Source organism: Umezawaea sp. NPDC059074 (genome assembly GCF_042738955.1).
GTDB lineage: Bacteria > Actinomycetota > Actinomycetes > Mycobacteriales > Pseudonocardiaceae > Umezawaea.
In genome coordinates, this window is record NZ_JBHYHC010000020.1 from 1 (window position 1) to 99,484 (window position 99,484).

102 protein-coding genes and 1 pseudogene are annotated in these 99,484 nt (G+C 70.9%); 48 read left to right on the forward strand and 55 right to left on the reverse strand.

From position 1 onward, the window contains the following. Window positions 1–37: 37 nt before the first annotated feature. Together ACFWW9_RS11930 and ACFWW9_RS11935 are read right to left on the reverse strand one after the other, a co-directional pair. The gene (locus ACFWW9_RS11930; RefSeq protein WP_390374955.1) at window positions 38–610 is read right to left on the reverse strand and encodes a LysM peptidoglycan-binding domain-containing protein; all 573 of its coding nucleotides are present in this window, start codon (window positions 608–610) and stop codon (window positions 38–40) included. A 100-nt stretch (window positions 611–710) separates the two neighbouring features. Then, window positions 711–1,277, reverse strand: coding sequence for a hypothetical protein (locus ACFWW9_RS11935; RefSeq protein ID WP_390374958.1), 567 nt, complete (start codon window positions 1,275–1,277; stop codon window positions 711–713). Between the two features lie 105 nt (window positions 1,278–1,382). Here ACFWW9_RS11935 and ACFWW9_RS11940 point away from each other — a divergent pair, with 105 nt between their 5' ends. After that, the gene (locus tag ACFWW9_RS11940) at window positions 1,383–1,823 is read left to right on the forward strand and encodes a TIGR03618 family F420-dependent PPOX class oxidoreductase (RefSeq protein ID WP_390374961.1); all 441 of its coding nucleotides are present in this window, start codon (window positions 1,383–1,385) and stop codon (window positions 1,821–1,823) included. Here the strand turns inward: ACFWW9_RS11940 and ACFWW9_RS11945 are convergent. Beyond that, the gene (locus tag ACFWW9_RS11945; RefSeq protein ID WP_390374964.1) at window positions 1,808–2,956 is read right to left on the reverse strand and encodes a glycosyltransferase; all 1,149 of its coding nucleotides are present in this window, start codon (window positions 2,954–2,956) and stop codon (window positions 1,808–1,810) included. The genes ACFWW9_RS11940 and ACFWW9_RS11945 overlap by 16 nt on opposite strands. A 120-nt stretch (window positions 2,957–3,076) precedes the next feature. Continuing rightward, the gene (locus ACFWW9_RS11950; protein WP_390374967.1) at window positions 3,077–3,907 is read right to left on the reverse strand and encodes a PaaX family transcriptional regulator C-terminal domain-containing protein; all 831 of its coding nucleotides are present in this window, start codon (window positions 3,905–3,907) and stop codon (window positions 3,077–3,079) included. A gap of 64 nt (window positions 3,908–3,971) precedes the next feature. Here ACFWW9_RS11950 and ACFWW9_RS11955 point away from each other — a divergent pair, with 64 nt between their 5' ends. Further along, window positions 3,972–4,889: an amidohydrolase family protein gene (locus ACFWW9_RS11955; RefSeq protein WP_390374970.1), complete on the forward strand. Its 918-nt coding sequence runs from the start codon at window positions 3,972–3,974 to the stop codon at window positions 4,887–4,889. Between the two features lie 8 nt (window positions 4,890–4,897). Here the strand turns inward: ACFWW9_RS11955 and ACFWW9_RS11960 are convergent, their stop codons facing one another. Further along, on the reverse strand, window positions 4,898–5,488 hold the full coding sequence (locus ACFWW9_RS11960; protein ID WP_390374973.1) for a TetR/AcrR family transcriptional regulator: 591 nt from the start codon (window positions 5,486–5,488) through the stop codon (window positions 4,898–4,900). A gap of 200 nt (window positions 5,489–5,688) precedes the next feature. Here ACFWW9_RS11960 and ACFWW9_RS11965 point away from each other — a divergent pair, with 200 nt between their 5' ends. Further along, window positions 5,689–6,906 carry a DUF4032 domain-containing protein gene (locus tag ACFWW9_RS11965; RefSeq protein ID WP_390374976.1) on the forward strand — a complete coding sequence of 406 codons (1,218 nt, stop codon included), beginning with the start codon at window positions 5,689–5,691 and terminating at the stop codon, window positions 6,904–6,906. Here the strand turns inward: ACFWW9_RS11965 and ACFWW9_RS11970 are convergent. Then, on the reverse strand, window positions 6,868–8,502 hold the full coding sequence (locus ACFWW9_RS11970) for a glycoside hydrolase family 13 protein (RefSeq protein ID WP_390374979.1): 1,635 nt from the start codon (window positions 8,500–8,502) through the stop codon (window positions 6,868–6,870). The two genes, ACFWW9_RS11965 and ACFWW9_RS11970, sit on opposite strands and share 39 nt — an antisense overlap. Before the next feature lie 154 nt (window positions 8,503–8,656). Here ACFWW9_RS11970 and ACFWW9_RS11975 point away from each other — a divergent pair, with 154 nt between their 5' ends. Both ACFWW9_RS11975 and ACFWW9_RS11980 read left to right on the forward strand, forming a co-directional pair. Next, window positions 8,657–9,658 carry a phosphotransferase family protein gene (locus tag ACFWW9_RS11975; protein WP_390374982.1) on the forward strand — a complete coding sequence of 334 codons (1,002 nt, stop codon included), beginning with the start codon at window positions 8,657–8,659 and terminating at the stop codon, window positions 9,656–9,658. Between the two features lie 7 nt (window positions 9,659–9,665). Further along, window positions 9,666–11,042 (forward strand): MATE family efflux transporter, encoded by a 1,377-nt coding sequence (locus tag ACFWW9_RS11980; RefSeq protein ID WP_390374985.1) that lies wholly within the window; start codon window positions 9,666–9,668, stop codon window positions 11,040–11,042. Here the strand turns inward: ACFWW9_RS11980 and ACFWW9_RS11985 are convergent. Then, window positions 10,960–11,586 (reverse strand): maleylpyruvate isomerase family mycothiol-dependent enzyme, encoded by a 627-nt coding sequence (locus tag ACFWW9_RS11985; RefSeq protein ID WP_390374988.1) that lies wholly within the window; start codon window positions 11,584–11,586, stop codon window positions 10,960–10,962. The two genes, ACFWW9_RS11980 and ACFWW9_RS11985, sit on opposite strands and share 83 nt — an antisense overlap. Before the next feature lie 30 nt (window positions 11,587–11,616). Further along, window positions 11,617–12,459, reverse strand: a complete 843-nt coding sequence (locus ACFWW9_RS11990; RefSeq protein WP_390374991.1) for an alpha/beta hydrolase — start codon at window positions 12,457–12,459, stop codon at window positions 11,617–11,619. Window positions 12,460–12,569: 110 nt separating this feature from the next. Between ACFWW9_RS11990 and ACFWW9_RS11995 the strand changes: the two genes are divergently transcribed. Next, window positions 12,570–12,725: a hypothetical protein gene (locus ACFWW9_RS11995; RefSeq protein WP_390374994.1), complete on the forward strand. Its 156-nt coding sequence runs from the start codon at window positions 12,570–12,572 to the stop codon at window positions 12,723–12,725. On the opposite strand, the gene ACFWW9_RS12000 is transcribed toward ACFWW9_RS11995, so the two are convergent. Further along, entirely contained in the window at window positions 12,722–14,017 is a 1,296-nt protein-coding gene (locus ACFWW9_RS12000; RefSeq protein WP_390374997.1) for an MFS transporter, read from the reverse strand. The two genes, ACFWW9_RS11995 and ACFWW9_RS12000, sit on opposite strands and share 4 nt — an antisense overlap. A gap of 152 nt (window positions 14,018–14,169) precedes the next feature. Between ACFWW9_RS12000 and ACFWW9_RS12005 the strand changes: the two genes are divergently transcribed. Next, entirely contained in the window at window positions 14,170–15,045 is an 876-nt protein-coding gene (locus tag ACFWW9_RS12005; protein WP_390375000.1) for a VOC family protein, read from the forward strand. A gap of 48 nt (window positions 15,046–15,093) precedes the next feature. On the opposite strand, the gene ACFWW9_RS12010 is transcribed toward ACFWW9_RS12005, so the two are convergent. Next, window positions 15,094–16,755, reverse strand: coding sequence for an NPCBM/NEW2 domain-containing protein (locus ACFWW9_RS12010; protein ID WP_390375003.1), 1,662 nt, complete (start codon window positions 16,753–16,755; stop codon window positions 15,094–15,096). Between the two features lie 141 nt (window positions 16,756–16,896). Continuing rightward, window positions 16,897–17,523, reverse strand: a complete 627-nt coding sequence (locus tag ACFWW9_RS12015; RefSeq protein WP_390375006.1) for an NAD(P)-dependent oxidoreductase — start codon at window positions 17,521–17,523, stop codon at window positions 16,897–16,899. 107 nt (window positions 17,524–17,630) lie between these two features. Between ACFWW9_RS12015 and ACFWW9_RS12020 the strand changes: the two genes are divergently transcribed. Then, window positions 17,631–18,002 carry a winged helix-turn-helix transcriptional regulator gene (locus ACFWW9_RS12020; protein ID WP_390375009.1) on the forward strand — a complete coding sequence of 124 codons (372 nt, stop codon included), beginning with the start codon at window positions 17,631–17,633 and terminating at the stop codon, window positions 18,000–18,002. Here the strand turns inward: ACFWW9_RS12020 and ACFWW9_RS12025 are convergent. Further along, entirely contained in the window at window positions 17,999–18,487 is a 489-nt protein-coding gene (locus ACFWW9_RS12025; RefSeq protein ID WP_390375012.1) for a winged helix-turn-helix transcriptional regulator, read from the reverse strand. The genes ACFWW9_RS12020 and ACFWW9_RS12025 overlap by 4 nt on opposite strands. A gap of 96 nt (window positions 18,488–18,583) precedes the next feature. Here ACFWW9_RS12025 and ACFWW9_RS12030 point away from each other — a divergent pair, with 96 nt between their 5' ends. After that, window positions 18,584–19,426 (forward strand): SDR family NAD(P)-dependent oxidoreductase, encoded by an 843-nt coding sequence (locus ACFWW9_RS12030; RefSeq protein WP_390375015.1) that lies wholly within the window; start codon window positions 18,584–18,586, stop codon window positions 19,424–19,426. Window positions 19,427–19,475: 49 nt separating this feature from the next. On the opposite strand, the gene ACFWW9_RS12035 is transcribed toward ACFWW9_RS12030, so the two are convergent. Further along, entirely contained in the window at window positions 19,476–19,925 is a 450-nt protein-coding gene (locus ACFWW9_RS12035; RefSeq protein ID WP_390375018.1) for a hypothetical protein, read from the reverse strand. Window positions 19,926–20,395: 470 nt separating this feature from the next. Between ACFWW9_RS12035 and kdpF the strand changes: the two genes are divergently transcribed. The 12 genes from kdpF to ACFWW9_RS12095 all read left to right on the forward strand — a co-directional run bounded on the left by kdpF (window position 20,396) and on the right by ACFWW9_RS12095 (window position 32,481). Beyond that, the gene (kdpF, locus tag ACFWW9_RS12040) at window positions 20,396–20,497 is read left to right on the forward strand and encodes a K(+)-transporting ATPase subunit F (RefSeq protein ID WP_259620762.1); all 102 of its coding nucleotides are present in this window, start codon (window positions 20,396–20,398) and stop codon (window positions 20,495–20,497) included. Further along, complete coding sequence (gene kdpA, locus ACFWW9_RS12045) at window positions 20,497–22,134, forward strand: potassium-transporting ATPase subunit KdpA (protein ID WP_390375021.1); 1,638 nt, start codon at window positions 20,497–20,499, stop codon at window positions 22,132–22,134. The genes kdpF and kdpA overlap by 1 nt, the downstream gene beginning before the upstream one ends. Continuing rightward, window positions 22,131–24,227: a potassium-transporting ATPase subunit KdpB gene (gene kdpB, locus ACFWW9_RS12050; protein WP_390375024.1), complete on the forward strand. Its 2,097-nt coding sequence runs from the start codon at window positions 22,131–22,133 to the stop codon at window positions 24,225–24,227. Before kdpA ends, kdpB begins: the two co-directional genes overlap by 4 nt. Window positions 24,228–24,230: 3 nt before the next feature. After that, window positions 24,231–24,839, forward strand: coding sequence for a potassium-transporting ATPase subunit C (locus ACFWW9_RS12055; protein ID WP_390375027.1), 609 nt, complete (start codon window positions 24,231–24,233; stop codon window positions 24,837–24,839). 140 nt (window positions 24,840–24,979) lie between these two features. Continuing rightward, a complete protein-coding gene (gene lysA / locus ACFWW9_RS12060) occupies window positions 24,980–26,302 on the forward strand; it encodes a diaminopimelate decarboxylase (RefSeq protein WP_390375030.1) in 1,323 nt (440 codons plus the stop codon). Window positions 26,303–26,479: 177 nt separating this feature from the next. Further along, window positions 26,480–27,559: a ricin-type beta-trefoil lectin domain protein gene (locus ACFWW9_RS12065; protein ID WP_390375033.1), complete on the forward strand. Its 1,080-nt coding sequence runs from the start codon at window positions 26,480–26,482 to the stop codon at window positions 27,557–27,559. Beyond that, window positions 27,544–27,717: a hypothetical protein gene (locus tag ACFWW9_RS12070; protein ID WP_390375036.1), complete on the forward strand. Its 174-nt coding sequence runs from the start codon at window positions 27,544–27,546 to the stop codon at window positions 27,715–27,717. Before ACFWW9_RS12065 ends, ACFWW9_RS12070 begins: the two co-directional genes overlap by 16 nt. 179 nt (window positions 27,718–27,896) lie before the next feature. Further along, window positions 27,897–30,959 (forward strand): RHS repeat-associated core domain-containing protein, encoded by a 3,063-nt coding sequence (locus ACFWW9_RS12075; protein WP_390375039.1) that lies wholly within the window; start codon window positions 27,897–27,899, stop codon window positions 30,957–30,959. Between the two features lie 54 nt (window positions 30,960–31,013). Further along, the gene (locus ACFWW9_RS12080) at window positions 31,014–31,160 is read left to right on the forward strand and encodes a hypothetical protein (protein ID WP_390375042.1); all 147 of its coding nucleotides are present in this window, start codon (window positions 31,014–31,016) and stop codon (window positions 31,158–31,160) included. 81 nt (window positions 31,161–31,241) lie between these two features. Beyond that, entirely contained in the window at window positions 31,242–31,421 is a 180-nt protein-coding gene (locus ACFWW9_RS12085) for a hypothetical protein (protein WP_390375045.1), read from the forward strand. 626 nt (window positions 31,422–32,047) lie between these two features. Beyond that, window positions 32,048–32,347: an RNA polymerase sigma factor gene (locus ACFWW9_RS12090; RefSeq protein WP_390375048.1), complete on the forward strand. Its 300-nt coding sequence runs from the start codon at window positions 32,048–32,050 to the stop codon at window positions 32,345–32,347. After that, window positions 32,314–32,481: a hypothetical protein gene (locus ACFWW9_RS12095; RefSeq protein WP_390375252.1), complete on the forward strand. Its 168-nt coding sequence runs from the start codon at window positions 32,314–32,316 to the stop codon at window positions 32,479–32,481. Before ACFWW9_RS12090 ends, ACFWW9_RS12095 begins: the two co-directional genes overlap by 34 nt. A 202-nt stretch (window positions 32,482–32,683) precedes the next feature. Here the strand turns inward: ACFWW9_RS12095 and ACFWW9_RS12100 are convergent, their stop codons facing one another. The 6 genes and pseudogenes from ACFWW9_RS12100 to ACFWW9_RS12125 all read right to left on the reverse strand — a co-directional run bounded on the left by ACFWW9_RS12100 (window position 32,684) and on the right by ACFWW9_RS12125 (window position 36,763). Next, on the reverse strand, window positions 32,684–33,505 hold the full coding sequence (locus tag ACFWW9_RS12100; protein ID WP_390375052.1) for an alpha/beta fold hydrolase: 822 nt from the start codon (window positions 33,503–33,505) through the stop codon (window positions 32,684–32,686). Between the two features lie 93 nt (window positions 33,506–33,598). Then, window positions 33,599–33,736 (reverse strand): hypothetical protein, encoded by a 138-nt coding sequence (locus ACFWW9_RS12105; RefSeq protein WP_390375055.1) that lies wholly within the window; start codon window positions 33,734–33,736, stop codon window positions 33,599–33,601. A 120-nt stretch (window positions 33,737–33,856) separates the two neighbouring features. After that, window positions 33,857–34,555, reverse strand: coding sequence for a hypothetical protein (locus ACFWW9_RS12110; protein WP_390375058.1), 699 nt, complete (start codon window positions 34,553–34,555; stop codon window positions 33,857–33,859). Next, window positions 34,543–35,450, reverse strand: a pseudogene (locus ACFWW9_RS12115) (ABC transporter ATP-binding protein). Before ACFWW9_RS12115 ends, ACFWW9_RS12110 begins: the two are co-directional and overlap by 13 nt. Beyond that, on the reverse strand, window positions 35,447–35,842 hold the full coding sequence (locus tag ACFWW9_RS12120; RefSeq protein WP_390375060.1) for a GntR family transcriptional regulator: 396 nt from the start codon (window positions 35,840–35,842) through the stop codon (window positions 35,447–35,449). Before ACFWW9_RS12120 ends, ACFWW9_RS12115 begins: the two are co-directional and overlap by 4 nt. A 66-nt stretch (window positions 35,843–35,908) precedes the next feature. Further along, the gene (locus ACFWW9_RS12125; protein ID WP_390375063.1) at window positions 35,909–36,763 is read right to left on the reverse strand and encodes a DUF1963 domain-containing protein; all 855 of its coding nucleotides are present in this window, start codon (window positions 36,761–36,763) and stop codon (window positions 35,909–35,911) included. 576 nt (window positions 36,764–37,339) lie between these two features. On the opposite strand from ACFWW9_RS12125, the gene ACFWW9_RS12130 reads away from it, so the two are divergent. Continuing rightward, a complete protein-coding gene (locus tag ACFWW9_RS12130) occupies window positions 37,340–37,645 on the forward strand; it encodes an MGMT family protein (RefSeq protein ID WP_390375066.1) in 306 nt (101 codons plus the stop codon). Between the two features lie 66 nt (window positions 37,646–37,711). Here the strand turns inward: ACFWW9_RS12130 and ACFWW9_RS12135 are convergent, their stop codons facing one another. Continuing rightward, window positions 37,712–38,341, reverse strand: coding sequence for a TetR/AcrR family transcriptional regulator (locus tag ACFWW9_RS12135; protein ID WP_390375069.1), 630 nt, complete (start codon window positions 38,339–38,341; stop codon window positions 37,712–37,714). Between the two features lie 241 nt (window positions 38,342–38,582). Then, window positions 38,583–39,221, reverse strand: a complete 639-nt coding sequence (locus ACFWW9_RS12140; protein ID WP_390375072.1) for a TetR/AcrR family transcriptional regulator — start codon at window positions 39,219–39,221, stop codon at window positions 38,583–38,585. A gap of 137 nt (window positions 39,222–39,358) precedes the next feature. On the opposite strand from ACFWW9_RS12140, the gene ACFWW9_RS12145 reads away from it, so the two are divergent. From ACFWW9_RS12145 to ACFWW9_RS12165, 5 genes are all read left to right on the forward strand, one after another. After that, window positions 39,359–39,577: a hypothetical protein gene (locus ACFWW9_RS12145; protein WP_390375075.1), complete on the forward strand. Its 219-nt coding sequence runs from the start codon at window positions 39,359–39,361 to the stop codon at window positions 39,575–39,577. Between the two features lie 9 nt (window positions 39,578–39,586). Then, the gene (locus tag ACFWW9_RS12150; protein WP_390375078.1) at window positions 39,587–40,219 is read left to right on the forward strand and encodes an alpha-ketoglutarate-dependent dioxygenase AlkB; all 633 of its coding nucleotides are present in this window, start codon (window positions 39,587–39,589) and stop codon (window positions 40,217–40,219) included. Window positions 40,220–40,248: 29 nt separating this feature from the next. Continuing rightward, window positions 40,249–40,902 carry a nitroreductase family protein gene (locus ACFWW9_RS12155; RefSeq protein WP_390375081.1) on the forward strand — a complete coding sequence of 218 codons (654 nt, stop codon included), beginning with the start codon at window positions 40,249–40,251 and terminating at the stop codon, window positions 40,900–40,902. 34 nt (window positions 40,903–40,936) lie between these two features. Further along, the gene (locus ACFWW9_RS12160; RefSeq protein WP_390375084.1) at window positions 40,937–41,320 is read left to right on the forward strand and encodes a nuclear transport factor 2 family protein; all 384 of its coding nucleotides are present in this window, start codon (window positions 40,937–40,939) and stop codon (window positions 41,318–41,320) included. 83 nt (window positions 41,321–41,403) lie between these two features. Beyond that, window positions 41,404–42,228, forward strand: coding sequence for an isocitrate lyase/phosphoenolpyruvate mutase family protein (locus ACFWW9_RS12165; protein WP_390375087.1), 825 nt, complete (start codon window positions 41,404–41,406; stop codon window positions 42,226–42,228). Window positions 42,229–42,322: 94 nt separating this feature from the next. Here the strand turns inward: ACFWW9_RS12165 and ACFWW9_RS12170 are convergent, their stop codons facing one another. Continuing rightward, on the reverse strand, window positions 42,323–42,766 hold the full coding sequence (locus ACFWW9_RS12170; RefSeq protein ID WP_390375089.1) for a very short patch repair endonuclease: 444 nt from the start codon (window positions 42,764–42,766) through the stop codon (window positions 42,323–42,325). 241 nt (window positions 42,767–43,007) lie between these two features. Between ACFWW9_RS12170 and ACFWW9_RS12175 the strand changes: the two genes are divergently transcribed. Further along, window positions 43,008–44,255: an MFS transporter gene (locus tag ACFWW9_RS12175; protein ID WP_390375092.1), complete on the forward strand. Its 1,248-nt coding sequence runs from the start codon at window positions 43,008–43,010 to the stop codon at window positions 44,253–44,255. On the opposite strand, the gene ACFWW9_RS12180 is transcribed toward ACFWW9_RS12175, so the two are convergent. Then, complete coding sequence (locus tag ACFWW9_RS12180; RefSeq protein WP_390375246.1) at window positions 44,247–45,170, reverse strand: LacI family DNA-binding transcriptional regulator; 924 nt, start codon at window positions 45,168–45,170, stop codon at window positions 44,247–44,249. The genes ACFWW9_RS12175 and ACFWW9_RS12180 overlap by 9 nt on opposite strands. Here ACFWW9_RS12180 and ACFWW9_RS12185 point away from each other — a divergent pair. After that, window positions 45,115–45,264, forward strand: a complete 150-nt coding sequence (locus ACFWW9_RS12185; protein WP_390375255.1) for a hypothetical protein — start codon at window positions 45,115–45,117, stop codon at window positions 45,262–45,264. The two genes, ACFWW9_RS12180 and ACFWW9_RS12185, sit on opposite strands and share 56 nt — an antisense overlap. Window positions 45,265–45,358: 94 nt before the next feature. Here ACFWW9_RS12185 and ACFWW9_RS12190 read toward each other — a convergent pair whose 3' ends face one another. The 7 genes from ACFWW9_RS12190 to ACFWW9_RS12220 all read right to left on the reverse strand — a co-directional run bounded on the left by ACFWW9_RS12190 (window position 45,359) and on the right by ACFWW9_RS12220 (window position 55,011). Then, the gene (locus tag ACFWW9_RS12190) at window positions 45,359–47,008 is read right to left on the reverse strand and encodes a hypothetical protein (RefSeq protein WP_390375095.1); all 1,650 of its coding nucleotides are present in this window, start codon (window positions 47,006–47,008) and stop codon (window positions 45,359–45,361) included. After that, window positions 47,005–47,541 (reverse strand): hypothetical protein, encoded by a 537-nt coding sequence (locus ACFWW9_RS12195; protein WP_390375098.1) that lies wholly within the window; start codon window positions 47,539–47,541, stop codon window positions 47,005–47,007. Before ACFWW9_RS12195 ends, ACFWW9_RS12190 begins: the two co-directional genes overlap by 4 nt. After that, window positions 47,538–49,124, reverse strand: a complete 1,587-nt coding sequence (locus tag ACFWW9_RS12200) for a hypothetical protein (protein WP_390375100.1) — start codon at window positions 49,122–49,124, stop codon at window positions 47,538–47,540. Before ACFWW9_RS12200 ends, ACFWW9_RS12195 begins: the two co-directional genes overlap by 4 nt. Next, window positions 49,117–51,546 (reverse strand): TIR domain-containing protein, encoded by a 2,430-nt coding sequence (locus ACFWW9_RS12205; RefSeq protein WP_390375103.1) that lies wholly within the window; start codon window positions 51,544–51,546, stop codon window positions 49,117–49,119. The genes ACFWW9_RS12200 and ACFWW9_RS12205 overlap by 8 nt, the downstream gene beginning before the upstream one ends. A 28-nt stretch (window positions 51,547–51,574) precedes the next feature. Further along, window positions 51,575–53,101: a hypothetical protein gene (locus ACFWW9_RS12210; protein ID WP_390375106.1), complete on the reverse strand. Its 1,527-nt coding sequence runs from the start codon at window positions 53,099–53,101 to the stop codon at window positions 51,575–51,577. 265 nt (window positions 53,102–53,366) lie between these two features. Next, window positions 53,367–54,239, reverse strand: coding sequence for an alpha/beta fold hydrolase (locus ACFWW9_RS12215; protein WP_390375109.1), 873 nt, complete (start codon window positions 54,237–54,239; stop codon window positions 53,367–53,369). Window positions 54,240–54,273: 34 nt separating this feature from the next. Further along, window positions 54,274–55,011, reverse strand: coding sequence for an SDR family NAD(P)-dependent oxidoreductase (locus tag ACFWW9_RS12220; RefSeq protein WP_390375112.1), 738 nt, complete (start codon window positions 55,009–55,011; stop codon window positions 54,274–54,276). A 91-nt stretch (window positions 55,012–55,102) separates the two neighbouring features. On the opposite strand from ACFWW9_RS12220, the gene ACFWW9_RS12225 reads away from it, so the two are divergent. Continuing rightward, window positions 55,103–55,726 (forward strand): TetR/AcrR family transcriptional regulator, encoded by a 624-nt coding sequence (locus ACFWW9_RS12225; protein ID WP_390375115.1) that lies wholly within the window; start codon window positions 55,103–55,105, stop codon window positions 55,724–55,726. Between the two features lie 58 nt (window positions 55,727–55,784). Here the strand turns inward: ACFWW9_RS12225 and ACFWW9_RS12230 are convergent, their stop codons facing one another. The 4 genes from ACFWW9_RS12230 to ACFWW9_RS12245 form a co-directional block, all read right to left on the reverse strand. Then, window positions 55,785–56,102 (reverse strand): STAS domain-containing protein, encoded by a 318-nt coding sequence (locus ACFWW9_RS12230; protein WP_390375118.1) that lies wholly within the window; start codon window positions 56,100–56,102, stop codon window positions 55,785–55,787. After that, window positions 56,099–57,121: a B12-binding domain-containing protein gene (locus tag ACFWW9_RS12235; RefSeq protein ID WP_390375121.1), complete on the reverse strand. Its 1,023-nt coding sequence runs from the start codon at window positions 57,119–57,121 to the stop codon at window positions 56,099–56,101. The genes ACFWW9_RS12230 and ACFWW9_RS12235 overlap by 4 nt, the downstream gene beginning before the upstream one ends. After that, window positions 57,118–58,449, reverse strand: coding sequence for a PP2C family protein-serine/threonine phosphatase (locus tag ACFWW9_RS12240; RefSeq protein WP_390375124.1), 1,332 nt, complete (start codon window positions 58,447–58,449; stop codon window positions 57,118–57,120). Before ACFWW9_RS12240 ends, ACFWW9_RS12235 begins: the two co-directional genes overlap by 4 nt. A gap of 90 nt (window positions 58,450–58,539) precedes the next feature. After that, window positions 58,540–58,917 carry an STAS domain-containing protein gene (locus tag ACFWW9_RS12245; protein WP_390375127.1) on the reverse strand — a complete coding sequence of 126 codons (378 nt, stop codon included), beginning with the start codon at window positions 58,915–58,917 and terminating at the stop codon, window positions 58,540–58,542. Between the two features lie 227 nt (window positions 58,918–59,144). On the opposite strand from ACFWW9_RS12245, the gene ACFWW9_RS12250 reads away from it, so the two are divergent. Continuing rightward, the gene (locus tag ACFWW9_RS12250; protein ID WP_390375130.1) at window positions 59,145–59,687 is read left to right on the forward strand and encodes an ATP-binding protein; all 543 of its coding nucleotides are present in this window, start codon (window positions 59,145–59,147) and stop codon (window positions 59,685–59,687) included. Window positions 59,688–59,705: 18 nt separating this feature from the next. Here ACFWW9_RS12250 and ACFWW9_RS12255 read toward each other — a convergent pair whose 3' ends face one another. The 5 genes from ACFWW9_RS12255 to ACFWW9_RS12275 all read right to left on the reverse strand — a co-directional run bounded on the left by ACFWW9_RS12255 (window position 59,706) and on the right by ACFWW9_RS12275 (window position 64,872). Continuing rightward, the gene (locus ACFWW9_RS12255; protein ID WP_390375133.1) at window positions 59,706–60,080 is read right to left on the reverse strand and encodes an STAS domain-containing protein; all 375 of its coding nucleotides are present in this window, start codon (window positions 60,078–60,080) and stop codon (window positions 59,706–59,708) included. Between the two features lie 406 nt (window positions 60,081–60,486). After that, window positions 60,487–61,608 carry a sugar ABC transporter substrate-binding protein gene (locus ACFWW9_RS12260; protein WP_390375136.1) on the reverse strand — a complete coding sequence of 374 codons (1,122 nt, stop codon included), beginning with the start codon at window positions 61,606–61,608 and terminating at the stop codon, window positions 60,487–60,489. A gap of 310 nt (window positions 61,609–61,918) precedes the next feature. Beyond that, window positions 61,919–62,533 carry a response regulator gene (locus tag ACFWW9_RS12265; RefSeq protein WP_390375139.1) on the reverse strand — a complete coding sequence of 205 codons (615 nt, stop codon included), beginning with the start codon at window positions 62,531–62,533 and terminating at the stop codon, window positions 61,919–61,921. Next, complete coding sequence (locus ACFWW9_RS12270) at window positions 62,530–63,678, reverse strand: sensor histidine kinase (RefSeq protein ID WP_390375142.1); 1,149 nt, start codon at window positions 63,676–63,678, stop codon at window positions 62,530–62,532. The genes ACFWW9_RS12265 and ACFWW9_RS12270 overlap by 4 nt, the downstream gene beginning before the upstream one ends. Next, window positions 63,679–64,872, reverse strand: a complete 1,194-nt coding sequence (locus ACFWW9_RS12275) for a hypothetical protein (protein WP_390375145.1) — start codon at window positions 64,870–64,872, stop codon at window positions 63,679–63,681. Window positions 64,873–65,049: 177 nt separating this feature from the next. Here ACFWW9_RS12275 and ACFWW9_RS12280 point away from each other — a divergent pair, with 177 nt between their 5' ends. From ACFWW9_RS12280 to ACFWW9_RS12290, 3 genes are all read left to right on the forward strand, one after another. Next, on the forward strand, window positions 65,050–65,586 hold the full coding sequence (locus ACFWW9_RS12280; RefSeq protein WP_390375148.1) for an RICIN domain-containing protein: 537 nt from the start codon (window positions 65,050–65,052) through the stop codon (window positions 65,584–65,586). 130 nt (window positions 65,587–65,716) lie between these two features. Next, complete coding sequence (locus ACFWW9_RS12285) at window positions 65,717–66,358, forward strand: hypothetical protein (protein ID WP_390375151.1); 642 nt, start codon at window positions 65,717–65,719, stop codon at window positions 66,356–66,358. A gap of 95 nt (window positions 66,359–66,453) precedes the next feature. Beyond that, window positions 66,454–67,110, forward strand: a complete 657-nt coding sequence (locus tag ACFWW9_RS12290) for an SRPBCC domain-containing protein (RefSeq protein WP_390375154.1) — start codon at window positions 66,454–66,456, stop codon at window positions 67,108–67,110. Between the two features lie 127 nt (window positions 67,111–67,237). Here the strand turns inward: ACFWW9_RS12290 and ACFWW9_RS12295 are convergent, their stop codons facing one another. Together ACFWW9_RS12295 and trpC are read right to left on the reverse strand one after the other, a co-directional pair. Beyond that, window positions 67,238–68,011, reverse strand: a complete 774-nt coding sequence (locus ACFWW9_RS12295) for a maleylpyruvate isomerase family mycothiol-dependent enzyme (protein WP_390375157.1) — start codon at window positions 68,009–68,011, stop codon at window positions 67,238–67,240. A 42-nt stretch (window positions 68,012–68,053) separates the two neighbouring features. Beyond that, window positions 68,054–68,830, reverse strand: a complete 777-nt coding sequence (gene trpC / locus ACFWW9_RS12300) for an indole-3-glycerol phosphate synthase TrpC (RefSeq protein WP_390375160.1) — start codon at window positions 68,828–68,830, stop codon at window positions 68,054–68,056. A 189-nt stretch (window positions 68,831–69,019) separates the two neighbouring features. On the opposite strand from trpC, the gene ACFWW9_RS12305 reads away from it, so the two are divergent. After that, window positions 69,020–69,625, forward strand: coding sequence for a hypothetical protein (locus ACFWW9_RS12305; RefSeq protein WP_390375163.1), 606 nt, complete (start codon window positions 69,020–69,022; stop codon window positions 69,623–69,625). Here the strand turns inward: ACFWW9_RS12305 and ACFWW9_RS12310 are convergent. Beyond that, window positions 69,576–70,514, reverse strand: coding sequence for a LysR family transcriptional regulator (locus ACFWW9_RS12310; RefSeq protein WP_390375166.1), 939 nt, complete (start codon window positions 70,512–70,514; stop codon window positions 69,576–69,578). The genes ACFWW9_RS12305 and ACFWW9_RS12310 overlap by 50 nt on opposite strands. 86 nt (window positions 70,515–70,600) lie before the next feature. On the opposite strand from ACFWW9_RS12310, the gene ACFWW9_RS12315 reads away from it, so the two are divergent. Continuing rightward, complete coding sequence (locus tag ACFWW9_RS12315; RefSeq protein WP_390375169.1) at window positions 70,601–71,920, forward strand: aspartate aminotransferase family protein; 1,320 nt, start codon at window positions 70,601–70,603, stop codon at window positions 71,918–71,920. A gap of 36 nt (window positions 71,921–71,956) precedes the next feature. Here ACFWW9_RS12315 and ACFWW9_RS12320 read toward each other — a convergent pair whose 3' ends face one another. Then, a complete protein-coding gene (locus ACFWW9_RS12320) occupies window positions 71,957–72,847 on the reverse strand; it encodes a LysR family transcriptional regulator ArgP (RefSeq protein WP_390375172.1) in 891 nt (296 codons plus the stop codon). 68 nt (window positions 72,848–72,915) lie between these two features. On the opposite strand from ACFWW9_RS12320, the gene ACFWW9_RS12325 reads away from it, so the two are divergent. From ACFWW9_RS12325 to ACFWW9_RS12340, 4 genes are all read left to right on the forward strand, one after another. Beyond that, window positions 72,916–73,509, forward strand: coding sequence for a LysE/ArgO family amino acid transporter (locus ACFWW9_RS12325; RefSeq protein WP_390375175.1), 594 nt, complete (start codon window positions 72,916–72,918; stop codon window positions 73,507–73,509). Between the two features lie 34 nt (window positions 73,510–73,543). Next, window positions 73,544–74,404: a TIR domain-containing protein gene (locus ACFWW9_RS12330; protein WP_390375178.1), complete on the forward strand. Its 861-nt coding sequence runs from the start codon at window positions 73,544–73,546 to the stop codon at window positions 74,402–74,404. A 289-nt stretch (window positions 74,405–74,693) separates the two neighbouring features. Then, the gene (locus tag ACFWW9_RS12335; protein WP_390375181.1) at window positions 74,694–75,506 is read left to right on the forward strand and encodes a hypothetical protein; all 813 of its coding nucleotides are present in this window, start codon (window positions 74,694–74,696) and stop codon (window positions 75,504–75,506) included. Next, a complete protein-coding gene (locus tag ACFWW9_RS12340; protein WP_390375184.1) occupies window positions 75,503–76,927 on the forward strand; it encodes an ImmA/IrrE family metallo-endopeptidase in 1,425 nt (474 codons plus the stop codon). The genes ACFWW9_RS12335 and ACFWW9_RS12340 overlap by 4 nt, the downstream gene beginning before the upstream one ends. Before the next feature lie 27 nt (window positions 76,928–76,954). On the opposite strand, the gene ACFWW9_RS12345 is transcribed toward ACFWW9_RS12340, so the two are convergent. Continuing rightward, window positions 76,955–77,830, reverse strand: coding sequence for a helix-turn-helix transcriptional regulator (locus tag ACFWW9_RS12345; RefSeq protein WP_390375187.1), 876 nt, complete (start codon window positions 77,828–77,830; stop codon window positions 76,955–76,957). 133 nt (window positions 77,831–77,963) lie between these two features. On the opposite strand from ACFWW9_RS12345, the gene ACFWW9_RS12350 reads away from it, so the two are divergent. Then, window positions 77,964–79,010 (forward strand): NAD(P)-dependent alcohol dehydrogenase, encoded by a 1,047-nt coding sequence (locus ACFWW9_RS12350; RefSeq protein WP_390375190.1) that lies wholly within the window; start codon window positions 77,964–77,966, stop codon window positions 79,008–79,010. Between the two features lie 43 nt (window positions 79,011–79,053). After that, window positions 79,054–79,917 carry an oxygenase MpaB family protein gene (locus tag ACFWW9_RS12355; RefSeq protein WP_390375193.1) on the forward strand — a complete coding sequence of 288 codons (864 nt, stop codon included), beginning with the start codon at window positions 79,054–79,056 and terminating at the stop codon, window positions 79,915–79,917. Here ACFWW9_RS12355 and ACFWW9_RS12360 read toward each other — a convergent pair. Next, a complete protein-coding gene (locus tag ACFWW9_RS12360; protein WP_390375196.1) occupies window positions 79,905–80,465 on the reverse strand; it encodes a DinB family protein in 561 nt (186 codons plus the stop codon). The two genes, ACFWW9_RS12355 and ACFWW9_RS12360, sit on opposite strands and share 13 nt — an antisense overlap. Window positions 80,466–80,524: 59 nt before the next feature. Between ACFWW9_RS12360 and ilvC the strand changes: the two genes are divergently transcribed. Continuing rightward, window positions 80,525–81,538 carry a ketol-acid reductoisomerase gene (ilvC, locus tag ACFWW9_RS12365; protein WP_390375199.1) on the forward strand — a complete coding sequence of 338 codons (1,014 nt, stop codon included), beginning with the start codon at window positions 80,525–80,527 and terminating at the stop codon, window positions 81,536–81,538. Window positions 81,539–81,580: 42 nt separating this feature from the next. Here ilvC and ACFWW9_RS12370 read toward each other — a convergent pair whose 3' ends face one another. The 9 genes from ACFWW9_RS12370 to ACFWW9_RS12410 form a co-directional block, all read right to left on the reverse strand. Then, a complete protein-coding gene (locus ACFWW9_RS12370) occupies window positions 81,581–82,138 on the reverse strand; it encodes a dihydrofolate reductase family protein (protein WP_390375202.1) in 558 nt (185 codons plus the stop codon). A gap of 88 nt (window positions 82,139–82,226) precedes the next feature. Further along, window positions 82,227–84,518, reverse strand: a complete 2,292-nt coding sequence (gene fxsT, locus ACFWW9_RS12375) for an FxSxx-COOH system tetratricopeptide repeat protein (RefSeq protein WP_390375205.1) — start codon at window positions 84,516–84,518, stop codon at window positions 82,227–82,229. 43 nt (window positions 84,519–84,561) lie between these two features. After that, complete coding sequence (locus ACFWW9_RS12380; protein WP_390375208.1) at window positions 84,562–86,070, reverse strand: hypothetical protein; 1,509 nt, start codon at window positions 86,068–86,070, stop codon at window positions 84,562–84,564. A gap of 69 nt (window positions 86,071–86,139) precedes the next feature. Continuing rightward, window positions 86,140–86,799, reverse strand: a complete 660-nt coding sequence (locus tag ACFWW9_RS12385) for a response regulator (RefSeq protein ID WP_390375211.1) — start codon at window positions 86,797–86,799, stop codon at window positions 86,140–86,142. Continuing rightward, window positions 86,796–87,950 carry a sensor histidine kinase gene (locus tag ACFWW9_RS12390; RefSeq protein ID WP_390375214.1) on the reverse strand — a complete coding sequence of 385 codons (1,155 nt, stop codon included), beginning with the start codon at window positions 87,948–87,950 and terminating at the stop codon, window positions 86,796–86,798. The genes ACFWW9_RS12385 and ACFWW9_RS12390 overlap by 4 nt, the downstream gene beginning before the upstream one ends. Next, window positions 87,947–88,783, reverse strand: a complete 837-nt coding sequence (locus ACFWW9_RS12395) for a CPBP family intramembrane glutamic endopeptidase (RefSeq protein WP_390375217.1) — start codon at window positions 88,781–88,783, stop codon at window positions 87,947–87,949. The genes ACFWW9_RS12390 and ACFWW9_RS12395 overlap by 4 nt, the downstream gene beginning before the upstream one ends. A 173-nt stretch (window positions 88,784–88,956) precedes the next feature. Then, window positions 88,957–89,349 (reverse strand): GNAT family N-acetyltransferase, encoded by a 393-nt coding sequence (locus ACFWW9_RS12400; RefSeq protein ID WP_390375220.1) that lies wholly within the window; start codon window positions 89,347–89,349, stop codon window positions 88,957–88,959. A 23-nt stretch (window positions 89,350–89,372) separates the two neighbouring features. Next, a complete protein-coding gene (locus ACFWW9_RS12405; RefSeq protein ID WP_390375223.1) occupies window positions 89,373–90,251 on the reverse strand; it encodes a serine hydrolase in 879 nt (292 codons plus the stop codon). Next, window positions 90,248–91,123, reverse strand: a complete 876-nt coding sequence (locus ACFWW9_RS12410; RefSeq protein WP_390375226.1) for a LysR family transcriptional regulator — start codon at window positions 91,121–91,123, stop codon at window positions 90,248–90,250. The genes ACFWW9_RS12405 and ACFWW9_RS12410 overlap by 4 nt, the downstream gene beginning before the upstream one ends. 100 nt (window positions 91,124–91,223) lie before the next feature. Between ACFWW9_RS12410 and bla the strand changes: the two genes are divergently transcribed. Continuing rightward, the gene (gene bla / locus ACFWW9_RS12415; RefSeq protein ID WP_390375249.1) at window positions 91,224–92,138 is read left to right on the forward strand and encodes a class A beta-lactamase; all 915 of its coding nucleotides are present in this window, start codon (window positions 91,224–91,226) and stop codon (window positions 92,136–92,138) included. Between the two features lie 9 nt (window positions 92,139–92,147). On the opposite strand, the gene ACFWW9_RS12420 is transcribed toward bla, so the two are convergent. Further along, entirely contained in the window at window positions 92,148–93,296 is a 1,149-nt protein-coding gene (locus ACFWW9_RS12420) for a GDSL-type esterase/lipase family protein (RefSeq protein WP_390375229.1), read from the reverse strand. Window positions 93,297–93,416: 120 nt separating this feature from the next. Here ACFWW9_RS12420 and ACFWW9_RS12425 point away from each other — a divergent pair, with 120 nt between their 5' ends. From ACFWW9_RS12425 to ACFWW9_RS12440, 4 genes are read left to right on the forward strand one after another with little or no spacing between them, the layout of a single operon-like run. Next, the gene (locus ACFWW9_RS12425; protein ID WP_390375233.1) at window positions 93,417–94,805 is read left to right on the forward strand and encodes a serine hydrolase domain-containing protein; all 1,389 of its coding nucleotides are present in this window, start codon (window positions 93,417–93,419) and stop codon (window positions 94,803–94,805) included. 39 nt (window positions 94,806–94,844) lie between these two features. Next, window positions 94,845–96,443 carry an ABC transporter substrate-binding protein gene (locus tag ACFWW9_RS12430; RefSeq protein WP_390375236.1) on the forward strand — a complete coding sequence of 533 codons (1,599 nt, stop codon included), beginning with the start codon at window positions 94,845–94,847 and terminating at the stop codon, window positions 96,441–96,443. A gap of 12 nt (window positions 96,444–96,455) precedes the next feature. After that, entirely contained in the window at window positions 96,456–97,439 is a 984-nt protein-coding gene (locus ACFWW9_RS12435; RefSeq protein WP_390375240.1) for an ABC transporter permease, read from the forward strand. A gap of 4 nt (window positions 97,440–97,443) precedes the next feature. Beyond that, on the forward strand, window positions 97,444–99,369 hold the full coding sequence (locus tag ACFWW9_RS12440; protein ID WP_390375243.1) for a dipeptide/oligopeptide/nickel ABC transporter permease/ATP-binding protein: 1,926 nt from the start codon (window positions 97,444–97,446) through the stop codon (window positions 99,367–99,369). Window positions 99,370–99,484 lie beyond the last annotated feature (115 nt).

Consider the following 99,484-nt stretch of genomic DNA (forward strand, 5'->3'; position numbering starts at 1 on the left):
GTGGAGCCTCCGAGGAGGCTCCACACGGGAAACGCGATCAGGCCGGGATGAGGAGCTCCTGGCCGACCTGGATCAGGTCGGGGTCGGAGATGCCGTTGGCGTCGGCGATGCGCTGGTACTGGTTGCCGTCGCCGTAGACCTTCTCGGCGATCCCCCACAGGGTGTCACCGGGGTCGACGGTCCAGCGCTGCTCGGCCGGAGCGGCCGGGGCGGCCTCCTCGACCGGGGCCGGGGCCTCGGCGGCGACCGGCGCGGCGGCCGGGACCGGGCGCGGGTTGTCGGTGTTGGTGCCCGACGCCCACGTGCTGGAGCCGTTGGAGCCGTAGACGACCAGGTTGCGGTCGTTCTGCAGGACGAGTCGCGAACCGGGGTTGCCGCTCGTGTCGCTGGACCACGTCGACTGGCCGGAGGTGGTGTACAGGACGAAGTTGCCGTCCTCCTGCATGGCCGCGCTGGTCGCGCCGGAACCGTTGGTCCCGGACGCCCACACCACGTCGCCGCCGTCCTTCAGCACGAGGTTGCCGTCGTCCTGCAACGCGAGCACGTACCCGTTCTCGGACTCGAGCTGCTGGCCGATCGCGAGGGTCTGCCCTGCCTGCAAGGTGTCCACGTGTGATGCCTCTTCCGCTTTTTGATCAACTACGAACGGCGGGGACCTTACCGCCATTCGGAGCACTCCGCCGGTCGCCACGCGGGCGCCAGCGGACCGGTCAGGCCAGGGGTTCGGGCGCTTCCGGGACCTCGACGGCGGCGGGGCGGGCGCGCTTGCGCTGCCAGAGGAAACCCGCGGTCCCGGCCGCGGCGAGCAGCACCGCGCCGCCGAGCCACCACGCCAGCGGCGAGGACTCGTCCGCCCGGCCGGAGATCGTCACCATGCCCGCGGGCGCCTGTCCGGGGATCGTGTCGGGGAAGTCGCCCGGCAGGGTGATGGTGTCGCCGCCGTCGAGCAACCGGTTGTCGCGCCGGAAGTCCTCCAGCGTCGGCGGGTAGACCTGGCCCGCCGGGTCGATCAGCACCCGGCTGCCGTCCGGCTTGGTCACGACGTGCACGACGATGTTCTCGACGGCTCCGCCCTCGCGGACGATCTTGATCTGTTGCGACCACACGGCTCCGGACTTCCCGCCGGACTCCTGCTTGACCAGCGCGGCGACCTCGCTCTTGCTCAGGGGCGCGGCCTTCGGCGTGCCGCACGCTCCGAGCAGCAGGACGAGCACGGCCACCACGGCCGCGCCCAGTGCGGTTCTCCGCGGGCTCTGGGTCTTGTCGACTTCGGGCATGGCTCAGTGTCCTACGGTCGCCGTGGGGGACGTCCCGCCGGGGTCGCGGGCCGGAAGTCCGCGCGGGACACTGGATCGACCGGTCCACCGAACCAGGGGAGCCCGATGACGACGATCGCGGACGCCGAAGCGCTGTGCACCGCGGATGGAGGGCTCGGCACGATCGCGACCCTCCGCGCGGACGGCACGATCCAGACGTCGGTGGTGAACCTCGCGTTCCTGCGGCACCCGTTTCGGGAGGCCCAGGTCGTCGGCTTCGTCACCTACGGCAAGGTGAAGCTGGCGAACCTGCGCTCCCGCCCGCAGATCACCGCGACCGTCAAGTCCGGGTGGAAGTGGGCGGCGGTCGAGGGGACCGCCGAGCTGTTCGGCCCGGACGACCCCGACGACCGCCTCGACGCCGAAGGGCTGCGGCTGCTGCTGCGCGACGTGTTCACCGCCGCGGGCGGCACGCACGACGATTGGGACGCCTACGACCGCGAGATGGTCGAACAGCGGCGCACCGCGGTGTTCTTCGAGGCGACGCGGGTCTACGGCGTCGCGTGACGGTCCGCGGCCACCAGGGTCTCCAGGGTGGCCGCGACCTCGTCGGGTGACGGCATCGCGGCGATCTCCCGGCCCACCAGGACGGCGTTGGCGCGGAACTCCGGCTCGGTGAGGCAGCGCGTCACGGCCGCCGCGACCGCGGACGGCGTGGCCTCGTCGCCGACCAGCGCCAGTCCCGCGCCCAACGCCGAGACGCGGTCCGCCTGCCGAGGGTGGTCCGCGCCCTTGGGCAGCACGACCAGCGGGATGCCGTGGCCCAGCGCCGCGAACGTCGTGCCCGCGCCGCCGTGCGTCACGACGACGTCGACGCCGACCAGCAGTTCGTCCAGCGGCGCGAACGACGTGAAGCGCACCCGGTCCCGGTCGACGTCGAAGTCGGCCTCGCGCCCGTCCGGCCCCAGGGTGACCACCACGTCGACCCCGTCCAACGCCCGGATCAGCGCCGACAGCTCCGCGGGGTTGGTGAAGTACTGGGACACCGTGCCGAACGTGACCAGCGCGGTCGGCCGGTCGGCCCGCGCGGGCGTCGCCGCCGCGGACCCCGGCCTGCTGTGCGCCACCGGCCGGATGAGCAGTCTTTCGGCGGGCGGTCGGCGGTCGGCGTAGTTCAACGACGGCGGGCAGGAGTCGACGTAGCGGAGCGCGGGCTCGCGCCGCAGGCCCCGGTCGGCGAAGCGCGACGCGGCGACCTCGGCCACCGCCTCGGTGCTCCCGGTCGGCGGGAGCGAGATCATGCCGAACACCACGCAGGGAACGCCTTGGGCGGCCGCGACCAGCGGGCCGACGCAGTCGACGATCTCGTGCACCACCAGGTCCGGCTTCCACTCCGCGGTCGCGGCCAGCGACGCCTCGGCGGCGAGGTCCACCCTGGCCCCGCCGAACAGGTACGCGTCCGAGTTCTTGCCGTCACGGAGGCGCGGGTCGGCTCCGGTCGCCCGCACGGACTCAGTGATCACCTCCTCGGTCGACGGTCCCGCCACGAGCAGTTCGAACCCCTCGGGCTCGACCGCGGGCACGCCGGACGCCGCCGTGAGCACGCCGACGACGTGGCCGCGGGCCGCGAAGGCGCGCGCGAGCGGCATCATCGGCAGGAGGTGGCCGTAGAGCGGCGCGGAGGAGAAGAGGACTCGCATCGGTCGGTGGCGCCTTTCGACGGGTGGGCCGCGACGCGGAAGTCGTGGCGTACCACCGTTCGTACCAGCCGGTGCGGCCACCTGCCCGCCCCCGGACCGGAGTCGGCGAAAAGCTGCCGGTCAGCTGCGGGCGCCCGCCTCGGCTTCCATCCGGTCCCACTCCTCCTGCGCGCGCCGGTGCCACCGGTTGCGGCGGTCGTGGAACGCCGCCGCGGCGCGGGGACCGGGCCAGCCGTGGTCGAGCAGTTCGGCGGGCAGGTCGGGGTCCAGGAACGGGAACCGGCGCCACTCCTGGATCAGCCGGACCTGGTGGACGAACACGTCGCGGGGAGCCTTGGCCGACGCGGCGTCGACCCGGTCGACGAAGGCCAGGTACCGCTTCTCCACGTCGTCGAGGTTCCAGGCGTCCTTGAGCACCTTCACCGGGTCGCCGAGGCTCACGGCGGTGCCGGTCCACGCGTACGCCCGGTCCTCCAGACCGAGTTCCGCGACGATCGCGCGGAGGTCGGCCTCCTTGGCGGCGTCCGGGACGATCCACAGACCGGGGGAGGGCGAACCGAGGCCCAGCCACGTCAGCTTCGTGCGCAGCCGGTGCCGCAGGGTCCGCTGGGTCTCGGGGACGGCGACGCTGAGCACCAGCCAGCGACCGTCCCAGGTGCGCGGGCGGCGCATGAACCCGTAGATCCGGTCCGCGCCCTCCCGCAGCAGGTCGGTCCCCTTCGGCGTGAGGTGCTGCCGGACCGTGCGGCCGTGCTTGGTCGACGTGAGCAGGCCGTCCGCCGCCGTGCGCGCCAACGCCTGCCGCGCCGCCTTGGGCTCGACGCCGAGCGCGCCCAGCGCCGTCACCAGCGTCCCCGTCCACGCCTCGCCGTCGCGGGGGAGCACGAACTCCCCCAGGAGCGTCAGCAGGATCGACGGCGCGCTCGGTGTCGAGTCCTGGTCGTTGGCCACCGCTGGTCTCCGGGTCGGTCGGGGGAGGGGATCGCGGCATTGTCGCAGGCGGACAGGGGCTGACGTGCGCGAACACGCCGTTCCCCGGAGACTGGACGGGCCCGCCCCGGAGGAGGTCGCCGTGCTCGACGGGATGCCGCTGGTGGACGCCCACGTCCACGTGCCGGTGCTCGGCTCGCTCAAACCCGCCTGGCGCACGTGGGCGGAGGACTTCGGCGCGGACGGCGTGCTGGCCGAGGTGTGGGACTCCGACGGGACACCGCGGCCGGACCGGCTGGCGGCGCTGTTCGCCGCGCAGGGCGTGGACGTGGCGCTGCTGTTCTGCGAGTACAGCCCGAAGGCGACGGGGACGCAGGCGTTCGAGGACCTGCTGCCGATCGTCGAGCACGCCCCGGACCGGTTCCGGCCGGTCGCCAACGTCAACCCGCACCTGCACTTCCCGATCGCCGCGGAGGTGCGGCGGCAGGTCGGGCTCGGTGCCGCCGCGCTCAAGCTGCACCCGGTGCACGGCGGTTTCCGCTGCGACGACGCCGCGCTGTACCCGGCGTACCAGGTGTTGGAGGAGAGCGGCGTGCCGCTGGTCGTGCACTGCGGGACGAGTTCGTTCCCCGGTTCCGCCAACGAGAACGCCGATCCGCGGTTCCTGCTGCCGGTCGTGCGGGACTTCCCCGGTCTGCACGTCGTGCTGGCCCACGGCGGGCGCGGCTGGTGGTACGACGCGGCGGCGTTCCTCGCGCTGTCGACCGAGACGGTGTGGATCGAACTGTCCGGTCTGCCGCCGAAACGCCTGCCCGACTACTACCGTAACTTCGACCTCCGCAGGCTCGCCCGGAAGTGGATCTTCGGCACCGACTGGCCCGGTGTGCCCAGCACCTCCGGCAACGCCCGCGCGGTGGCGGAACTCGTGCCGGAGCTGGCCGCGGACGTGCTCGGCGGCAACGCCGCGCGGGTGTACGCCGGACTCCCGCCTCTCCCGTCCTGAGTGGACGGTCAGGGGAACGCGGTGAGCGCGCGCTTCACGACCGGTTTGAGCTGGCGGCGGGTCGTTCCGGCGGACGCCTGCACGGCCAGGCCGGTCGCGACGGTGAAGAGGTACTTCGCGAGTTCCGCGGGCTGTTCGGTGCGGGGGAGGTCGCCCTGGGCGACCGCCGCGCGGAAGCGGGACGCCAGCCGGGCCTCGGTGCCGCTGCGGTAGTCGCTGAGCAGCTCCACGACCCGGAGCTGGTCGTCGGTGCGGCCCGCGAGACCGCCCTGCACTGTGAGGCAGCCGTGGGGTTTGCCCAGCGCGGTGACGGCGAGGAGGTTCCCGCGCAGGTAGTGCTCGGCGACCCCGCGCGCGGTCGGGAGGACGAGCGCGTCGGCGAGGTAGGCCATCTCGGTCTCGGCGTAGCGCCGGACGGCGAGCCCGAACGTGGTCTCCTTGTTGCCGAACGTGTTGTAGAGGCTGGGGCGGTTGATGCCCATGGCGGTGGTCAGGTCGTCCAATGTGGTGGCCCCGTACCCCTGCCGCCAGAACACCGCGACCGCCCGGTCGAGCGCCTCCTCGAGCACGAACTGCCGCGGTCTCCCCGTCGTCGCCATGGCCGCCACTCCTTTGCTCCACCCCGGCGGGAACGACCCTACGATGATCACGTCGACCGCGCGGAACGCGTGCTCGACCGGGTGACACGACGGCCGGCGCCGGTGGGAGTTCGGGGGCGTCCACCTGGCGGACCGCGGCTGGACCGAGTGGCGGGTGGGGTGCATGGTGGGTCCGACGGTGTCGGGCGGTGAGGAGAGCCATGCGCTACTTGTTTCGACCGCCTGCCGGGGACGCGGCCGAGTTGCTGGCGTTGCCGTGGGAACTGCCCTTGGAGTCGTGGGACCCGGCGTTGCTGCTCGAAGTGCCCCAGCGGGGGATTTCACGGCATGTCGTGCGGTTCGTGTCGTGTGACGGGTTCGTCTACGCGTTGAAGGAGATCGCCGAGTCGTTGGCCCGGCGCGAGTACTCGCTGTTGAGCGGGTTCGAGGACGACGGGCTGCCCGCGGTGTCCGTGCTCGGGCTGTGCGTCGACCGGCCCGGTGATCAGCAGGCGATCCTGGTCACGCGCTACCTGGAGTACTCGATGTCCTACCGGTACCTGTTCTCCAGTCCGCGCATGGAGCACTCCGTGGAACGGTTGCTGGACCCGCTGGTCGAGTTGTTGGTGCGGCTGCACCTGGCCGGGATCTACTGGGGCGACTGTTCGTTGTCGAACACGCTGTTCCGGCTCGACGCCGGGAACCTGGCCGCCTACCTGGTGGACGCGGAGACCGCCGAGCGGCATTCGAGCCTGTCCCGTGCCCGGCGGGAGTACGACGTGGAGATGGCCGCCGAGAAGGTCGCCGGGGAGCTGATGGACCTGGCCGCAGGCGGGGTGTTGCCGGTGGAGATCGATCCGATCGAGGTGGCCGAGGGGTTGCCGGTGCGGTACGCGGCCCTGTGGGACGAGGTCACGTACGAGGACCTGTTCCGGCTCGACGAGCAGCGCTACCGGGTCGCCGAGCGGTTGCGGCGGTTGAACGACCTGGGGTTCGACGTCGGCGAAGTGGAGCTGGTGACCTCTGCGGAGGGGGCTCGGTTGCGGGTGGACCTGCGGGTTGCCGAGCCAGGGCAGCAGCGGCGGGAGCTGTTCCGGTTGACCGGGTTGGAGGTCCAGGAAGGGCAGGCGCGGCGGCTGCTCAACGACCTGCGGTCGTTCCGGGCGTACCTGGAGCAGCGGGACGGGAAGCCCGTCGCGGAGACGACCGCCGGGCACTACTGGCTCAACGAGGTGTACCGGCCCGTCGTGGAGGCCATTCCGCCCGATCCGACCGGGCGGCGCGCGCCCGCCGAGATCTTCCACGAGGTGCTGGAGCACCGGTGGCTGGTGTCGGAGCGGGCCGGGCGTGACGTGGGGACCACCGCGGCCGTTCGCTCCTACCTGGAGAACGTGGCGGCGCTACCGGACGAGCCAGACGGCGGCGTTGTCGGGGAGTAGGCCGTCGGGGGTGAGGGGGACGCTGCTCAAGGCGACGTGACCGTGCTCGGGCAGCGGTGCGGGGGTGGTGCCGAAGTTGACCACGCAGGTGAAGGCGGGGTCGCGGTCGAAGGCGAGCACGTCGGTGTCCGGGGTGTCGCGGAACCGGAAAGTGCCGTCGCCCAGGGCTTCCGTGGTCCGGCGCAGGTGGAGGGCGGTTCGGTACAGCTCCAGCATGGAGGTGGGGTCGCCGGTCTGCGCCTCCACGGACAGCGGGCCCCAGTCGTGGGGTTGGGGGAGCCAGGTCGTCGTGCCCGTGGTGAAGCCGTAGGGCGGCGTGGTGCCGGACCACGGGAGGGGGACGCGGCAGCCGTCACGGCCGCGTGCTGTGTGGCCAGAGCGTTCCCAGGTGGGGTCTTGCAGGACGTCGTCGGGGAGGTCTTCCACCTCGGGGAGGCCCAGTTCCTCGCCTTGGTACAGGTACGCGCCGCCGGGGAGGGCCAGGGTGAGCAGGATCGCGGCTCGGGCGCGGCGGATGCCCAACTCCAGGGAGGCGGGGGCATCGGTGACGTGCCTGCCCGCCACCTGGGTGAGGCGGGCGTAGCGCGAGACGTGGCGGGCCACGTCGTGGTTGGACAGCACCCACGTCGGCGGCGCGCCCACGGCCACGTGCTCCGCCACCGTCTCCTCGATGGTCTTGCGCATGTCCGCGGCCAGCCACGGGGTCGTGAGGTAGCCGAAGTTGAACGCGGTGTGCAGCTCGTCGTTGCGGAGGTAGCGGGAGAGGCGGGCCGGGTCGTCGACCCAGGCCTCGGCGACGAAGACGCGTGGCGGGGTGTACTCGTCGGCCAGCGCGCGCCACTCGCGGTAGATCTCGTGGACCTCGTCGCGGTCCCAGTGCGGGTGCCCGGTCCACGGTGGGCGCACCAGGTGGCCCTCGACCTCGATGCGGGTGGGCGGCCAGGTCAGCTCGCCCACGTCCGGGAAGCCCCGTTCCTTGACGAGCGAGTGGGCCACGTCGATGCGGAAGCCGTCCACGCCGCGGTCGAACCAGAAGCGCAGCGTGTCGGTGAAGTCGGCGCGAACCTCCGGGTGGTCCCAGTTGAGGTCGGGTTGGGCCGGGTCGAACAGGTGGAGGTACCACTGGCCGTCGGCCACCTGCGTCCAAGCCGGGCCGCCGAAGACGCTGCGCCAGTCGTTCGGCGGCTGATCGCCCTTGCCGGGGCGGAACAGGAAGCGGTCGCGGGCCGGGGAGCCGGGTGGTGACGCCAGTGCCTGGCGGAACCACGGGTGCTCGCTGGAGGTGTGGTTGGGGACGATGTCGAGCAGGACGCGCAGGTCGCGGTCGTGCGCCTCGCGCACCAGCAGTTCCGCGTCGGTGAGGGTGCCGAAACGGGGCTCCACGGCGCGGTAGTCGCTCACGTCGTAGCCCGCGTCGATCATCGGCGACGGGTACCAGGGGTTGATCCAGATCGCGTCCGCGCCGAGCGCGGCGATGTGGTCCAGGTGCGCTCGCAGACCCGCGATGTCGCCGAGCCCATCGCCGTCCCCGTCGGCGAAGCTGCGGATGTACACCTGGTAGATCACCGCGCTGCGCCACCACTCCGGCTGTGCCACTGGGTCGCTCCTCTCCGGGGGGACTCGGTGTCGTCGATCTTGCTCCGGTCGAGCGCGTCCCGCTGGCCGGAGAACCGGTCGCCGAAGATGTGGAAGCGCTCCCACGATGACCGGTAGGTTGCGAACCGGTCCCCGAGTCCGGAGGAGTGCCCTGATGGCAGCCGTGACCGAGAGCATCACCAAGAACCGCCAGCCGATCGCCGTGCTGCGGGCGATGGCCGCACGGGCCTTCGGGGACGAGCGGGTGCCCGAAGGCGACGACTGGGTCGAGGAACTGGGGCACGGGTGGTTCAACGTGGCCTACCGGATCCGGCTGGCCGACGGCGAGCCGGTGGTGCTCAAGATCGCGCCGCCCGCGTCGGTCGAGGTGATGACCTACGAGCGGGACATGATGCGGACCGAGGTGGCCGCGCTGGAGCTCATCCGCGCGCGGACGTCCGTGCCGGTGCCCGCCGTGCTGTTCCACGACGTGAGCCGGGAACTCTGCGACGCGGACTACTTCTTCATGGAGTTCGTCCACGGCGACAACCTCGGCATCGTCAAGGACGAACTGGCGCCGGGGGTGTACACGTCCTGCGTCGAGGCGATGGGGGCGGCGAACCGCGACCTCAACCAGGTCAAGGGCGACCACTTCGGGCCGCTGCTGGGAACGGGTGGCGGGTCGTGGCGGGAGGTGTTCGGCGGGATCCTCGAGGACGTGCTGCGCGACGGCGAACGGCGTGACGTCGACCTCGGGTGGGACTACGCCGTGGTGCGGTCGGTCATCGCGGAGTACGCGGACTCCCTGGACGAGGTGACCGAGCCCGCCTTCGTGGAGTGGGACCTGTGGGACACCAACGTGATGATCCGCGACGGCGTCCTGGTGAGCATCATCGACCACGAACGCGCGCTGTACGGCGACCCGATCATGGAGGGCGGGTTCGCCGCGTCCGAGCTGGCCGAGTTCCCCGGCGACTCCTCGGACTTCATCCGCGGCTACGGCCAACCGCCCTTCACCGAGGGGGAACGGCGGCGGCGCAGGCTCTACGGGCTGCACCTGGTGCTGGTCATGGTGATCGAGACCGTCTACCGCGGGCACACCGACCTGTCGCAGTACGACTTCGCGCGCGCCGCGCTGGACGGCCTCATGGAGAACACGTTCGGGCGGCGGCGGTGACGGCCGGTTGAGCGTCGTCGAGACGCTCGGCGGGAGGCCGGTCGGGCGGCTGCTATGGGGGAACTCGGTCCAGGGGACGATCTCCGTCGCGTTCTACGGCGTCTACGCCCTGACGAACGCCTGGTTCGTCGCGCGCGGCGTCGGGCCGATCGCGTTCGCCGCCGTCACGCTGGTGTCGCCGGTGATGCTGGTCCTGGGAGCCGTGGCGACGACGGTCGGCGCGGGCGGGGCGTCGCTGGTGTCGCGCGGCCTCGGCGCGGGCGACCTCCGGCAGGCCGCGCGGGCGACCGGCACCGCGTTCCTGGTGTTCTGGACGGCGGCGATCGTCCTCGGCGCGGCGGGCGTGTTGCTGCTCGACCCGTTGCTGACGCTGCTGGGCGTCACCGACGAGACCCGCGGCTACGCGCACGACTACGGGCTGATCGTCCTGGCGGGCTCGATCACCGCGACCGGCTTCTCCAGCCTCGTGCGGGCCGAGGGCCGGATGCGCTTCTCCACCATGCTGTGGGTCGTCCCGGTCGTCACGCAGATCGTGCTCGACCCGCTGCTGATCTTCGGGTTCGACCTCGGCGTCCGCGGCGCGGCACTGGGCTCGGTCGGCGGCCAGGCCGTGTCGATGCTGATGAGCCTGTGGTTCTTCTTCCTCCAACGCGACCGGCCGTACCGCGTCGGGCTCGCCGACCTGCGCCCGCACTGGCCGACGCTGCGCGCGCTGGTCTCCGTGGGAGCGCCGTCGTTCCTCGGCGGGTTCGGCGCGACGCTGGTCGTGGCGCTGGTCAACAACCTCCTCGTGGCGGTCGGCGGCGCGGTGCTGCTGAGCGCGTACGCGATCTGCGGGCGCGTCGGCACGTTCGTGCTGATGCCCCAACTCGGGATCTCCCAAGGGATGCAGCCGCTGATCGGCTACGACACCGGACGCGGGGAGACAGGTCGGGCGGACCGGGCGCGCACGCTCGCGCTGCGCGCCTCGGTCGCCTACGGGACGGTCGCGTGCCTGCTGGTCGTGGTGTTCGCCGAGCCGGTGGCCGCGGCGTTCACCGACGACCCCGCCGTGCGGGCCGCGGCCGTGGGCGCTCTGCGGATCATCGCGCTGAGCTACCCGCTGGCGGGCGTGGCGATCCTGGTGTCGGCGTACTTCCAGGCCGTGGGGCGGCCGGTCCCGTCGTACGCGATCTCGACCGGGGTGATCATCGCGGTGCGGGTGCCGCTGCTGCTGGTGTTCAGCCTGTTCGGCGTCCTCGGGCTGTGGATCAGCTTCCCGGTGGCGGAACTGGTGGCCGCGGGCGCCGCGCTGGCGATCCTCAGCCTGCTGCGGCGCGCAGAGCCGGGACGCCGTCGCCTTCTAGGTCGTCGCAGAACGCCGAGCGGCCCGTCATCGCCATGATCAGCGCCACGGTCTGGCCCGTGACGAGCGGTCCGTCGCCGGTGGTGAACGGGCCGTCCGTCGCGACGAGCCGCAGGCCGTCGACTCGGCCCTTGGCGCGGACGACCTGGTCGGTGCTCGCGTAGTACTCGGCCAGCCGCGTGATCGTGGCGACCGGGTAGGTGCGGTGCACGCCCAACGGGCGGCGGACGTCCTCGCCGTGGACGATCGTCTCGCCGAGCAGCGCGAGGACGGGGACGGGCGGTTTGGTGGTGCTCGTGACGATGCGGCGGAACCGGTCGAGCGTGTCGGCGGGGGAGTCGCCCAGGTGCTCGGCCAGCCGCATGGCCACCATCTTGTCGAAGTCGAACCGGCAGCGGATCACGCCCGCGAGCCACCGCACGGCGTTGAGGTTCGCCGAGGCGGTGATGTGCGCGAGCACCTCCCGCACTGTGAGGCCCGTGCACAGCGACGGCGTGGACCACCGCTCGGCGGGCAGGTCGGCGAGGTCGTCGGCGAGCGCCGCGCGTTCGGCGTGGACGAGGGCCCAGAGGTCATCGGTCATGGCGGGTAGGACTCCCTCGGCGGGCCGTCGTCATCGGTCGGCGACGGCGTCTCGGATCGCGGCCGCGACCATCGCCATCGTGGCACGGGCGCGCTCGGGGTTCTCGGTGAGGAAGTAGTGGTCCACGTTCGGGGTCAGGTCGTGCCGCACGGGCACGCCCGCCTCCCGCAGCCGGGCCGCGTAGCGGTCGCCGTCCGGCCGCAGCACGTCCCGTTCGGCGGTCAGCACGACCGCGGGCGGCAGGCCGGTCAGGTCCGGCGCGAGCACGGGGGAGGCGTAGGCGTCCGCGCGGGTGGCGGGGTCGGGGAAGTAGACGCGGCGCACCAGCCGCCGGAGCCCCGCGGAGATCATGCCCGGCCCGTCGTCCAGGTCGCTCGCCATGTCCAGGGCGGGCACCCCGAGCACTTGGAGCACGGGGCGGAACGACCCGGCGTCCCGCGCTTGCAGGCACACCGCCGCCGCGAGTCCGCCGCCGGAGGAGAACCCGCCGACCGCGACCCGGTCGAACTCCCCGGCCGCCCACGCCGCCGCGTCGTGGCACTGGTGCTGCGCCACCGGGTACGCCACGTACGGGCCGGTGCGGAAGTCGATGTTCACCACCGTGAGCCCCGTGGTAGCGGCCACGTATCGGCACCACCAGTCGTCCATGCCGGGATGGCGCATCAGCCAGGCGCCGCCGTGGAAGTGCACGTACGCGCCCCGCTCCGAGCCCGCGTAGACGTGCACCGGCACCTTCCCGTGCCGCGTGTCCACCTTGCGCACACGGGGTTTCGGCAGGTCCGACCCGGCGAACCGGAGGTTCTCGCCGTAGCGGACCGTCCAGCGCGCGGTGGCGTGCATGAGCGTCGCGTGCAGCCGGTCGTCGAGTCGCATGGAGGATATTCGGGCGGTCCGAGGAATTTGGATCACCCGAACAGGTGTTCCCGAGGCCCACTCCGGGTACCACTCCAGCAACGAAGACCGACGACTTGCTGGGAGCGGACATGCCTTGGGTTCAGCGACACCGACGCCGCACGCCGTACAGCTGGTTCCGCACCACCACCGTGCAGGCCCACCACCGCAAAGCGCCGGGCACCAACGCCATCATCGGCCTCGCCATCGCCTTCGCGGTGATCCTGCTGCTGATCGTGATCTTCTAGACCGCCGGGTCACCGCCGCCACGCAGGGCGTAGTAGCCCGCGGCGGCGGTGCCCAGGCAGAGGGCCAGCGCGCTGAGGCCCAGTGACCAGTGCACGCCCACCGCCGCGCCGAGCAGGCCGACGGTGAAGCCGCTGCCGGCTCGCAGGCCGCCCGAGGACATGCCGTAGAGGCCCACGACGCGGCCGCGGTCCGCCGGCGGGGCGAGGAGTTGGACGACGGTCTGACCGATCGACATGGACGCCATGTTGGCCACGCCGCCGACCAGCAGCATCAGCAGCGCCACCGGGTAGCTCGCGGTGAACGCGAAGAACAGGCTCGTCAAGCCGTAGACGGCGGTGCTGAACACGGCCGCCTTCACGTTCGGCTTGATCCGGCCGGTGGCCTCCAACAGGATGCCGCCGATCACGCCGCCCGCGCCGTTGGCGAACAGCAGCACCCCGTACGTGAGGCCCGCGCCGCTGGTGCCCAGGTCGTGGGCGAAGATCGGCATCGACGACTGCAGCGACGCCCCGACGAAGAACGAACCCAGGCCCGCCAGCACGATCATGCTGACCAGGGTGCGGTTCGAGCGCACGTCGCGGAGCACGCGCAGCGAGTCCACGACACCCAGCCGGGCGCGGGGGACGCCGTCGTTGCGGGTGTGGCCGGTGAACTTCGTGCGGAACAGGAACAGCGTGAGCGGCAGGTAGAACACGATGTTCGCGAAGATCCCGGCGGTCGGCCCCAGCAGGAGCAGCAGCGCGGACCCCACCACCGGCCCGAACAGCACGCCGAGGCTGCGGAACGTGGCGTTCAACCGGACCGCGCTGGGCAGTTCGTCCGGTTCCACGAAGTCGTGCAGCAGCAACTGCTCGCCCGGACCCCACAGCGCGCCCGCGCACCCGTGCAGCACCAGCAGCACGCACGCGTGCCACACCTGGAGCGTCCCGGTCAGGAACAGCACGCCCCACGCCGCCGACACCAGCATGAACAGCACCTGCGCGGCCTGGATGAGCCTGCGGCAGTCGAACCGGTCGGCCAGCGACCCGAAGTAGACCGAGAAGAACAGGAACGGCAGCCAGTGGCTGATCACCTGGAACCCGCTGAGCGCGGGGGAGTGGAACTTCTCCCACAACACCCAGTAGGTGATCACGTGCTCGATGTTGTCGGCCATCATCGCCAGGCCCGCGCCGAACAGGTACGGGCGGCAGTCCTTGTTGCGCAGCGCGGCGAACTTGCGCGGGACGGCGGGCACGACCGGTTCCGGCGGGGCTTCGACGATGTGGGCGGGCACTCCGCACGCGGCGCACATGGTGGCTGCTCTCCTCGGGTTCGACGGCGATCGGGCAGGGCGGTGCCGAGCCGTCGGTGCCAACCGCGAGCACAACGTGTCCCCCGATCGCACCATAACAAACCACCAGGTCGGCCCATCCGCGCGCCGGCGGCGTGGGTGATCGTTGGGACATGACCCACGCCATGGACACCGACCACGTCGACCACTCGATCAACGTCACCGGGGAGTACGAGAAGACCTGGGCGCGCTACGAGGAACTCGGGTTCACGCTGAGCCCGGAATCCCGGCACGCGGTGACGGTCGAGGCGGGCGGCCCGATGGTGCCCAGCTGCACCGCCAACCGCTGCGCCTACTTCGGCGAGTCGTTCATCGAGCTGATCGGCATCGTCGACGCCGCCGCGCCCGACCCGTGGCACGTCCTGCCGCTGGTCGACCGCTACCAGGGCCTGCACGGCGCCTCGTTCGGCTTCGGCGACTCCGAGCACGCGCTCGTCCGGCTGCGCTCGGTCGACCTCGCGTCGTCCGGCGTCCTGTCGCTGCAACGCCCGGTCGACACCCCCGACGGCCCGGCCACGGTGCGCGCCCGCAGCGTCCACATCGACCGCGCCAAGACCCCCGAGGGCATCCTGCACACCGCCGAACACCTGACCCCGCAGTTCGTCCACCAGCCGAGGTTCCTCGAGCACGCCAACGGAGCCCGCTACCTGGACTCCGTGCTGCTGGTCGTCGCAGACGACGAACTGCCCGCCTACCGCGACCGGTACACGGCGATGCTCGGCCGCCCGGCCACGACCGACGGTCCCCGCCAGGTGTTCCAACTCCGCGTGGGCCGCGTGGAGATCATCCCCGCCTCGGCGCTGCCCGAGGTCCTGCCCGGCGAGACCGCCCCCGTGCTGCCGTTCTGGGCGGCGCAGGGCGTGGTCGTGGAAGACCTGACGATGGCCCGCACCCTGATCGAGGCCAACGGGATCACCACCCACCCGGTGCCGGACGGCTTCTTCGTCAGCGCGGCCGACGCGTACGGCACGGCCGTGGTGTTCCGCTAACGGGGGCACGACCGGGTCGGTCACCTCACCGACCCGGTCGTCCTCCGGTCAGCTACACGTGATCGTCGCGTCCGCCCAGTCCGCGTGGTCGTAGCGGGCGCCGTCCACCGTGGGCAGCACGGCCAGGTGGACGTACTGCTGGCCCGACACGTCCGCCGTCACGCGTTTGGCCGTGTCGGTGCCGCGGACGACGCCGCTGGTCGCGAGTTGGCGGCCAGGGGCCCACACCTCCATCGTCACGCTGCCGTTGTCGCCGACCTCGTCGTCCAACCCGACCGTCGCCTGGAAGGTCGTGCAGCGCCCGCCGAGGTAGTAGCGGACCTCGCTGCGGGCGTGCACGCCGATGCCGCGCGGGTACGTCGTGCCGCCGATGGTCAGCGTGCGGCCGTCACCCGAAGATCGTTCGCCGTTGCTGCGGTCGGTTTCGACCGGGCCCCACGCGCTGGCCGCCAGGCTCGCGGTCAAGGACGAGACCTGGGTCGTGCCGGACGGCGGGGTGGCGAACGTGCCCGTCCGCGCCACGCGGTAGACCACCGTGCCGTGGGCCGGGACGGAGGCGGAGATCGTGCCGGACGTGGTGGTGACCGCCTTCGACCAGAGGTCCGTCAGCCGGTAGGAGGTGGCGTTGCCGAGGCTCGCGGCGGCCGCCGTGGTGCCGATGGTCGCGGTGGAGCCGGTCTCGTTGAACAGCGCCACGGCGACGTCGCCGTTGTCCAGCGGCTTGGTCAGGACGTGCAGACCGTTGGTGCTGCTCAACTCCGTCGCCTGCACGCCGAGGCTGTCCTGGTCGAGCGCGATGACGTCGCGGTTGGTGAGGATCGCGTACGTGGCGGCGCTCGCGGACCGCAGGTCCGCGCCGATGAGCAGCGGGGCGTTCATCATCGACCACAGCGTGAAGTGGCTGCGGTACTCGGTGTCGGTCATGCCGCCGTTGCCGACCTCCAACATGTCCGGGTCGTTCCACGCGCCGCGCTGCGAGTCCGTCGACCGCTGCACGTTGGACTTGAAGATGTTCAGCATGCTGCCGTAGTTGTCCTCGATGTCACCGGTCGTGCGCCAGCTGTTCCCGACGCCTTGCGCCCAGTCCCACGGCGAGTTCGAGCCCCACTCGCAGATGGAGAACAGGATCGGCCTGCCGGTGTCGCGCAGGGCGTCGCGCATCGCGGTGTAGCGCTGCTGCGCGCTCTGGCCGAGGTGGTCGCCGCAGTTGTCGTACTTCAGGTAGTCCACGCCCCACGACGCGAACAGGGCCGCGTCCTGCCGCTCGTGGCCGATCCCGCCGGGGAAGCCCTGGCTGTCGCAGGTCTTGGTGCCCGCGCTGGTGTACAGCCCGAACTTCAGGCCCTTGCCGTGCACGTAGTCGGCGACGGCCTTGATGCCGTTGGGGAACCGCGTCCGGTTCGGCACGAGGTTGCCGCTCCCGTCGCGCGACGACTCGGCCCAGCAGTCGTCGATGTTGACGTAGTTGTAGCCGGCGTCCTTGAGGCCGCGGGAGACGAACAGGTCGGCGATGCCGCGGACCATCTGGTCGTTGAACTCCGCGCGGCAGTGCGTGGAGTTCCAGTTGTTGAAGCCCATGGCGGGGGTCTGGGCCAGGCCGTTCTCCAGTGCCGCGGCGGGCGTCGCGGGGACGACGACCGAGCCGACGACGGTGAGCAGTCCGAGCAGGGCAGAGCCGAGTGCTGTCCGACGCTTCGTTGCGTGCTTCATACAGCCCCAATTCTTCGGGATCGAACAAAACTGATCAGAAGGCGGCGCAGAATCATCGGACCCGAACAAGCAGGGGTGGGTCAAGGGGCATCCGGCGGGTTTCCGCCGCCCTGTCGGGACACAGCGGCGGAAACCCGGCCGTCACGCGATGGCGACCAGCGCCCGGTGGTGCTCCGGGTGCTCGACCTCGTCGATCAGCGCCACGGCGAGGTCGGCGTAGGAGAACGCGTCCGCGCCCTCCAGCACGGCCACGCCCCCGGACCGGTACGCGCCGGTGCGCTCGGCCTCCGCGTCGAGCACCACGGGCGGCGGCGCGAGCACCACCCAGTCGACCTCGGTCCCACCGGCGCGCAAGACCTCCAGTTGGGCCGCGTGGCCGAGGGAGAACGCCCGGCCGTCCGCCGGGAAGCCCTCCGTGTCGTGCAGCGGCACGCCCGGCGCGACCTCCAGCGTCGTGCCGATCCCCACCGCCACCAAACGGCCGACGCCCGCCTCCGCGAGTCCGGCCAGCAGCGCCTTCGCCGCGTCCCCGAAGAAGTCGGGCGCACCAGCCTGGTAAGCGGCCTGCACCACGGCGTCGTGGCCGCGCGCCACCGCCGCCACGCTCGCCGCGTCCGTCACGTCACCCGCCACCACGGTCCCGCCGAGCCCCGCGTGCGCGGCGGGATCCCGCACCACCGCCGTCACCTCGTGCCCGCGCGACACCGCTTCCGCGACGGCCCGTCGACCCGCCTTGCCGCCCGCGCCGAACACCACGATCCTGCTCACCCCAGCAGCTCCCGTTCGCCAGGGCCGGTGCTCGCCACCGGCCGCCGGAGCGGACGCTAGAGGGCCGTACCCCAGTTCCCGCAACGGTAGTGAGTACCCTCGGGGACATGAGTGAGCCGCTCGACCCGGCGATGTTCGACGACTGCGGCGACGTCCTGGGACCGGTCCGCATCGGCGACAAGTGGACCGCGCGGATCCTGGTCTGCCTCAAGGACGGCAGGCGGCGCTTCTCCGAACTCCAGGTCCCGCTGCGGGGGATCACGCCGAAGGTGCTGACCGAGTCCCTGCGGGCGGCCGAGCGCGACGGGTTCGTCGAGCGGCACGCCTACCCGGAGATCCCGCCGCGCGTCGAGTACGAGATCACCGACCTCGGGCGGTCCCTGCTCGGGGTGATGGAGACGACCTGCGCGTGGACGGCCGCGCACCTGACCGAGCTGATCCGAGCGCGGCAGGCGTACCTGGACCGCACGGCCTCCTAGCCCGCCGAGTCCGGGTAGCGGTCGCGGAACGCCGGGCTCGCGGCCGGGCCCGCGGCGAACACGTAGTCGTCGCCGTCGACGCGGCGGCCGGTGGCGCGGTCGACCAGGACCGGCTCGGCCTCCTCACCCGTCTCGGCGTTGACCAGGATCATGCTGCGGTCGGCCGGGTCGAGCCGGGAGTTGCCCCACGCGGCGAGCGCGACCACGACCGGGCGCAGCGACCGGCCGAGGTCGGTGAGCACGTACTCGTGCCGCACCGGATTGGTCTGGTACGGCCGCTTCTCCAGCACTCCGTTGGCCACCAGCGTCTTCAGCCTGCTGGTGAGGATGCTGGTGGAGATCTTCAGGTTGTCCTGGAACTGGTCGAAGCGGCGGTAGCCGTCGAAGCAGTCGTGCAGGAGCAGCAGCGTCCACCACTCGCCGACGTAGCCCAGCGCCGTCGACAGCGGGCACTCGCGGTCTTCCAGCCGGATCTTGCTGACCACTGGTCGCCGTCCCTTCCTCCGAAGTCGGTTCGACTTTAGCAGTCACCCCGGTTACGGTGACTGCTAAGAACGAAGTCACTCGACGAGGGGACGGACATGAAGACCTGGTTCATCACCGGAGGCACCCCCGGCGGCTTCGGCGCGGCCTTCGCGGACGCCGCGCTGCGCGACGGCGGCCGGGTGGTGCTCACGGCCCGCCGGACCGAGCCGCTGGGGGAGTGGGCCGAGCGCCACGGCGACCGCGTGCTCGTCCTGCCGCTGGACGTCACCGACGGCGACCGGGTGCGCGAGGCCGTGGCCACCGCGGAAGCCCACTTCGGCGGCATCGACGTGCTGGTCAACAACGCCGGACGCGGCTGGGTCGGCTCGGTCGAGGGCATGGACGACAAGGCCCTGCGCGACTCGTTCGAGCTGAACTTCTTCGCTGTGCTGGACGTGACCCGCGCGGTCCTGCCCGGTATGCGCGCCCGCGGCGACGGGTGGATCGTCACCATGTCGTCGGTCGCGGGCCTGGCAGGGGTGCCGGGCTTCGGGTCGTACTCGGCGGCGAAGTTCGCGGTCGAGGGCCTGACGGAGGTCCTGCGCGCCGAGGTCGAGCCCCTGGGGATCAACGTGCTGACCGTGGAGCCGGGCGCGTTCCGCACCAGCGCCTACGCCGGGTTCGCCCACGAGCCCGTGACCGAGGCCGTCGAGGACTACCGGCCGCTGCTGGAGGCGGTCAACGCCACCATGGTCGAGCAGCACGGCAACCAGCCCGGCGACCCCCGGCGCGGCGCGGAAGCCGTGGTGGCGGCGGTGAACTCCGCCCACCCGCCCCGGCGGCTGGTGCTCGGCGGGGCTGGGTACGACCGGGTCGTGTCGGCGCTGGAGGAGACCCTCGCCGAGGTCCGCGCGCACGAGGCCGTGTCCCGCGGCGCGGACTTCCCGGTCGGCGCGTGACCTGAACGGACCCGCCCGCGACGGCGGGACGGGTCCGCTCGTGTCGGGGTCAGCCGCAGTTGCCCCAGGACTGGCGGCCGCCGTAGGCGATGACCGTGCCCGCCGGGTTCCACACCCAGCCGGAGTACATCACGCACCGGCCCGCCGCGTTGTGGGTCACGGACTCCCAGTGCTCCGCGTCGAGGTCGGCGCGGTAGTACGAGGCGTCGTTCTGCACGACCAGTTCCACGCTCACCCGCGACGGGGTGCCGTGGTAGGCGGTCTTGCGGGTGACCACGCAGTTCGCGCCGGTCGCGCTGTTGTAGGTGAGGTGGACGTACCCCCAGGTCGAGCCGCCGGTCGTGATGGCGCGCGTGCCGTCGGTGACGAGGTGGAAACCGGAGCCGCAGCCGTTGAGGATCGCCTCGGCCTGGGTGTGCGCGGACGCGGCCGGGACGACGGTGACCATCAGCGCGGCGGCCGCCGTGAGCAGGCCGAGCAGGGTTCGGATTCGTGCCATGGTGTCGAGTTCTCCTGGATCGCGGGAACTGGTCGGCGGCGACGGCTCCCCCCGTCGCCGAGGGTCTGGTGGAGTCGCGACCGGGCAACCCCTCCGTGCCCGGTGCGCCGCCCACCGTGCCCCGCCGGTCCTTCGCCGATCTTGCGAGCGACCTTGAACCCGCTGCTCGCGCGCTACCCCGCGTAGCCGGTTCGCCGACCTCACGCGCCTGGATCGGGTGACGGGCTGCGACCGCTGTCACCACGGCGTCAGGATCGCGTAAAACCCCCGGTCGCGGGTGTCAAGGACACGTCAGGGACCGCCGAACGGCTGACTTCGCGGCGCACGCTCATCCCTGTCGCGGTCGCCGTCGGGGTGGCCTTGAGCCCATGTGGGGAAGGAGCAACGCAGATGGCCGACCTGGCCTACGCCTTGCTGCTGATCGGTGTCTTCGCGCTGCTGGCGCTGACGTTGCGCGGTCTGGAGCGGTTGTGAGCGGCACCGGGGTTCTGGCGAACGCCGTGGGCGGCGTGCTCGCCCTGCTGTTGATCGTGTACCTGTTCGTCGCGCTGATCAGGCCGGAGAAGTTCTGATGTCATCGACTTTGGCAGGCCTGCTCCAGGTAGGTCTCCTCTTCGCGGCGCTGGCGGTGGTCTACCGCCCCCTCGGCGACTACATGGCCCGCGTGTTCAGTTCGGCCAAGCACAGCCGCGTGGAGACCGCCCTCTACCGCTTCGTGCGGGTAAACCCCGACTCCGAACAGCGCTGGGGCACCTACGCCCAAGGGGTCCTGGGCTTCTCGTTTGTCTCCGTGGTCTTCCTCTACCTGCTGCAACGCCTGCAACCGCTGCTGCCGTTCGACTTCGGTCGCGGCGCGGTCGCGCCGGGCATGGCGTTCAACAACGCCGCCAGCTTCGTGTCGAACACGAACTGGCAGTCCTACGTGCCCGAGGTCGTCATGGGCCACGCGGTGCAGATGGTCGGCCTGACCGTGCAGAACTTCGTGTCCGCCGCCGTCGGCCTGGCCGTGGCCGTCGCGTTGGTGCGCGGGTTCATCCGGTCCAAGACCGACCGGCTCGGCAACTTCTGGGTCGACCTGGTCCGCGGCACGCTGCGGATCCTGCTGCCGATGGCGTTCGTGTCCGCGATCGTCCTCATCGGACTCGGCGTGGTGATGAGCCTGCGCCAGGGTGTCACGGTGGTCGGCCCGGACGGCGTGTCGCACACCATCGCGCTGGCCCCGGCGGCCAGCCAGGAGTCCATCAAGCTGCTGGGCACCAACGGCGGTGGCATCTTCAACGCCAACTCGGCGCATCCGTTCGAGAACCCGAACGCGTGGGCGAACCTGCTGGAGATCTTCCTGCTGCTGGTGATCCCCGTGTCGCTGACCCGCACGTTCGGCACGCTGGTCGGCAACCCCAAGCAGGGGTACGTGCTGCTCGGCGTGATGGGCACGCTGTGGTCGGGGATGCTCGCGGTGATCTGGTGGGCCGAGGCCCACGGCCTGCGCCCCATGGAGGGCAAGGAGACCCGCTTCGGCGTCGCCGGATCGACGTTGTTCGCCGACTCGACCACGGGCACGTCCACCGGCGCGGTGAACTCCGCGCACGACAGCTACAGCGGACTCGGCGGCGGCGGAACGCTGCTGAACATGCTGTTCGGCGAGATGACGCCCGGCGGCGTCGGCACCGGCCTGTACAGCATCCTGGTCATGGCGATCATCGCGATGTTCCTGGCAGGCCTGATGGTCGGTCGCACGCCGGAGTACCTGGGCAAGAAGCTCGGCAAGCGCGAGGTGACCGCCGCGGCGGTGTCGATCCTGGCGATGCCGACCGTGCTGCTGCTCGGCGTCGGCGTCGCGCTGATGCTGCCGGGCACCAGCGGCGCGCTCAACAACCCCGGCGCGCACGGGTTCTCCGAGGTCCTCTACGCCTACGCGTCCGCGTCGAACAACAACGGCAGCGCGTTCGCCGGGATCACGGTCACCAACGACTGGTTCCAGTCCTCGCTCGGCGTCTGCATGCTGCTGGGCCGGTTCGTCCCGATCGTCGCCGTCCTCTGCCTCGCCGGCTCGCTCGCCGCGCAGAAGAAGGTCCCGGAGACCGCGGGCACCCTGCCCACCACCGGACCGTTGTTCGCCACGCTGCTCGGCGGCAGCGTCGTGCTGGTCGCCGCGCTCACGTTCGTTCCCGCTCTCGCACTCGGTCCCATCGCGGAGGCACTGCTGTGACCACCACCGCCCACCGTCCACAGCGGACTCCCCAGGACGTTCACCCGCCCGTGCCGGGACGTCAGGTCGGCGGGGGAGTGTTCAACCCCCGGCAGCTGCTCACCTCCTTCCCGGACGCGCTGCGCAAGTTCGACCCGCGCCACCAGCTCCGCAACCCCGTCATGTTCGTCGTCTGGGTCGGGTCCGTGCTCGTCACGGTGTTCGCCGTCGGCGACCCCAGCGGGTTCTCCATCGGCGTCGCGGCCTGGCTGTGGTTCACCGTGCTGTTCGCCAACCTCGCCGAAGCCGTCGCCGAAGGGCGCGGCAAGGCGCAGGCGGAGTCGTTGCGCAAAAGCAAGAAGGACACCGTCGCCCGGCGGCTCGGGGAGGACGGCCGCGAGGAGGTGGTGCCCGGCACCGACCTCCGCATCGGTGACCTGGTCGTGGTCGAGGCGGGTGAGGTGATCCCCGGCGACGGCGACGTGGTCGAGGGTATCGCGACCGTCGACGAGTCGGCGATCACGGGTGAGTCCGCGCCGGTGATCCGCGAGTCCGGCGGCGACCGGTGCGCCGTCACCGGCGGCACGACCGTGCTGTCGGACCGGGTCGTGGTCAAGATCAGCACCAAGCCCGGCGAGTCGTTCGTGGACCGGATGATCGCGCTGGTCGAGGGCGCGGAGCGGCAGAAGACGCCGAACGAGATCGCGTTGACGATCCTGCTGTCGACGTTGACGATCATCTTCCTGCTCGCCGTCGTGGCGCTCCAGCCGATGGCCGCCTACTCGGGCAGCGCCCAGTCGGTGATCGTGCTGACCGCGCTGCTGGTCTGCCTGATCCCGACCACGATCGGCGCGCTGCTGTCCGCGATCGGCATCGCGGGCATGGACCGCCTGGTGCAGCGCAACGTCCTGGCCACCTCCGGCAAGGCCGTGGAGGCCGCGGGCGACATCGACACGCTGCTGCTGGACAAGACCGGCACCATCACCTTCGGCAACCGGCGCGCGACCGACTTCGTGCCCGTCGGCGGCACCACGCCCGAGCGGCTCGCCGAGGTGGTCCGGCTGTCGAGCCTGGCCGACGGCACGCCCGAAGGACGCAGCATCGTCGAACTCTGCGGCGAACTGCACGGGCTGTCGGCCGAGGCGACCGACCACGAGAAGACCGGCGAGTTCGTCGAGTTCTCCGCGAACACCCGGATGAGCGGCATCGACCTCGACGGCCTGCGGGTGCGCAAGGGCGCGGCCGCCGCGGTGCGGGCGTGGGTGCTGGAGCAGGGCGGCGAGGTCTCCGGCGAGGTCGGGCCCGTCGTCGACGAGATCAGCGAGCAGGGCGGCACCCCGCTGGTGGTCGCCGAGGAACGCGACGGTGTCGCGGTGGTGCGCGGCGTGATCCGGCTGTCCGACGTGGTGAAGCCGGGCATGAAGGAGCGGTTCGCCGAACTGCGGGCGATGGGCATCAAGACCGTGATGGTGACGGGCGACAACCCGTTGACCGCCAAGGCCATCGCCGACGAGGCCGGGGTCGACGACTTCCTCGCCGAGGCCAAGCCCGAGGACAAGATGGCGCTGATCCGCCGGGAGCAGGAGGGCGGCAAGCTGGTCGCGATGACCGGCGACGGCACCAACGACGCCCCCGCGCTGGCGCAGTCCGACGTCGGCGTCGCGATGAACACCGGCACGTCCGCCGCCAAGGAGGCGGGCAACATGGTCGACCTGGACTCGGACCCGACCAAGCTGATCGAGATCGTCGAGATCGGCAAGCAGCTGCTGATCACCCGCGGCGCGCTGACGACGTTCAGCGTGGCCAACGACCTCGCGAAGTACTTCGCGATCCTGCCCGCCATGTTCGCCGGGATCTACCCGCAGCTCGACAAGCTCAACATCATGCACCTGGCCACCCCGCAGTCGGCGATCCTGTCCGCGGTGATCTTCAACGCGCTGATCATCGTGGTGCTGATCCCGTTGGCGCTGCGGGGAGTCCGGTACCGGCCGTCCAGCGCCTCCGCGCTGCTGCGGCGCAACCTGCTGGTCTACGGCCTCGGCGGCGTCGTGACGCCGTTCGCCGGGATCTGGCTGATCGACCTGCTCGTCCGACTCGTCCCTGGAATCGGGTAAACCGTGAACAACCTCGTCAAGCAATCCCTGGCCGGATTGCGCATCCTGCTGGTGCTGACCGTGATCACCGGCGTCCTCTACCCGCTCGCGGTGTGGGGGATCGGCCGGATCCCCGGCCTGGAGGCCCACGCCGAAGGCTCGGTCATCACGCGGAACGGCCAAGCGGTCGGGTCCTCGCTGATCGGCGTCGACCCGGTCGCGGCCGACCCGGCGAACGACCCGTGGTTCCACAACCGGCCCTCCGCGCTGTCGTCGGACCCGCTGGGCCCCGGCGACCCGGCGACCTCGTTGGGCAGCAACAAGTCCGCGGTGAACACCGACTACGACGCCGTGATCGCCGAACGCCGAACCCTGATCGCCCAACGGGAAGGCGTCACACCCGACCAGGTCCCCGCCGACGCCGTGACCGCCTCGGCGTCCGGACTGGACCCGCAGATCAGCCCCGCCTACGCCGACTTGCAGGTGGCCCGCGTGGCACGGGTGACCGGCCTGCCCGCCGACCGGATCCGTGAACTGATCGCGGAGAACACCACCGGGCGGGGCCTGGGCGTGCTCGGCGACCCGGCCGTCGACGTCCTCCCGCTGAACCTGGCGGTGCAGGCCGCGAAGTAGCGACGTGTCGCTTGAGGACCCGTGCGGCTCCCGCACGGGTCCTCTTGCCGTGTCAGGAAAGCGTCAGAATTCCCCGCCACCGTGTCAGGGGCGCGTCCAGAATCGCCACGAAACCGTTGGCAGGCAGTGGAATGGACACCGTGACCCTCGCAGACATCCTCCCCACCCTCGCCGTCTCCCTGGCCGACAAGGTGCCCGCACACCTCTGGCCCGACACCACCACGCAGGACGACGACCTCCACGTCGCAGGCGTCCGACTCGCGTCCGTGGCCGCCACCTTCGGCACCCCGGTCACGGTCCTCGACGAGACCACCGTGCGCGCCCGCTGCCGAGCGTTCCGCGCGGCGCTGCCGGAGGCCGAGGTCACCTACGCGGGCAAGGCGCTGAGCTGCCGCGCGGTGCTCCGCTGGATCGCCGAGGAGGGCCTGTCGCTCGACGTCTGCTCCGCGGGCGAACTCGCCGTCGCTCGCTCGGTGAACTTCCCAGCGTCACGAATCCTGGTGCACGGCAACGCCAAGACCCCCGATGACCTCAAGGCCGCACTCGCCTACGGCGACGTCCGCATCGTCGTGGACTCCCTAGACGAGATCGACCAACTCGCCGCACTGGCCCGTTCCCGACAACGCGTGCTGATCCGCGTCACGCCCGGCGTGGACGCCCACACCCACCGAGCGATCACCACCGGCACCGACGACCAGAAGTTCGGCTTCTCCCTGGCCACGGGTGCGGCGTCGGACGCCGTCCGCCGCGTCCTGTCCCACCCCAACCTGGAACTGACCGGCCTGCACTGCCACATCGGCTCCCAGGTGCGCCGGGTCGCGAGCTTCGAACTCGCCGCCCGCCGCATGGTCGACCTGATCGCCGAACTCCACCCCGACGTCACCATCCACGAACTGGACCTGGGCGGCGGCTTCGCCGTCCCGTACCTCCCCGAGGACGACCCCTTCGACCTCGCCGGCTACGCCACCCGCCTCCGCGTGGCCCTCCACTACGAATGCCAGTCCCACGGCGTCCCCGTGCCCAAACTGATCATCGAACCCGGCCGCTCGATCGTCGCCACGGCAGGCGTGACCGTGTACCGCGTCGTCACCGTCAAGCGCGGCCCCACAACCTTCGTAGCTGTCGACGGCGGCCTGAGCGACAACCCACGCCCGTCGCTGTACGGCGCGCGCTACTCGGTCCGCCTGATCGGCCGCACCTCACCCGCCCGCCGCACCCCGATGACGGTGGTTGGCAGGCACTGCGAAGCAGGCGACGTAGTCGCTTCGGACGTCCCGCTACCCGCCGACATCCACGCGGGCGACCTGCTGGCCGTCCCGTGCACCGGCGCCTACCACCACTTACTGGCGTCCAACTACAACCAGGTGTGCCGCCCACCCCTGATCGGCCTGCACAACGGCACGTCCACCGTGCTCGTCCGCGGCGAAACCGAGGAAGACCTGCTCCGCCGCGACGTCGGCTAGTCCGCTGCCGTGCTCCTGGCGGATGGTCTTCCTTCGGTGATCGACTCGACGAGGATGACGACCTGACCCGAGCTAAAGCGCAAGGCGGTTGCTTTAGCCGATTCTCGTGCGGCACTGTGCCCGAAAGGGTCGGTGGTGAGCGTTGGCCCATCGTCCGTCGAACGCGGAGGGGCAACGATGCGGGCATTCGTGAGGTCGATGATCGCTGTCGCGGCCCTGGTCGCCGGGGTGGTGTCGGCGACCGGGTCCGCCGTCGCCGAGTCGAACGGCGGCGTGCGCGTGATGCCGTTGGGCGACTCGATCACCGAGGGGACCCAGGTCCCCGGCGGGTACCGGATCGGGCTGTGGCAGCGGACCGCGAGCGCCGGTTACCGGGTGGACTTCGTGGGGTCGCAGTTCAACGGCCCGTCGTCGCTGGGCGACCACGACCACGAGGGGCATCCCGGCTGGCGCATCGACCAGGTCAACGCCAACGTCGCCGGCTGGCTGCGCAGCACCACCCCGCGCACCGTGTTGCTGCACATCGGCACCAACGACATCCTCCAGAACTTCAACGTCGGCGGCGCGCCGGGAAGGCTGTCCACCCTGGTCGACACCATCACGGCGACGGTCCCGAACGCGGAGGTGTTCGTCGCGACGATCATCCCCCTCGCCAACTCCGGGCAGGAGTCCGCCGCGCGCACGTTCAACGCCTCGATCCCCGGCATCGTGCAGGGCAAGGCGAACGCGGGCAAACGGGTCCACCTGGTCGACCTGCACTCCGCACTCGGCACCGGAGACCTCGTCGACGGCATCCACCCCACGGCCACCGGCTACGACAAGATGGCCGCCACCTGGTACTCGGCGCTGCGGTCGGTCGCGGGCTCGATCGGCGACCCCACAGTTCCGTCCGGCAAGCAGATCGTCGGCACGGAGTCGGGCCGCTGCGTGGACGTGCCCACCGGGAGCACCAACGGCACGCAGGTCCAACTGTGGGATTGCGGCGGCCAGTCCAACCAGTCGTGGACCTACACCTCCGGCAAGCAGTTGACCTCCGGCGGCAAGTGCCTCGACGCCTCCGGCAACGGCACGCCGGTAGTCGTCCGGGACTGCAACGGCCAACCCAACCAGCAGTGGAACGTGAACTCCGACGGCTCGATCACCAACGCGGCGACAACCCTGTGCATGGACGCCTCCGGCCACGGAACAGCCAACGGCACGAAGCTGATCCTCTGGTCGTGCAGCGGTCAACCGAACCAGCGGTGGAGTGTGCGCTGACCAGCAGGATCCCCCTCGACGAGCCGAGCCGCCGCAGCCACCTCACCAAGTCCGCGATCCTCAAGTACTTCGAGTCCCGCGAGGCGACCCTGCTCGACCGTGCCTGGAAGCAGCGGACCACCGACCTCGGCATGCGACCGGCCTCACTCGCGACCTGACGCCATCAACCCCACTAGTGCGTTCGGGTGGTCTTCCGGTGCCAAGATGCGACTCGTGGGCGTGATCGTTAGCGTCGGGTCCGCTGGCACCACCGAGTGGTCAGCGGATCGAATGCCGGGGGGTGTTCGGTTTTCAAGGGGGGAAGTTCCTTGTGAGAAAAGAAATTTTACGTGGATTCGTGCTGCGCTCAGTCAGCGGCGTAGTGGCCCTGACGCTGGTGAGCAGCGGACTGCCCAGTGCGGGCGCGACCGCCCAGCCCACACCGTCCGGCGCGGTGACATCACCACCGACCTGGACTCCTTCGGACCAGGTCAACCGGACGCCCACCGGTGGCGAACCGCCCGCCACGGCGTGGCAGCCCAAGACCAAGAGCGACCTCGCACCCGCGTCGGTGACGTGCACGACGTGGGACCGCCCCGGCGCGCTCCCGTCGTACCCGATGGAACGCCACCAGATCAGCGACCGCCTGGAACTGGCGGTCAACCTCTCCAACGGCAACGTCATGGTCGTCGCCCGCGACCTCACCCTCAAGGGCACCGGCCTGAACCTGTCGGTGGACCACGTCTACAACAGCCAGGACTGGGCGACCAACTCCTTCGGGAACTGGCAGCTCAACTCCGGCCCCGCGGTCGGCCTGCGGATCTGGAACGGCAGCGTGGAACTGCGCGGTCCCAACGGCTACTGCGTGCAATACCCGGAGAACGGCAGCGGCGGCTACACCGACGCGCCCGGTGTCGGGGCGACCCTGCAGAAGGTCGAAGGCGGCAAGTACAACCTGGCCTTCCACGACTCCCAGGAGACCTGGCAGTTCTCCGCGAGCGGCTGGCTGATCAGCCAGTCCGACCGCAACGGCCACACCAACACCGTCCGCTACACCTCCGACGGCGACATCGCCTCCCTGGTCGACTCCCAGGGCCGGGCCACCGCGTTCGCCACCAGCGACGGCAAGGTCACCGCCATCACCGACCCCTCCGGGTTCTCCTTCGGCGGCTACACCTACACCGACGGCAGGCTCACCCGGTTCAGCGACCGCGACGGCAAGGCCGTGTCGGTCGGCTACGACTCCGACGGCCTGCTCACCTCGATCACCGACGCCCGCGGCGGCACGTACACGGTGGGTTACACGGACGAGCGCGTCACGTCGTTGACCCAGCCGATCACCGGCGGCACCGCGACCACGGCGTACGCCTACGACGTCGACGCGCGCAAGACCACCGTCACCGACGCCAACGGTCACGCCGCCGTGCACGAGTTCGACGACCAGGGCAGGCAGGTCAAGGCGACCGACGCGCTCGGCCACGCCCAGTCGCGGACGTGGACGGCCAACAGCGACGTCAACACCGCCACCAACGCCCTCACGAACTCCACCACGTACACCTACGACCCGCTCAACAACCTCATCGGCACCCAGCTGGCGACCGGGGCCAAGAACGTCGTGGGCTACACCGACTCCACGCACCCGCATCTGCCCACCCAGGTGACGGACCCGTCGGGGAACCAGATCACCAGTGAGTACGACAGCAACGGCAACACCACCAAGATCCGCTCGACGGCGCTGAACGCCGACCTGTGGAACTTCAACCACACCAACGGCCTGGTCCGGTCGCGCACCGATGCCAAGGGCGCTGTCACCAGCTACGACTACGACAGCGCGGGCAACCTGACCAAGGTGACCCCGCCCGCCCCGGCGAAGCCGACGTCGTACACTTACGACTCGCTCTCGCGGGTCACCAGCGTGACCGACGGCAACGGTGTCAAGGTCGACTACGGCTACGACAAGGTCGACCGCGTGGTGTCGGTCAAGCAAGGCGCGACCGTGTTGCAGGCCAACACCTTCGACGCCAACGGCAACCTCACCGGAACCCAGACCTCCACCGCCACCAGGACGTTGGCCTACGACCCCCGCAACCAGCCGACCAAGGTCACCCGCGGCACGGAGTCCGTGTCCTACACCTACGACAAGGTCGGCAACGTCAAGACCCTGCTCACCCCGACCGGCACCGCCACCTACACCTACGACAACGCCGACCGGCTGACCTCGTTGGCCGACGCCTACAGCGGCACCACCGGATTCGGCTACGACAACGCCGACCGGCGCACCACGACGACGTTCCCCGGCGGCGCGGTGCAGACCACCGGCTACGACAACGCCGGACGGCAGACCTCGATCACGGTGACCAAGCCCGGCGGCGGTGACCTGCTCAAGGCCGCCTACCGCTTCACCAAGCCCAACGGCGCGGACACCGACAAGCTCCAGTCCAAGACGATCAAGGGCGTCACCACCGCCTACACCTACGACGGCCTGGGCCGGATGTCGAAGGTGGGCAACGACGGCTACACCCTCGACAACGCCTCGAACCTGACCGCGGCCGAGGGACGCACGTACCAGGTCAACGCGGCCGACCAGTACACGAAGATCAACGACACCGCTGTGGCGTTCGACGGCGCGGGCAACTACGCCTCCACCACCAACCCCGACAGTTCGTTCACCTACAGCAAGACCAACCAGGTCCTGAGCGGAAGCCTCGGTGGCACCAAGGTCCTGGACTTCACGTCCTACGACACGGTCGACCAGACCCAGCTCAACACAGTCACCGAGACCCCCGACGGGGGCACCGCGGTGACGCACGTGTTCACCCGCACCGTGTTCGGGGTATCGGAGGTTGTGGACAACGGCAAGCGTTCCAGCTTCACCCGCGACACCAAGGGCTTGCTGGTCGGCCTGAAGGACACCGCAGGCGGCCGCTACGGCGCGATCACCGACTATCAGGGCACCGTGCTCGCCCTGGTGGACATGGGGGGCAACCTGGCCGCGGAGTACGGCTACACCCCCTACGGCAGCGTCACCGCGACCGGCACGGCCGCGGCGTCCAACCCGTTCCGCTACGTCGGCGCGTACCAATTGCAGCGCCGCACCTACCTGATGGGCTACCGGATCTACGACGCGGGCCTGGCCCGTTTCCGCTCACCAGACCCGACCGGCCAGGAGACCAACTCCTACAACTACGCCCAAGGCGACCCGATCAACAACAGCGATCCCACCGGCGCCTACAGCGTCGATGAGTTCAAGTCCGATCTGGGGACCGTGGCGGACGTCATCGCGATCGCCGGCGTGGTCGGGGGCATCGTCGGTTGTGCCGTCATCACCGCCGGAACCTGCCTGGCGGGCGCTGCGGTAGGCGCTTTCTACGGTGGGGCACTCGGGCTGGGTGCCGGCGCGGGCTTGGTGATCTTCGGATGATGACCTCACGAACGGAGAATCCGCTTGCGTAGGAACAAATCGCAATTTCTGATCGTGATCGCACTGGTGCTGCTCGGGTTCCTCGTCGCGGCCGTCACGCAGTGGCTGGGGCTGAGCCGCCCATGGATCTACGTGATCGTCGCGGTGGTAGCAGCCGGCGCGGTCTACCTGGTGATGAGGAACCCGCGCAACCAGGTCTGACCACCAGAAGGCCGTGCCCCGTCGCACATCAGTCGGCGGGGCACGACCTCCGGGTCTCACCGACCGTGAGAAGAGAGCGCTGTGAACAAGAGGATCGCCACTATCGCGAGCATCGCATTGCTGGTACTGGCAGTGTTCGCGTTCGTATTGCCCAGTGTGCGTGCCGGCGGGTTCGCGGTGAGCACCTCGGCGATCGGTTCGGTTGCGATCGCCGCGATCATCGCCGCTACGGTGCTCGGACTGAGCACGCGCAAGCGCTGAAGCGCAGGAAGAACTCCAGGCCTTCGCGGTTTCCTCGATCTTCGCCGAGAGCGACGCGATCGGCACGGTGACGGAGGCGCAGACCGACAGTCCGATCATGAGCGCGATCGCTGTCGCAGCAGTGCGGGGCTGGTTGCGGCGCTACCCCCGCGCTCACCTGCTCGCGGTTGTCCCCCTCCTTCGACATCCAGGAAGTTCCAGGTCGGCTCCTGACGCTTACCAGCCCCGCCGGGAAGCCTGAGAGTTCCCAGGGGCTCATCCTGCTGAGTGCTGGCTCGCCCATTGCTCCCGATGCGGAGCCTGCCAAGTCCACGCAAACCTGACATCGGGCCCCTGTGGACCCTCACCTCATCAGGCATGCGAAACGACCCGTGCGAAATACTGCCGTTCGCGCCGCCGACCTCGATCGCCTTCGGCACGCTGGTCGTCCGACGCGCGTGAACGTGGAAGCACCCTGCGGCTACGCACCGGTGTGATGACCGTGATCAACAGTAGTTCGCGGGACGGAGTCCCACCCCCGGATGACGAGAGCTCCGATGTCGTGGAGACCTTGGCAGGGGAGGACTTCACAGTTCTGTTCACCCGCCGCGCGGACGAGTTGCCGCTATCTGGCCAGATGAGCACCGATGGCGGCTGGCGACTTGGTGGCGGACGTGTTCGTCTCGGCGATCCGCAGCCGTGCGCGCTTCGACTCCTCGCGCGGTTCGGCACGAGCGTGGTTGTTCGGCATCGCGACCAACCTCCTGCACACTCACCTGCGCGGTCGCAGGCGAGAACGTGAGGCGTACGCGCGTGTCGCGGTGGGTCGCGAGCCCGACAGCCACGAGAGCCGAGTGGTCGACTGGAACTGCTGCGCACCGACCGACGCGCCGCACTGCGACAGGGGCTCGTGGTGGGCGTCGGCGGGTCGGCGGTGTTCTGGCTGATGCTGCTCCTCGCGTTCGAGTCCGCGTTCGGCGTGCCGTTCGAGACCGTGTTCCACGGCGGGCTCTGGCTGCTCGGCTTCCTGACCATGGCCGCGCTGAGACTGCTGATCTGGATGCTGTTCGTCACCGTCTAGACCCCTGGCTCCTCGCCCGGCTGTGGCTCCCGCTGACCGGCCACCTGCCCTGGACGGTGATGACGTTCCTGGACGACTCCCACCAGCGCGGTGTGCTCAGGCAGGCCGGGGGGCTACCAGTTCCGGCACGCACGGCTGCGCGACTACCTGGCCGTGCGTCGGCGTGATCACTAGCACCACGTGGATCGGTGGTGCTGTCGGTTCAGGCGAAGAAGGTTTTCAGGGCGGTGGCGACCGCGTGCGGGTTGCCGGTGTTCCACGGGCCGTCGTGGCCCGCTCCGTCGATGACGACGTGCCGGGTGTCGGGGAGCAGGGCGCGGAGCTTGCGGGTGGCGTCCAGCAGGAAGGCGGGGCTTGCGGTGCCGCTGAGGAGGAGGACCGGCATGGTCACCGCCGCGAAGGTGCTCATAGCACCGTCCACTGTGGCAACGTCGTGGAAGTCGTAGCGCACACCGGGCAGCAGGTCGCGGAACGTCGAGCCGGGGCGGGAACGCCGTTGGTCCAGCGCGATCACGGCGCTGGCGAGCAGACGTGCGAGTGAGCGGGGGAGCAGGCGGATCGGGGCGGGGGCGGTTTCGGCTACCAGGAGGGAATCCAGGAGCGCCGAGGCCAGGTCGCCGTGTTCGATCTCCGAGTTGAGCCGCTGGATGCCACTGTGGGAGATCCCGGCCGGGTAGAAAGGCGGTTCGTAGAGCGCGATCCGCTTGATCCGGTCGAGGGTGCGTGCGGCTTCCAGGGTGATCACGGCACCGGAGCTGAGTCCGAACACGCGGGTGGCACCGGTCGCGGCGAGGATGGCGTCGATGTCCTCGACGTCGCGGGTGATGGTGTGGTGTGAGTCGAACAGTTTGGGGCTCAGGCCTCGTCCTCTGCGGTCCGCGGCGTAGACGGTGAACGAGGACGACAAGGCTGTCGCCAGGGTGTCGTAGGCGTGCAGGTCGGCCATGGCTCCTTGCACGAGCACGAGTCCGGGGCCGTTGCCGGAGCGGGTGAAGCCGATGCGGGTGCCGTCGCGGGAGGTCACGTACTCCGTCGACACAGCCCGAGAGGCGTCAGCGGGCATGGTGGACCAGTTCCAACTCGGTCATGCGGGGCATTGTGCCGGTTGGCGCTGTCCTCACCCGACAAAGCCCTCCCAGATGATGCGGCGCCGTACCCGCCACACCACCACGCCGATCAGGACCGCCGCGACGGCGACGAACAAGGCCACCTCGATGAGCTGAAACGCCCAGAACCGGTCGGCCGGGTGGTACACCCCGAACAGCTGGACTCCTCGCGCGTGCAGGAACCGGTTGAGGTTGGTGCCCGCCCCGTTGGCGGCGCCCTCCAGTTCGGAGTACTCGGTCGCGCTCAGCCTGCGGCCGGTGGCGTCCGTTTAGCCGCGGTCGATCGTCCAGTCGGCGATGTGCCCGACTTGGTCCTTCGAGCCCCCGACGGGGATCGGCTCCACGGTGGTGAGCGGCGTGGCGTCCGCGGGACGGGCCACCAGCGCCACCACCATCCGGACGGCCAGGAACGCCCCGAACGCGGGCAGGCCGCGCCGCAGGATCGCCCCCGCCGCGGTGGCGACGCCGAACGCGAACAGCGCGTACGCCACCGGGACAAGTCCCTCCAAGTCGAAGGCGTCGTACTGAAACCGCCCTTCCCACGCGTCGAACGGCAGGCGGAACCAGGTGAGCACCGCGGTGAACGTCCCGGTGAGCACGACCGTGACACCTGCCAGTGCCGCGAGCTCGGCCACCAGCCAGCGCATCCGCGGCACGGCCCGCGTCCAGGCGAGCTGCCAGGTGCCGTCCTCCAGTTCACGCGCGAGCAGCGGCGCGCCGATGACTACGGGGACCAGGGAGAAGACCGCCAAGAGGTTCTCGACGAACCCGTACTCGTCGTCGAGTCGGCGGGAGGAGGCCGCGCACGCCTCGTCGACACCGGCCTGTCCCGCACACCGGGCGGGACCGCCGGGGAACAGGTCGTGAGCCTGGGACCCGAGCACGAGCAGGGCGACGCCGAACAAGCCGACGAACAGACCCAGGACGCAGACCTCGGTCCGGTGCTGGCGCCAGATCAACCACGCCATGCCGTCACCTCCGACGCGACCTCGGTGCTCGGCTCGGACGGGCGGCGCAGGTAGGCCAGCACCAGGTCCTCCAGCGCGACCGGCCGGGCCTGCCACCCCGGCGCGGTCGGGATCGCGCCGTCGCGCACCAGCAGGGTCGTGTGCCGATCGCTGTGGACGGCCTCCACGACGGTGCCGCTCCGGTCGAGGTCGGCGGCCGTGCGCGGGCCGACGAGCAGCCGGTGCTCGGCGAGGAGCGTGTCAATGTCGCCGGTGAGCGTGACGCGGCCGTTGTCGAGCACGACCAGGTGGTCGCAGACGCGCTCCAGCTCGTCCACGACGTGGGAGGAGAACAAGACGGTCACCCCGCCTTCGGCCACCGCGCCCATGTGGACCTGGAGGAACTCGTGCCGGGCCAGCGGGTCCAGGCTGGCCACCGGCTCTTCGAGCACGAGCAGGTCCGGCCGCTTCGCAAGGCCACGGCCAACGCGACGTGGGCCTGCTGCCCACCGGAGAGCGCACCGGCCCTGCGGTCGAGCGGAGTGCCCAGCTTCGCCAGCCTGCGCTCGGCCAGTCCCTGGTCGAACCGCACGTTGCAGGCCCGGCCGAAGCGGAGCATCTCGGCGACGGTGAAGCGCTTGTACAGCGGGTGGTCCTGGGCCAGGAACCCGATCCGGGACAGGGTGTGCGGGGTGCTGGCCGTGACGTCGTGGCCGAGGACCTCCACCGTGCCGGTGCTCGGTGCCAGCAACCCGACGGCCAAGCGCAGCAGGGTGGTCTTGCCCGCGCCGTTCGGTCCGACGAGGGCGATCACGCCGCCCGCGGGCAGGTCCAGGGTGCAGTCGCGCAGCGCCCAGCCCTTCCGGTACCGCTTGCCCACACCGTCGGTGCGCAGCGCGAACTCGGCCGCCGTCACGCCACGTCCTCGTTCTTCACCTGCTGGTGGACGGAGGCGAAGAGCGCGGTGACCGCCTGCTCGTCGAGGCCGGCGGAGTAGGCGCGGCGCAACCAGGTCGCCAGGCCGCGGTGCAGCGACGTGTACGTAGATGGCGACATCGTGGCCGACTGCTGTTCGTCGACGAACGTGCCCTGGCCGGGCTTGCCGGTGACCAGGTTCTCCTGCTCCATCTGCCGGTACGCCTTGGCGACGGTGTTCGGGTTGATCGCCAGGTCCTCGACCACCTCGCGGATGAGCGGGAGTCGGTCGCCGGGCTGGAGGAAGCCCAGCAGCACCGCTTGGCGGACCTGCTGGACGAGTTGCAGGTAAGGCGGCACGCCGGAGTGGGTGTCGAGCCGGAAGACGAACACGGTAGCCCCTTTGCTGCTTCACTAGGAGCATAGTAAAGCAGCAAAGGGTGGCGACTTGCTCGCGCGTCAGGGGTTCCAGTACATCGTGGTGATCGCGCGGTCGAAGTGCTGCTCGGCCAGGTCCTCGCGTTGGATCGACCAGTGGACGGAGGCGCCCTCCAAGCCGGTGATGTCGAGGTGCCAGTCGGCGAGGAGCACCCAGTCCGCGACGTCGCTGGAGACCGGCCAGTCGCACCGGCTCATCTCGACCTCCCGCAAGGCGGCAGGCACCGCGGCGGCGACCGGGTCGACGTCGACGGCGGCCTGGTTGGAGTAGCCGCCGATCTGGAGCGATCCCCAGATGGTGACGTCATGACGGCTGGCATCCCAGGCGGCGACGAGGTCCTGGGCGCGAGGATGTCCTGGGAGGTGCCTGATCTCCGGTTCTTCGGGGAAGGTGGCCAGGTGGTGGTAGGGCAGCGACACGTCCGCCACGGCCGTGAGCGGGCCCTGCGGGACGTGCCTGGTCGTCTCTCTGTACGGGTCGTAGTCGAGCCCGGCGCGCTTCTCCCTCTCCACCACCGTCGCGCCTGCGGGGACGTGCACCACGCTGCCCAGGTTGTCGCTGTCGTCGTCGCTGTCCTCGTCGGGGTAGGCGAACAGCAGCAGATGTCCGTCAGCGGGCAGCGGGAGGTCCGTCACGTCGGTGGGCAGGGCGGCGAGGTCGATGGAGGCGATGAAGGGGTGAGCCGGGTCCGGCATGTCCGCGGGGAGCAGCAGCGGCCCGCCGAGCCTGCCCACGACCGGCCCGTTCCCGTTCCGCACCAGCGTCGCGCAGGGGCGGGCGGTGACCAGCCACCGCTCCACGTCGTCGGCGGGGATGTCCCGGGCGAGCGCTTGGTCGTGAAACGCGGCCAACCGGTCCGGGGCTTGGAAGATCATGGCGAAGATCCTAGGGGGAGGTCATCCACGACCGCAGCTGGTTCGAGACGTCTTGTGGCAAGCCCTTTCGCTTGTCTCTTGCCCGCTTTTGGCGCGCTGCGACGACGAGGCAGCGTCTGCCTGGGCAGAAACTTGGCGGACTATATGGTCCCTTGGTTGCCTACCTGACCCGGATGGCGTTGGGAATATCTGGACGATATAGTCCACAAAGTTCGATGGTCCCATCGGGTGAGGAGCTTCAATGTACGGATCCTGGAACGCGGTCGACCTGAGTGTGGTTGAGCACGAGCGCTGGCTCGGGGTACCCCACGTCGAGCATGTCCGCCGATCTCGCCGCAGCGCTCTCATCTCGCCAGTCGTGGTGTGACTGGGACGTGTTCTTCTCCTGGCTTCGGGAGACTGGTCGGATCCGGCCGATCATCACCCGCCATGGCCTACCGGACCCCGATGAGTCCCTTGAGGACAAGTTCGCGCTGAACGGGCGAACCACGTTGAGTGCGGCGGCTGGCCCTCGGCGCTCTCGCTTTGACATGTAGTCGGGCCACCAAGTTGATCAAACCTAGCGAAGGAACAGATATGGACACAGCGCTCTACGACCGGATCCGCGAAGCGATCCTCGACGTGCCGGTCGGCAAGGTGTCCACGTACGGGCACATCGCGATGCTCGTCGGCGCGCCGTCCCCGCGCATGGTCGGGGCGCTGCTGGCCGAAGAGGGATCCGATCTGCCGTGGCACCGGATTCTGCGGTCCAACGGGACGCCGACGCCGCACCTCGTGGCTGAGCAGCTTCAACGGCTGCGCGCGGAAGGGGTGATCTCGGTTGGTCAGCGGGTGGATCTTCGTGAATATCTATGGGACCCCCAGGGCGGGCTCGCCGACTGATCTCGAGTTCGTGCACGTGGCCGTTCGCCGGGCGCGGTTCAGTCGGCTCGCAGCCTGCGTGACGCCTTACGCTGTCAGGAACGACTTGATGTGGTCGAGGGCCATGTCCAGCGCGGTCCTCATCGGTGTGACGTCGTGTGCCGCCTCGGCGAGCAGATAGCCGCCTTGCAGGGCTGCCATCAGGCCGGTCGCGAGTTTGCGGGTGTCGGCGGCGGTGCTCAAGTCCCCGGCGTCCCGCATGCGCTCCAGGCCGTCGGCGATGAGCTTCTCCCAGGCGGCGAAGTAGGTCGCCAAGGTCACGCGCGAGACTTCGTCCTGATCGGACAGTTCGCTGGCCATGGAGCCCAAGGCGCACCCGTAGGCGCCTTTTTGCAGGGCGTTGTTCTGCACCAGCGCGTCCCGCCAGCGCTCGAGACCGTGGAAGGACCGCAGCCGCTGGAGCGATCGCTGTTCGCGTTCGAGGATCTGCTCCGACCGGAGGGAGACCACCGCGCGCACCAGTGCCGTCTTGTCCGGGAAGTGCTGGTAGAGCTGGGACTTGCTGGTGTTGCTGATCGCCCGCACATCGTCGAGTGTGGTCGCGTTCACGCCCTTCACGTACATCAGGTTCGCCGCGGCGTCGAGGATGCGCGCACGTGTCGCCTCGCCGCGAGATGTCAAACGCGTCTTCGCGCTGGCTTTCGGCGAGTCGGTCACGGTGCCGAGATTACCCTCCGTCGGGGTCATTTCAGGGCCTCGCCATCGTCTGGCAGTCGAGCGGTGCTCGCGATGGGTTCACTCCGCAGCGCGAGAACAGAGCGTCGACGTTGACCATCTGAGGACCACATGGTCCAGTCTTGGATGTGGGTTGGTGTCGGTGGTCGAGGCAAGAACATCGAGTGGCAACTCTCGGTAGATGTGGTCGACCAGGCGGGGATCGGCGTGCGCGTCGGCCCGGTCAGGTGGGCGGCGAGCCTTCGGTGGCGAACGTTTCGATGTGGTCGACGGCGGCGGTCAGGGCATCGCGCAGGGGAGTGGCGTCCCGCTCGATTTGCGACAGGAGCATGCCGCCTTGGAAGGCGGCCATCAGCAGTTCGGCCAGTTGTCTCGGGTCGGCGTCGGCGCGCAGCCTGCCGCTGTCGCGCATCCGGGCCAAGCCTGCTCGGAAGAGGTCTTTCCAGCGCGTGAACCCGGCGGCGAGTCGGGCGTGGACGTCGAGGTCGGTTTTGACGATCTCGCCCGCCAGGGAACCGAGGCTGCACCCTTCGCGGTACGCGCCCTCGTAGGCGATGTAGAAGGCGGCCCAGTCGCGCAGGGCCGCGATGCTGTCGAGGTCGCCGAACCGCCCGTCGGTGTGCAGGTCGAGGATCTGGTTCGCCCGCCAGTCGATCACCGCCGAGACCAGGCTCTCCTTGTCCGGGAAGTAGCGGCCGAGCTGTGAGCCGCTGACCTCGGCTGCCCGGCGGAGCTGCTCGTTGTTCGTCCCCTGCACGCCGTTGCGGTAGATCAGCTCGGCGGCCCGCTCCAGGATGTGCGCCCTGGTGGCCAGCCCCTTGGGGGTCAGCCTGTCCGGATCGATCGCCTGGTTCGCCGTCATGCCCGCCATTCTAGCAAGAAAATGGGCCCAGCGGCCCAATTGGGCGGCCGGGCCCATTTTGGCTTGACAACCCACTCGTGCCGGTGTTGAGTAGTCGCTAGTTGGTCTAAATGGTCCAGAAATGATGGGGGAACGTCATGGCGGAGGTCATCCGGAGCAGCGCCCACGGGCGGCTGCGGAAGATCGAGGAGCAGATGGCCGCGCTGAGCACGGAGGCGTCGACCCCGGAGACGCGCCAAGCGTTCGGCGGCCTGTGGTTCCAGCGGGAAGCCGTCCTGCAAGAACTGCGGGGAACGTGGCCGATCGGCGGCCGCCAAGCCTCGACACCCGTCATGACCGCCACCGCAGGGAAATGAGTGAAAGCCGTGAACCAGAACACTTCCGCCTCTCCCGACCCCGCCGGGCAACACGACCTCTTCGACGAGCTGGAGCCCGCCGTCGACACCGCTTTCGGCACCACCAGGCGCATCCAGCTGGACGACACGTCGTGGGTCGACCACGTTCCGGGCTGGATGCAGGGCAGCGGACACCTGTTCGACCAACTGCTCAACGAAGCCCCGTGGGAGCAGCGGTACCGCATGATGTTCGGTCGTCGCTTCCAGGAACCGCGCAACACCGCCGAATACCCCGACATCGCCGATGCCCCGCTGGAGTTGCTGCACACCGTCGCGGGCGCGCTGTCCGACCAGTTCGGCGTGCCGTACCGCAAGATCTGGATGAACCTCTACCGCACCAACCGCGACTCGACCGGCTGGCACGGCGACCTGATCGGCAAGGTCCAGGAAACCAGCACCGTTCCAGTCCTGAGCCTCGGTGCGACCCGCCGGTTCCTGATCAGGCCCGCCGACGGCGGCAAGAGCGTCTCGCTGACCCTCGCGTCCGGCGACCTGGTCGTGATGGGCGGCCGCGCCCAACGCGACTGGCGCCACAGCGTTCCCAAGCAGAGCACCCCCGCCGGGCCGCGGATCAGCGTCAACTTCGCCCCGATCCTCCCTTGATCCACGTCGTTCACCAGGAGGCACAAGCCATGGATCTCATCAAGCTCACCACCGAAGGGCACCTCGCGCGCAGGTTCGACCTGTCCCGCACGGTCCCCGACGAGACCGTCGAGCAGATCCTCGAGTTCCTGCGGTCGACACCGAGCTCGGTGAGCGTGCAGCCGTGGCACGCGCTGGTGCTGCGTACCGCCGAAGCTCGGCAACGCCTCGCCGATCACCTCGGCATCGACTTCGAAGGCAACGTCAAGAAGGTCCTCACCGCCTCGCACGTCCTGATCATCAGCACCCTCACCGACCTCACCGACGAGACCCTCGACAGTCGCTTCGCCCGCGAAGAAGAAGACGGCCGGTTCCCGGACGCGGCCGTCAACGCGGGCTGGCAGGCGATGGTCCGGGACTTCGTCGACCAGCGCCGCTACGACAACAAGGACGTCCAGCACTGGATGGAGAAGCAGACCTACCTGGCCGTCGGCATGACGATGATGGCCGCGGCCTCGTTGGGCGTCGACGCCGCTCCGCTGGAGGGCTTCAACCCGCGTTCCGTGGACACCGAGTTCGGCATCCGCGACTCCGGTTACACCACGACCCTGATCCTGTCGCTGGGCTACCGCGACACCACTGTCACCGCCGCGGGCGCCAAGTCCCGACTGCGCCGCGACGAACTGTTCACCCTCGTCGACTGACCTGTCCTCGGAAAATCAAAGGAACGCCGGACTCATGGATCAGACCACTCAGCTCGCCGTCGACATCTCGGTGCTCGAAGCGCTCAACGCCGACTACATCCACTCCGACCAGTTCAACGACGTCGCCCGCTACGAGCAGATGCTCGCGCCCGACTTCCTCGTCCAACTACCCGACCTCAAGACGCGCGACCGCGCGGCGTTCCTCGACATGATCGCCCAACCACGACCCTTCACCGGCCTCACCGCCCACGACGTCACCATCCGCGTCTTCGGCGACGTCGCCCTCGTCCACGGCCGCGTCACCTACACGACCGTCGCCGACAACGTCGATCGCGAAGCCCTCTACACCGACACGTACCGGCGCTGCGACGGCGGCTGGACCTGCGTCGCGGCCAGCGTCATCGCCCAGGGAGTCTGAACCCTGTCCGACGTCCAGCGCGTCGGCTCCGCAGACCACGAACCACTTGTCGAGCTGTTCCTGTTCCGAAAGGACACTCTTTCATGTCGGACTCTCAAGCACGCGAACGGTACGAGCGTTTCGCCGCGCTGCACGCGCAGGACAAGCCGTTCATCATGCCGAACGCTTTTGACGGCCTGTCCGCCGCCGTCTTCGCCAACGCCGGTTTCGAGGCCGTCGCGACCTCGTCCGCGGCGTTCGCCTTCACCCTCGGACGGCTGGACGGCAGTCACGCCGTCAGCCGCGACGAACACATCGCCCACAGTCGACTGCTCACGAGGGCCAGCAACCTGCCCGTCAACGGGGACTTCGAGGACGGTTACGGCGACACCCCCGACGACGTCGCCGCGACCGTCGAAGCCGCCATCGTCGCGGGCCTGTCAGGCATCGGGATCGAGGACACCTCCGGCGACCCCGCGCGACCGATCCGTGATTTCGACGACGCCGTCTCCCGCGTCCGGCGCGCCGCCGAGGCGGCCAAGGGACGCATCGTCCTCACCGGACGCACGGACAACTTCATCCAAGGACGCCCCGACATCGATGACACCATCCGCAGGCTGACCGCTTTCGCCGAGGCGGGCGCAGACGTGCTGTACGCCCCGTACCCGCCCACCCTCGACGACATCAAGCTGATCGTGCGAGCCGTCGCACCCAAGCCGGTCAGCGTGTTGATCCGCCCGGCCGACCGCGCCGTCACCATCGCCGAGCTGCGGGACGCGGGCGTGAAGCGCATCAGCCTCGGATCCGATCCGTACCTGCACGCTCTCGACGCACTGCGGACGGCAGCCGGGAAGCTCGCCGCGGGCGACCTGGAAGCCCTGCCCTACACGTTCGGATTCCGCGAGGCGAGCAAGCTGCTCACGCGATAGCTGTCGGCAGAGGACAAAGCGGTTGCGCCCTTCGGTGCTCAGGACACCATCCAAGCCCCGACCCCGCCTCACAGCGGCTAGGTGCGCTTGTCTTTCACGGTTTGTGGTCCTTGACGGTCGCGACGACTCGCGCTGCGGCGTCGTGCGGGTTCTCGTGCTCCCATACGCGCACGACCTCCCAGCCCGCGTCGCGCAGCCGCCGCGTGGTGTCCTGGTCACGGGCCCGGTTCGTGCGGACCTTGGTCGTCCAGTACTCCCGGTTCGTGCCGGGCTCGACGTAGTGCTGGGCGCAGCCGTGCCAGAAGCAGCCGTCGACGAACACGGCGACCTTCGCCCGGCTGAACACCAGGTCCGCCCGTCGGCGCAGGCCCGCCAACGGCGGCGCGTCCACGCGGTAGCGCAAGCCCGTTGCGTGGACCAGCCGGCGGATCGCCAGTTCGGGGCCGGTGTCGCGCGACCGGTTGCCCTGCATGGAGCGGCGGACCGCAGGCGTTGACGCCCAAGACCCGGCTTGTTTGCTCGTCTCGTTGCCAGCCACATCTCGAAGACGTCCCAGCGCGGTCGAATGTGAGGTCTCCGCAGGCCGACGTGGCGCGCCGACAGCCCACCGCCAGAGCTTTTCCTGGAACCGCTCTCGCCCCTACCGTCCCGAACGGGACCAGCGACGCCTCCTACGCATTGGCGCACAACGGATCCAGACCGACGCCCGCGCCGGCTACACGGCCGCGAGCCGGCGACCCGATTCCCGCGAGTTCGACCAACCGAGGACAGGAGCGCCCGTGGAAGGCACGACGCAGGACGACCGCCCGACCGGCGACCAGCGAGCCGGGGAGTCACCCGTCCAGCGCGCGTCGGTGATGAGGTTGATGCTGGCGTCCCCGCTGTACCGGGGTGCCGCGATCGCGCTCTTCCTGTCCGGGCTCGGGTTCTCGGCGGCCGCGCCGCAGATCGCGTCGTTCCTGGTCAACGACCTGGGCGGGTCGTTGACCGCGGCGGGCCTGTACTACCTGACCAACCTCACCGCGCCGGTAGCGGGCTACCTGGTCGGCGCGCGATCGGACCGGACCGGCCACCGCCTGGGCCTGTTCCGGCTGTGCGCGCTCGCCGGGTTCGCGGGCTGGGCGGGCATCGCCTACTCGACGCACTTGTGGATGCCCTACGTCCTGAGCGCCGTCGTGCTCGGCTTCGCGGGCGCCGCCACCTCCCAGCTGTTCGCCGCCGTCCACGACGAGATGGCGGCCCACTCGAGTCCGGGTGACGACGGCGTCGTGGCCGCGGTGCGGATGGCCCTGACCGCGGGGTGGGTCATCGGCCCGGTCGCCGGGGCTTTCCTGGCCGCGCACACGTCATTGCGGACCATGCTCCTCGCGACGGCGGTCTGCACCCTCGCCCAGATCGTCCCGGTCTGGACCCTGCGCACGCCGCCCGCGGTGTCCACCGCGCAGGATCCCGGACGGCTCCTGCGCGGTCCCGGCGTGCGGGCGATGCTGCCGCTGCTCACGTTCACCGGCCTGTACGTCCTCGTCTACGCCGGGGAGTCGATCAAGTACGCGTACCTGCCGATCTACATGAACGACCGGCTCCACTTCCCCTCCGGGCTCAGCGGCGCGGTCATCGGCATCCAGCCGTTGGTCGAGATCGTCCTGATGCCGCTGGCCGTGCTCGTCGCCCGCCGGACCGGGATGGTGCCGCTGATGGTGCTCGGCGCCGGGTTCGGGGTCGCCGCGAACCTCTGCTTCGCGTTGACCGGCACCGCCGTGGGCCTGTTCGCCGGGCAGATCCTCATGGGCGGCGTGTGGGGTGTCTTCGCCGCGCTTGGGATCACCGTGGCCCAACAGTTGCTCCCGACGGCCGTGGCCACCGCGTCGGCGATCTTCCTCAGCTCGACCGCGCTGAGCTCCGCCCTGGGCGGGGCACTCGGCGGCATCGGAGCGGCCGGGATCGGACTGCCGCTGGTCTTCCTCATCCCGGCCGCACTCGCCCTCGCCGCGGCCCTCGGCCTCGCACTCCTGGCGCGCTCAACGTGACGTCGTGCTGCCCCGCACCACCAGCTCCACCGGCAGGGTCTGCCGAACGCCGGAGCCGACATCACCGCCGAGCAGCAGGCGGGTCGCCGCGACCGCCATCTCCTCGACCGGCATCCGCATCGTGGTCAGCGGCGGATTGGCGCACGCCGCGGCCACGCTGTCGTCGAACCCGACCAGGCTGACGTCATCGGGGATCGTGCGCCCGAGCGCGGTGATGGCCTGCGCCGCACCGGCCGCCACCAGGTCGCAGGCGACGAACACGGCGTCGATCTCCGGGTGCGCCGCCAGCAGTCGCCGCGCCGCGTCGTCACCGAACTCCCGGCGGAAGTCGCCGGTCTCGCCGATCTCCGGCAGACCGAACTGCCTGATCGCCCGCAGGAAACCGTCCTTGCGCTCGCGGGCGTCCGCGCTGTGCTCGGGACCGTGGACGGCCGCGATACGACGCCTGCCCAACCGGTGCAGGTACTCGACAGCCGCGTACGCGCCACCGGCGTTGTCCGCCTCGACCGCGGGCATCGACGGCGACGTCGCCGCCAGCGACACCACCCTGCGACACCGCTGTCGAAACCGCACGGCCGAGGCCACGGGGACATCGGCCAGCACGATGCCCACGGACGCCTGCGCCGCGATCGCGTCCACCACCTCGACACCAGCGGACCTCGGGAGGGCCTGCACGCGGACCTGCACGTCCGTGCCCTCCAACGCCGAGACGACACCGGCGAGCACCCGGCTGTAGTAGGGGTGCGAGCCGAGCCACCCGATGACCGGTCCGTCCGTGACAGCCACGACGTCGACCGCCCGCTGCCGCCCGGACGCCAGGGCCCGCGCGGTCTGATCAGGCTCGTAACCCAACTCGGACATGGCCCGACGTACTCGCTCCCGCACAGCAGGGGAGGCCCCCGGCGCGTTGTTCATGACCCGCGACACCGTCGCACGCGAGACGTCCGCCCGTGCCGCGACGTCGTTGATCGTCAGCTTCGACCTGCCCACGAAGTGCCTCTTCCCGTAGCGCGCCCACCGCGATCCTGCCGGTTCCACGACCGAAAGCACCAGCGAGCCATCGACCTCCGCGCATCCGCCCGAACCAGAACGACACACGCCGCTCACGACCAGGGGTGGCCGCGGAGGGCGTTGAAGTCCACGTAGGACTCGGTGTGGATGATCTGGGTGGCGGCCAGCAGGATGAGCTGGTCGACCTCCCTCCAGTCGACCGTGTCGGGCGGGCGGAGGACCAGGCCCGGCAGGGCCGCCAGCAGGCCGGTGACCATGTCCGCGGTCACCCGGTCGCCCAGTGCCATCCACAGCGCCTTCCGGTCCGGCGGGGCGAACACCACGGCGGTGAGCGGTGTGCCCGCGAAGGACACGACCTTGTGGTCGATGGTGCCGCCCGTCTGGGACCACTTGCCCGACACCGCGTCGAGGCTGGTGTCGAGCAGCACCACCACGTCGCCCACGGCGTCCAGGGCGGGCTTCCAGCGCGCGAGCCACTCCGTCGCCCACAGGCAGCTGCCCCCGAGGCACAGGTGCACGGGCCCGCGATCGCCCCACTCCTCGACGAGGCGGAGGAGGTGCTCGGGTTCGGCGAGTTCCACGTGCCAGAGCACGTCGCCGCCCTCGCCGTCGTCCGCGACGGCGCGCACGGCCACCACCGGCTCGGCGGGCCGGGCGGCCAGCGTCGCGGCGGCGTCCTGGTCGAAGCGGTAGGTCTCGGTGAGCCGGTGGGCCAGGCGGACGTTGACGCTCAGCGTCGGCACGCCGCCCAAGCGCGAGGTCAGGTCCGCGACGCGCACGACCTCGTCGATGTCCACGTCGCGATCGGCGACGAGCAGCCTGCTGTCCAGCAGGTCGTCGGCGAGCCGGTGGACCACGTTCCGCAGCACGGTCTCGGAGATCACCTGGTCGTTCAGCGGGTCGGGGTCGGGGAGGAACTCCGGGCCGTCCCCGCCCAGCAGGCGCAGGGGCGCGACGGCGTGCTCCAGGTCGGCCCGGTGGTCGAGCAGCGTGGCTCCCCGCGAGGTCAGGTGCTCCCCGATGACCGCGTACACCTGGCTCTCCCACAGCAGCCACGCCGGTTCGAACTCGTCGTCGATCGCTGCGCTGGGTGGCCGGTCGGGCTGGTCCGCCCGCAGCGCTTCCTCGCCGAACGCGTCGCGCACGCGGGCGTCCGCGGCCGCGAACGCCGACGCCACCACGTCGGGGGCCGCGAGCAGCCTGCGCCACCGCTCGTCGGGGTGGTCGGCTTGCCGCAGGTCGGCGATGGTGAACGCCTCGGGCCCGACATCCGCCAACGTCGCCAGTACCGGCGACTGCATGCAGGACCAGGCCACCGCGCCCGCCGCCAGTGCCCGCCGATGAGGACCGCGGACGGGCCGGAGCAGCGTGTCGAACGCCCGGTTGAGCGGTTCGTAGTCCGGGTAGACGGCGAGCGCCTCGTCCAGCGCGCCGTGCCGGGAGACCACGACGTTCACGCTCATGAACGTGGCGTAGGCCTCCTGCACCGAGCGGCAGAGGTCGAGCAGCGGGACGAAGTGGTCGTCCCGCCACGCGGGCGTGCGGGCCACCAGGTGCAGGGCCGCGCCCCACGCGGTGTTGTCGGTGAGCGTCAGGTGGTGCGCCTCGTGCATGTGCACGATCTCCTGCCGCACCCGGTCCGACCCCGACAGTCGCAACTCGAACCGCCCTGGGTGGTAGAGCCCGGAATCGACGCCGCGGTCGCCCGACAGCAGCAGCGCGTCGAGGTGGTCGGCGCTCACGAGGCCATCTCCACCCGCAGCCGCACGCCGCCCACGACCGTGATCTCCGCGGCGTCGCGCGCCGCGTCGAGGAAGTCGGCGAAGTCGAGCGCGTTGACCTGCTTCGCCAAGCGGTCGGGCACCCTGGTGGAGGTGATCCTCAGTACCACCTCGGTGGTGCCCGCCACCTCGGTGACCACCAGATCGCCGATGGCGGGCAGCAGCCGCGCCACCCAGACGACGGAGTTGTCGGCCACGTTCTCCCGCACGAGGGCGGCGGCCGTCAAGGCCCAGGTGATCGCCTCGCGGTTGGCCGCCGTTCCCAGGTCGATGCTCCACTCGTCGGCGTGCAGTTCGAGGTAGCCCTCCGGTCGGCGCGCTCCGCTGTCCCACTCCAGGCTCGACAGCTTCGCGGTCGCCTCGATGAAGTCGTCCTCGCCGGTACCGCCGACGGCGTTCGCGACCTGTTCCAGGTCCGGACGGCGGATCTTCCCGCCCGGCACCTTCGCCTTGGCGAGCAACGCGTCGAACCTGTCGTCGTTCTGCTTGGTCACCTTCGCTCCTCCAACCCCGTGAACCCCACGGAGGACTCCGTGCGCACCAGGTGCAGGGCGGCGGCGCGGGCCTCCTCCACCTCGGCGTCCGGCAGGGCGGACTCCGTGAACGCCGCGCCGAGGGCGGCGCGGATCTGGTCGAGCAGCAGGGTCGTGGTGATGCGGTCGCCCACCGCGAACCACGGGTGCCGGTTCCCGTTCAGCCGCAACACCAGCACCACCGCCGCCGCGTGCGCGGGATCGTCGAGCAGCAGCCTGGTCGCCCGGACCACCGTGCCGCCCGCGCGCCATCCGGGCAGGAAGCGCTCCGCCTCCACATCCACCAGCACGGCGTTGACGCCCGGCAGTTCCGGCAGCCACGCGTCCCGCCACCTCGCGTCCGCCAGGCAGGAGGTCGGCACGCAGCACACGATCGGTCCGCGGAAGCCCCACTCGTCGGCCACCTCGTGGAGTTCCTCGACGCTGTCGACGACCCGGTGCAGGACGGTGCCCTCGGTGTCGATCAAGCGCACCGCGACGACCGGCCCGCCGCCACCCGGCGGCGGGCCGGCCCAGTCGTACTGGTCGGCGAGCGCCGCGGACTGCCGCACGTCGACGAACAGGTGGGGCACCTCGTCGATGACCGTGGTGGCGGCCGCCGCGGCGACCAGGCGGTCGACGGGCAGCGACACCACCCGTGCGGGGAAGCGCTCCCGCAGGTCGTGCGTCATCTGCTGGATGATGGCGGCCCTGAGCTCGTGGTCGTCGAGCACCGGCTCGTCGGGCGCGACCCCGCGCAAGCGCAGGCCGGGCACGAGCGCCGTGACCGCGGCGGCGGCCTCCCGGTGGCCTTCGTAGTCGAGCACTGCGACGCCGGGGAGTTCTCGCCGCACCGCGTCGTACACCGCGATCTCCCACACGCGCCAGTGGTCGTCGTGCTCGGCGGCGGAGGTGACGCCCAGCCGTTCACCCCCGGTGTCCGCGTCGAGGAGTGCGCGGCCGAACATGGCGGCGGTCGCGTCGTCGGCGGCTTCGGCGACGCGGCGGGCCAGCTCGGGACCACCGGCGAACAACCGGGCCCAGCGGCGGTCGGGCAGGTCCGCCGCGCGCACGTCGGCGAGGCTGATCGCGTCGACGCCGCGGTCGACCACGGTGTCGAGCACGGGGGATTGCATGCACGCCCTGGCGAGCGCGGTCACGACGGTCAGCTTGCGGTTCGCGCCCTCGACCCCGGCGAGCAGCGCGGTCATCCCGTCGTGCAGCGGCACGTAGGCCGGGTAGGCGTCGAGCACGCCGGGCGACGGCCCGAAGTGGGCCTCGACCGTCTTCGTGCTGGAGTAGGTCGCGAACGTCTCGTGCGTCCTGCGCGCCACGTCGAGGAAGTCGCCCAGCGGTTGGCCGGGGACGCGGGCCAGCGCGTGCAGCAGGACGCCCCACGCGGTGCCGTCGTTCAACGCGCAGTGGTGGACCTCGTGCGAGTAGACGATGGCGTCGAGCACCTCGTCCCGCCCGGTCAGGCGGACTCGCGCGCCTCCGGTCGGGGTGTACCGCCCGGAGCCGACCGGGCCGTCGAACAGCAGGCGCGCGAGGTGGTCCTCAGCCATCGGCACTCCTCTCCAGCGCGGCCAGGTTGGCGGTCACCACGGTCAGCTCGCGGTCGAACCGCCCGTGGTGCCGGTGGTTCAGCTCCTCGTACCGCGACCGCGCCTCCAGCAGGCACTCGCGGGCCGCCTCGGGGTCGTCGTCGCGCAGCAGCCTGCCCAGGGTGTTCAGGGAGCCCGCGTACGGGCCGAGGTACGCGTCGTTGCGCACGCGCGCCAGGTCTCGGCGGTGCTCCAGCGCCTCCCGAGCCGCGGCTACGTCGCCGGTGGCCGTCGCCAGGTTGTCGAGGACGTCCGCCAGCAGGGACAGGTAGGTCGGCCGGTCGCGCGCGACGAGGTCCCGTGCGATCACCGCGGCCGCGCGGGCGAGTTCTCCGGCCTCGGCCGTGTGACCACCGGAGCGCAGCCGCACCGACTGGTTGTGCAGCGCTGTGGCGTGCTGACCGCGGTAGTTCGGGCCGAGGTCTCGGAATCCCGCCACAGCGAGCGCACCGGCGTCGACGGCGCGCTCGCCGGTGTCGAGTAGCGCCAGCACCGCCCACGCCTCGGCCTTCACCGCGGGCGAGGGCGACTCGACCTGGTCCAGCGCCGCCGTCACCGCGTCGTCCCGCCGAACGCCCAGGTAGGCGGCCCGCGCGGCGAACCGGAGCGCCAGGCGGGACACCAGGTCTCCGTTCGGATCGTCCCGGTGCGCCTGCCAGGCGCGTTCCTCCAACCGGAGCGCCAGGGGACCGAGGACCAGGCTGCGCCGGGGCAGCGCTCCGACGACCACGTCCAGGTCCTCGGTGCTCAGCTCCGCCGTGTGGTCGGCCATGGCGGCCACGAGCGCGTCGGGTTCGGTCGTGGCCGCCACGGCGACGACCACCGCCGGGATGAGCCGGGCGGGGGCCTTCGCGATCGCGGCACCCAGCCGCGCCGCCAGGTCGGGGTGCCGGGCGGCAGGCGCGGCGAGCCCGGTGAAGGCCCGCACCGCCTGGTCGAGGGTCACCGCGGGCAGCAGGTCGAGCAGGTCGGGGTGCCGGGCCACCGTCCTCGTCACGTGTTCCTCGGTCAGGCGCCTGGACGCCATCGCGTTCAGCGCGCCGATGCCGGGGTACAGCTCGCGGGCCCAATCCCCGTACCGCCCCACGACGTCGGGTCCGTTGACGGCGAAGGTCGGCAGCAGGCGCAACGTGGCGAGCGCCTCGGCGTCGTCGGACGCGCCGAACAGGCACGCCGCGGCCACCACCTGGGCGAACCGCGCGGGGTGCGGGTCGGGGAGCCGGTGCGCCGGCGCGGTCGCCACCCAGTACTGGCGTTCGAGTTTCAGCAGGTCGTCGACCGCGGTGCCGAGCACGTCGGCCAGAGCCGCCTCGTGCGCGTCCAACGCGGTCGGGAACGCGGGTGGATCGGCCGCGGTCGCGGACACCGCGGCCTCCGCGGCGAACGCGCGGTGGGCGGCGAGGAACTCGGCCCGGTCCCCGGTCGGGGTCGGCAGGACCCGCACCGACACGGGCGGCACCGGTGTTCCGTCCTCGTCGGCCAAGTCCTCGAACCAGTCGCCCGTCGAACGCGCCAACGCGAGCACCGCGACCCGTCGTCCGCCCTCGGGCCGGTAGGCCGCGGCGGACAACGCGGCCGCGAGCTGGGCGCCGCGGGTCTCCGCGCGGTCGAACACCAGCAGCGCCGGGCCGAGCGCCGTGTCCAGCCGTCGCAGGACGTCCGGCCGCGTCGTCGGGGAGACGAAGCCCGCGAGCCACCCCCTCGCGGCCATCCGTTCGCACAGCTCCACCGCCGTGCGGGTCTTGCCCGCCCCGCCCGCTCCCGTCAGCACCACCGGTGGGCCGGACGGGGTGAGGCACCAGCTCTCCAGGTCCGCGACCACGCCGTCCCGCTCCTGGAAGTCCACCAGCGCGCGGTGCGGATCCAGCAGCGCGCTGGGAGGTCCCGCGCGCGACGGCCGGGGACGCCGGTCGACGACGTCGAAGAACGCCAGTTCCGGCGCGACCTGCTCGACCATGCGCGCCAGGCGGGCGAGGTCGTCGTCGACGGTGCGGCGGCGCAACCTGGTGTAGTTGCGGACCACCAGCGGACGCAGGGACTCGGGGAGCACGTCGGGGTTCGGCATCTCGGTGTCGACGAGGACGGGGATGACCTCCACCCCGGCCTCGAAGGCGAACTCGATCTCGCGGCGCACCCAGTCGGCGGGATCCCGCAGGCGCCCGCCACCGGAGGCCGGGTCCGCCCACTCGCGGTCGATCACGGCCAGCAGCACCGAGGCGTCCCGGACGCGGTGCTCCAGCTGCGGCTGGAAGTCACCGGGCCCGACGGAGCGGCTGGCGCGGAAGACCTGCCTGGACCCGAACCTGCGCGAGAGGTCCAGGTCGAGCAGGGCCGCCACCCACGCCCCGTCCTCGTTCCGGTAGTTGATGAACACACCGCCCACGCCTCGACCCTCCACTCCGCGTGCTTCGTCACCGGCCCGCGCGGTTGTCGAACCGGACTTCCTCGCCCGCCAGGTGCGCCAGGACGAGCCCCAGCACCTCGTCGTGCGCTTCGAGGAACGAGGGGTCGGCCACCACCTGCCCGCCCGGCGGGTACAGCTCCGCCAGCGCGGCCTGGTGAACGCCCACTCCGGCGTGCGAGAGCGGACGCAGCATCAACGGCAACGCGTGGCCGTCCTGCTCGATCATCCCCACCAGGAACGGGACCACCCGGCCGAACGACTCGACGCGCAGGAAGGTGTAGGTGAACCGGGACTCCGCCACGTCCAGCCAGAGGTCCAAGTGCTCGGTGAGCGGCAGGTCGAGCAACAACGCGGTCCGCGCGGGCCGCCACCCGGCGGCGGCCGGGTGGTCGAGCAGGGAACACGGCACGACCGCGACCACGGGCAGTTCGCTCCCGTGGACCTCGGCGAGGTCGGTGGCCTGGCGCACCTCCACCACGTGACGGCCATCGTCCTCGCGAATCGTCCGGCGCACCACGCAGAGCACCTCGCCCGGAGGAGCAGCGCTCCCCGGCTCCCACGCGTAGTTGTCGGCCAACGACGTCGACCTCCGGACGGTGGCGAACAGGTGCGGGCGCTCCAGGTCGGCGGCCATCGACTCCAGGGCCGTGGAGCCGGGCAGGACGCGGGCGGGCAGGGGATCGGCGACCGAGAACCCCTCGGTCTCGGTGTTGCCCAGCACCACGGCCCGCGTCTCGGATTGGCGCAGCAGCCGACCCGGTCGGATGTCGACCGCGCCCGCGATCTCCTGGGCCGCGGACACGAGTTTCGGCGTCCACAGCAGGTGTTCGTTCACGCCGAGCGTGTCTTCCACGCCGAGCACCGAGGCCGCCGCGTCGTACATCGCCTCGTTGACCAACACCCACAGCTGTTCCAACGCGGGGTCGAACATCCGCACGGTGAGCGTGGTGGACTCCAGCAGCGCGGTGAGGCGCGGGTCGTCCGGAAGGTGCGCCCGCCAGTCGGGTCGAGCGCGGCGCAGCCGCCCGAACCGGCGGTCCGGCAGGTCGCGCTCCCGCAGCCCGGCCAACGAGAAGGTCTCCAGGCCCACGTCGAGCGCCCGCTCGATCACCGCGGTCTGCATGCACGCCCTCGACGCGGCGTGGGCCACGTGGAAGCGCAGGTACGGGCTGTCGAGCCCCGCGACGACGTCCGCCATCGCGTCGAAGTGCTCCCGGTAGGCGGGATAGCTCCGCACCACCCGGTCGCGGCTCCAGCCGAGCGCCAGCGCGGGCAGCCACGAGGCGAACGCCTCCTGCAACCGGCGGCTCGCCAGGGTGAGCGCGCCCGCCGTTTCGCGGTGCCGCTGGTCCCCGGTGGCGGTCCACAGGGCGTGGTACGTCCGCGCCACCGCCCCGAAGCTGGTCGAGTCCTGGAGTTGCTTGTGGTGCGACTCGTGCGCGGAGGCGAACTGCGAGCTGTTCGGGTGGTCACCGGGCTGGTGCAGGTGCCAGCGGTCGTGGTCGAAAGAGCCCGAGGCGGGCGTCGAGGTCATCGAGACCGCTCTCCTTCGCCACCGCGAAAACTGGGGAAATGCGCAGTCGAGCAGACCGCATGACGCTTTCCACCTTATCCGACCGCATAACTGCGGAATGCGTGAGCTTCGGGTTCGTCCACGTGAGAATGCATTCCCGCCTGTCCCATTGTTTCCTGGGAATGGAAAGTTCGACAGGTGCTGAGGGCGCGGGCGGCGATGGTGTCGCGGCGAGGTGGTGCGTGATGCCGCTACCGACGAACCCGGTGGCTTCTGGCGAGGACGTTCACTTCGTGCCCGCGAGGAAGGAGTTCAGGGTGTGGAGGAACCACTCCGGTGCTTCCTCGGCCACGAAGTGGCCGGTCGGCGCGACGAGTCCCGTGAGGTTGTCGGCGTGGGGCCGCAGGGCGTCCGTGGTCTGGGTGCCCACGGAGTCCCGGCCGCCGATGGACAAGACCGGCATGGTCAGTCGACGGGTCGCCAGCGCGGCCCGGTTCTCCCGGCCGTCGTCGAGCAGCGTGCGGTAGTGCTCGAAGCCCCCGCGGAGCCGATCGCGTCCCCGGTAGGCGTCGGCGTAGTAGGCGAGGTTCTCGTCGGTGAACGTCGACGGCGTGCTCCGAGCGCCGAACGTCGCCCGGATGAACTCGAGTTCGTGGCCGTCCAGCAGCATTTCCGGGATGGCCGGGGCCATGAAGAACCCGAAGTGCCACGAGCCCCCGGTGACGACGTTCATCGACTCCTCCAGGTCCACGCCGGGGAGGTAGGAGTCGAGCAGCACCACCGCCGCGACGTCGTCGGGGCGGTGCAGCGCCCAGGCGAAGGCGATCATGCTGCCGATGTCGTGCCCGACGACGACCGCGGGGCCCGCCAAGCCCAGTGCCGCGATCAGGCCGCGCAGGCCGTCGGCCTGGTCGGCTTTGCCGTACCCGTCGGCGGGGCGCTCGCTTTCCCCGGTGCCGCGCAGGTCCGGGACCACGACGGTGTGGTGCTCGGCGAGGGCGGGCATGACCTTGGCCCAGGCGCGGCCGGTTTGCGGCCAGCCGTGCAGCAGGACGATCAGTGGTCCCGCACCTCCCACGGCGGCCGACAGCCGGACGCCGTCGACGTCGACGGCTCGGACGTCGAAACCCTGGGGTGGCCAGGCGTGGTGAGCTGGCATGGGTGTGCTCCTGGTGATCACGAGGTGTGGTGGGTCAGGCGGGCATCGAGCTGAGTTCGCCGCCGCTGGCGACGACGACCGTGCCGTTGATGTAGGCGCTGGCCTCGTCGACGAGGAACCGGACGACGTGCGCGATCTCCTCGGGCTCGCCGATCCGGCCGCGGACGTTCGCCCGGCCCAGGACTTCGACGTGCTCACCGAGCATCGCGGTGGTGCCCGCGGTCCGGACGGGGCCGGGGGAGACGCCGTTGACCCGCACGCCGCTGGGACCGAACTCCGTGGCCCAGGACCGGGTCAGCAGTTCGACGGCGGCCTTGGAGGCGCCGTACGCGCCGCCGATCGGCGCGGGGGACGTCGCCGCCGTCGAGGTGATGGTGACGATGGATCCGCGTCCTCGGCGGGCCATGGCCGGGGCGAGCGCGCCGACCAGCAGGAAGGGGGCGCGGGTGTTGACGGCGAACTGCCGGTCGAAGCTGTCGGGGGTCGTGTCCGGTGTGGTGGTGAACGCGTAGACGCCCGCGTTGTTGACCAGGATCTCCACCTCGCCCGCGTCCTCGGCGAGAGCCAGCACCTCGTCGGCGTCGGCCAGGTCGGCGGTGACGAAGCGGGCGGTGCCACCTCGCGCGGTGATCTCCTCGACGAGCAGGGCGCCTCGCTCCGGGTCACGGCCGTGGGCGATCACGTGGATGCCGTCGGAGGCGAGCTGGAGGGCGACTGCGCGGCCGATCCCGGCGGTCGCGCCGGTCACGAGGGCGGTGCGGGTGGTGCTCATGGGGAGCGTCCTCGCTTTCTGGGTTGTTCTGTCCAGAAACGTAGGACAGGTTTCTGGATTGCGCAACCCAGTCTCGGCTATGCTGGCCGACGTGACCGAGGAGCCGAAGCCGCGCCGCCTGACCCCGAAGGGCAGGGCGACCAGGGACCGCATCATCGAGGCCGCGACCGCGCTCATCGCCCGCAACGGCGTGGCGGGCACCGGCATCGAGGACGTGCGGGCGGCGGCCGAGGTCAGCGGATCGCAGCTCTACCACTACTTCGACAGCAAGCAGGCCCTGATCAGGGCGGTCATCACCCGGCAGGCCGACTCGGTGCTGCAACCCGGTCAGCCGCGGGTGACGGCGCTGGACAGCTTCGAGGCGCTGCGCGCCTGGGCGGACGCCGCGATCGAACGGCAACTCGAGAACGGCTGCCGCGGCGAGTGCAACCTCGGGTCGCTCGCCGGGGAGCTGAGCGTGCGGGACGAGGAGTCCCGGACCGACATCGCCAACGGCTTCCTGCGCTGGAAGGACCTCATCCTCGACGGGCTGCGCGCGCTGCGCGACCGCGGGGAGCTGCGCGCCGAGGCCGACCTGGACGAGCTGGCGCTGGCGTTGCTCTCGGCGTTGCAGGGCGGCGTCCTGCTCTCGCAGACGATGCTCCAGGTCCGCCCGCTCGAAGCGTCGCTGAACGCGGCCCTCGCCTACATCGACTCGTTCGCCGTCACGTCCTGATCCAGCAGGCGGCCGGCCGCTGAAGTGCTCGCTCGGCGGTGCGGCCCAGAGGGCGGGGTCAGCTGGTCTGGTTCGGGGCCAGCAGGAGTTGGTGGAGGCCGGTGACCCTGAGCACGCGGGTGAGGAAGGCGGGCACGCGGTCCAGGATGACGGTCGTGTCGTTCCGGGTGCTCGCCTTGTACGCGGCGATGAACACGCTCAAGCCGCTGGAGTCGAGGAACTCCAGGCCTTCCAGGTCGATCACGAGGTCCGCTTCGCTCGCCAGGGAGACCAGGGCCTCTTCCAGGCGCGGTGCGTTGCCGACCGTCAGCACGCCCGTGACGGCGACGACCGCACGTTCGGGTTCGCGGGTCACCGACCACGACAACTCGTTCACCTGACCGGTTCTCCTTGGAGGACAAGGCCCTCGGTCCAGTGCCGTTGGACGAGGGTGTGCGCGACGGGGTAGTCGCGCAGCGTCGACGCGAGCACGACGCCCAGTTCGGCGGACAGCCCCGGATCGGCGTCGCGCGCGGTCAACAGGTGGTCGATCCACACCGCGGTCTCCGGCAGCGGTCGGGGGTCGTTGGTGAGCAGCGCCACGGACACGGCGTGCAGCGCTTGGTGCAGCACCTCGCGGGACACCTCGGTCACCGGGCCGTTCGTCGTCGTCGCGGACCACCGTGCGCGCAGGGTCTCCACCAGGTCGTGGTGGTTGATCTCGATGGCCGAGTGCTCGGCCATCAGCGATCGGGGCAGTGGCGGCACCCGGCGCACCACGGCGGGCAGGTCGCGCAACGCGTCCACCGCGCCGTGGGCGTGGGGCGCCCACGCGGTCGCGCCCAGTGCGCGGGCGCGTCGGTCGTCGCCGCCGAACGCCGAGCCGCCCACCATGATCGGGATGCCCGCGGTGGTGCTGGCCTCGATGAACCGGCGGGTCGTCGACATCGCGCCGAGCACCGAGCAGCTCACCGCCGTCGCGTCCGGTCCCACGTCGTGCAGGCACTGGCTCAACCGGGCGGGGGAGGTGCTGGCGCCGAGCAGGACGACTTCCCAGCCGTGCAAGCGGATCGCGGCGCCGACGATCATCGCGGGCAGCGCGTGCCACTCGCGTTCCGCGCACGCCACCACGACGCGCCCCCGCGTCACGGGGACGAGGTCCGCGAAGCGGTCGACCTCCTTGGTCGCCGAGATCGCGACGGCGGTGGCGGCGTGCTCCTTGGCGACCGTCCACTCGCCGCGCTGCCAGCGTTCGCCTACAACGCGCTGCCCGCGGGCGATCACGTCGACGAGCACGCTGAGCGGGTCGACCCCGTCGTCGAGGAGTCCTCGCACCAACGCGACCGCCGCCTTTTCGTCCACTGTGGACAAGGCGTGGTCGAAGGCCTCGGTGGGCAGCCCGTCGGACACCGTCACCGCTCGCAGGACACCGCTAGCAGGGCGATGTCGTCGTGGGCGCGGCCGTCGAGGTGCTCCACGACGCTCTGCTCGACGGCCTCGCACAACGCCACCGGGCCCGCCCCGGCGTAGGCGGGCAGCATGCCGAGGAGCCGGTCCATGCCGTAGAAGCCCTGGGAACCCCGCGCCTCGTCCACACCGTCGGTGAACATCAGGAGCGTGTCGCCGGAAGCGATGTCGACCCGCACCTCGGTGTATTCGACGTCCCGGACGACGCCCGCGGCCATGCCCGCGACGTCGACCTGGCCGACCTCGCCGGTCGCGTGCACGACGATGGGCGGCGGGTGCCCGGCCACCGCGATGTCGACCGCGGCCGACGTGCCGTCGGCGGACGGGCGGACACGAGCGCAGACCACGGTGACGAAGCGCGAGGAGTCGTCGTCGCACAGCACGTTGTTCAACACGGCCAGGATCGCCGACGGGCGGCGGTCGAAGTGCATCGCGGTCTGGATGCTCTGCCGCGCGCGGCCGGTCAACACCGCTGCTTCGACGCCCTTGCCGCACACGTCGCCGAGCACCAGCAACCAGTCGTCCTTCGACCCGTGGACGTCGTAGAAGTCGCCGCCGATCTCCAGGTGCTCCGCCGCGGGCCGGAACCGGGCGGACACCCGCGCGCCGGGGATGGTGGGCAGGGCGGGTGGGCGCAGGCTGGCTTGCAGCACGGACGCGATCCGGCTGCGCTCCTCGTAGAGCCTCGCGGAGTCCAGCGCCATCGACGCCTGGTCGGCGATCAGCCGGGCGAACTCCACCTCCTCCTCGGGGAAGCCGCGACCGGCGCCGCGGATGAGCGCGAGCGCGCCGATCGTGCTCCCGCGCGCGGTCAGGGCCAGGCACAGCACGTCCGCGGGGCGGAGTTCGACCGCCTCGTCGCGCAGGCGCGGGTTCGGGATCATCGTGGCCAACGCGCCGGTGCTGTCCAGTTCGAGCGCGACGTGCAGCAGTTCGTCGTGGCCGGAGCGCAGCACGCGGTCCAGGCCGGTTCCCTCGACGAACGGTCGCGGCGTGGTCGTGGTGAACGTCGGGTCGGCGCCGCCGTGCAGCGCGAGCCCGTCCGCGTCGTCGACCAGGACCAGCATCGCCCAGTCGGCCATCCGGGGGGTGATCAGGTCGAGCAGGCGCAGCACCGTGCGCCGGAGGTTGAGCGACCCGGCCAGCGCGCTGCTGATGTCGATCGCCAGATCGACGCGCAGGTGCGCCTGGGCCAGGAGTTCGTGGCCCGTGCTGGCGGCCTCGTCGCCCAGCACGGAAGCCTCAGCACGCAGCGCTTTTCGACTCCCGGTGGTCATGGTGTCCTCCTCCCCGACGCGTTCGGACGAGGTAGATCTTACCCGCGTCGTTCGTTCGGGGGCTCGGACGCCGGTCGCGGCCGTCCGGTCTCAGGCCGTCCGGAGGGCGTCCAACGCGTCGCGCAGGTCGCTGTGCAGGACGAACAGGTGCGTCAGGCCCAGGATGTTCAGCGAGCGGTGGATCTGGTCGGTGACCACCACGTGGAGGCGGGCATGGTGGGCGGAGAGGACGTCGCGGGTGCGCAGCATCGGGTCCAGGGCCACCGAGCCGAAGAACTCCACCCCGGACAGGTCCAGCACGATGTCCGACGGGGCTCGCGGGGCCTCGGCCTGGGCGATCAGGGAGGCGTGCAGCTGCTCGACCGTGGTGATGTCGATGTCGCCACGAGCCGTGACCACCGGCGAACCGGATTCGTCCTCGGTGACGAACAGCTGCAGTCGGCCTGCCGTCGAGTTGCTCGCGTCCACCGTGTTTCCCTGCCGTTTCGTCGCGCCGGATGCCGCCGGGAACGCTACCCCGAGGACGCCGCAGCGTGACGAGTCGGCCCAGGCAGGTCACGCGGGGTCACTCGAATGGGAGGAAATCGCATGACGACACGCTCGACGGGGTAGCCCGATGCGATGGAGCACCACGTCCGGTGGTGGAATGCACGGAGCCCGACTTGACGCCGACGTGGCGAACGAGGAGCACAACGATGGTCGATTCCGACACGACGACACCCTCGCGGTCCGCTGCCGGGCCCGAGGTCGAGCCCGTCGCGGGGACGGGGTCATCGCGTCCGGTCGTCGCCTCGGTGCTGTCCACCACCAGCCAGGTCTACCTGCCGGTGGCGGGCACCCGCCGCACCGCGCTGTTGACGATGCCGATCGTCCGCGACGACCTGGCCCTCATCCGGGAGGAGATCCGGCTGTCGCTGCGCTGGTGCTCGCCGGAGGTGGTGGGCGACGTCGAGCTGGTGGCCACCGAACTGATCTCCAACGCCATCGACCACGCCGGTCTCCCGCACCAGGTGACCATCGCCAGCTACGTGCCGATCACCGGGGAGTTCGCCGGTCGGGGTGAGGTGCTGATCGAGGTCCTGGACGGTTCCCGCGACGTGACGCCGCTGATCAACCAGTCCACCGCCGGCAGCTACCGGGGCAGGGGGATGCGGCTGGTGCAGACCTTGTCCCGGTCGTGGGGAGTGCTGCGGGGCGAGCGGACCAAGACCGTCTGGGCCGCGATGGCCCTGTCCTGACCCGCCGCGGGGGCCTCGTCAGGAGGCTGAACCCGCACCCACCAGCCCGGTAAGGGCGGCGTGTGCCGACGGCAGGTCCGGGAACGTCGTGAGCACCCCGTCCAGCCCGCTCAGCGCGAGCGGCAGCAGGACGCTGCGGTGCGCGGCGACCACTGCCAACCGGCTGCCCACGGCCTCGGCGTGGTGGTGCGCGCGGTCCAGCGCGGTGAGCCCGGCGGCGGAGAGCAACCGCACCGAGGTCAGGTCCGCGATCACCGCCCGCGGCTTCTTGCACAGGGCGAGGCCCAGGTCGATGGCGAAGTCGGGGGCGCGGGTCATGTCGAGGTCACCGTCGGCCTCGACGACGACGAGGTCGTGGTCGTGGTCGGCCGCGGGTGAGGGGATGCGAGGCATCTGTGGACCTCCTGGAGGTGGAGGCCACGAGAAAGGCGTAGTCGCCAGGCTCTGGTGAACCCGAGAACAAGGCTTCCGCGTAGCGAGAAATGCTGCTCGGACACCGGAAACGGTACGCCACCCGGTGCCGATGCGCCCAGAAGCGCAGGTGCGGGCGCTGTGTCGGCCGGCGTGGACCGGTCGCCAGTCCCTTCCACCGGACCGCACATCGCGGTGGTCCCGCGCGACGACGACGTCGGCCGCGCTGGCCGGTCGGTCGGCGAACCGCGGAACCCCGAACGTGGTGCGGCGTCAAGCGTGCGCTGGTCGGCGAAATGGGGTTCGCCGACCAGCGCCGCAGGTTTTTGGCGCGCGGTCCAGCGCACCAGGAATAGAGCGATCAGGGAAATGAGCAGGTTTTCCGGGGCTATTTGATGCCGAGTTCCGTGCAGATCGCGGCGAGTTCGGGAATGCAGACGTCCGAGGCTTTCACGGCTTGCGCGTCGATGACGGACTTGACCTTGTCCTTGGTGATGAGCTGCGCGTCCAGCAGCACCGATTTCACGTCGCGGTTGGTGGTGGTGTCCTTGCTGACCGCGGTGGCGATCTTGTCGGCTCCGGCGGTGTCGCCCTTGGCCAGGAGCGCGGCCAGTTTCGCGGTCGCCTCGGCCTCCTGCTTCACGGGCTTGAAGACGGTCATGTACTGGTCGCCGCGCAGCACGGCCTGGAGGCCGTCGGGGGTGGCGTCCTGGCCGGTGACCGGCACCTTGCCGTTGAGGCTGTACTTCTTGAGGACGGTGATGACCGCGCCCGCGAGGCCGTCGTTGGCGGCGACGACACCGTCGATCTTCTGGCCGTTGCGGGTGAAGATCTGCTCGAAGACCGTGCTGCCGATGACCGGGTCCCACTTCTCGATCGGCTGGGCCTGGACGAGTTTCAGGTCGCCGGAGGCGTAGAGCGGCTTGAGGACCTTCTCCTGGCCCTCGGTGAACTGGGTGGCGTTGTTGTCGGTCGGGGCGCCTTCGATCTGGATGACCTCGGCGCCCTTCTTGTCCTTCAGCGCCGTGGAGAGGGCGGTGCCCTGGAGTTGGCCGACCTTCACGTTGTCGAACGAGACGTAGTACTTCGACGAGCCGCCCAGGTTGAGGCGGTCGTAGTCGATCACGGGGATGCCCTGCGCCTCGGCCTTGGCGGCCACGGCCGCGCCCACCGAGGAGTCCGTCGAGGCGATGATCAGGACCTTGACGCCCGCGTTGATCATGCCGTCGGCCAGGGTGGTGAACTTCTGGTTGTCCCCCTGGGCGTTCTGGATGTCGGCGTCCAACCCCTCGGCCGTGAGGGCGGCGGCGAGGAGCGGCTTGTCGAAGCCTTCCCAGCGGGCGGACGTGGTGGTCTCCGGGAGGATGACACCGACCTTCGTGCTGCCGGCGGCGCTGCCGGACGGGCGGGAGGGAGTGGTCGGTTCGGGCGAACTGTTGGCCCCGCACGCCGTGATGGTCACGGCGAGGCCGGTGCCCACGGCGAGGAGGGCGAGTCTCCTGCTACGCATCCGTCATTCCTTTCGGACTGCACTGTTCGAAGGGCGGGCGGAGAATGTTGTGGTGCACAACATATGCCCAACGCGCAGTGGGCCGGAACCGTGCTGAATCGATGAAGTAGCGTCCCTTCACAACGAAGGGATAACCGGGAGGCCGGGCGAATGCTGCAAATGGCACAAGGCGGTTGTCCGGGTTGCGCTGAATGGTCGTGCGGCGCGCGAATCGTTTCCCGCTCTAGCGGCCGACTATTCCACGCCATTGGCAAATAGCCGTTGTCCGCGTCAACCGGAAGCGAAATCGCCGTGGGCCACCGTCTCGGGGTCACACGTCGTGGTTGCGGGCGATGCGGATCAACTCCGAGCGGCGGCGGTGGCCCAGCTTCTCGCGGATGTTCTCCAGGTGGCGGTTGACGGTGCGCACGGTGATGCCCAGGTCGTCGGCGATCTCGCGGTTGTCGTAGCCCTTCGCCAGGCAGTGCAGCACTTCCCGTTCGCGAGCGGTGAGCGCTCGGGTTTCCTGCCGCAGTGCGCCGATCAGGTGCGCGGCCAGTTCGGCGGGCAGCACGGGTCCGGTGAGGACGTCCACGACGGCTTGCGCCAGTTCGGCCGCGGTGGCCGCCTTGCTGACGCTGCCGTGCGCGCCCGCGCGGAGCGCCGCCACGAGTTCGGCGGGTCCGGCTTGGGACAGCACGAGGATCCGCACGGCGGGCAGGTGCTCGCGCAGGTACCGGATCACGTCGACGCCGTGTCCGCCCGAAGCCAGTCGCAGGTCTACCAGTGCGACGTCGGGGCGGGTCTGCTCGGCCAGGTGGCACGCGGTCGGCGTGTCGGACGCCTCGGCCACGACCACCGCCCGGCCGTCGCGCTCGAGCCCTGTTCGGACACCGTCCCTGATGACCGGGTGGTCGTCCGCCACGAGCACGCGCACCGCGGTCATCCGCGCACCTCCAGCGCTACCGGGATGCGCAGCTCCACCTCGGTGCCCCGGCCGGGACGGCTGCGGATCCTGGTCCGCCCGTCCAGGCGCGCCACCCTGGCGCGGACCGACAGCCGCAGGCCGAGGCCGTCGGTCCGCTCGTCCGGCTGGAAGCCGATGCCGTCGTCGCGGACGCTGACCGTGACGTGCCCGTCGTCGTGCAGGACGGTGAGCCAGACCTGCCGCGCCCGAGCGTGCTTGACGACGTTGGTCAGCAACTCCGCCGCGGCGGCCCCGATCTCGTCCACCGCGTCCCCCGGCAGCCAGACCGGTCCGCTCGCCACCAGCCGAACCGGTATCCCCTTGTGTCGTTCGACGAGCCCGGCCAGCCGGTCGCGCAGCGACACGTCACCCGGCGGTGACAGGTCGAGGTCGGAACGCGCCAGGTCCCGCAGTGAACGCTCGTGCCTGGCCATGCCCTCCGCGACGGCTCCCAGCGCGGGCCCGTCGGACAGCTCCCCGATCCGGGCGCGGAGCCGGGCGAAGTGCTGGAGCACGTCGTCGTGGATCCGGGCGACGAGCCGTTGCCGCTCGGCCAGTTGCGCGGCCCGCTCGCCGGTGCGGGTGACCTGCCGGTGCAGTCCGTCGAGCTGCCCGGCGGCCACCCCGACCGCGCCGCCCAGCAGCACGTAGGACAACCCCCACTCGACCATGGTCAGCACCTGGAGGAAGGACAGGCGCGCCACGTCGACCTCGTTGGCGGCGTAGGCGAACGGCAACGTGAGGCCGAGCAGCAGACCGGCGGTCGCCCCGCCCCGGACGCGGTGGACGACCCCGCACGCCGCGACCGCCGCGGTGGGGTAGGCCCCCATGAACGTGGGGTGATCGGTCAGCATCGCGCCAGGGGGGTGCACGTGGCCGTTCGCCACGACCAGCGCGATGGCCACCCCGAGGTCCACGGCGAGCACGGACCCCATCCGCCGCACGGCCGCCAACGTGAGCCACGCGGTCCAGCAGCCCGTGACGAGCAGGGCGACGCCCGCTTCCACCGGCCGCTGGACCTGCCCGCCGATCAGCGCCACCACCAGCATCCAGCCGAACGCGAGCCAGCGCAGGGCCAGCACCAGCAGCATCGGCGCCGGATGTCTCAACCTCTCCGCGGACATCTACCCGACTCGGACCGTCACCGGAGGGGACTGCCACGTGCACAGCGAGCGGCGCAAGAACTGCTTGCGGCAGGCCGCGACCTCCAGCACGTACTCCGTCGACGGCCGGAGGTCGGGCAGGGTGACCTCGTACCCCGCCACCTCGCGCGCCGCCGCGAGTTCCGGCTCCCCGCGCGGCCACCACGCCACGTTGAACGCGTCCGCGGTCCCGAACTGCCAGGCGAGGTGGATGCCGTCCGCGTCGGCGAACGCGGCGGTGACGCAGGGCCGGTCGTGCGGCGCGCACGCGCTGTCCGGTGCGCGGGAAGCGGACTGCGACTGTCCGATGTGGAGCGTCGGGGTCCCCTCGGCGTTCGCCACGACGGAGCCGCCGCGGAAGTTCACGAAGGAGACGAGGTCGTTCCGGACGGCGTCGACCGGCTGGCCCAGCAGGCCGGACGGCCCACCCGCGGTGGCCCACACGAGGAAGATGTCCCTCGGCAGCATGAGGGGACCGCTCGGCGCGAGGTAGACGACGTCGGCCAGCGCGCGTCCGGTGAACCGCTCCGCCGAGGTCCACGGCGTGTAGCGCAGGCCGGCCACGCCGACCAGGGTGTCCCCGGTCGGGCACCCCAACCGGTCGCGCGCCCACCAGTCGCGCACCGCCGCGTCGATGGTGAACGACGGGCACTCGGGCCAGGACGAGCGCTCGTGGGCGTTGGCGACGAGCAGCGTCGTGGCGGCCGCTCCGGCGGTGAACAGCGTGATCAGGGCTCGGACCGCCACGCTCCGGGACGACGCCCGTTCCGGAGGCGGGTCCGCCGCCAGTCGGACGAGCGACCGGGCTCGCCTTGCCTCACGCCAGGCCCAGCCCGCGGCCAACGGGACGCCTGCGGTCACCGCGCCGCTCAGCGCCACCAGTTCGTCGACACCGGCCAGTCCGCTGGTCAGCGCCGCGAAGCACACCATGGCGAGCACGGTCGCGCCGACGCCGCGGAGCAGCCGCCACCAGCGCGGCGCCGCCAGCCACTGCCCGGCCCAGGCGACGGCCACGTGCCACACGTCCGGTTCCGGAAAGCGCGTTCCCCGCCGGGCCGCCCGCAGCACCGCCCGCCGAAGCGCGAAACCGAGCTGCCACCACGCGATCTGCGCCCCCAGGATCTCCGCCACCACAAGGTTCCGAGCACCGGTGTCCGACAAGCCGATCGACCGCACGAAGCCAAGTCTGGTGCGTGATCACCCCGTCCGCACTCGCCCGGACGGCTGCACGGCCGCATCCGACGTAGGCAACTTCACCCACGGACCCGTGGGTGGGATTGGGCGCTTACCCCGTGACCGCGGCGTCGGCATGATCGAAACGCAGGATGACCGGCACAGCAGAGAGAGGACGACATGAGGTTTCGGCGTTGTCTCGGCGTTTTCGCGTTGGTCCTGGCGACGTTGTCGCTGGGCCTGGCCCCGGCCAGTGCTTCACCGGACGGGCCGGTGACGGCTTTCGACGACCAGTACTACGAGATCAGGTCCCAGCTCACCGGCAGGTGCCTGGACGTGCGGGGCGCGGGGAACGGCGACGGGGTCCCGGTCGACGTCTACAACTGCTGGGGCGGTGCCAACCAGAAGTGGCGGCTCTTCCCCGTGGGCGGCGGGTTCTACGAGATCCACCCGCTCAACAGCCAGCGGTGCCTCGACATCGCCGGACCGGGCGGCGACCTGGGGGCACCCGCCATGCAGTGGGCTTGCTGGGGCGGCAGCAAGCAGCACTGGCGGTTCGTGAACGCGGGCAACGGGTACTACGAGATCAGGAACAGGTTCATCGACCGGTGCCTGGACATCGCGGGCAGCGGCCTCGACAACCCCGCACCGGCGATGGTGTGGGACTGCTGGGGCGGGGCCAAGCAGCACTGGCTGCTCGCGCCGGTGGCCGCCTGACGGTCCACTCCGGACTCCGCACGGAAGACCCTGGTGGCGAACCGGTCCTGGCCGACGGTTCCGCCACCAGGGTCTCACGCCGCGGCGGAATCGTCTTGACCATGGCGGCGAAGCGAACGACAGTAGCCGCATGTCCGACCTTCCCCGCTATCGCCGCATCTTCTTCCGGACCATGGTCCGCGCACGGGCCGAGGCCAGTGGCGAGATCGCCGCGCACCTCGCACGCTCCCTCGCCGAGTTCGGCGCGGTCGACGTGCAGGAGGACGGCGTGTACTACAAGGACCAGGAGCTGCTCGAGTTCACCCTGTCGTTGGAGCCCACCGGTCCGGTGGACGACTGCGTTGCCAAGCTGCGGGACACCGCGCCCGCGGGCTGGCACGACAGCCCGGTCGGGCCCGCGTGGGGTCGCAGGCTCTCGGACGGTGGCGTGCCCTTCCTGCACCCGCACCTCGACTGGGCCACCCTGAGCCCCGAGCAGGCGGCGACCCTGCCGCGGTACGAACCCGGAGACCTCGTGCGGATCCTCGACTGCCCAGGCGCGCGAGAATCGGGAGTGGTCGGCGAGGAAGCCGAAATCTCCAGCGCCGGGGCACCGGTGGATCTCGACGACGTGTGGGGTTACACCGTTCGGCCGCGCGGATGGACGACACTCGTGTGCTTCGACGAGCCGGAGTTGGCGTCAACGGGACACCGCGTGCGGCGAGAACAACCGACTCGGACGCCGGTGATCAGCGTCCGACCGGACGGGGTGGTCACCGGCGGCTCCGGTTGATCGCTGCTTCCAGCCCGACGACATCAAGGTTGCCTTATATAACTGGCAGCCGGTAATGTCGCCGACGCCGAGATCCACGCTCCGGAGGACGCGACATGAAAGACGTGCTGGACGAGTTGGCCGCCGTGCGCCGGACGATGGGCAAGGGCAGCGTGGCCGCAGGTGAGGCGTACACGGTGGAACTGCGCCGTCGCTACGACGCGGAGTGCGAGGACGTCTGGGACGCCATCACCAACCCCGAGCGGGTGCGCCGCTGGTTGAAGCCGGTAGCCGGTGACCTGCGGCTCGGCGGGGCGTTCGAGTTGGACGGTGGTGAGCACGGCGAGGTCCTGAGCTGCGAGCCGCCGCGGCTGCTCAAGGTGTCCTGGCTCTACGGACCGGACGCCGACGCCTGGCCCGGCACCAGCGAGGTGGAGGTGCGGCTGACCCCCGGCCCGACCGGCGACACGGAGTTCGAGCTGGTCCACGCGGCGGTCGTGGGGGAGCCGTCCTTCCCGATCTACGGGCCCGGTGCCGGTGGTGTCGGCTGGGACCTGACCCTGCTCGCGCTGGCCCGGTTCCTGGCCGGTGGGGAGGGCGCCGACCACGAGGCGTTCGAGAAGTCGCCCGACGGCCGCGAGTGCGCTCGGCGCAGCGCCGCGGCTTGGGGCCGGGCCCACCTGGCAGGCGGGGGCGACCCGGAGCACGTCGCTGCCGCCGTGGAGGCCACGACGAAGTTCTACGCACCCGACAGTCCTGCCGCCGAGGACTGACCGGCACCGCTTCGCGGGTCCACAACGGACCGACCACCTGGTGGTCCGCCGGAACAGCGCGGATCTCCGGGTGGCAGGACGACATCAGGTCGCGCCACCCGGAGATCGGCTGAGCCGGTCGGTCCGGTCAGAAGCCGGGGAACACCCGGCGCAGGTCGTCGAGCGTGACGGCTCCCTCGACGGTGACCCCGGTGTCGTGCGGTGCCTTGAGACGGCCGCTGATCAGTCGGATCAGCGCCTCGGGCGGCCCGGTGAACGTCGCCGAGGGCGAGTCGAGGTGGTCCACGACGGTGACCGAGTCGTCGATCACGAGCCCGCCTCCGGGGATCGCGAGGGACACCGGGCCCGTGAGTTCGGCGGGCTTCGCGAGGAAGCCCAGCAGGAAGCCCACCGGACCGGCCAGGAGGTCGACGAGCACCGCGGCGGAGTCGGCGGCCACCCCGGCGTCCGGGTCGAAGGCCACGCGCACGTCCCACGAGTGGTTGGCGACCTCGCTGAGGCGCATGCCCAACGCGGTCACCAGCGGGACCGGCTCCGGCAGGAAGCCGAGGTCGACGGTCAGCGACGAGCGCTGCTCGGGGGTGAGGGCCTCGACCGTGTCGAGCCAGCGGCCGTTGTGCTCCAGGAAGCCCTCGACCTGCGCTCGGGGCGTGGACCCGTCCCAGCGGGCCCAGATCGTCTGGTTGTCCTCGACCGCCACGGTCTCCCCGGCGGCCCGCGCGATCGGTGTGCGACCGATCTCCGCGCCGCTGCCGAGGTGGGAGACGGCCTGGGCGACGGTCCACTCCGAGGCGCCGCTGGTGGTGGCCAACTGGTCGTCGGTGAGGCCGCTGATGAGGTCGGCGAGCACGTCGTGCTCGGAGCGCAGTGCGGTGATCGTGCGGTCCACGAGTTGACTCATGTCGTGGTCAACTCCGAAGTGGACCCGTGTGTTCCGCCGAGGTCAGGCGGTCAGGAACTTCTCGATCGACGAGCGCGGGTCGCCGGAGCGGACCAGGGCCTCGCCGACCAGGACGACGTCCGCGCCCCACTTGCGGTACTCGGCGACGTCCTCCGGGGTGGAGACGCCGGACTCGGCGACCTTGACCGCGCCCGCCGGGATCAGGGGCGCGAGGTCGCGGAAGACCGCGCGGTCGACGTGGAGGGTGGTGAGGTCGCGGGCGTTGATGCCGATGAGGTCCGCGCCCACCTCGGCGGCCCGGTCGACCTCGGCGGCCGTGTGGGCCTCGACCAGCGGGGTCAGGCCGAGGTCGCGGGCCAGGCCCAGCAGGTCGGCCAGCAGGCCGCCGTCCAGGGAGACGACCATCAGCAGGGCCAGGTCGGCGCCGTGGGCGCGGGCCTCCCACAGCTGGTACGGCGTGACGATGAAGTCCTTGCGCAGCACCGGGAGCGTGACGTTCTCGCGCACGGCGTCGAGGTCGGCGAGGGTGCCGCCGAAGCGGCGCTCCTCGGTCAGGACGCTGATGGCGGCCGCGCCGCCCGCCGCGTACGCGGCCGCGAGGTGCGCGGGGTCCGGGATGTCGGCCAAGGCGCCCTTGCTGGGGCTCTTGCGCTTGACCTCGGCGATGATCGACACCCCCGGCTCGCGGAAGCGGGGGAGCGGGTCCAGGCACGGCGGCAGATCGGCGACACGGGCTTGCAGTTCCGCCAGCGGGGTCTCGGCCTGTCGTCGCGCGAGGTCTTCCCGCACGCCGTCCAGAATCCCGTCCAACACGCTCACCGCGGCCCTCCCAGCCTTGCCCACCCCGTCGGGACGGAGCGTAATCGGTCTCTGCCGGAGTGGAGTTCGAAGGTGCGTACGCGCTGGATTGGTCCATACCAGTGAATCCGGGTTTCGACCGACCGCGCCGAGTGGTCCTTGGTCGACAATCCCTCCGGGCGGCTTGGACGAGGCTGGGAGTGGATGTCGATGCGGAAGCTCGTCGCGGCGATTTCGGTGGCGGTCGTGGGGCTGCTCGGGGTTGTGCCGGGGACCGCGGTCGCCGAGCGGGACCGCGGAGCGTCCGGTGAGTGCCGGACGCCGTCGATCGACCGGCTCCAGCAGTGGTTGGCCAGCGGGGAAGGGGCGACGGTGCCCGCGGAGGGCAGCCTGCTCGTCCCGGTCCGCGGGCACGACTACGCGGCCAAGGTGTCGTTCCTCAACGCCGAGTGGCACGTCGTCGTGGTGTGGCTGGGCAACCAGTTCGAGGCCCAGGCCGACCTGTCGAAGTCCGCGGGGTTCTGGCTGACCTACAGCGCGACCGAGGACCTGTACGTGCAGCTGCGCCCGGCGTCGCACTGGAGCGGTGGCGACAAGTGGCTGACGCTGGTGCCGTCCACCCACGGGCGGACGGTGACGAAGTTCTTCAGCTTCAAGCCCTCGGCGTGGACCACGCTGCCGGAACTCGGGACGCCCGCGTACTCGTTCGACTCGGCGATCCGCGAGGCGCGTGGTCTGGTGTTCGTCGGCAAGACGGCCAACGAGATCACCTTCCGCGGGCTGAAGGTGCACGGGTACCGGCCGCCGTGCCTGTGATCGTCGCGGGCACCGGCTGACGGCGAATCGTGTCGAGGACCAGGTTGACCGCGGCGCGTGGGCGGGCTCCCCGACGGGTCATCGCGGTGATGGTGCGGGTGATGGCGGGGGAGAGTTCGCGGGTGGCGACGCGGTAGCGCGGGTCGACGGCGAGTGCGGGCAGCAGCGCGACCGACAGTCCGGCCTCGACGTGCTGCAACGTCATCAGGTAGTTGCTGAACCGGCAGGCGACCTTGGGCTCGAACCCCGCCTGGCGGCACAGGCGGGTCGTCAGGTTGGCCATGTAGGACTGGGGGATGTCGAACGCCCAGGAGTCGCCCGCGTGGGCGGCCAGGTCGGTCGGGCCGCGGCCCGCCTGGTCCGCGGGCACGACGAGCACGATCGAGTCGGTGGCCAGCGGCACGACGTCGATGTCCGGGCCCAGCGGCAGTTCGACGAAGTCGGGCGTGCTGATGATCAGGTCCGCGTCGCCGACGCGGAGGGCCGGGATGCTGTCGTGCGGCTCCAGTTCCAGGAGTTCGACGTCGACGTGCGGGTGGGTGCGGGCCAGTTCGACCACCGCCGGGACGGCCAGGGTGTGGATCGCGCTCTGGAACGCGCCCACCCGCACCAGACCGGTCGGCTCGTCGCCGAGGCTGCGCAGCTCCGCTTCGACGGAGTCGATGTGGTCGAGGATCGCCCTGGCCCGCCGCGCCAGGATCAGACCGGCGGGCGTGAGCCGGACCCGGCGGCCGGTGCGTTCCAGCAGTGAGGTGCGCGTCTCGGTCTCCAGGACGGCGAGCTGCTGGGACACGGTGGACGCGCTCAGGTTGGCCGCCTCGGCGACCGCGCGGACCGTGCCGAGGATGTCGAGCTGGCTCAGCAGCCGCAGCCGGTAGGGGTTGAGCATGAGGCCATTGTTGTGCGGTTCCGTCGAACAGCACAGTCGGAATCGTGAGATGGACGCGTCGCTCGGGCGGTCCTAGCGTCGAGGGCATGGCCGCACCGAGCACCGCACCGACCTCCACCGACTTCTGGGCCGACGCCCGACGGCACCTCGTCCGCTACGGCGGCGAGTTCACCCCCGAGATCATCGACCGGGCGTCCGGCAGCTTCCTGCACACCGAGGACGGCCGTCGCCTCCTCGACTTCACGTCCGGGCAGATGAGCGCGATCCTCGGGCACTCGCACCCGGAGATCGTGGAGACCGTGCGACGGCAGATCGGGTCGCTGGACCACCTGTTCAGCGGGATGCTGAGCCGCCCGGTCGTGGACCTGGCTCGGCGGCTGGCCGAGACGCTGCCCGCGCCGTTGGAGAAGGCGCTGCTGCTGACCACCGGGGCCGAGTCGAACGAGGCGGCGATCCGGATGGCGAAGCTCGTCACCGGCAAGCACGAGATCGTGTCGTTCGCGCGGTCGTGGCACGGCATGACGCAGGGCGCGGCGAGCGCGACCTACAGCGCGGGCCGCAAGGGCTACGGCCCGGCCGCGCCCGGCAACCTCGCCCTCCCCGCCCCGAACACCTATCGACCGGACTTCACCCACCCCGACGGCTCGTTCGACTGGCGGCGGCAGCTGGACTTCGGCTTCGACCTGGTGGACGCCCAGTCCGTCGGCAGCCTCGCCGCGTGCCTCGTGGAACCGATCCTGTCGTCGGGCGGGGTCCTGGAGCCGCCGCCGGGCTACTTCGCCGCGCTGCTGGAGAAGTGCCGCGAACGCGGGATGCTGCTGATCCTCGACGAGGCCCAGACCGGCCTGTGCCGCACGGGGACGTGGTACGCGTTCGAGCGCGACGGGATCGTGCCGGACATCCTGACGCTGTCGAAGACGCTCGGCGCGGGCCTGCCGTTGGCGGCGGTGGTGACCAGTGCGGAGATCGAGCAGGAGGCGCACGACCGCGGCTTCCTGTTCTTCACCACGCACGTGTCCGACCCGCTGGTCGCCGCGGTCGGGAACACGGTGCTCGACGTGCTGCACCGCGACCGGCTCGACGAGCGTGCCCAGCACCTGGGTTCGTTCCTGCGCAAGGGGTTGGAGTCGATCGCCGACCGCCACCACGTCGTCGGCGACGTCCGGGGTCGTGGGTTGCTCGCGGGGTTGGAACTGGTGGTGGACCGCGAGACCAAGGAGACCTCGGACGCCCTCGGTGCGGCCGTCACCCGCCGCTGCCTGGAACTGGGGCTGCACATGAACATCGTCCAGCTGCCGGGCATGGGAGGCGTGTTCCGCATCGCCCCGCCGTTGACGGCGACGGAGGAGGAACTGTCGCTGGGCTTGGAGATCCTGGACCAGGCCATCGGTGAGACCGCGGCGTAGTTCTTGTTAGTTCTATTGTTTCAGTGTTGACCGAAACTAGTTCCGGGAAGGCTGGCGAAGGGCGACCGCGGCGATCCGTTGGACCGCCGCGGTCAACGCCGACAGCACCGTCGACTCCAAGCGCCAGTACTGCCAGAACAGCGGCACGTCGAGGTGGCGGTCGGGGGTGAGGTTGATCAGGCGGCCGTCGGCGATCTCGGGTCCGGCGATGCCCTCCGGGACCAGGCCCCAGCCGAGACCGAGGCGGATGGCCTCGACGAAGCTCGCCGCGGCGGGCACGAAGTGCGTGGGTGGGTCCACGTCGCGGTGGGTGGTCGCGCGGGTGAAGCGGCGTTGGAGGACGTCCTTGCGGTTGAAGCAGATCACCGGTGCCGCGGCGAAGGCGTCCGCCGGGGTGCGGTCGGCGAACCAGCGGGCGTGGAAGGTCGGAGTGGCGACGGCGAGGTAGCGCATCGCGCCCAGGCGCGTGACCCGGCAGCCCTGGACGGCGACCCGTTCGGAGGTGACCGCCGCCATCACGGCTCCGGCGCGCAGCAGTTCGGCGGTGTGGCCCTCGTCGTCGGTGTGGAGTTCGAACTGCACGTCGGGGAGGTCGGTGAGGACAGGCAGGAACCAGCCTTCGAGCGAGTCGGCGTTGACGACGACGGCCACGCGGGCTCGTCCGCTCAGTGCGCCGCGGGCGTCGGCGAGCGCCTCGCGTTCGAGCAGCGCCACCTGGCCGCCGAGCCGGACCAGCGGCCTGCCCGCGTCGGTCGGCTCGCACGGACGGGTGCGTCGGACCAGCACCTGGCCGACGACCTGTTCGAGGGCTTTGATGCGCTGGCTCACCGCGGACGGCGTCACGTGCAGGACTCGTGCGGCCGCGTCGAAGCTGCCGTGGTCGACGACGGCCTGGAAGGTCGCGAGCTGCACCGGGTCGAGGGACATAAGCCACTCTAACGGTGCTGAAGAATCTTTAGCTGGAGTGCGGTGGGTGATCCACTTACGGTCCACGCATGGCTTCCGCTCTCGCCGGTTTCGGCTTCTGCTTCGCCCTCATCGTCGCCATCGGCGCGCAGAACGCCTTCGTGCTGCGCCAAGGCCTGCGCCGCGAACACGTGCTGCCGGTGGTGCTCACGTGCCTGGCGGCGGACTTCGCGCTGTCGGCCGCGGGCATCGCGGGCCTCGGCGCGGTCGTGACGAACGCGCCCGCGGCGTTGACGGCGATCCGCTGGGGCGGCGCCGCGTTCCTCCTCGGCTACGCCCTCCTGGCGGCCCGCCGCGCGTTCCGCCCGAGCACCCTCACCCCGCTGGACCTCCCACCGGCCACCCTGCGCGCGACCCTGCTGGCCTGCCTGGCGATGACGTTCCTCAACCCGCACGTCTACCTGGACACGGTGCTGCTGATGGGCACCGTCTCCCACCAGGACCCGAACCCGTGGGTGTTCGGCGCGGGAGCGGCACTGGCGAGCACCGTCTGGTTCACCGGCCTGGGCTTCGGCGCCCGCACACTCGCCCCCCTGCTGTCCCGCCCGGCGGCGTGGCGCTTCATGGACGGCTCGATCGCCGCGATCATGACCGCGCTGGGCGTGTCCCTGGTGCTGGGGTGAGCGGTCACGCGCGGGGCGGTCGTAGGATGCGCCGATGGCGGACGGCACCCACCTCTACGACATCGCGGTCTCGTTCGCCGGTGCGCAACGGTCCCTCGTGGAGAGTTACGTCAGGGCGTGCGAGGACCTGGGCTTGCGCGTCTTCTACGACCGGAACGTCCTCGTGCAGATGTGGGGCCGCGACTTCATCCAGGAGTTCCGGCGGGTCTACGGGGAACAGACCCGTTACGTGGTGCCGTTCCTCTCGGCGGAGTACCTCAGCACGCCTTACCCGATGGACGAGTTCACCGCCGCGCTTCCCAAGGCGATCGAGCGGATGGACGACTCGTACTTCCTGCCGATCGTCGTGGGTGGCGTCCACGTGCCTGAGCACCTGCTGCGCTCCTCCATCGCGTTCTTGACGGCGGAGGACCACACGGTGGAGGAACTCGCGAGGCACACCGCGGATCGAGTTCTCGCCCCGGAACCCGCACGGGAAGCGCTCCGGGTCCGGTTGCCGAGCATCCCCCCGATGACCTTCGATCCGATCGGCACCCTGGAAGCGGCCCTGAAGCTGGTCGGCGAACGGTTCACGCAGGTCGCAGGCGAGTTGGGGCCGTACGGGTACGCGTGTCACGTGCGCACGTCGGACACGGAGGTCGATGTGCGCGTCGAAACGCACGGCACACAGGTGTACGGCCTGCGAGTCGGGATCGATGGTCGTTTCGCCGGTGACAGGTTGGTCTTGAGCGTCGGATCGCCGCAGATCACCGGAAACGGGTTCAACGGGTGGGCGACCGCGGAATGGGATGCGCGATCCCTGCGGGCGAAGCTGAAGTTCGCCGACTTCGCTCTCCTGGGGACCACCGATTCCGAGGAACTCCTGTCGTTCGACGAGTTCTTCGACCGCTTGTGACAGAAGGTCGTCGACCACATCGACCAAACGCACCGGTAACGGATCCGGGCTCCGCGCGACATGGTCATCGTGGCGCAGGACGAGCTGAGGACCCTGGTTGAGCGGGCGTACGCCTGCGCGGGGAGGTTGACGCGGACCTGCCTGCCTTGCGAGCGACGGCGTTGGCAACCGCGTGCGGGGACAGCGGTGGTCGAGCGAATGGAGACGTCGCGGGTCGTCCACGCCGTCACGGCGGCGTCTCCGGTCCAGCGCAGCCTGAGGGGACCGGACGTGCGCCGTGGATGATTTCGTGGAGGACTTGGCCGGACTGTCCGACGACGAGTTGTACGAGATCGTCGGACTCGACCTGCAGGGATCCGGGCTCGGGGTGTCGCCCGCCGATCGCGCCAGGTTCGGCCGGTTCGCCCGGTCGTGGCTGGACAACAAGAGCGGGCAGCTGTGGAGATGGGTCCGGAACACCGACACCTACCGCATCTGGCTCGAGTCCGCGGGCCGTGACCAGCTGGTCGACCCGGACACCGTCGGCCGCGTACTGGTGGAGGACGACTGGGACCCCCGTGTCGCGGCGGCATTGGCCCTGCTGCTCGTGCGCTCGAAGGCGATGCCGTTGAGCGACGCCTACGACATCGCCGTGTCGTTCGCCGAGGAGCAGGTCGACTACGTCGAGCGGACCGTGGCGGCCGCGAAAGCGTTGGCGTTGAAGGTCTTCTACGAGCGCGACATGGACAACGCCTGGTGGGGGCGCAACTTCGTCGTCGAGCGGCGGAAGGTCTACGGGCAGCTCGCGCTGCACTTCGTGCCGTTCATCTCCGCCAAGTACCTGGCGGAGCCCGAGCCTCGGGACGTCTTCTCCCACGCCGTCATGCGGGCGGTGGAGATCGGGGATCGGTACATCCTGCCCGTGCTCGTCGGGGAGGTGGACGTGCCCCGTGAGCTGGTGCACCGCCAGATCGGCGTCCTGAGAGCGGAGGACTGCACACCCGAGGTGCTGGCCGCTCATCTGCGCGTCGTGGTCGACGACTCACGGGCGAACGGCTCCCCACCGCGCGACTTCGGCGCCGCCGTGCACGAAGCGCACCGGGACCGTGGAGACGTGTCGTGACCGGCGAGTTCATGGCCGATCGGCGTGCGCGCAGGCTCGAACCCGACTGGGAGCGGACGAACGACGACATCCGGGATGGTCTGACCGCCCTGAACGACCAGAACGGGCTCGCCGAACTCGCCGCCGCGCTGGGCGAGTACGGGCAGACCGAATGGGGGCAGAAGTCGGTGAGCCCGTTCGAGGGCTTCCTGGGCAACCTGACCGAGGAGTTGATCGCCGCGCTGGCCGATGGTGGTGCCGATCCGGCAAGGCTGGACACGGTCCGCGTCGTGGGGACGATGCGCGAGGAGATGTCCGCGGAGATGGTGCCGTTCGCGGACGGATCGGGTCTCGTGGTCGTGTCCGGCACGATCCTGAGCCTGTGCATGATGTACAGCCGGTCGGTGGGGGTCGCGATGGACAAGCTCGCGTCGGGCGGGCGGCTGCGGAGGATGTGGGGGGCGTTCACGGCGGCGCGCATGGGAGCCGCGGGCGTCGACGTTCCGGTTCTCGCGAGCGTGCTGCGCTACTACAACGTCAACCAGAGGGTCTACGGCTTGGCGGCTAACCTCGGGCTGAGGATCCCGGAGGAAGCAGGGGTGACGGCCACCCGCGTCTTCCTGCAGTCCGCTCGGTTCGTGGTCGGCCACGAACTGGCTCACCACGTGCTGGGGCACGACTCGGCTCCCAGCGGGTTCTTCCCCGGTGAGCACCTGCCCGTGTGCTCCGACGACCAGCGACGCGAACTCGCCGCCGACCTGATGGCCCACTTCGTCGTCACGCGGATGAACGAGGTGGAGTTCGAAGGCACCGAAGCCGCCAAACCCGCCGCTTTGCTGGCACTGCTCGGTGGGCTGGTGGCCATGGTGGCGGTGCACTCGGCCGAACAGGCCCTGTTCGTGCGTCGAGGCGTGAGTCATCCCCCCGCTTCGCAGCGAGCGGCCCTCCTGCTGGACCAAGTCGACCGGTCCATGCGCGGGTTCGCCGGGATGTTCCTCCCGTCCTTGCTCGCGGCGACAGAGGCGTCCTCCGTATTCGCCGAGGGCGCCGACCTGTTCGACGGGGACGAGGCGCTGGCCTCGCCGATGATCTACTCGCCCTTGCCGATGTCATCCGTGCGCACCGTCGGCAAGCTCGACAAGCTCCAGTGTCAACCGATCGGGCGCTCGGTCGAGTACCTCGTCCACCTGGATCCCGCGATCCCGTCGATCGGTGAAGGTGCTCGACTGGCCGCGCGCGGTGACGCCGCGGGAGCGTTGCGCGCGTGGTCCGTGCCGGAGGAGACAGTGGTCCGCTTCGTCGACCCGCGGCAGGCCTTGACCTTCCACGCGGTGGTGTCAGCGGTGTGCGACGGACTGGAGGCGCTGGGATTGGCGGAAGCTTCGAGGCTGACCTCGGCCTTGATCGCCGCGAGGCTGGTGGAACCGGCGCTCGCGGCCTGAAGAGCGGCCTGTCGTCGATGAGGCGAGTCAGCCCGGCAGCACGTCGGAACGCGCGGCCGTCGTGGTCGGGGTGCCGGTCACCCAGCTGGCGAGGAGGCGGAGTTTTTCCTCGTCCGGGCTGTTCGGGGCGGCGCTGTAGATGACCAGTTCCTGGCCGCCGTCTGCGGGGAGGGACAGGGTTTCGTAGCGGAGGTGGAGTTCGCCTACGAGGTCGTTGCGGAAGCGTTTCACGCCGTGCGAGTGCTCGTAGAGGTGGTGGTCGGCCCAGAAGCGGGCGAAGTCGGGGGAGGCCATAGTGATCTCGCCGATGAGTTGTGCCAGCACGGGGTCCGGGCCGGTTCGGGCTGCTCGGTGGCGGACCGCGGCCGCTACCTGGCGGGCGATCTCGTCCCAGTCGGCGTAGACCTCCTTGGAACGCGGGTTGAGGAACGTCCAGCGGGCCAGGTTGCGTTCGGGGATGGGCAACGCCTCGAAGTCGTCGAGCAGGGCCGCGGCGACGCTGTTGACCGCGAGGACGTCGAAGGTGTCGTTGTAGACCATCGCGGGGGCTGTGCCGAGTGCTCGCATCATGGTGGCGAGTTCCGGGCGGACGACGTCGGGGATGGGGGTGGGTGTGCGGTCGGGGCGGGCCGCGGCGGCTACCAGGGCGCGCAGGTGCCTGCCTTCGAGGTCGTCGAGTTGCAGTGCTCGTTCGACGGCTGCCAGGACCTCCTCGGACACCTGGCCGATCCGGCCCTGCTCCAGCTTGATGTAGTACGCCACGCTCACGCCCGCCAGCGAGGCGACCTCCTCGCGCCGCAGGCCCGGCACGCGCCGCGGGGTGTGCGTGGGCGGGAGCACCGTCGTGGCGGGGTCGATCGCCGCCCGGCGCGAGACCAGGAAGTCACCCAGCGGAGAGCTCATCGTTCCGTTATAGCCGGTCCGCGCCGGCACCGGGTGACCCTGCGAGTAGCAGGAACAGCGGGCGCACGCGCGGTGCTCACGACCGTGGTGGTGTTGGTGGCACCAAGAACGACACCACGCCGAGGAGTCCACCATGTCCCTGACCGTTCCCGCGCTCTCGGCCTCCGGTCCGGACGCGCCGCTGGAGTTCACCACCGTGACGCGTCGCGATGTCGGGCCGCACGACGTGCTGATCGCCATCGCCTACACCGGCATCTGCCACACCGACATCGCCCTGCTGCGCAACCACTGGATGGAGGGCCTGTTCCCGATGGTGCCGGGCCACGAGATCACCGGCGTCGTCGCCGAGGTCGGCTCCGAGGTGACCCGGCACGCCGTGGGCGACCGGGTGGGCGTCGGCTGCTACGTGGACTCGTGCCGCGAGTGCCCGAACTGCCTCGACGGCGAGGAGCAGTACTGCACGAAGGGCGAGGTGATCACGTACGGCCACCTCGACTACTCCGGTGAGGTGACCTACGGCGGGTACAGCACCCACATCGTGGTCGACGAGCACTACGTGGTGCGCATCCCGGACGGTCTCGCGCTCGACGCCGCCGCGCCGCTGCTGTGCGCGGGCATCACCATGTACTCCCCGTTGAAGCACTGGAAGGCCGGTCCCGGCCGCAAGGTCGCGATCGTCGGGATGGGCGGGCTCGGGCACCTGGGCGTGCGGCTGGCGCACGGGCTCGGCGCGGAGGTGACCGTGCTGAGCCAGACGCTGTCCAAGCAGGACGACGGGCTGCGGTTCGGCGCGGACCACTACGCCGCCACGGCGGACCCGGCGACGTTCACCGACCTCGCGGGCACGTTCGACCTGATCATCAACACCGTGTCGGCGGCGGCGGGCCTCAACCAGTACCTCTCGTTGCTGCGCAAGGACGGCGTGCTCGTGCTCGCCGGGGTGACGGGGCAGCCGGAGCCCGTGCTCGGCGTGCTGCTGGCGGCCCGGCAGGTGTTGACGTCGACGAAGAACGGCAGCATCCGCGACACGCAGGAGATGCTCGACTTCTGCGCGGCCCACGGCATCACCGCGCAGATCGAGACCATCGCCGCCGATGAGGTCGGCGCGGCGCTCGACCGGTTGGAGAAGGGCGACGTGCGCTACCGGTTCGTCATCGACGTCAGCACGTTCCCGCGGTAGCGCCCGCCGCGTACGCTCGGCGGTGACGGAGGTCGGTGACGCGATGAACCGACGCAGGTGGCTGGAGCGGATCGAACGCCTCGATCCGGAGGTCGACCACGCCGAGATCTACCGGATCAGCTGCCTCTACGAGTTCCCCTGGGACATGACCCAGTCGTTGAGCTTCGCGCTGTACCGGACGTACGCGGTGCCCAGCATCGGCGGCCTGCTCGCGAAGACCGGCGAGCTGACCAAGCGGACGCAGAAGCGCTACGACGACACCGTGCTGATCCTGGAAGCCGTGCTGGAGCACGGGTTCGACTCCGCCGAGGGGCGGACCGCCATCAGTCGGATGAACCGGATGCACCGGCGGTACGCCATCTCCGACGACGACTTCCGGTACGTGCTGGCCACGTTCGTCGTCGTGCCCAAGCGGTGGATGGACGACTACGGGTGGCGGCCGCACTCGCCGCACGAGGTGCGGGCCGCCGTCCGCTACTACCGGGAGGTCGGGCGGCGGATGGGGCTCAAGGGCGTTCCGGAGACGTTCGAGGGGTTCGAGCGCCTGCTGGTGGACTACGAGCGCGAGCACTTCGCGTTCGACCAGGGTGGGCGGGACGTCTCGGACGCGACCCTGGACCTGATGGCGGGGTGGTATCCCGGCCGGTCGCTCGGGGTGATGCGCCTGGCGACGATCTGCCTGCTGGACGACCACCTGCGGGAGACGTTCGGGTACGCCGAGCCGCCCGCGTTCGTGCGTGCTTCGGTGCGGGCGGGGATGCGGCTGCGGGGTCGGGTGGTCCGGCTGCTGCCGCCGCGTCGGAAGCCCCGGTACGCCCGTGACGGTCGTCAGGTGAAGGGGTACCCGGACGGGTACGAGATCAGCCGCCTGGGGACGTTCGCGCCTGGGTGTCCCTACGCGGAGTGATCGGCGGCTCGGGCGGCTCGCTCGATCTTCGCTCGGCGGTCCTCCCAGAACTCCGCGCCCTTGCCCTGGTCGGCCCCGTCGAAGCCCTCGCGGAGGATGTCGGCGTGACCGGCGTGCCTGCTCGTCTCGGTGAGCACGTGCACCAGGACGCCGAACAGCGTCACGTTCGGGCGTGGCCACCACGGCACGTGACCGGGGGCGTCGATGGCGAGGGCGGTGATGGTCGCGTCGGCGTGGGTTGCCGCTCGCCGGTACCGGTCGACGATCTCGGCGCGGGACTCGTGCTCGGTGGTCCACAGGTCCTCGCCGCGCCGCGCGAGGTCGTCCCAGCGGGGGAGGGGCTCGGGGAACGGCCGGTCGAAGACGTCGCCGAAGTAGCGGGCCTCGGTGAGGGTGAGATGCTTGACCAGGCCGAGCAGGTTCGTGCCGGTGGCGGTCAGCGGGCGGCGCACGTCGTACTCGGAGAGCCCGTCGAGCTTCGCGACCACCACTTCGCGGACTTCGCGCAGGTCGTCGTGCAGGGAGGTCTTCGCGTAGGCGTCGATCATGCCCGTGGAGTCTGCCGTATGGTCGACGCCGACTGATTTCCGTTGGCGGGGAAGGAACCATGAGCGTCGAGATCTTCTACGACGACGATGCGGACCTGAGCATCGTCCAGGGTCGCAAGGTCGCCGTGATCGGCTACGGCAGCCAGGGCCACGCGCACGCGTTGAGCTTGCGCGACTCCGGTGTCGACGTGGTCGTCGGCCTGCCGGAGGGGTCGAAGTCGCGGGCCAAGGCCGAGGAGCAGGGGCTCCGCGTGGTGACCCCGGCGGAGGCGTCCGCGGAGGCCGATCTGATCATGATCCTGGCGCCGGACACCGCGCAGCGGCACGTCTACGCCCAGGACATCGCGCCGAACCTGAAGGACGGCGACGCGATCTTCTTCGGGCACGGGTTCAACATCCGGTACGGCCTGATCGAGGCTCCGTCCGGTGTGGACGTCGCGATGGTCGCCCCGAAGGGGCCCGGACACCTGGTGCGTCGCCAGTTCGTGGACGGCAAGGGGGTTCCGGCGCTGATCGCGGTGCACCAGGACGCGACCGGTGGCGCGCAGGCGTTGGCGCTGTCGTACGCCGCCGGGATCGGCGCGGCTCGTGCGGGCGTGATCAAGACGACGTTCACCGAGGAGACCGAGACCGACCTGTTCGGCGAGCAGGCCGTGCTCGCGGGCGGGACGACGGCGTTGGTGCAGACCGGTTTCGAGGTGCTGACCGAGGCCGGTTACGCGCCGGAGATCGCGTACTTCGAGGTGCTGCACGAGCTGAAGCTGATCGTGGACCTGATGTACGAGGGTGGGATCGCGCGGATGCGGTACTCCATCTCCGACACGGCCGAGTACGGCGACCTGACCCGTGGGCCGCGCGTGGTGAACGCGGCGGTCAAGGAGGAGATGAAGAAGATCCTGGGCGAGATCCAGGACGGGACGTTCGCCGCGGAGTGGGTGGCCGAGGACGAGGCCGGTCGCAACGGCTACCGGAAGTTGCAGGCCGAGGGCGAACAGCACCCGATCGAGGAGGTCGGGCGGAAGCTGCGCAACCTGATGTCGTGGGTCGACCGGCCCCTGACCGACACCGCCTGAGCCCTTCGTGGGCCCGCGATTGGGCGCGGGCCCACGTTGCGCTCAGCCCACGACGTCCCACACGGCCATCTGGATGCCGTTGGGGTAGGTGGCGTGCTCGACCAGCTTGAGCTTCCGCTTGTCGGCCCCGTCCGCGGCGAACAGCTTCTTGCCGCTGCCGAGGACGACCGGGAACGTCAGGAAGTGGTACCGGTCCACCAGGCCCGCAGCGGCGAGTCCCTGCGCGAGCGTCGGGCTGCCGTGCACCAGGATCGGGCCGCCCTCACCCTTCTTGAGCTCCGCGACCTCGTCGAGCGACCGCAACACGGTGGTGTTGTTCCACTCCGGGTCGGTGAGAGTGGATGACACGACGTACTTCGGCATCGCGTTGTACTCCGCGAACTCCTCCATCGTCGGCCACACGGGCGCGAACTCGTCGTAGCTGACCCGCCCGATCAGCATCGCCCCAGCTTCCTGCTGCTCCCGGCCCTTCAGCTCGTAGGCGGCCATGTCGAACTCGACGTCCTTGAACGTCCAACCGGCGTGCGGGTGCTCACCGCCGCCGGGGGAGTCGACGACACCGTCGAGGGACAGGAACTCGGTGACGATGAGCGAGCGCATCGCGGGGTCTCCTTCAAGCTGGTCGGTGCTGCCTTCACCACTGCGTCGAACAGCGACCCCCGGATTCGACACGGGCGGGGAAAGAATTTCAACTCGAGCGTTCGGGCTGGTCAGGGGTGGTTCGGCGGTCGATCCAGGCTTGGAGGTCGTCGGCTTGGCTGTCCTCTCCGAGTTCGCGAAGGTGGACTATGAGGTTTTTGGCGGATCGCACAGTTTCAGGATGATCCTCGCCGAGGGTGCGGCGGCGACGGGTAAGTGTGTCCTCGTCCAACTTGCGGGCGGCTTGGTGTTCGCCCGACCTTCGTAGGCTGATGGCGAGGTTGCTGGCGGATCTGAGGGTTTCGGGGTGGTCGATGCCGAGGGTGCGGCGGCGCCGGGCGAGTGTGTCTTCGTTCAGTTCGCGGGCGGCTTGGTGTTCGCCCAACTCTCCAAGATCGATGGCGAGGTTATTCGCGGATCCGAGGGTTTCGGGGTGGTCGTCGCCGAGGAGACGGCGGCATCGAGCCAGGGAGTCTTCGTCCAACTCGCGTGCGGCTTGGTGTTCGCCCAAAGCCCGCAGTTGGATAGCGAGGTTGTTGGTGAAAGCCAGGGTTGTGAGGTCGTCTTCTCCGTAATGTTCGCGGGCGATCTGGTATGCCCGTCGGGCATTTGGGAGTGCCTGGCGAGGTTGTCCGCTGACGGACAGGTAAGTGGAGCAACGGTTGAGGACTATTGCCAAGCCGTCGTGTTGGTCTGTCAGCAGGTGTTCGCGGTCAGGGGCAGTGACCGCGAGCACGTGGGGCAGTAGTTGTCGCCAGCGTGGCCATACCGCAGGGTTGTTCCACGCATCGTCCGCAGCGTTGCGGAGCGCCAAGTCGAGGGCTGTGGCCGCCCATTGCGACTTAGCTGCTGTAGCTCGGAGCAATGCGGCGGGGATGCGGTGCAGGTGCAGGCTGTCGGTTGTCACCCGTGCCAGAGCGCGGTGGCGCAATCCGCGCACTGTGTCGGTGATCGCCAACGGGTCTTCCGCAACCGACGCCAGTGGTTGGGGCAGCACGTCGGGGTGGTCGGTGATCAGGGTGAGGGGAACTGGTTCTGGGGCCAGCCAAGCGAGCAGGGTGAGTAGTTGCTGTGCGGCTGGGTCGTGTTCGGCCAAGGCGTCGAAGGCCAGCGACCAGGATGCGGCCACCGAGGCTCGCCCATCGGTGGTGTGGTGGCCTCGTGCCAGCAGTTCCTGGGTACGGGATCGCAATAGATCGAGGTACTGGTCTGGGGTGAACGTTCCGTCGGAGAGCAAGGTGGCGGCTTGGTCGAGTGCTGAGGGGAGGTGTCCAAGCTCCTCGGTGACCGCTGTGACCTGCTCGACTGTTAGCGAAGGTGCCCTGGAGTGCAGGAAGCGGGCAGACTCCTCAGGGGTGAATACGTCGATCTCTACCGTTGAGGCGATGCCATCCCACTGGGGATAGCGGGAAGTGATCACTACCCGTGTCCTGCCGCCAGGCAGGAAGGATGTGATTGCGCCGGGGTGCTCGGCGTTGTCGAAGGTTAGTAGGACTCGATTCCGGTGGTGCAGCTCGCCCAGTACTCGCGAGACCGCTGTTTCCACCGGGTCCGTTGAGTCAACCAATCGCAGCGCCTGTCCGAGGGCGGCCAGTTGTTGGGGGATCAAGTTTGGGTCTTCGGCGGCGATCCACCAGACCACGTCGTAGTCCGGGGAGTGGCGATGGGCGTACTCCACCGCTGTGGAGGTTTTGCCGACGCCGCCCATCCCCGCGATTGCCGACACCACCACTGGTCCGTCGCCTGCCAACTTCGATGCCAAGTCGTGGAGCAGGTCGTCGCGTCCGGTGAAGCTTGGGAGTCTGGCCGGTGCGTTCCACAGCCTCACCGCCGTGGAATCGGTCGGTTCGGGGCGGGGGAGGGCTTGGAGTGCGCGGTACACCGCTAGTTGCAGGGTGTCGGGGGTTGTCACGATGGCTGCGGTTATGCCGCTGTCGTTGAGGCGTTCGCGGAAGCCCTCTTGGCGCGCGGCGTGGCGGACGTCGCGCAGCAGTCCGGTTGGGCCTTCGGTGTTCTCACCTAGGAGGAACACCAGGCGGGGGATGCCCAACTCGCCTGCGGTTTCGAATTCCAGTTCGGTGTAGGACACCTCTGGGCGGTCTCGGACTGGTGTGCCGTAGCGGAATCCGGCTATCAGCACATACACGTCCGCGCCTGTGACCGCTGCGCGGCATACATCCGCTGGGGATTCGTCGCGGGCCTCGAAGTAGGCCATGTCGATCACCACGTCGCCTGCTTGGGTGATCGCTGACTCGACCGACGCCACGAATGAGCCGCCGACCGGGTATGTGCGCAGTTCGGAGGTGTGGCTGATGAACACCCGTCGCGCTATCTCGTTCACCGGCACACCTCTGCATCGTTCCGGCGAGTCTTCGTGTTGCACCTCAGCGGAATTGCCGGGCGAGGGTGCGGGCGCGGTTTCTGATCGACCTGGGTAGTGACGGGTCGTCTGCCATGGCGGTGAGTTTCAGGGCCGCGGTGTTCTTGTCCAGGCGGCCCAGGGCGGTTGCGGCTGTCAGCTTGGTGGTGTCCTTCTCCGCTGGGCTGGTGATGATCGTTGTCAGGGCGGTGATGCGGTCTGCCCTGGGGAGTTTGGTCAGGAAGGGTTTGCGTTGGAGGTAGGTGAGGGAGGGGGAGGTTGCCAGGTCGCGCAGGAAGTCGGAGGGGCGGTCGGTTTTTCGGATGGCGCTGTCCCGTTGGGCGGCGGTGGCTCCGTCCTCGGTTGCCAGGAGGCGGTACAGGGCGGTGGTGCGGCGCGGGCCCAGGTGGTGGGACGGGGGGACGACCGCTTCCAGTCTGGTGTGGAAGGGGAGGTTTTTGTTGGTGATGACGGTGGTCAGTTGGGCTTGGGCGGTGTCGGGGGAGAGTTTTGCCAGCAGGGTTAGGGCGTCGACCTTGGTCTGGTTGTGGGTGGTGAAGCGGGTGATGACGGTGGTGAGGAGTTCTGGGGTGGCTGCTCTTGGGTCGGAGTTCAGGGCGTGGAACTGGGATTCTGGGGATTGGGACTTGTCGGTTGCCAGGGTGGTCATCACCTCTGGGCCTCCGGCCAGGTGGTTCACCAGGTAGCGCGCGAAGTCGAGGCGGGCTGCTGGTGGGCCGGTGCGGTAGAGCTGGGTCAAGCGGGTGGTCAGGCGGTGGGGGACCTCGCGGCGCAGGTCGTTCATCACGTCGGTGCGGACGGTGGTGGTGAGGAGGGTGAAGTGCAGGTCCAAGCCTGTGTCGCGGCGGTGGGACAGGACCTGGCGGGATGCCTCGAGGCGGTGGGCGTCGGGTACCGAGGGGTCGGACGCGGTCGCGGTGTAGAGGTCGATGGCCCTGTCGGGGGTGTGCTTGGCGATGAACTCCGCCGCCTGGTTGCGGAGGTTGTTGTGGGTTACGCGTTCGAAAGCGGTCAGGGCGGTGTCCAGGGTGAACTCCGCCAAGTGGTCGCCGATGCGGAAGCGGGTCGTGCGGGTCACGTGGGGGTCGGTGATGAGCTGTTCGCCTACCTCGACGGAGTCCTCCAGGGAGGTCTCGTGGAGGAACGTCCAGGCGCGGTACCGCTCGGGGTCCGAGGTTCGGGTCAGGGCCAAGTCGCGAAAAACCCCAACGGCGAAGTCGCGGTCGAGTTCCGCCAGCCAACGGGCGAAGCGGGGCCACGTGGGGGTGTCGGACTCGACCAGGCGGTGCAGGACGTCGCGGGTGTGGAGCACGATGTCCTGGGGCACGGGGACTCCGTGGCTCACCAGGGCGGGGATGAAGCCCGCGTTGGTGCGGCGGACCACCGGCCAGGTGAGCAGGCGCAAGGGGCGGTGCAGGTCGGTGCCCGCGTCGGCCCAGGCCGCTACCTCGGCGATCCTGGCGTCCAGGTCCGGCCACGGCCACGTGCGTCTTGGTAAGAGGATCTTGTCCAAGTGGCCTCCTTCGGCGAAACGCAGGCAACCACAAGCGCGCCGAGGAGGAACCGCAAAAGTGCCGTCCGGTCAGGTCACCAAACCGGTGCGGTAGGCGTGGACGACGGCCTGGACGCGGTCGCGGAGGTCGAGCTTGGTGAGGATGCGGGACACGTAAGTCTTCACCGTCTCGTGGCTGATCACCAGGGTCGCGGCGATCTCGCTGTTGGACAGGCCGGTGGCGATGAGGCGCAGCACCTCCAGCTCGCGCGGGGTCAGCGGGGAGTCGGTCGGGGTGCCGCCCGCGGGGCGGATGCGGGCGGCGTACCTGCCGACGAGTTGCCTGGTCACCTCGGGGGCCAGCAGGGCAGCGCCGGAGGCGACGGTGCGGATGCCGTGCAGCAGTTGCGCCGGCGGGGCGTCCTTGAGGAGGAAGCCGCTGGCGCCTGCGCGGAGCGCCTCGTAGACGTACTCGTCCAGGTTGAACGTCGTCACCACGAGCACCTTGACCGGCTCGGCCACGCCCGCGCCCGCGAGCAGGCGGGTCGCCTCGATGCCGTCGAGCACGGGCATCCGGACGTCCATCACGACCACGTCCGGGCGCAGGGTGGCGGCCAGGTCGACCGCCGCCCTGCCGTCCTCGCACTCGGCCACGACCTCCAGGTCGGGCTGGGCGTCGATGATCGTGGTGAAGCCGGTGCGGATCAACGCCTGGTCGTCGCACACCAGCACGCGGACCGGTGCGGTCACGACCGGGTCCCCGCGGGGATGCGGGCGCGCACGACGAACCCGCCGCCCGTGCCCGGGCCGGCGTCGAACTCGCCGCCGAGCACCCGCACGCGTTCGCGGAGGCCGACGAGGCCCCGGCCGCTGCCGCCGGGGGACGCGGAACGCGAACCCGTCCCGTCGTCGCGGACCTCCACTGTGGTCTCCCTGTCGCCGTGGTGCACGTGAACGGTGGTGCGGCTGCCGTGGGCGTGCTTGAGGGCGTTCGTCAGCGCCTCCTGCACGACCCGGTACGCCGTGATCTCGGTGCTGCCGCTGGTTTCCGCGCGGGTGCCGACCTCGGTGAACTCCACCGGCTGCCCGGCCTGCCTGGTCTGCTCCACGAGGGCGTCCAGCTCGCCGACGGACGGGGAACGCGGTTCGCTGCCGTGGTCGGGGTTGAGCAGGTCGAGCAGGTGCCTCAGATCCGTGATCGCGCGCCTGCCGCTGTCGGTGATCGCGGTTAGCGTCTGGTCCAGGCGTTCGGGGGCGGCGGTGAGGTAGCGCGCGGACTCGGCCTGCACGACCATCGCCGTCACGTGGTGCGTCACGACGTCGTGCAGCTCGCTCGCGATCCGCGTGCGCTCGGCGAGCCTCGTGGACTCGGCGACGGCCCGTCGTCGTTCCGCCTCGGCGGCCCGCGTCAGCCGCAGCCACGCCCCGACGCCCCAGGCGATCGTGAGGGCCAGGTAGAACGTCACGAACCCGGCCACGCCCTCGGTCGACCCGCTGCGGTCCAGGGCGATGGCCAGCGGCACGTACGCGGCGGAGATCAGGACCACGGTCATGCGGCGGTGGTGCTCCAGGTGCGCCGCCGCGCTGAGCAGCGCGATCGGCAGCGCCGTGCCCGCGACCGTGTGGTAGCCGCGGAGCTGGTCGACCACGAAACCGAGTGACACCAACGCCAGGCAGAGGGCGGGCCACCGGCGGCGCAGCGCGAGCGGCAGGCACTCCAGGAGGACCACCGCGACGGTCAGCAGGTCGAAGGGGCGGTCGGGCAGGTCGCCGAGCCGCGTCCCGCGGTTGGTCAGCGCGGGGATCGTCGAGGCCACGACGAGCAGCAGCGCCAACGGGAGGTCCCGGACCGTGACGTCCCACCGCTGCCACGGGACCGGGAGTCTCCGGAGGTCGATCACGGGGTGACCTTAGCGGTCGCCTCGACCTCGGCGGCGCGGCGGCGGCGCGGCACGATGTGACCGCGCTTGCGGGCCAGCCTGAGGAACACCACCGTCAACGCCACCCCGGCCACGACGGTGAACAGGCTGCCCTCCGGGCCGAAGTCGCCGCCGGAGAACACCGCCGGGCCCGACGTCGAGGCGTCCAGCAGGCCCTTCGACTCGCCGTTGCCGGAGACCACGACGCTGAAGATGCCGCCGGCGGCGAAGTTCCAGCCGAAGTGCAGGCCGATCGGCGCCCACAGCGAGCGGGTGGCGGCGTAGCAGGCGGCGAGCATGAACCCGGCCTCCACGGAGATCGCGATCGCGCCCCACAGGCCGGCGTCCGGGTTGAACAGGTGCATCGCGCCGAACAGCACACCGGTCAGCACCAGCGCGATCCACGTGCCCGTGCGTTCTTCGAGGATCCGGAACAGCACACCGCGGACGAGCAGCTCCTCCGTCACGGCCGCCGCGGCCATGAAACCCAGCAGCGCCAACGTTCCCGACACCGACCCGAAGCCGTGGACGTGGTAGCCGCTGACCGCCGTGATGGCCATGATCACGACCGCGAACATCCCGAACCCGATCAGCGTGCCGCGGCCGAGCTTGGCGCCCGCACCGGCCCTGGCGACCTCCGTGGGCTCCCGGTGTTCGGTGCGCCGCACCACCCACGCGTAGACGAGGAGCGCGGCCACGGCCGTCGCCACCCCGAGGGGCAGGGCGAGCCAGGGGTTCCCGGCCGCCAAGCCGACGGCCTGCCCGCCGACGAACGCGACCGCCGCCACGGCCAAGAGCTGCTTCACCAGTCGCACGACGACTCCTTCACGAGGTCCGCGGCCAGTGCGCCGCGGCTGAGGAGAACGCTAGGGATCGGCGTGCCGGAAAACGTCCCCGCCCGGTGGACAGTCGTGGGTAGCTCGCACGGGGGACAAGCGCTACCGCGGGGGCGTCCACCGGCCGCCGTCGAGGTGCTCCGGCGACGGTGTCACAAGGCGATCAGGCCCGCTTTCGTCGGGCGGAAGCCGCAGCTGTCGAAGTAGAACGGGTCGAGGTCGTCGTCGAAGTCGACGTGCAGCCACTCGCACCCGGCGGCGCGCGCGTGGTCGACGGCCGTGGCCACGAGGCGTCGCCCCACGCCGTGTCGTCGGACGGCGGCGGTGACCAGGGTGTCGAGCAGGAACGCGTGGACCGCGCCGTCCCACGCCACGTTGACGAACCCGACGAGTTCGCCGTCGCGCTCGGCGCAGACCCAGCCGAGGCTGTGCCGGTTCACCTGCGACCACCAGTCGTCGGTGAGGATCCGGTGGTTGAAGCCCTCCGCGTGCAGCGCGTTGAGCGCGGTGTTGGCGAACCGGCCGCGCCAGGTGTAGTCGATCACCGGGTCACGGTCCCACGTGGGACTCACCACCGCAGCCGGTCCCGCAACGCCCGTGCCACGCGGCCCATCAGCGCCTCCGCCTCCGGTTGCGCCGACGCCGCCACCCGCGACTCCGTCAGCGCCACGACGGCGAACGCCTGGCCGTCGTCGTGCTCGACGACCCCGGCCTCGTGCCGCAGGTTCAGCAGCGTGCCGGTCTTGGACGACCACGTCGACGAGTCGGACGTGAAGTCCGGGGCGAGCCGTTGCCGCAGGACGTTGTGCGCCAACAGGTCTCGCACCCGCGCGGCCACGTCCGGGTCGACGCGCGTCGGCGTCCACAGCTCCTGGAGCAGGTCCGCCATGGCCCGCGCGGTCCCGGAACTGGCGCGGCTCACGTCGAGCTGCGGCACGGGGTGGCCGCGACCGGCCGTGCGCGCGCCGATGGCGAGCGTGTGGGCCAGGTGCACCTCGGCCGGGTCGAAGCGCTCGGCCGGGGTGTCGGTGAGGTCGCTGATCGGGTGCCGCACGGTGATCCCGCGCACCCCGAGGTCGCGCAGGCGGCGGCCGACCTCGGCGGGCGGGGTGAGGGCGAACAGGGCGTCCGCGGCGGTGCCGTCGCTGATCGACGTGCTCAGGTAGACCAGGTCCTCCACGGCGACCGAGACCGGGTGCCGGAACATGCTCAGGCCTGGCGGCCCCGACATCCCCGGCGGCACGAGGATCTGCTCGGCACCGTCCAGCTCGCCGGTGCGGACGCGGTCGAGCGTCGCGATGGCCAGCGGCACCTTCACCAGCGAGGCCAACGGGAACTCGACGTCCGGGTCGATGCCGATCTCGTCGCCGGACCGCAGGTCGCGCACCAGGAACGACCCGCGCAGCCCGCCGTCGGCCAACTCCTCGCGCAGCGCGTCAGTGGTCACGCGTCCACCTCCGCGCCGAGGCACCGGGCGACCGGGTCGGCCAGCGCCGTGCGGATGCGGTCGGCGTCGTCGCCGATCCCGGCCGTCACGTCGTAGCCGCGCGCCAGGACGAGCCCGCCCACCGGCCGCCAGTGCAGGTCCAGCTCGTCGGCCTGGGCGGCCGGGCACAGCAGCAGGTCGGCCGAGCCGAGCACCTCCGCCACGGCCGCCGTCAACGACGCCGCCACCGCCACCTGCGACGGCCGCAGGCCCACCGCGTCCCGCGCCCGCGTGATCCGGTCGCGCACGTGCGGCACGTCGTCCTCCGATTGCAGCCACACCCGCCGCGCGGTCCGCCCGCCGCGTCCCGGTCGCAGCGTGTCCAGGTACACGGTCGCCGCGGCGAACGGCTTCGCCGCGGCCACCCCGAGCGGCACCGACCAGGTGCCCTCCTCGGCGGGCACGGCGACGAGCGCCGCCCGCACCTCCTGGTTCCGCAGCATCTCCACGCGCTCGCCGGGCGGGGCGGGTCGCAGCTCCAGCACCACGCCGCGGGCCCGCGCGTCGGCGTCCAACCGGGCCACCGTCCGGACGCCGCACGACTCCGGCACGGCCAGCCGCAGCGGACGCCGCCCGGCGCGGCGCGCGTCGTGCTCCAGCGCCTCGGCGGCCTGCACGACCCGCTTCGCGGCGGGCAGCACGTCCACCCCGAACGGGGTCAGCCGCACCCGCCGGGCCGTGCGGTCGAACAGCCGTCCGCCGAGGTCGGCCTCCAGCGCCGCGATCCGCCTGCTGGCCACCGACTGCGGGATCCGCGCCGCCGCCGCGCCGAGGGTGAAGCTGCCGCGCTCGCTCACGCAGACGAACGCCCTGCACGCGCCGACCAGGTCCATGACCGAGGAGTATGCCGGAAACGCATCGAACGGGTCGTTTCCGTCTTGGACGGCATGGTGCGGTCGTGGAGAGACTGCGGGCAGATCCACTACGAAGGGAATTCCGGTGACGAACCACCTGCTGCGCCGCGCGTTCGCGGTAGCGCTCGTCGCGACGGCGCTGACCGCGTGCACCGCGGAGGCCGCTCCGACGAGCACGCCGTCGTCCACCGCGGTGTCCGCCCCCGCCTCGCGGTCCCACGAGTTCGCCGAGCTGGAGAAGGCGTTCACCGCCCGCCTGGGCGTGTACGCGATCGACACCGGCACCGGCCGCGAGGTGGGCTACCGGGACGGGGAGCGGTTCGCCTACGCCTCGACCCACAAGGCCCTGTCCGCCGCGGCCGTGCTCCAGCTCAACACCGTGCCCGAGTTGGAGGAGGTCGTCCACTACACCGCGGCCGACGTGGTCTCGAACTCGCCGGTCACCGAGAAGCACGTCGACACCGGCATGACGCTGCGCGAGATCGCCGACGCCGCGATCCGGTTCAGCGACAACACCGCCGGGAACCTGCTGTTCCGCGAACTGGGCGGGCCGACGGCGCTCGGCGCGTTCCTGCGCGGGATCGGCGACACCACCTCGCACGTCGACCGGATCGAGCCGGAGCTGAACGACACCTTCCCCGGCGACCTCCGCGACACCAGCACGCCCAAGGTGCTCGCCGAGGACTTGCGTGCGGTCGCCGTGGACGGCGTGCTGCCCGCCGACAAGCGCGAGATCCTGCTGGACCTGCTGCGCCGCAACACCACCGGCGGCAACACGATCCGCGCTGGCGTGCCCGCGAGCTGGGTCGTCGGCGACAAGACCGGCAGCGCCGCCTACGGCACGCGCAACGACATCGCCGTCCTGTGGCCGCCGCACCACGCGCCGATCGTGCTGGCCGTGCTGTCCGACCGCGCCACGATCGACGCCACCCGCGACGACGCGCTGCTGGCACGGGCGGCCGAGGTCGTCGTGGACGCCCTGCACGTGCGGTAGCCCCGGACGTCAGGCGAAGACGCCCCCGAACACCAGGTCGGCGAACCGCTCGCCCATCAGCCGGTGCGTGGCCGCGTCCGGGTGGAGGTGGTCCGGCAGCGGCAGGTCGGCCGCGTCGGCGTCGCCGTACAGCTCACGGCCGTCGAGGTGGTGCAGGTTCGGGTCGTCGACCGCGCGCTCCCGGACGATCCGGGCCAGCTCGGCGCGGATCACGGCCAGCGTCAGCTTCCCCTGCGCCACCTCGGCCGGGTCGCCCGCGGCCAGGAACGCCATCCGGCCCTCGGCGAGCCCGCTGAAGTCCGGGAAGGTCGGGCCGGGGGTGTCCTCGTGCATCGGGCACAGGACCGGCGACACGACCAGCAGCGGGGTGGTGGGGCGGCCCTCGCGGATCGTGTCCAGGAAGCCGTGGACGGCCGGGCCGAAGGCGCGCAGGCGCATCAGGTCGGTGTTGACGACGTTGATGCCGATCTTGAGGCTGACCAGGTCGGCCGGGGTGTCGCGGATCGCCCTGGCGGTGAACGGGTCGAGCAGGGCGCTGCCGCCGAAACCGAGGTTGACCAGGTCCACCCCGGCCAGCGTCGCGGCCACCGCGGGCCACGTCGTGCTGCCGCTCGCGGCGTTGCTGCCGTGGCTGATGGAACTGCCGTGGTGCAGCCACACCCGGCGGCCGCTCGCGGGAACGGGGGAGACCGGGGCGTCGGTGCGCAGCTCGACCAGTTCGGTGATCTCGTTGTACGGCAACCAGATCTCCACGTCCTTGACGCGGTCGGGCAGGTCGGCGAAGCGCACCTCGCCGACCTCCCCCGGCGTGGTCTCGGACTTCCCGGTGGAGAGGTCCACCGTCAGGACGTTGCCCCCGGTCGCGGTCGCCCGCGCGGTCGGCACGCCGTCTACGACCAGGTCGTAGACGCCGTCCGCCCGTGCGGGCACCCCCGCGTAGGCGGTCTTGGTGGGCAGCACGGCCAGTGCGACGACCGTGGCGGCGGTGCGCAGCACGACGCGCACGCCCGACGGCTGGGCCTCGGCCATCGCGAGCCGCTCGTCGGGGACCTGCGCTCGGGCGCGGGCGGGCAGGCGGTGCGGCAGCAGGCCGTGCGCGGTGCGCTCCAGGTCCAGCGCGCCGCGCACCAGGTCGGCGGTGAGAGGTGTGGTGATCACCCCACCACCTTGTCCCGTGCGGGCCCGGCGCGCGACTCGTCGTGGCCGACCAAGCCGCGGCGGGCAAGTCGTCCGTGACGACGAACACAGCGGCCCGCGGCGTTCCTAGCATCATCGTGCATGAGCAACCTTCACGACGTTCACGCGTGGCTCGACGAGCGGCTTCCGTCGCTGCTGGAGAAGCACGGCGTTCCGGGCGCGGCGTGGGCCGTGCTGCGGGGAGACCAGGTGGTCGACGGGGCCGCCGGTCTGCTCAGCAAGACGACGGGAGTGGAGGCGACCGCCGACTCCGTGTTCCAGATCGGGTCCATCACCAAGCTCTGGACCAGCACGCTCGTGCTCCAGCTGGTCGACGAGGGCCTCGTCGGGCTGGACGAGCCGGTGCGGACGCACCTGCCGGAGTTCCGGATCGCCGACGGGGGCGCGGCCGAGCGGATCACCGTGCGGCAGCTGCTCAACCACACCGCCGGGTTCGAGGGCGACGTCTTCACCGACACCGGGGTCGGCGACGACTGCGTGGAGAAGTACGTGGCCACGCTGGGCGAGGTGCCGCAGCTGTTCCCGCCCGGCGAGCGGTTCTCCTACAACAACGCGGGGTTCTGCGTCCTCGGCAGGCTCGTCGAGGTGGTGCGCGGCAAGTCGTTCGACGCCTGCCTGCGCGAGCACGTCATCACCCCGCTGGGGCTGACCCACACCGCGACGAGCCCGTACGAGGCGATCCTGTTCCGCGCCGCCGTCGGCCACGTCGAACCGGAGCCGGGCGCGGACCTCGTGCCTGCCCCCGTGTGGGCGCTGGCGCGGTCCAACTCCCCGGCCGGGTCGATGCTCGCGATGCGGCCCCGCGACCTGCTCGCGTTCGCCAAGATGCACCTGGAGGACGGCCGCGCGGCGGACGGGACCCCGGTGCTGGCGCCGGGAACGGCCGCCCGGATGCACGATCGGGAGGTGGACCTGCCCGACCTCGGCCTCATGGGCACGTCGTGGGGGCTCGGGTTCGAGCGGTTCGACACCCCCGAGGGCACGATCATCGGCCACGACGGCAGCACGATCGGGCAGGGCGCGTTCCTGCGGATCGTGCCCGAGGCCGGGGTCGCGGTCGCGCTGCTGACCAACGGCGGCGACATGGTCGCGCTCTACCACGACGTCGTCGGCCACGTCCTCGGCGCGCTCACCGACGTCGCCCTGCCCGCGCTGCCCGTGCCGCCCGCGGAGCCGGAGGTCATCGACGCCGAGCGGTTCCTGGGCACGTACTCGGCCCAGGTCTTCGACCTCACCGTCAGCCAGGACGACGACCGGCGGATCTGGATCGACCAGGTCCCCAAGGGCGTCTTCGTGGAGATGGGCGGCAAGGTCGAGCGGACCGAACTCGTCCACTACCGCGACGACATGCTGATCCCCCTCGAAGCCGACCGCGGGATGCGCATGCCCCACGCGTTCGTCGGGGACGACGGCACCGGCCACGCCCTCTACCTGCACCTCGGCCGCGCGGTGCGGCGCGCGGGCGCCTGAAGTCCCACCACCCGACCACAGCACGGGAACGGAACCGCCATGAAGCGGATCACCACGGCGGGCTACGGCCTGTCGCTCTGCCTGGCCGCCGCCGCGCTCGCGGGTTGCGGCGGCGCCTCGACCGGTGGCGGCGGGACCGCCCAGGTCGTCGACGGCGGCACCTTCACCCTCGGGGTCTCCTCCGATCCCGGCAGCCTGGACCCGCAGATGGGCGCGGGCAGCACGCTGTTCGCCGTCACCCAGTTCGCCTACGACCCGCTGGTCAGCGTCGACGGCGAGAGCGGGGAGATCCGCTCGGGGCTCGCGAAGAAGTGGGAGGTCAAGGACTCCACGATCTCGCTGACCCTGGCCGACGGCATCACCTGCGCCGACGGCGCGAAGCTGACGCCGACCGTCGTGGCGGCGAACCTCGACTTCGTCTCCGACCCGAACAACAAGAGCCCGTTCCTGGGCACGTTCTTCCCGGCGGGCGCGAAGTCGGTCGCCGACGACGCGGCGGGCACGGTGACGATCACCCTCGCCCAGCCCGCGCCGTTCGTCCTCAACGGACTGTCCAGCCTGCCGATGGTGTGCCCCAAGGGGATGGCCGACCGGACGTCGCTGAAGACGGCCACCGCGGGCACCGGGCCCTACCAGCTCACCGAGGCCGCGCCCGGCGACCACTACACGTACACGGTCCGCGAAGGCTACACGTGGGGCCCGGACGGGGCCACGACCGCGACCAAGGGCCTGCCGAAGACGGTCGTGATCAAGGTCGTGGCCAACGAGACGACCGCGGCGAACCTGCTGCTCTCCGGCGGGTTGAACGCGGCGCAGGTCGCCGGGCCCGACGCGGAGCGGCTGGAGAAGGCGGGGCTGTACTCCGCCAAGACGCCCGCCCTCGCGGGGGAGCAGTGGTACAACTACGCCGCGGGCCGCGTCACGGCCGACCCCGCGGTGCGGATGGCGTTGACCCGCGCGCTCGACCTCGCCGAACTGCGGAAGGTCCTCACGTCCGGGCAGGGCACCCAGCCGACCGCGCTGGCCGCCAACGAACCCGTCGCCTGCCCCGGCGACTCGGTGGCCAAATCGCAGCCCACGAGCGACCCGAAGGCGGCGGCCGCGCTGCTCGACCAGGCCGGGTGGAAGGCGGGCGGCGACGGCAAGCGCGCCAAGGACGGCAAGTCGCTCGCGCTGACCTTCCTGTACCAGAACAACAACGGCAGCGCGGGCGACGCGGCGGCGGAGCTGGCCGTGCGGCAGTGGCAGGCGATCGGCGTCGAGGCCACGGCGCGCAGCCAGGACGAGACCACGTTGACCAGCACCCTCTTCGGCGCGGGCGACTGGGACGTCAGCTGGGTCTCGCTTAACGTCGGCAGCCCGGACCAGCTCGTGCCGTTCCTGTCCGGCCCGGCGGCCCCGGCGGGCACCAACTTCGCCGCGATCTCCGACCCGGACTACGACAAGGCGGTGACGGCCGCGATGGCGATCCCCGGCACCACCGGGTGCGACGCCTGGCTCGCCGCCGAGGCGGGCCTGATCGCCAAGGCGGACATCGTGCCGTTCGCCGTCAAGGTCCTGCGGACGTTCGGCAAGAAGGCCGAGTTCCAGACCCCCGGCCAGCTGATCCCCCTGAGCATCCGCGTGCTGGCCAAGTAGAGGACGGTGGACATGGCGGTGAACGTGACGGTCACCAGCCCGACAGCGGCCCGGCCGTGGGCGCGGTTCGGCGTCCGACGCCTGGGACGGCTGCTCGTCTCGCTCTGGGTGCTGGTGACGGCGTCCTTCGCCATGATCCACCTCATCCCCGGCGACCCGGTCCGCGGCGCGCTCGGTCCCACCGCGCCGGTGGACCTGGTCGAGGCGCGCAGGCACGCGCTGGGGCTGGACGACCCGCTGCTCACCCAGTACCTGCACTACCTGGAGGGGTTGTTCACCGGCGACCTGGGCACGTCGATCTCCTCCCAGCTGCCGGTGTCCGACATCGTCGCGCAGCGGCTGCCCGCGACGCTCTCGTTGGCGGTGCTGGCTTTCCTGGCCGCGGCGGTGGTCGCGATCCCGCTGGGGGTCGCGATGGGCGTGCTGACCCGGCGCGGCCACGGGCGGCGCACCGAACTCGCGTTCACCACGACCAGCGTCGTCGTGGCCACGGTGCCGGACTTCCTGATCGGCGTCGCGCTGATCTACGTGTTCGGCATCCGGCTGGAGTGGTTCCCGGTGGCGGGCAACGAGACCGCGTCGGCGTACCTGCTGCCGGTGTTCTCGCTGGCCATCGGACCCGCGGCGATCCTGGCCCGGATCGTCCGCGTCGAGATGGTCGGCGTGCTGGAGGCGGACTTCGTCCGGACCGCCCGCGCGAAGCGGCTGCCCGCCCGGACCGTCTACCTGGGACACGCGCTGCCCAACGCCGTCACGGCGGCGTTGACGCTGGGCGGGCTGCTGCTCAGCGCGATGGTCGCGGGCACGGTCCTGGTGGAGAACGTGTTCGCCTGGCCGGGCCTGGGCAGCACGATCGTGCAGTCCATCCTCACCAAGGACTACCCGGTGGTGCAGGCGATCGTCCTCGTCTACGGCGTCGGCGTGCTGATCACCAACCTGGTGGTCGACGTCGCCCTCGCCCTGCTCGACCCGCGCTCGACGATCCGGGAGGACTGAGGAGATGCAGGGACGCTGGTCGCGGGTCGTCCGCACCCCGCTGGGCCTCACGGCGACCGCGCTCGTGGTCCTCGTGATCGCGCTGGCCTGCCTCGGGCCGGTGCTGTGGGGGACGGGCGCCGACGCCGTGAACACCGACGACATCCTCGCCCTGCCGTCGGGCGAGCACTGGGCGGGAACGGACAACCTCGGCCGGGACATCCTGCTGCGGTCGCTCGTCGCGGCCCGGCCGTCGATCCTGCTGGCGCTGGCGGCCATCGTGATCTCGGTCGTGATCGGCATGCTCCTCGGGGCGGCGCCGTTCGTGCTCGGCAGGCGGACCGGCAGGCTCGTGTCGGCGGCGGTCAACATCGCCGTGGCTTTCCCCGGCATCCTGCTGGCGCTGTTCTTCGCGGTCGTGTTCGGCGCGGGCGCGACCGGCGCGGTGCTGGCCATCGGGCTCTCCGGAGCCCCGGCGTTCGCCCGCCTCACCCAGACCCTGGTGGCCGGGATCGCGGCGCGCGACTACGTCGCGGCGGCCCGGATCGCGGGCGTCGGCCGGTTCCGCGTCCTGTTCCGGCACGTGCTGCCGAACATCGCCGAACCGCTGGTCGTCAACGCCACCATCGGCGCGGGCGGCGCGCTGCTGTCGTTCACCGGCCTGTCGTTCCTCGGCCTCGGCGTGCAGTCGCCCTCCTACGACTGGGGCCGCCTGCTCTACGACGGGATCGGCGCCATCTACGTCAACGCGGCCGCCGCGCTCGCCCCCGGCGCGGCCGTGCTGCTGGCGGGCCTGGCGTTCAACCTCTTCGGCGAGTCCGTCGCGAAAGGACTCGGCATCCCCGTCGGTTTCGGCCTGCGGGCGCCTGCGACCACCCGTGCCGCCGCCGTGCCCGAACCCGCGGTCCACGGCGAGGACGCCCGCGAGCCGTCCGACGACGTGGTGCTCGACGTCCGCGACCTGGAGGTCACCTTCCCCGGCCCCACCGGTCCGGTGCTGCTGGTGCGCGGGGTGTCGTTCGAGGTGCGGCGCGGGGAGGCGGTCGGCGTCGTCGGCGAGTCGGGGTCCGGCAAGTCCCTGACCGCGCTGGCGATCACCCGGCTCGTCGCCGACCACGGCCGGGTCGACGCCGCGCGGCTCGACCTGCTCGGCCACGACCTGCTCGCCCCGGACACCGCCGTCCGCCGCAGGCTGCTGGGCACCTCGCTGGCCATGGTGTTCCAGGACCCGATGACCTCGTTCAACCCCACCCGCCGCATCGGCGCCCAGCTCGCCGAGGTCGCCACCCACCACCAGGGCAAGACCCGCCGCGAGGCGATGGCCCGCGCCGTGGACCGGCTGGCCGCCGTGCGCATCCCCGACGCCGAAGCGCGCGCCCGGCAGTACCCGCACGAGTTCTCCGGCGGGATGCGCCAGCGGGCGATGATCGGCATGGGGCTGATGGGCAAGCCCGCGCTGATCGTCGCGGACGAGCCGACCACCGCGCTCGACGTCACCGTGCAGCAGCAGGTGCTCGACCTGCTCGCGGTGATTCGCGAGGCCGACGACGTGGCACTGGTGCTGATCAGCCACGACGTCACGGTCGTCGGCGAGGTGTGCGACCGGGTGCTGGTGATGTACGCGGGCCGGGTCGTGGAGGACCTGCCCGCCGCCGGGCTCGCCACCGCGGCCCGGCACCCCTACACCCGTGCGCTGGTCGAGGCGGTGCCGGACATGGCCACCGACCTGACCAGGCCGCTCGCCACGATCCCCGGCAGGCCGGTCAGCCCCGCCGACGCGCCGCCCGGCTGCGCCTACGCCGACCGGTGCCCGCTGGCCGACGCCCGGTGCCGCGCGGAGGACCCGCCGCTCGTGGCCGCCGAGGGCAGCGGGCACCGGGTCGCGTGCTGGCACGCGGGCGAACCCGTCCGGCCGACCGAGGACCTCGTCGAGACGGTGGAGTCGCTGTGAGCGAGTTGCGGTTCGAGGACGTCACCGTCCGGTACGGCCGGACCACCGCCGTCGACGGCGTCAGCCTGACCCTCCCGGAAGGGGAGGTCGTACGGCTCGTAGGCGAGTCCGGCTC

Coding starts and splice junctions, on each gene's coding strand:
- ACFWW9_RS11935 (WP_390374958.1), bottom strand. CDS start 1,277: ATGCCCGAAGTCGACAAGACCCAGAGCCCGCGGAGAACCGCACTGGGC.
- ACFWW9_RS11940 (WP_390374961.1), top strand. CDS start 1,383: ATGACGACGATCGCGGACGCCGAAGCGCTGTGCACCGCGGATGGAGGG.
- ACFWW9_RS11945 (WP_390374964.1), bottom strand. CDS start 2,956: ATGCGAGTCCTCTTCTCCTCCGCGCCGCTCTACGGCCACCTCCTGCCG.
- ACFWW9_RS11960 (WP_390374973.1), bottom strand. CDS start 5,488: ATGGCGACGACGGGGAGACCGCGGCAGTTCGTGCTCGAGGAGGCGCTC.
- ACFWW9_RS11965 (WP_390374976.1), top strand. CDS start 5,689: ATGCGCTACTTGTTTCGACCGCCTGCCGGGGACGCGGCCGAGTTGCTG.
- ACFWW9_RS11975 (WP_390374982.1), top strand. CDS start 8,657: ATGGCAGCCGTGACCGAGAGCATCACCAAGAACCGCCAGCCGATCGCC.
- ACFWW9_RS11985 (WP_390374988.1), bottom strand. CDS start 11,586: ATGACCGATGACCTCTGGGCCCTCGTCCACGCCGAACGCGCGGCGCTC.
- ACFWW9_RS11990 (WP_390374991.1), bottom strand. CDS start 12,459: ATGCGACTCGACGACCGGCTGCACGCGACGCTCATGCACGCCACCGCG.
- ACFWW9_RS11995 (WP_390374994.1), top strand. CDS start 12,570: ATGCCTTGGGTTCAGCGACACCGACGCCGCACGCCGTACAGCTGGTTC.
- ACFWW9_RS12000 (WP_390374997.1), bottom strand. CDS start 14,017: ATGTGCGCCGCGTGCGGAGTGCCCGCCCACATCGTCGAAGCCCCGCCG.
- ACFWW9_RS12005 (WP_390375000.1), top strand. CDS start 14,170: ATGACCCACGCCATGGACACCGACCACGTCGACCACTCGATCAACGTC.
- ACFWW9_RS12010 (WP_390375003.1), bottom strand. CDS start 16,755: ATGAAGCACGCAACGAAGCGTCGGACAGCACTCGGCTCTGCCCTGCTC.
- ACFWW9_RS12020 (WP_390375009.1), top strand. CDS start 17,631: ATGAGTGAGCCGCTCGACCCGGCGATGTTCGACGACTGCGGCGACGTC.
- ACFWW9_RS12030 (WP_390375015.1), top strand. CDS start 18,584: ATGAAGACCTGGTTCATCACCGGAGGCACCCCCGGCGGCTTCGGCGCG.
- ACFWW9_RS12035 (WP_390375018.1), bottom strand. CDS start 19,925: ATGGCACGAATCCGAACCCTGCTCGGCCTGCTCACGGCGGCCGCCGCG.
- kdpA (WP_390375021.1), top strand. CDS start 20,497: ATGTCATCGACTTTGGCAGGCCTGCTCCAGGTAGGTCTCCTCTTCGCG.
- ACFWW9_RS12065 (WP_390375033.1), top strand. CDS start 26,480: ATGCGGGCATTCGTGAGGTCGATGATCGCTGTCGCGGCCCTGGTCGCC.
- ACFWW9_RS12090 (WP_390375048.1), top strand. CDS start 32,048: ATGGCGGCTGGCGACTTGGTGGCGGACGTGTTCGTCTCGGCGATCCGC.
- ACFWW9_RS12110 (WP_390375058.1), bottom strand. CDS start 34,555: ATGGCGTGGTTGATCTGGCGCCAGCACCGGACCGAGGTCTGCGTCCTG.
- ACFWW9_RS12125 (WP_390375063.1), bottom strand. CDS start 36,763: ATGATCTTCCAAGCCCCGGACCGGTTGGCCGCGTTTCACGACCAAGCG.
- ACFWW9_RS12130 (WP_390375066.1), top strand. CDS start 37,340: ATGGACACAGCGCTCTACGACCGGATCCGCGAAGCGATCCTCGACGTG.
- ACFWW9_RS12140 (WP_390375072.1), bottom strand. CDS start 39,221: ATGACGGCGAACCAGGCGATCGATCCGGACAGGCTGACCCCCAAGGGG.
- ACFWW9_RS12145 (WP_390375075.1), top strand. CDS start 39,359: ATGGCGGAGGTCATCCGGAGCAGCGCCCACGGGCGGCTGCGGAAGATC.
- ACFWW9_RS12155 (WP_390375081.1), top strand. CDS start 40,249: ATGGATCTCATCAAGCTCACCACCGAAGGGCACCTCGCGCGCAGGTTC.
- ACFWW9_RS12160 (WP_390375084.1), top strand. CDS start 40,937: ATGGATCAGACCACTCAGCTCGCCGTCGACATCTCGGTGCTCGAAGCG.
- ACFWW9_RS12165 (WP_390375087.1), top strand. CDS start 41,404: ATGTCGGACTCTCAAGCACGCGAACGGTACGAGCGTTTCGCCGCGCTG.
- ACFWW9_RS12185 (WP_390375255.1), top strand. CDS start 45,115: ATGGCCCGACGTACTCGCTCCCGCACAGCAGGGGAGGCCCCCGGCGCG.
- ACFWW9_RS12180 (WP_390375246.1), bottom strand. CDS start 45,170: ATGAACAACGCGCCGGGGGCCTCCCCTGCTGTGCGGGAGCGAGTACGT.
- ACFWW9_RS12200 (WP_390375100.1), bottom strand. CDS start 49,124: ATGGCTGAGGACCACCTCGCGCGCCTGCTGTTCGACGGCCCGGTCGGC.
- ACFWW9_RS12210 (WP_390375106.1), bottom strand. CDS start 53,101: ATGACCTCGACGCCCGCCTCGGGCTCTTTCGACCACGACCGCTGGCAC.
- ACFWW9_RS12215 (WP_390375109.1), bottom strand. CDS start 54,239: ATGCCAGCTCACCACGCCTGGCCACCCCAGGGTTTCGACGTCCGAGCC.
- ACFWW9_RS12220 (WP_390375112.1), bottom strand. CDS start 55,011: ATGAGCACCACCCGCACCGCCCTCGTGACCGGCGCGACCGCCGGGATC.
- ACFWW9_RS12240 (WP_390375124.1), bottom strand. CDS start 58,449: ATGACCACCGGGAGTCGAAAAGCGCTGCGTGCTGAGGCTTCCGTGCTG.
- ACFWW9_RS12250 (WP_390375130.1), top strand. CDS start 59,145: ATGGTCGATTCCGACACGACGACACCCTCGCGGTCCGCTGCCGGGCCC.
- ACFWW9_RS12255 (WP_390375133.1), bottom strand. CDS start 60,080: ATGCCTCGCATCCCCTCACCCGCGGCCGACCACGACCACGACCTCGTC.
- ACFWW9_RS12260 (WP_390375136.1), bottom strand. CDS start 61,608: ATGCGTAGCAGGAGACTCGCCCTCCTCGCCGTGGGCACCGGCCTCGCC.
- ACFWW9_RS12265 (WP_390375139.1), bottom strand. CDS start 62,533: ATGACCGCGGTGCGCGTGCTCGTGGCGGACGACCACCCGGTCATCAGG.
- ACFWW9_RS12270 (WP_390375142.1), bottom strand. CDS start 63,678: ATGTCCGCGGAGAGGTTGAGACATCCGGCGCCGATGCTGCTGGTGCTG.
- ACFWW9_RS12280 (WP_390375148.1), top strand. CDS start 65,050: ATGAGGTTTCGGCGTTGTCTCGGCGTTTTCGCGTTGGTCCTGGCGACG.
- ACFWW9_RS12285 (WP_390375151.1), top strand. CDS start 65,717: ATGTCCGACCTTCCCCGCTATCGCCGCATCTTCTTCCGGACCATGGTC.
- ACFWW9_RS12290 (WP_390375154.1), top strand. CDS start 66,454: ATGAAAGACGTGCTGGACGAGTTGGCCGCCGTGCGCCGGACGATGGGC.
- ACFWW9_RS12295 (WP_390375157.1), bottom strand. CDS start 68,011: ATGAGTCAACTCGTGGACCGCACGATCACCGCACTGCGCTCCGAGCAC.
- ACFWW9_RS12305 (WP_390375163.1), top strand. CDS start 69,020: ATGCGGAAGCTCGTCGCGGCGATTTCGGTGGCGGTCGTGGGGCTGCTC.
- ACFWW9_RS12310 (WP_390375166.1), bottom strand. CDS start 70,514: ATGCTCAACCCCTACCGGCTGCGGCTGCTGAGCCAGCTCGACATCCTC.
- ACFWW9_RS12315 (WP_390375169.1), top strand. CDS start 70,601: ATGGCCGCACCGAGCACCGCACCGACCTCCACCGACTTCTGGGCCGAC.
- ACFWW9_RS12320 (WP_390375172.1), bottom strand. CDS start 72,847: ATGTCCCTCGACCCGGTGCAGCTCGCGACCTTCCAGGCCGTCGTCGAC.
- ACFWW9_RS12325 (WP_390375175.1), top strand. CDS start 72,916: ATGGCTTCCGCTCTCGCCGGTTTCGGCTTCTGCTTCGCCCTCATCGTC.
- ACFWW9_RS12330 (WP_390375178.1), top strand. CDS start 73,544: ATGGCGGACGGCACCCACCTCTACGACATCGCGGTCTCGTTCGCCGGT.
- ACFWW9_RS12345 (WP_390375187.1), bottom strand. CDS start 77,830: ATGAGCTCTCCGCTGGGTGACTTCCTGGTCTCGCGCCGGGCGGCGATC.
- ACFWW9_RS12350 (WP_390375190.1), top strand. CDS start 77,964: ATGTCCCTGACCGTTCCCGCGCTCTCGGCCTCCGGTCCGGACGCGCCG.
- ACFWW9_RS12355 (WP_390375193.1), top strand. CDS start 79,054: ATGAACCGACGCAGGTGGCTGGAGCGGATCGAACGCCTCGATCCGGAG.
- ACFWW9_RS12360 (WP_390375196.1), bottom strand. CDS start 80,465: ATGATCGACGCCTACGCGAAGACCTCCCTGCACGACGACCTGCGCGAA.
- ilvC (WP_390375199.1), top strand. CDS start 80,525: ATGAGCGTCGAGATCTTCTACGACGACGATGCGGACCTGAGCATCGTC.
- ACFWW9_RS12370 (WP_390375202.1), bottom strand. CDS start 82,138: ATGCGCTCGCTCATCGTCACCGAGTTCCTGTCCCTCGACGGTGTCGTC.
- ACFWW9_RS12410 (WP_390375226.1), bottom strand. CDS start 91,123: ATGGACCTGGTCGGCGCGTGCAGGGCGTTCGTCTGCGTGAGCGAGCGC.
- ACFWW9_RS12425 (WP_390375233.1), top strand. CDS start 93,417: ATGAGCAACCTTCACGACGTTCACGCGTGGCTCGACGAGCGGCTTCCG.
- ACFWW9_RS12430 (WP_390375236.1), top strand. CDS start 94,845: ATGAAGCGGATCACCACGGCGGGCTACGGCCTGTCGCTCTGCCTGGCC.
- ACFWW9_RS12435 (WP_390375240.1), top strand. CDS start 96,456: ATGGCGGTGAACGTGACGGTCACCAGCCCGACAGCGGCCCGGCCGTGG.
- ACFWW9_RS12440 (WP_390375243.1), top strand. CDS start 97,444: ATGCAGGGACGCTGGTCGCGGGTCGTCCGCACCCCGCTGGGCCTCACG.